At 33.1% G+C, this 115,343-nt stretch carries 107 protein-coding genes (2 of these 107 cut by a window edge); 45 read left to right on the plus strand and 62 right to left on the minus strand.

The window, feature by feature from the left end; translation table 11 throughout:
• The 3 genes in view from Q4548_RS06130 to Q4548_RS06140 are tightly spaced (at most 58 nt apart) and all read right to left on the minus strand, a layout consistent with a single transcriptional unit that may run on beyond the window.
• Positions 1–1,421: the 5' portion of a PhoX family phosphatase gene (locus Q4548_RS06130; RefSeq protein WP_303452633.1), read on the minus strand. 256 nt of this gene lie to the left of the window's left edge; only the first 1,421 of its 1,677 coding nucleotides appear in the window; it begins with the start codon at positions 1,419–1,421; the stop codon falls past the left edge of the window.
• 58 nt (positions 1,422–1,479) lie between these two features.
• The gene (gene folE / locus Q4548_RS06135) at positions 1,480–2,145 is read right to left on the minus strand and encodes a GTP cyclohydrolase I FolE (RefSeq protein WP_303452635.1); all 666 of its coding nucleotides are present in this window, start codon (positions 2,143–2,145) and stop codon (positions 1,480–1,482) included.
• Positions 2,135–2,539: a MerC domain-containing protein gene (locus Q4548_RS06140; RefSeq protein WP_303452637.1), complete on the minus strand. Its 405-nt coding sequence runs from the start codon at positions 2,537–2,539 to the stop codon at positions 2,135–2,137. The genes folE and Q4548_RS06140 overlap by 11 nt, the downstream gene beginning before the upstream one ends.
• 177 nt (positions 2,540–2,716) lie before the next feature.
• Between Q4548_RS06140 and Q4548_RS06145 the strand changes: the two genes are divergently transcribed.
• Positions 2,717–3,343 carry a DEAD/DEAH box helicase gene (locus Q4548_RS06145; RefSeq protein WP_303452639.1) on the plus strand — a complete coding sequence of 209 codons (627 nt, stop codon included), beginning with the start codon at positions 2,717–2,719 and terminating at the stop codon, positions 3,341–3,343.
• 144 nt (positions 3,344–3,487) lie between these two features.
• A complete protein-coding gene (locus tag Q4548_RS06150; RefSeq protein ID WP_303452641.1) occupies positions 3,488–4,258 on the plus strand; it encodes a glycerophosphodiester phosphodiesterase family protein in 771 nt (256 codons plus the stop codon).
• Positions 4,259–4,316: 58 nt separating this feature from the next.
• Here the strand turns inward: Q4548_RS06150 and Q4548_RS06155 are convergent, their stop codons facing one another.
• The gene (locus Q4548_RS06155; RefSeq protein ID WP_303452643.1) at positions 4,317–4,883 is read right to left on the minus strand and encodes a DUF4251 domain-containing protein; all 567 of its coding nucleotides are present in this window, start codon (positions 4,881–4,883) and stop codon (positions 4,317–4,319) included.
• 147 nt (positions 4,884–5,030) lie between these two features.
• On the opposite strand from Q4548_RS06155, the gene Q4548_RS06160 reads away from it, so the two are divergent.
• On the plus strand, positions 5,031–5,732 hold the full coding sequence (locus tag Q4548_RS06160) for a pseudouridine synthase (RefSeq protein WP_303452644.1): 702 nt from the start codon (positions 5,031–5,033) through the stop codon (positions 5,730–5,732).
• 19 nt (positions 5,733–5,751) lie between these two features.
• Here the strand turns inward: Q4548_RS06160 and Q4548_RS06165 are convergent, their stop codons facing one another.
• Positions 5,752–6,045 carry an EF-hand domain-containing protein gene (locus tag Q4548_RS06165; RefSeq protein WP_303452646.1) on the minus strand — a complete coding sequence of 98 codons (294 nt, stop codon included), beginning with the start codon at positions 6,043–6,045 and terminating at the stop codon, positions 5,752–5,754.
• A 191-nt stretch (positions 6,046–6,236) separates the two neighbouring features.
• On the opposite strand from Q4548_RS06165, the gene Q4548_RS06170 reads away from it, so the two are divergent.
• A complete protein-coding gene (locus tag Q4548_RS06170; protein WP_303452648.1) occupies positions 6,237–7,286 on the plus strand; it encodes a sensor histidine kinase in 1,050 nt (349 codons plus the stop codon).
• Positions 7,279–7,956 (plus strand): LytTR family DNA-binding domain-containing protein, encoded by a 678-nt coding sequence (locus Q4548_RS06175; RefSeq protein WP_303452650.1) that lies wholly within the window; start codon positions 7,279–7,281, stop codon positions 7,954–7,956. Before Q4548_RS06170 ends, Q4548_RS06175 begins: the two co-directional genes overlap by 8 nt.
• Before the next feature lie 309 nt (positions 7,957–8,265).
• Here Q4548_RS06175 and Q4548_RS06180 read toward each other — a convergent pair whose 3' ends face one another.
• The 9 genes from Q4548_RS06180 to Q4548_RS06220 all read right to left on the minus strand — a co-directional run bounded on the left by Q4548_RS06180 (position 8,266) and on the right by Q4548_RS06220 (position 18,052).
• The gene (locus Q4548_RS06180) at positions 8,266–9,693 is read right to left on the minus strand and encodes a CotH kinase family protein (protein ID WP_303452652.1); all 1,428 of its coding nucleotides are present in this window, start codon (positions 9,691–9,693) and stop codon (positions 8,266–8,268) included.
• Between the two features lie 69 nt (positions 9,694–9,762).
• The gene (locus Q4548_RS06185; RefSeq protein WP_303452654.1) at positions 9,763–9,912 is read right to left on the minus strand and encodes a hypothetical protein; all 150 of its coding nucleotides are present in this window, start codon (positions 9,910–9,912) and stop codon (positions 9,763–9,765) included.
• Complete coding sequence (locus Q4548_RS06190) at positions 9,903–10,577, minus strand: NAD(P)H-dependent oxidoreductase (RefSeq protein ID WP_303452656.1); 675 nt, start codon at positions 10,575–10,577, stop codon at positions 9,903–9,905. The genes Q4548_RS06185 and Q4548_RS06190 overlap by 10 nt, the downstream gene beginning before the upstream one ends.
• A gap of 624 nt (positions 10,578–11,201) precedes the next feature.
• Positions 11,202–12,086: a carbohydrate kinase gene (locus Q4548_RS06195; protein WP_303452658.1), complete on the minus strand. Its 885-nt coding sequence runs from the start codon at positions 12,084–12,086 to the stop codon at positions 11,202–11,204.
• An 11-nt stretch (positions 12,087–12,097) separates the two neighbouring features.
• Positions 12,098–13,582, minus strand: a complete 1,485-nt coding sequence (locus Q4548_RS06200; RefSeq protein WP_303452660.1) for a mannitol dehydrogenase family protein — start codon at positions 13,580–13,582, stop codon at positions 12,098–12,100.
• A gap of 12 nt (positions 13,583–13,594) precedes the next feature.
• Entirely contained in the window at positions 13,595–14,563 is a 969-nt protein-coding gene (locus Q4548_RS06205; protein WP_303452662.1) for an ABC transporter permease, read from the minus strand.
• 13 nt (positions 14,564–14,576) lie between these two features.
• Positions 14,577–16,103, minus strand: coding sequence for a sugar ABC transporter ATP-binding protein (locus Q4548_RS06210; RefSeq protein ID WP_303452664.1), 1,527 nt, complete (start codon positions 16,101–16,103; stop codon positions 14,577–14,579).
• An 18-nt stretch (positions 16,104–16,121) separates the two neighbouring features.
• Complete coding sequence (locus tag Q4548_RS06215; RefSeq protein ID WP_303452666.1) at positions 16,122–17,186, minus strand: substrate-binding domain-containing protein; 1,065 nt, start codon at positions 17,184–17,186, stop codon at positions 16,122–16,124.
• A gap of 44 nt (positions 17,187–17,230) precedes the next feature.
• Positions 17,231–18,052 carry a hypothetical protein gene (locus tag Q4548_RS06220; RefSeq protein WP_303452668.1) on the minus strand — a complete coding sequence of 274 codons (822 nt, stop codon included), beginning with the start codon at positions 18,050–18,052 and terminating at the stop codon, positions 17,231–17,233.
• A gap of 338 nt (positions 18,053–18,390) precedes the next feature.
• On the opposite strand from Q4548_RS06220, the gene Q4548_RS06225 reads away from it, so the two are divergent.
• Entirely contained in the window at positions 18,391–19,128 is a 738-nt protein-coding gene (locus Q4548_RS06225; protein WP_303452670.1) for an NrtR DNA-binding winged helix domain-containing protein, read from the plus strand.
• Between the two features lie 3 nt (positions 19,129–19,131).
• Entirely contained in the window at positions 19,132–19,773 is a 642-nt protein-coding gene (gene hxpB / locus Q4548_RS06230; RefSeq protein WP_303452673.1) for a hexitol phosphatase HxpB, read from the plus strand.
• On the opposite strand, the gene Q4548_RS06235 is transcribed toward hxpB, so the two are convergent.
• Positions 19,770–20,771 carry an LLM class flavin-dependent oxidoreductase gene (locus Q4548_RS06235; RefSeq protein WP_303452675.1) on the minus strand — a complete coding sequence of 334 codons (1,002 nt, stop codon included), beginning with the start codon at positions 20,769–20,771 and terminating at the stop codon, positions 19,770–19,772. The two genes, hxpB and Q4548_RS06235, sit on opposite strands and share 4 nt — an antisense overlap.
• Before the next feature lie 179 nt (positions 20,772–20,950).
• Positions 20,951–21,283, minus strand: coding sequence for an EF-hand domain-containing protein (locus Q4548_RS06240; protein ID WP_303452677.1), 333 nt, complete (start codon positions 21,281–21,283; stop codon positions 20,951–20,953).
• A gap of 271 nt (positions 21,284–21,554) precedes the next feature.
• Between Q4548_RS06240 and Q4548_RS06245 the strand changes: the two genes are divergently transcribed.
• The 4 genes from Q4548_RS06245 to Q4548_RS06260 are packed head-to-tail and all read left to right on the plus strand — an operon-like array spanning position 21,555 to position 24,977.
• Positions 21,555–22,133, plus strand: coding sequence for a TetR/AcrR family transcriptional regulator (locus tag Q4548_RS06245; protein WP_303452679.1), 579 nt, complete (start codon positions 21,555–21,557; stop codon positions 22,131–22,133).
• A 12-nt stretch (positions 22,134–22,145) separates the two neighbouring features.
• Complete coding sequence (locus Q4548_RS06250; RefSeq protein ID WP_303452680.1) at positions 22,146–22,778, plus strand: NAD(P)H-dependent oxidoreductase; 633 nt, start codon at positions 22,146–22,148, stop codon at positions 22,776–22,778.
• Between the two features lie 7 nt (positions 22,779–22,785).
• Entirely contained in the window at positions 22,786–23,784 is a 999-nt protein-coding gene (locus Q4548_RS06255) for an NADP-dependent oxidoreductase (RefSeq protein WP_303452682.1), read from the plus strand.
• A 32-nt stretch (positions 23,785–23,816) separates the two neighbouring features.
• Positions 23,817–24,977, plus strand: coding sequence for an iron-containing alcohol dehydrogenase (locus tag Q4548_RS06260; protein WP_303452684.1), 1,161 nt, complete (start codon positions 23,817–23,819; stop codon positions 24,975–24,977).
• A 56-nt stretch (positions 24,978–25,033) separates the two neighbouring features.
• Here Q4548_RS06260 and Q4548_RS06265 read toward each other — a convergent pair whose 3' ends face one another.
• Both Q4548_RS06265 and Q4548_RS06270 read right to left on the minus strand, forming a co-directional pair.
• Positions 25,034–25,765 (minus strand): LytTR family DNA-binding domain-containing protein, encoded by a 732-nt coding sequence (locus Q4548_RS06265; RefSeq protein ID WP_303452686.1) that lies wholly within the window; start codon positions 25,763–25,765, stop codon positions 25,034–25,036.
• A 10-nt stretch (positions 25,766–25,775) separates the two neighbouring features.
• Positions 25,776–26,807, minus strand: coding sequence for a sensor histidine kinase (locus Q4548_RS06270; RefSeq protein WP_303452688.1), 1,032 nt, complete (start codon positions 26,805–26,807; stop codon positions 25,776–25,778).
• 837 nt (positions 26,808–27,644) lie between these two features.
• On the opposite strand from Q4548_RS06270, the gene Q4548_RS06275 reads away from it, so the two are divergent.
• The gene (locus Q4548_RS06275) at positions 27,645–27,890 is read left to right on the plus strand and encodes a DUF6266 family protein (RefSeq protein ID WP_303452690.1); all 246 of its coding nucleotides are present in this window, start codon (positions 27,645–27,647) and stop codon (positions 27,888–27,890) included.
• A gap of 11 nt (positions 27,891–27,901) precedes the next feature.
• Here Q4548_RS06275 and Q4548_RS06280 read toward each other — a convergent pair whose 3' ends face one another.
• The 3 genes from Q4548_RS06280 to Q4548_RS06290 form a co-directional block, all read right to left on the minus strand.
• Entirely contained in the window at positions 27,902–28,543 is a 642-nt protein-coding gene (locus tag Q4548_RS06280) for a hypothetical protein (protein ID WP_303452692.1), read from the minus strand.
• 218 nt (positions 28,544–28,761) lie between these two features.
• Positions 28,762–29,352 carry a hypothetical protein gene (locus Q4548_RS06285; RefSeq protein ID WP_303452694.1) on the minus strand — a complete coding sequence of 197 codons (591 nt, stop codon included), beginning with the start codon at positions 29,350–29,352 and terminating at the stop codon, positions 28,762–28,764.
• Between the two features lie 156 nt (positions 29,353–29,508).
• Positions 29,509–29,781 (minus strand): hypothetical protein, encoded by a 273-nt coding sequence (locus Q4548_RS06290; RefSeq protein WP_303452696.1) that lies wholly within the window; start codon positions 29,779–29,781, stop codon positions 29,509–29,511.
• Positions 29,782–30,322: 541 nt separating this feature from the next.
• Between Q4548_RS06290 and Q4548_RS06295 the strand changes: the two genes are divergently transcribed.
• Positions 30,323–31,045: a transposase gene (locus tag Q4548_RS06295; protein ID WP_303452698.1), complete on the plus strand. Its 723-nt coding sequence runs from the start codon at positions 30,323–30,325 to the stop codon at positions 31,043–31,045.
• Positions 31,046–31,157: 112 nt separating this feature from the next.
• On the opposite strand, the gene Q4548_RS06300 is transcribed toward Q4548_RS06295, so the two are convergent.
• Genes Q4548_RS06300 through Q4548_RS06315 form a run of 4 tightly spaced genes read right to left on the minus strand, consistent with a single transcriptional unit; the run spans position 31,158 to position 35,659 of the window.
• The gene (locus tag Q4548_RS06300) at positions 31,158–32,378 is read right to left on the minus strand and encodes an ABC transporter permease (protein ID WP_303452699.1); all 1,221 of its coding nucleotides are present in this window, start codon (positions 32,376–32,378) and stop codon (positions 31,158–31,160) included.
• 3 nt (positions 32,379–32,381) lie between these two features.
• Positions 32,382–33,125, minus strand: a complete 744-nt coding sequence (locus tag Q4548_RS06305) for an ABC transporter ATP-binding protein (RefSeq protein ID WP_303452701.1) — start codon at positions 33,123–33,125, stop codon at positions 32,382–32,384.
• Positions 33,126–33,131: 6 nt separating this feature from the next.
• Positions 33,132–34,331 carry an efflux RND transporter periplasmic adaptor subunit gene (locus Q4548_RS06310; RefSeq protein ID WP_303452703.1) on the minus strand — a complete coding sequence of 400 codons (1,200 nt, stop codon included), beginning with the start codon at positions 34,329–34,331 and terminating at the stop codon, positions 33,132–33,134.
• A gap of 5 nt (positions 34,332–34,336) precedes the next feature.
• Positions 34,337–35,659 carry a TolC family protein gene (locus Q4548_RS06315; RefSeq protein ID WP_303452705.1) on the minus strand — a complete coding sequence of 441 codons (1,323 nt, stop codon included), beginning with the start codon at positions 35,657–35,659 and terminating at the stop codon, positions 34,337–34,339.
• Positions 35,660–36,233: 574 nt separating this feature from the next.
• Between Q4548_RS06315 and Q4548_RS06320 the strand changes: the two genes are divergently transcribed.
• The 4 genes from Q4548_RS06320 to Q4548_RS06335 are packed head-to-tail and all read left to right on the plus strand — an operon-like array spanning position 36,234 to position 42,459.
• A complete protein-coding gene (locus Q4548_RS06320; RefSeq protein WP_303452706.1) occupies positions 36,234–36,737 on the plus strand; it encodes a GbsR/MarR family transcriptional regulator in 504 nt (167 codons plus the stop codon).
• Between the two features lie 11 nt (positions 36,738–36,748).
• On the plus strand, positions 36,749–37,873 hold the full coding sequence (locus Q4548_RS06325; protein WP_408068628.1) for an efflux RND transporter periplasmic adaptor subunit: 1,125 nt from the start codon (positions 36,749–36,751) through the stop codon (positions 37,871–37,873).
• Positions 37,874–37,896: 23 nt separating this feature from the next.
• Positions 37,897–41,037: an efflux RND transporter permease subunit gene (locus Q4548_RS06330; protein WP_303452710.1), complete on the plus strand. Its 3,141-nt coding sequence runs from the start codon at positions 37,897–37,899 to the stop codon at positions 41,035–41,037.
• Positions 41,038–41,040: 3 nt separating this feature from the next.
• Positions 41,041–42,459 carry an efflux transporter outer membrane subunit gene (locus Q4548_RS06335; RefSeq protein ID WP_303452712.1) on the plus strand — a complete coding sequence of 473 codons (1,419 nt, stop codon included), beginning with the start codon at positions 41,041–41,043 and terminating at the stop codon, positions 42,457–42,459.
• 110 nt (positions 42,460–42,569) lie between these two features.
• On the opposite strand, the gene Q4548_RS06340 is transcribed toward Q4548_RS06335, so the two are convergent.
• The 4 genes from Q4548_RS06340 to Q4548_RS06355 are packed head-to-tail and all read right to left on the minus strand — an operon-like array spanning position 42,570 to position 46,402.
• The gene (locus Q4548_RS06340; protein WP_303452714.1) at positions 42,570–43,046 is read right to left on the minus strand and encodes a hypothetical protein; all 477 of its coding nucleotides are present in this window, start codon (positions 43,044–43,046) and stop codon (positions 42,570–42,572) included.
• A gap of 9 nt (positions 43,047–43,055) precedes the next feature.
• Complete coding sequence (locus Q4548_RS06345) at positions 43,056–44,219, minus strand: sigma-54 dependent transcriptional regulator (RefSeq protein WP_303452716.1); 1,164 nt, start codon at positions 44,217–44,219, stop codon at positions 43,056–43,058.
• Positions 44,220–44,235: 16 nt separating this feature from the next.
• Entirely contained in the window at positions 44,236–45,486 is a 1,251-nt protein-coding gene (locus Q4548_RS06350; protein ID WP_303452718.1) for an ABC transporter permease, read from the minus strand.
• Complete coding sequence (locus Q4548_RS06355) at positions 45,479–46,402, minus strand: ABC transporter ATP-binding protein (protein ID WP_303452720.1); 924 nt, start codon at positions 46,400–46,402, stop codon at positions 45,479–45,481. The genes Q4548_RS06350 and Q4548_RS06355 overlap by 8 nt, the downstream gene beginning before the upstream one ends.
• A 216-nt stretch (positions 46,403–46,618) precedes the next feature.
• Between Q4548_RS06355 and Q4548_RS06360 the strand changes: the two genes are divergently transcribed.
• The 5 genes from Q4548_RS06360 to Q4548_RS06380 all read left to right on the plus strand — a co-directional run bounded on the left by Q4548_RS06360 (position 46,619) and on the right by Q4548_RS06380 (position 53,191).
• Positions 46,619–47,059 carry a MarR family winged helix-turn-helix transcriptional regulator gene (locus Q4548_RS06360; protein ID WP_303452723.1) on the plus strand — a complete coding sequence of 147 codons (441 nt, stop codon included), beginning with the start codon at positions 46,619–46,621 and terminating at the stop codon, positions 47,057–47,059.
• Between the two features lie 2 nt (positions 47,060–47,061).
• Positions 47,062–49,464 (plus strand): 3-hydroxyacyl-CoA dehydrogenase/enoyl-CoA hydratase family protein, encoded by a 2,403-nt coding sequence (locus Q4548_RS06365; protein WP_303452725.1) that lies wholly within the window; start codon positions 47,062–47,064, stop codon positions 49,462–49,464.
• 101 nt (positions 49,465–49,565) lie between these two features.
• Positions 49,566–50,750 carry an acetyl-CoA C-acyltransferase gene (locus tag Q4548_RS06370; protein WP_303452727.1) on the plus strand — a complete coding sequence of 395 codons (1,185 nt, stop codon included), beginning with the start codon at positions 49,566–49,568 and terminating at the stop codon, positions 50,748–50,750.
• Positions 50,751–50,795: 45 nt separating this feature from the next.
• Positions 50,796–52,592: an acyl-CoA dehydrogenase family protein gene (locus Q4548_RS06375; protein WP_303452729.1), complete on the plus strand. Its 1,797-nt coding sequence runs from the start codon at positions 50,796–50,798 to the stop codon at positions 52,590–52,592.
• A gap of 146 nt (positions 52,593–52,738) precedes the next feature.
• Positions 52,739–53,191 (plus strand): VOC family protein, encoded by a 453-nt coding sequence (locus tag Q4548_RS06380; protein WP_303452731.1) that lies wholly within the window; start codon positions 52,739–52,741, stop codon positions 53,189–53,191.
• A gap of 74 nt (positions 53,192–53,265) precedes the next feature.
• Here the strand turns inward: Q4548_RS06380 and Q4548_RS06385 are convergent, their stop codons facing one another.
• Genes Q4548_RS06385 through Q4548_RS06395 form a run of 3 tightly spaced genes read right to left on the minus strand, consistent with a single transcriptional unit; the run spans position 53,266 to position 55,015 of the window.
• Positions 53,266–53,973 (minus strand): LrgB family protein, encoded by a 708-nt coding sequence (locus Q4548_RS06385; RefSeq protein WP_303452733.1) that lies wholly within the window; start codon positions 53,971–53,973, stop codon positions 53,266–53,268.
• Positions 53,974–53,976: 3 nt separating this feature from the next.
• On the minus strand, positions 53,977–54,345 hold the full coding sequence (locus tag Q4548_RS06390) for a CidA/LrgA family protein (RefSeq protein ID WP_303452735.1): 369 nt from the start codon (positions 54,343–54,345) through the stop codon (positions 53,977–53,979).
• 7 nt (positions 54,346–54,352) lie between these two features.
• Entirely contained in the window at positions 54,353–55,015 is a 663-nt protein-coding gene (locus Q4548_RS06395) for an HAD family hydrolase (RefSeq protein ID WP_303452737.1), read from the minus strand.
• 207 nt (positions 55,016–55,222) lie between these two features.
• Here Q4548_RS06395 and Q4548_RS06400 point away from each other — a divergent pair, with 207 nt between their 5' ends.
• Positions 55,223–55,987 carry an Eco47II family restriction endonuclease gene (locus Q4548_RS06400; protein ID WP_303452739.1) on the plus strand — a complete coding sequence of 255 codons (765 nt, stop codon included), beginning with the start codon at positions 55,223–55,225 and terminating at the stop codon, positions 55,985–55,987.
• Here the strand turns inward: Q4548_RS06400 and dcm are convergent.
• Complete coding sequence (dcm, locus tag Q4548_RS06405) at positions 55,960–57,204, minus strand: DNA (cytosine-5-)-methyltransferase (RefSeq protein WP_303452741.1); 1,245 nt, start codon at positions 57,202–57,204, stop codon at positions 55,960–55,962. The two genes, Q4548_RS06400 and dcm, sit on opposite strands and share 28 nt — an antisense overlap.
• A gap of 496 nt (positions 57,205–57,700) precedes the next feature.
• Positions 57,701–60,604: an FAD-binding and (Fe-S)-binding domain-containing protein gene (locus Q4548_RS06410; RefSeq protein WP_303452743.1), complete on the minus strand. Its 2,904-nt coding sequence runs from the start codon at positions 60,602–60,604 to the stop codon at positions 57,701–57,703.
• An 87-nt stretch (positions 60,605–60,691) separates the two neighbouring features.
• Here Q4548_RS06410 and Q4548_RS06415 point away from each other — a divergent pair, with 87 nt between their 5' ends.
• The 7 genes from Q4548_RS06415 to Q4548_RS06445 all read left to right on the plus strand — a co-directional run bounded on the left by Q4548_RS06415 (position 60,692) and on the right by Q4548_RS06445 (position 65,146).
• Complete coding sequence (locus tag Q4548_RS06415; RefSeq protein WP_303452745.1) at positions 60,692–62,053, plus strand: sulfatase-like hydrolase/transferase; 1,362 nt, start codon at positions 60,692–60,694, stop codon at positions 62,051–62,053.
• Between the two features lie 64 nt (positions 62,054–62,117).
• Positions 62,118–62,882, plus strand: coding sequence for a TIGR02757 family protein (locus tag Q4548_RS06420; RefSeq protein WP_303452868.1), 765 nt, complete (start codon positions 62,118–62,120; stop codon positions 62,880–62,882).
• A 144-nt stretch (positions 62,883–63,026) separates the two neighbouring features.
• The gene (locus Q4548_RS06425) at positions 63,027–63,518 is read left to right on the plus strand and encodes a Dps family protein (protein WP_303452747.1); all 492 of its coding nucleotides are present in this window, start codon (positions 63,027–63,029) and stop codon (positions 63,516–63,518) included.
• A 43-nt stretch (positions 63,519–63,561) separates the two neighbouring features.
• A complete protein-coding gene (locus Q4548_RS06430) occupies positions 63,562–64,203 on the plus strand; it encodes an SOS response-associated peptidase family protein (protein WP_303452748.1) in 642 nt (213 codons plus the stop codon).
• Positions 64,204–64,240: 37 nt separating this feature from the next.
• Positions 64,241–64,567, plus strand: a complete 327-nt coding sequence (locus Q4548_RS06435) for a YtxH domain-containing protein (RefSeq protein WP_303452750.1) — start codon at positions 64,241–64,243, stop codon at positions 64,565–64,567.
• A 6-nt stretch (positions 64,568–64,573) separates the two neighbouring features.
• A complete protein-coding gene (locus tag Q4548_RS06440; RefSeq protein ID WP_303452752.1) occupies positions 64,574–64,933 on the plus strand; it encodes a hypothetical protein in 360 nt (119 codons plus the stop codon).
• 15 nt (positions 64,934–64,948) lie between these two features.
• Positions 64,949–65,146, plus strand: coding sequence for a DUF6327 family protein (locus Q4548_RS06445; RefSeq protein ID WP_303452754.1), 198 nt, complete (start codon positions 64,949–64,951; stop codon positions 65,144–65,146).
• 144 nt (positions 65,147–65,290) lie between these two features.
• Here the strand turns inward: Q4548_RS06445 and Q4548_RS06450 are convergent, their stop codons facing one another.
• Positions 65,291–66,331, minus strand: a complete 1,041-nt coding sequence (locus tag Q4548_RS06450) for an AraC family transcriptional regulator (RefSeq protein WP_303452755.1) — start codon at positions 66,329–66,331, stop codon at positions 65,291–65,293.
• Between the two features lie 278 nt (positions 66,332–66,609).
• Here Q4548_RS06450 and Q4548_RS06455 point away from each other — a divergent pair, with 278 nt between their 5' ends.
• The 5 genes from Q4548_RS06455 (at position 66,610) to Q4548_RS06475 (ending at position 74,855) form a co-directional block, all read left to right on the plus strand.
• Positions 66,610–66,771, plus strand: coding sequence for a DUF1328 family protein (locus Q4548_RS06455; protein WP_303452757.1), 162 nt, complete (start codon positions 66,610–66,612; stop codon positions 66,769–66,771).
• Positions 66,772–66,904: 133 nt separating this feature from the next.
• The gene (locus Q4548_RS06460; protein WP_303452759.1) at positions 66,905–67,783 is read left to right on the plus strand and encodes a YihY/virulence factor BrkB family protein; all 879 of its coding nucleotides are present in this window, start codon (positions 66,905–66,907) and stop codon (positions 67,781–67,783) included.
• 209 nt (positions 67,784–67,992) lie between these two features.
• Entirely contained in the window at positions 67,993–71,328 is a 3,336-nt protein-coding gene (locus Q4548_RS06465) for a DUF2126 domain-containing protein (RefSeq protein ID WP_303452761.1), read from the plus strand.
• A 9-nt stretch (positions 71,329–71,337) separates the two neighbouring features.
• On the plus strand, positions 71,338–73,896 hold the full coding sequence (locus Q4548_RS06470; protein ID WP_303452763.1) for a circularly permuted type 2 ATP-grasp protein: 2,559 nt from the start codon (positions 71,338–71,340) through the stop codon (positions 73,894–73,896).
• On the plus strand, positions 73,896–74,855 hold the full coding sequence (locus Q4548_RS06475; protein WP_303452764.1) for a transglutaminase family protein: 960 nt from the start codon (positions 73,896–73,898) through the stop codon (positions 74,853–74,855). Before Q4548_RS06470 ends, Q4548_RS06475 begins: the two co-directional genes overlap by 1 nt.
• Positions 74,856–75,019: 164 nt before the next feature.
• On the opposite strand, the gene Q4548_RS06480 is transcribed toward Q4548_RS06475, so the two are convergent.
• The 14 genes from Q4548_RS06480 to Q4548_RS06545 form a co-directional block, all read right to left on the minus strand.
• A complete protein-coding gene (locus Q4548_RS06480) occupies positions 75,020–75,169 on the minus strand; it encodes a hypothetical protein (protein ID WP_303452766.1) in 150 nt (49 codons plus the stop codon).
• A gap of 59 nt (positions 75,170–75,228) precedes the next feature.
• On the minus strand, positions 75,229–76,686 hold the full coding sequence (locus tag Q4548_RS06485; protein ID WP_303452768.1) for a calcineurin-like phosphoesterase C-terminal domain-containing protein: 1,458 nt from the start codon (positions 76,684–76,686) through the stop codon (positions 75,229–75,231).
• Between the two features lie 74 nt (positions 76,687–76,760).
• Positions 76,761–78,224 (minus strand): hypothetical protein, encoded by a 1,464-nt coding sequence (locus Q4548_RS06490; RefSeq protein ID WP_303452770.1) that lies wholly within the window; start codon positions 78,222–78,224, stop codon positions 76,761–76,763.
• Positions 78,225–78,242: 18 nt separating this feature from the next.
• Entirely contained in the window at positions 78,243–81,044 is a 2,802-nt protein-coding gene (locus Q4548_RS06495; protein WP_303452772.1) for a pitrilysin family protein, read from the minus strand.
• Positions 81,044–81,508, minus strand: a complete 465-nt coding sequence (locus tag Q4548_RS06500) for a hypothetical protein (RefSeq protein WP_303452774.1) — start codon at positions 81,506–81,508, stop codon at positions 81,044–81,046. Before Q4548_RS06500 ends, Q4548_RS06495 begins: the two co-directional genes overlap by 1 nt.
• A 12-nt stretch (positions 81,509–81,520) precedes the next feature.
• Positions 81,521–82,936, minus strand: a complete 1,416-nt coding sequence (locus Q4548_RS06505; protein WP_303452776.1) for a RagB/SusD family nutrient uptake outer membrane protein — start codon at positions 82,934–82,936, stop codon at positions 81,521–81,523.
• Positions 82,937–82,940: 4 nt separating this feature from the next.
• Positions 82,941–86,060: a SusC/RagA family TonB-linked outer membrane protein gene (locus Q4548_RS06510; RefSeq protein ID WP_303452778.1), complete on the minus strand. Its 3,120-nt coding sequence runs from the start codon at positions 86,058–86,060 to the stop codon at positions 82,941–82,943.
• A gap of 261 nt (positions 86,061–86,321) precedes the next feature.
• A complete protein-coding gene (locus tag Q4548_RS06515) occupies positions 86,322–87,434 on the minus strand; it encodes a FecR family protein (protein ID WP_303452780.1) in 1,113 nt (370 codons plus the stop codon).
• Positions 87,435–87,542: 108 nt separating this feature from the next.
• Entirely contained in the window at positions 87,543–88,061 is a 519-nt protein-coding gene (locus tag Q4548_RS06520; protein WP_303452782.1) for an RNA polymerase sigma factor, read from the minus strand.
• 367 nt (positions 88,062–88,428) lie between these two features.
• Positions 88,429–88,914 carry a YchJ family protein gene (locus tag Q4548_RS06525; RefSeq protein ID WP_303452784.1) on the minus strand — a complete coding sequence of 162 codons (486 nt, stop codon included), beginning with the start codon at positions 88,912–88,914 and terminating at the stop codon, positions 88,429–88,431.
• 46 nt (positions 88,915–88,960) lie between these two features.
• The gene (locus Q4548_RS06530) at positions 88,961–89,833 is read right to left on the minus strand and encodes a hypothetical protein (protein ID WP_303452786.1); all 873 of its coding nucleotides are present in this window, start codon (positions 89,831–89,833) and stop codon (positions 88,961–88,963) included.
• Between the two features lie 84 nt (positions 89,834–89,917).
• The gene (gene typA, locus Q4548_RS06535; protein WP_303452788.1) at positions 89,918–91,690 is read right to left on the minus strand and encodes a translational GTPase TypA; all 1,773 of its coding nucleotides are present in this window, start codon (positions 91,688–91,690) and stop codon (positions 89,918–89,920) included.
• A gap of 120 nt (positions 91,691–91,810) precedes the next feature.
• Positions 91,811–92,329 (minus strand): hypothetical protein, encoded by a 519-nt coding sequence (locus Q4548_RS06540; protein WP_303452790.1) that lies wholly within the window; start codon positions 92,327–92,329, stop codon positions 91,811–91,813.
• A gap of 2 nt (positions 92,330–92,331) precedes the next feature.
• Positions 92,332–93,579: a metallophosphoesterase gene (locus Q4548_RS06545; RefSeq protein WP_303452792.1), complete on the minus strand. Its 1,248-nt coding sequence runs from the start codon at positions 93,577–93,579 to the stop codon at positions 92,332–92,334.
• A 126-nt stretch (positions 93,580–93,705) separates the two neighbouring features.
• Here Q4548_RS06545 and aroB point away from each other — a divergent pair, with 126 nt between their 5' ends.
• From aroB to recQ, 3 genes are all read left to right on the plus strand, one after another.
• Positions 93,706–94,767, plus strand: coding sequence for a 3-dehydroquinate synthase (gene aroB, locus Q4548_RS06550; protein WP_303452794.1), 1,062 nt, complete (start codon positions 93,706–93,708; stop codon positions 94,765–94,767).
• Positions 94,768–94,849: 82 nt separating this feature from the next.
• Complete coding sequence (locus Q4548_RS06555; RefSeq protein ID WP_303452795.1) at positions 94,850–95,191, plus strand: DUF1801 domain-containing protein; 342 nt, start codon at positions 94,850–94,852, stop codon at positions 95,189–95,191.
• 6 nt (positions 95,192–95,197) lie between these two features.
• Entirely contained in the window at positions 95,198–97,315 is a 2,118-nt protein-coding gene (recQ, locus tag Q4548_RS06560; RefSeq protein ID WP_303452797.1) for a DNA helicase RecQ, read from the plus strand.
• A 105-nt stretch (positions 97,316–97,420) separates the two neighbouring features.
• Here the strand turns inward: recQ and Q4548_RS06565 are convergent, their stop codons facing one another.
• The 7 genes from Q4548_RS06565 to sucD form a co-directional block, all read right to left on the minus strand.
• On the minus strand, positions 97,421–97,867 hold the full coding sequence (locus tag Q4548_RS06565) for a VOC family protein (RefSeq protein ID WP_303452799.1): 447 nt from the start codon (positions 97,865–97,867) through the stop codon (positions 97,421–97,423).
• Positions 97,868–98,097: 230 nt separating this feature from the next.
• Positions 98,098–98,925 (minus strand): prohibitin family protein, encoded by an 828-nt coding sequence (locus Q4548_RS06570; RefSeq protein WP_303452801.1) that lies wholly within the window; start codon positions 98,923–98,925, stop codon positions 98,098–98,100.
• 4 nt (positions 98,926–98,929) lie between these two features.
• Positions 98,930–99,202 (minus strand): hypothetical protein, encoded by a 273-nt coding sequence (locus Q4548_RS06575; protein ID WP_303452803.1) that lies wholly within the window; start codon positions 99,200–99,202, stop codon positions 98,930–98,932.
• Positions 99,202–99,666 (minus strand): MaoC family dehydratase, encoded by a 465-nt coding sequence (locus Q4548_RS06580; RefSeq protein ID WP_303452805.1) that lies wholly within the window; start codon positions 99,664–99,666, stop codon positions 99,202–99,204. Before Q4548_RS06580 ends, Q4548_RS06575 begins: the two co-directional genes overlap by 1 nt.
• Positions 99,667–99,701: 35 nt before the next feature.
• On the minus strand, positions 99,702–100,280 hold the full coding sequence (locus Q4548_RS06585; protein WP_303452806.1) for an NUDIX domain-containing protein: 579 nt from the start codon (positions 100,278–100,280) through the stop codon (positions 99,702–99,704).
• Between the two features lie 83 nt (positions 100,281–100,363).
• Entirely contained in the window at positions 100,364–101,113 is a 750-nt protein-coding gene (gene fabG / locus Q4548_RS06590) for a 3-oxoacyl-[acyl-carrier-protein] reductase (protein WP_303452808.1), read from the minus strand.
• Between the two features lie 16 nt (positions 101,114–101,129).
• A complete protein-coding gene (gene sucD / locus Q4548_RS06595) occupies positions 101,130–102,014 on the minus strand; it encodes a succinate--CoA ligase subunit alpha (RefSeq protein WP_303452810.1) in 885 nt (294 codons plus the stop codon).
• Between the two features lie 385 nt (positions 102,015–102,399).
• Between sucD and Q4548_RS06600 the strand changes: the two genes are divergently transcribed.
• The 5 genes from Q4548_RS06600 (at position 102,400) to Q4548_RS06620 (ending at position 108,036) form a co-directional block, all read left to right on the plus strand.
• Positions 102,400–103,419 carry a helix-turn-helix transcriptional regulator gene (locus Q4548_RS06600; protein ID WP_303452812.1) on the plus strand — a complete coding sequence of 340 codons (1,020 nt, stop codon included), beginning with the start codon at positions 102,400–102,402 and terminating at the stop codon, positions 103,417–103,419.
• 196 nt (positions 103,420–103,615) lie between these two features.
• Positions 103,616–104,776 (plus strand): sugar MFS transporter, encoded by a 1,161-nt coding sequence (locus Q4548_RS06605; protein WP_303452815.1) that lies wholly within the window; start codon positions 103,616–103,618, stop codon positions 104,774–104,776.
• 28 nt (positions 104,777–104,804) lie between these two features.
• A complete protein-coding gene (locus Q4548_RS06610; protein ID WP_303452817.1) occupies positions 104,805–105,947 on the plus strand; it encodes a Gfo/Idh/MocA family protein in 1,143 nt (380 codons plus the stop codon).
• Between the two features lie 11 nt (positions 105,948–105,958).
• Positions 105,959–107,017 (plus strand): sugar phosphate isomerase/epimerase, encoded by a 1,059-nt coding sequence (locus Q4548_RS06615; protein ID WP_303452818.1) that lies wholly within the window; start codon positions 105,959–105,961, stop codon positions 107,015–107,017.
• Positions 107,018–107,061: 44 nt separating this feature from the next.
• The gene (locus tag Q4548_RS06620) at positions 107,062–108,036 is read left to right on the plus strand and encodes a ThuA domain-containing protein (RefSeq protein ID WP_303452820.1); all 975 of its coding nucleotides are present in this window, start codon (positions 107,062–107,064) and stop codon (positions 108,034–108,036) included.
• Between the two features lie 60 nt (positions 108,037–108,096).
• On the opposite strand, the gene efp is transcribed toward Q4548_RS06620, so the two are convergent.
• From efp to Q4548_RS06645, 5 genes are read right to left on the minus strand one after another with little or no spacing between them, the layout of a single operon-like run.
• The gene (gene efp, locus Q4548_RS06625) at positions 108,097–108,663 is read right to left on the minus strand and encodes an elongation factor P (protein WP_303452822.1); all 567 of its coding nucleotides are present in this window, start codon (positions 108,661–108,663) and stop codon (positions 108,097–108,099) included.
• Between the two features lie 14 nt (positions 108,664–108,677).
• Positions 108,678–109,460 (minus strand): acyl-ACP--UDP-N-acetylglucosamine O-acyltransferase, encoded by a 783-nt coding sequence (lpxA, locus tag Q4548_RS06630; protein ID WP_303452824.1) that lies wholly within the window; start codon positions 109,458–109,460, stop codon positions 108,678–108,680.
• A 4-nt stretch (positions 109,461–109,464) separates the two neighbouring features.
• Positions 109,465–110,856: a bifunctional UDP-3-O-[3-hydroxymyristoyl] N-acetylglucosamine deacetylase/3-hydroxyacyl-ACP dehydratase gene (locus tag Q4548_RS06635; protein ID WP_303452826.1), complete on the minus strand. Its 1,392-nt coding sequence runs from the start codon at positions 110,854–110,856 to the stop codon at positions 109,465–109,467.
• A gap of 20 nt (positions 110,857–110,876) precedes the next feature.
• Positions 110,877–111,881, minus strand: coding sequence for a UDP-3-O-(3-hydroxymyristoyl)glucosamine N-acyltransferase (lpxD, locus tag Q4548_RS06640; protein ID WP_303452828.1), 1,005 nt, complete (start codon positions 111,879–111,881; stop codon positions 110,877–110,879).
• A gap of 30 nt (positions 111,882–111,911) precedes the next feature.
• A complete protein-coding gene (locus tag Q4548_RS06645) occupies positions 111,912–113,144 on the minus strand; it encodes an HD domain-containing protein (protein ID WP_303452830.1) in 1,233 nt (410 codons plus the stop codon).
• 76 nt (positions 113,145–113,220) lie between these two features.
• Between Q4548_RS06645 and Q4548_RS06650 the strand changes: the two genes are divergently transcribed.
• Together Q4548_RS06650 and Q4548_RS06655 are read left to right on the plus strand one after the other, a co-directional pair.
• Entirely contained in the window at positions 113,221–114,771 is a 1,551-nt protein-coding gene (locus Q4548_RS06650; RefSeq protein ID WP_303452833.1) for a bifunctional response regulator/alkaline phosphatase family protein, read from the plus strand.
• A gap of 1 nt (position 114,772) precedes the next feature.
• A complete protein-coding gene (locus Q4548_RS06655) occupies positions 114,773–115,261 on the plus strand; it encodes a thioesterase family protein (RefSeq protein ID WP_303452835.1) in 489 nt (162 codons plus the stop codon).
• Here Q4548_RS06655 and Q4548_RS06660 read toward each other — a convergent pair.
• Positions 115,245–115,343, minus strand: the final stretch of a protein-coding gene (locus tag Q4548_RS06660) for a protein-L-isoaspartate(D-aspartate) O-methyltransferase (RefSeq protein ID WP_303452837.1). It continues 558 nt past the right edge of the window; the window shows 99 of its 657 coding nt (coding positions 559–657); the start codon falls outside the window, past its right edge — the gene reads right to left on this strand; its stop codon occupies positions 115,245–115,247. The genes Q4548_RS06655 and Q4548_RS06660 overlap by 17 nt on opposite strands.

The following is a 115,343-nucleotide window of genomic DNA, read 5'->3' on the forward strand; positions in this document are numbered from 1 at the left end:
CTCGGAATTAGGAACAAACTGTTGTTTTTAAACGATGTATATGGTTTGTCTTCTCTATTCATTTCACTACCAGACATGTCCGTGGTCATCCAAAGATTTCCTGATAAATCAAATGCCAAATTATCAGGACAAGAGAATCCGTTTTCCTCACCACCTGCTATGTATGTTGAAGCTTTAAAAGTCAAAGCATCATAAGCTCCATTTTCTTCTTCTATCTTTAAAATAGAACCGTGCCAGTCCTTTTTACTCTTGTTATTAGTTAGTGACACAAATATATTTCCCGTAACGGGATCAATTTCAATATCTTCGGGTCTATTTAACTCTGTAGCTCCCAATAATTTTGCAGCTTCTCTTGCTCTAACAAGAACTTCGGTTTGATCTTTAAATTTTTCTTTTAGAACTGGTTGGTTTTCCCAATCTAAAGCCAACCATATTCCATTTATAGTATCTGCCACATACAACGTTCCTTCTTTTAAAGAGCCTGGTTTAGAAGATATGAATTTGTACAAATGTTCATTATTACTATCATCACCAGTATATGCAACCACGCGTTTGTCTTCTAATTCATATAACGTACAACATTCGTGAGCAAATCGTCCTAGGGCCACATGTTTTTGAGCGGTACCTTCTTTTGGATTCACTTCTACGACCCAACCATAATGTTCTGGTGGATAATTGTAAACGTTTTCCCAACCTTGACTACTAGGTCTGTGGCTGGCTATATTATGGGTATCGTATTCCGTTTCCCCATAAAAACTATCATAATTTTCTTCACAAGTAATAAAGGTGTTCCAAGGAGTAATACCTCCCGAGCAATTGCTATGCGTTCCAACAACTGTTGTTTCTCCTTTAATTGGATGGTCCCAGTTTAGTTGTATTGGAGTTTTAGCAGTAATACGCCTATTGCTCGGATCATTTTTTACCACATTCCAAACGCCATTCTCTTCTTTTATTCTAACAATACTACCTCCAACATTGTACATTTCCTTATCTATCTGTTCTTTTGTACGATGTTGTTTTGGGTTTTTAAAATCTCTATAATTGAAATCTGAAACAAAAAGTGGATTTACATACTCGTGATTTACCCACAACAATCCATCTTTTGGATCCTTTTCATCTAAGGGTAAAAAGCAAGTAAAATCATTATTAAATCCAAAAGTATCCTGATTGTTTATGTAATCTCCCCATTTTATCACTGTATGATAATTCAAACCATTGGTTAATAATAAATCATCCTTGTCTGAAGCTTGTAAAGCTTCAATAACAACGTTTTTTAGTTGTTCTATTCTTTCTTTAGAAAGGCTTTCTGTTAGCGAAGGAGTGGTATTGCTACCACAACTAATCAAAAACTGGGGAGTTAAAACAGCTCCCAAACTTGTTTTTCCTAAGAAAGAAATAAATGTTCTACGATTGTATTTCATGAGGTTATTTTATATGATATAATAGAAAGTCTTTCTAAAATGAGGTTTCAATATTTTCTTATAAATTTTGTTCTCCTACTATTTTAAAGAATTCATTTCGGGTTGCTCTTTTTAAAAAACAACCTCCATATTCTAACGTTGTTGTAAAACTATTCTGATCTTTGATACCTCTTGACGATACACAAAGATGTTTCGCATTGATAATTATAATGACATCCTTTGTTTCTAATACCTCTTGTAAATCGCTTAAAATTTGAATAGCTAGACGTTCTTGCACCTGTGGACGATGCGAATAATAATCGACCAAACGGTTAATTTTAGACAGTCCAATTACTTTTTTTGTAGGAATGTATCCTATATGTGCATGGCCAATAATAGGTAGAAAATGATGTTCACAAGAGGAATCTATATTAATGTGTTGTTCTACCAACATTTTTTTATAACCATACTTATTTTCAAATGTTGAAAGTTTTGGTTTGTTAGCAGGATTTAACCCATAAAACAACTCTTTTACGTACATTTTAGCAAAGCGATACGGGGTTCCAGACAAACTATCATCTGTTAAATCTAGTCCCATTTCTTGCATAATCATTTTAAAATGATGTTGTATGTTTTTGATTTTTTCTTCATCAGATTTATCAAAAGCATCCGCACGTAATGGCGTTTTTATATTTGCAGAAAAGTGGTTGTCCCCCTCTATTATAATTTGTTCTTTATCCTTCATTTGTACAGCATTTACCTTGGTTGCATTGGCAATATTTTTTATTGTATAAGTGTAGTCCTATCAATGCTACAGCTGGAACATATATAAATGTTTCATCTAAATAAAACCAAGCATTTTTTTCGTTTGTTATGATTATGAATAATGTGAAAAAAGCAATCCATAATAAAGTTTTCATCCATTTTTCAGAAGTTGTTTGTGTAGATCTGTACACTGCAAAAAAGGAAATTACTAAGAAGAAATAATCTATAAATCCCCACCAAGTTGGTACTCCATTACAATTGGTAATTGAACAACTTTGCACAATAAAAATAAAGGGTGTAGCAATACAATGTATCAAACAAAGTGTGCTTGCCATTGCTCCTATATAATCTGGTTTTTGTTTTATGAATATCATTATTTATTTGAATACAACTAGGTTGCAAATATAACATTATTGGTATTAAATGCAACAATGTTGCATTTAATATTTTATGATCTGAAATATGAAGACATTTAGTCCATGAATCAAAAAAATATAGAAACAAAAAACAACTCTTTTAATTGTATATTTGCATTTATACAATACACATATATGTCTATACTTCCTATGCCTTTTAAAAAATTACATTTGGATATCAAAGAGGTCTTACAAAATTTAGAAATTACTATTCCCACAGAGTTTCAGAAAGCTAGTATTCCTGTTATCAAAAGTGGTACAAACGTTTTTTGTACTGCTCCAAAAGATCAGGGAAAAACAACCACATTGATATTGACTACTTTGCAAAAATTAAAATGTGAGGCCGTTGGAGACATTCCCAGAGCGTTGGTTTTGGTAGAAAATAATGAAAAAGCATTGGCATTGTACTCAAGCTTTTTAACCTATACGAGACGTACTTCTTTACGAGTTTATGTGGCCAATGAAAAAGAACATATAGATTTGATAAAGTCAGAAATATTTGAAGGTGTAGACATTCTGATTGCCACCCCAAAGAGCATTAGCAAATTGTTGATGTTGTATGGTGTAAATATCTCTGAATTAAAGATTTTTAACATAGAAGATGCTGATTTTTTATCGCAAACAAATGCTTACAATGCCATTTTATCTATTACGCAAAGTATCAGCAAATGTCAATATGTACTTTATGCAGAAAAAATGCACCCTAATTTGAAACGTTTGGAATCTTATTTTATGGAATACTCCACTATTGTAGGTGTTTAGTAACATCACAAAGTAAAATCTTCTTATTTTTTATTGATTTTTTTACGAAACTTTGCAAGTAATCTTAACAATTAGCTAATATTAAGCAACGTACATTTGCAAGCGTTAAAACCAACTTAAAACAAGGTTTTACTTTTAATGATGATGAAAAAAACATTTTTTTTTACATGCTTGTTTTGTGCTTTATTTGGATTTTCTCAGCAAAAACCTCCTTTGTTTATAGGACATAGGGGTGGTTTGTTGCCTAACATTCCGGAAAATAGTTTGATGGCTTTCCAAAATTGTATAGATGAAGAAGTAGCAATGATTGAAACCGATGTACAGCTAAGTAAAGATGGAAAAATGGTTTTGTTTCATGATGCTTCCCTCCTACGAATGACAGGAGTTTCCAAAAAATTGAAAAATTGTACTTTAAAGGAATTGCAAAAATTAAGTTTGGGAGCAGAACAACAGATTCCAACCTTAGAAGCAGCGTTGTCTTTATTAGCATCTGACAAAATTCAATTGTTGTTAGACATCAAAGCAGGACCGGAACTAGACTACTCAGAATTATACAAACTACTGGAACGCTACCACATGAAAAGTCGTGTTTATATAGGTGTAAGATCTTTAAAAGATTTACAAATATGCAAGTCTTTAGATGCTAAAGTCAAAGTATTAGGATTTGTTCCTGGACCTGAAAGTATTGAGAACTTTGTAACAAATCACGCAGATGCAATTCGTTTGTGGCCTAACTGGTTGGAAGAACACCCTACTCTAATTTCAAATTTAGTAAATAAAAACATACCTATTTGGATGACTGTTGGAGCGTTAAGCACAACTGGAATTAAAGCATGGGTACAGCAAGGAGTCCATGGTTTTATTCATGATACTCCCAAAAAGGCAGCAACCGAATACACGATGTCTTTCAAATAAATTTAAGCTGCTGTAACTATTGATAGATTGTAACAACCCGTTGTATATTTAGGCAATATCAATCTGATTTCTTTTCTTTCATAATCACTTCACCTGAATAACTTATAGAGCTTCTGAAGCTACTATTGATAAAAATAGTACTTTTTAAGTTTGGAAATAATTTTATGGAAACATCAAAATTTTCTCTGTTGGTATTGTTTTTAGCTGTAAAATGAATATGATAAGAATTGTCTTTGTTTTTTTCTACAGAATACTTTTCCACAACCCCTTTAAGAGCAATGGCAGCATCTCCTCCTCCGTAAGAAACATTCATTTGTCTTTCTCCAAAATAGGGCAAATAAGAAGAAATGCTATCATCTGAAATGGTTAGATAGTTATAATTTCCTATTAAGTTGACATTTCCTGCTGCTCCTATATTTCTCATTAAGTAAGAGTTCAATACTTGTTGCATGGCATTGGAAATTTGTGGATGTGCACGGGTTGACTCAATGGTAAAATGTTTATTTACCACCAAGCTATCTAGAGTTTTAATTTGTGCTTGTAGATTTATTTTTTTGTGAGAACTACAAGAAAAAGTTACAAATGCCACGAGAATACTTATGGCAAAATATCTTAATTTTTTCATACTTAAATATACAAAACCTCTGATATATTTAAAAGAGTCTTTTGAATACGAACAATAACTACTAAACATTTTTTTTGTGTAAAAAATCCACTTGTAGTAGTGTAAACTTAAAAATATATTTTGCAATTATATTTTATCTTTACTGTTATGATTGAGATTATTTACGAGGATGATTTTATAGTTGCTATTAACAAACCAAATAATGTTTTGGTGCATCATTCGGTGATGGCAAACAATCAGTTAGATGAACTTTCTTTAATGCAGTTGATGTTTGCACAAACAGAAACTAAATATTATGCCATTCATAGATTGGATAGAAAAACTTCGGGTATTATTTTATTGGCCAAAAAGAAGGAGTTTGTTTCTAAATTTCAAGAATTGTTTGTCAATAACCAAATACAAAAAAAATACTATGGCTTGGTGCGTGGATTTGCTCCAGAATCAGGAAAAATAGACAGCCCAGTAAAAGGTCGTGATGCCAACAAACACAAAGAAGCACTTACTTTTTTTGAGCGATTAGAAAGGTTTCATATTGATGTGCCTGTGGGTCCGTATCCAAGTGCTCGCTACAGTTTGATAACATTGACACCCAAAACAGGGCGTTTGCATCAATTGAGAATACACCTGAATAAAATTAGTTATCCTTTGGTTGGAGATCCTAAATATGGAGATCGTTTTCACAACAGAATGTTTGAAACTGAGTTTGATTGTTCTAAACTTTTCTTACATGCATTTCACTTGGAGTTTGTACATCCTTTTACTCAAAAAAACATATCAATAACAGCAAAAAAACCAACTCATTGGGAGTTGGTTTTCAATCTAATGAGACAGAAATCTTTGCCTTTTTAAAAGTCTAAACAGTTAAACACTAGTCTTCATTTTTTGAAGCTCTTTTTTCAGGTTTAGGAGCATTCTCAAATTCTTTTTCACTGATAAAACCATCTTCATCAGTATCAATATCAGAAAAATGTTTACTCAAAGGTCCTTTCGTTTCTTTCTCAGAAAGTTTACCATCTTCATTGGCATCCATTTTTTCTAACAATTTTGCAAATGTAGGTGGTTTGTGTTTACCTCCTCTTTCTTCTTGTGCGTTTGCTCCTGCAATTCCAAAAACAGCGATCATTACTGCTACTACTTCTTTTTTTAATGCTATGTACTTCATGATTTTATATAATTTAAATCGTTATTGATACCCCAAAGATGGACATAAGAAGCATACAAAAAGTCAGTTTTCAGTAAACGGGATCTATAACTCTGTGAATGCTCTATTAGAATCTGTAAACACTTAATTCATCTGGGCAAACAAGCCCTGTTTTGGTGATTGATTGAATATTTTATTCCTTAATTTGCAGTATGAACACAACAAAACGTTTTATTTTACAAATTCTTTTTTGGTTTGTAATATGGTTGGTGCTTTGGTCACAACAATCATGGGAAATTTCTTTTGTCAGAGAAAATGTATTGGTATATGTAACACAAATATCAATTGTATCTATATTGGTGTATTATTTGATTCCTAAATTTTTATTCCACAAAAAATACATTCCTTTCATTTGCATATCAATCCTTGTTCTAACTTTGTTTTCTTACATAGCTACACAAGTACCTAAACAAGATATTCCCATTCATCAAATGGAAAAACAAGTCCGCGGTATGCGCTTGCCTCCAAAAATGGAGAAAAAAATAAGTACAAGGCCTCCTTTGCGAATTTTTACCATGTCATTGTTGTTGTTTGCTTCTTACAGCTTAACGGTGGTGATTGAAATTATTTTGTTTGCACAAAAAAAGGAAGAAGAAATTGTGTTGAGTAAAAATGAAAATTTACAAACAGAATTAAAGTTGTTAAAATCTCAAATCAATCCTCATTTTTTATTCAATTCTTTGAATAACATTTATGCTTTGTCAGGGATTGATACTCAAAGAACTCAACAAAGCATCACGTATTTATCAGACATGTTACGCTATGTTTTGTACGAGTGTGAAAATGCTTTTGTGCCTATTAAACATGAGGTCACTTATATAGAAAATTACATCAAATTGTATGCTTTAAAAAGCAGTAAAAAATATCCTATTGAAATAGTTTTTAACAATTTAAATGCTAATGTTACTATAGCACCAATGTTATTGATTCCTTTTGTGGAAAATGCTTTTAAGCACAGCAATATTGAAAAAATAAAAGATACTTTTATTAAAATTAGTTTGGATACACGTTTGGATGTTATTGTGTTTAAAATAGAAAATACGTTTTCTAAGACTCTCGTTCAAAAAGATACTATAGGAGGTATTGGTATAGAGAATACCAAAAGAAGACTGGCTATTTTGTATCCCAATCAATATGCTTTGACAATAGATGAAAAAGAAGGGGTTTTTAAGGTTGAATTAAAATTAAATCTACATGTTTAAATGTGTTGTAATAGATGACGAAGAACTGGCTAGAATGCTCTTAAAAAGTTATATAGATCAATTGGATTTTCTAGAGTTTGTAAAAGAATTTGAAAATCCGTTAGAGGCTATGGCAACTTTAAAATCAGGAACTATAGATGTCGTGTTCTTAGACATTCAGATGCCAGAAATTAAAGGAACTGATTTTGCTAATATGATTCCTCAAAACACCAAAATTATTTTTACCACAGCGTATTCTGAATACGCAATAAAAGGATTTGAGTTGAATGCATTGGACTATTTGCTAAAACCGATAACTTTTGAGCGTTTTTTAAAGGCTGTTAGTAAATTAGAGTCTAACATTGCTAAGAAAGAAATCAACAACAAAACTACGCTTACCGTTAAATCTGGCTATGATTTACACAAATTAAATATTGATGAGATTTTATACATAGAAAGCGATAGTGAGTATGTTATTTTTCATACTTCCAACAAAAAAATAATGAGCAATCAGTCTCTAAAATCTTTAGAAAAAACTTTGGATGCTGCTATTTTTATGAGAGTTCATCGATCTTTTATTGTAAATATAACCAAGGTTACTACACTAAAAGGGAGAGATTTGATATTGACAGACATTCTGATCCCAGTAAGTGATTCTTACTACGAAAACGTTAAAAAAGAATTGTTTTAAAAATACTAGTTTCTTATGTTTTAGAGACCAAATAAGGAACAAAGTAGTTTACACATAAAAAAGCTGCCTATTAAGAATAGACAGCTCAAAAAAAAAAATTGAAAAAGGAACGTTAACTTGCATTATAACGTATTATAAATGTAGTTGATACACCAAATAGTAACAATAAAGATATACCTAAGTCTTGTATCTATAGACAAACCAATGTTTTTTAACTATCAAATGATTTTCTATAAGTAGATTTTGACTTTAAAAGGATACTTTTTAGGTTTTATTACTTGTGTAGATTGTATCTGATAAGACTCAATATCAATCCAAATAACTATCAACAGCTGATTTTCTTGAAACAACATGTGATTTAAGTGTTGTTATTGCGGAATAAAAATCAGAGCTTGAATTTAGGAACGTATAACCTCTATTTTCTGAAGTTGCATACGGTTCTATTAAACTAGAATACGTATTGTATAATGCCTGTATGGTGTCAACATTAAAAGCTCCATCAACAACTTCTTGAAGATAAGCATCATATTTAGCTTTGTAAACAGCATCTTGATACATATACCCAATCAATGGCCATTGAGATGAACTTAAACCTGAAAAATTCAAAGGTAGAGCTCCTCCCATGTTTCCTGTTTGTAACGCTTCGTTATTGTCCCAAGGAATCCAAGTCAATTTAGAGGTGTCAGGATTGTTGTATAAAAAATAATTGTGTGTCATTCTTCCATAAGTATCCCAGTTTTGAATGACAGTGTTTACTGCTAAATATTTTAAAAACACATCTGTATCTAATACCGCATCTAAATTTGTTCTCCATGTTTCAGCATCGCTAGTTCTTGTACTTGAGTTTATGATAGATAATAAGTTTGATACGTCTGAAAAATCTGCTTCATCTTCATTTGTTTTTTTTACATATTCGTCTTCATCGTAAGTATTTGATGCAAAAGTCGCTGCACTTCCATCGGGCTTGTACAAATTACCGTCATTACTAGAAAACTGTGTATCAATAACAGTGTCATCTACTTCTTCTACCAAAGTGTACAGTCCAAAATAAGTAGGTCCATCACCATTGTCTATATAAACGGTATAAAATGCTGTGTGTGATACTGCCAAACCTGCATTTTTAAACACATCTGCAGCTACTTTTTCACGCAACATAGATTTGTCATTGTAATTGTTTTTAAGACTTAGTTTTTTGAAACCGTAAAAGCGTTGGTTTTTTATTTGTGGGTAGTCATCTTCAAACTCGTCAAAATCTAACTTAAAGGATAGTTTTAAAATTCCCGCCCCCCATGTGCTAGATAGGCTAGAGTTTCCTTTAAAACGGACTCCTACTTTGTACCATTCTGTTCCCTCATAAAAAACGGATGCAGGTACAAAAACAGGATCTTCATCAGAAAAATTTCCTCCTCTAGATCTCCCAAAGGTTCCATATAAACTAGTCATGTCGTTTAACATAACGTCCCAATTATCATCTGATATAACAATGTCTATTCTTTGTACTTCATCATCTGGAAAAATTTCATCAAAATTAGGATCTGCATCCTTACTATGGGTAGCAGTTGTCCAGTCTGTAGGGTCAAAATCTGTTTCCTCTATAACAACTTCTTCCTCCACGGTCTCATCAACTGTTTCTTCAACAACAACTTCTTCGGTAGAACAAGCAGTGAATACAAAAGCCATTACTACTGCAATATTTAGAACTATGACTACGGGTAATTTTAAATTTATTTTTTTCATGATTAAATGTTTGATAATGTAATGTATATTATAGAAACATTGTAAATGGATTTTACCCTACCTTTTTGATTAAAATAAATTAGAAGTTATAGCTATCAATTCATGTGTCAATTTTGAATTGATAGCATCTTTATGATCTAGTCCAAAATCTCCCTGATCGTTGTCTAAATACGTTCCTGAAATAGCTTCTTTTTTTAGTGTAGAACTATTTATTTCCAAGTAACAATATCATCAAAATTCCTTCTAGATTTTGGGAATTCTGGTGCTGCTTTTCTATGACCAAATGCCACCATGTATGACAATCCATATTTATCTGTATCAATATCAAACTTTTCTCTTAACAAAGTTTCTGCTTTTTCTTGGTGAAATCCTTCTATAGGACAACTATCAATTCCAGTTAATGCAGCCGCTGTCATCATGTTTCCTAAAGCGATGTACGTTTGTTTAGAAGCCCAATCAAATAATTTCTGATCGTTGTCTAGTTTAAAATCTCGCTCTTGAAATTCTCTGTAAAATTTAGAGTACATTTCTATCACATCAGCAGGTAATTGTTTTACATCTTTCATCATAGACATAATATAATCAGTATCGTACTTTACCATGGGTGCTTTCATACTCAATCCTAAAATAAAATGACTTGCGGTGTCTAACTTCACAGGAGCTCCCCAAGCAACTGGTTTTAACAATTCTCTTAATTCTTTGTCTTGCACAACAATAAAGTGCCATGGTTCAAAACCAAAAGAACTTGGTGATAATTGTGCTGTTTGTAGAATAAAATGAATTTCTTCATCTGTTAATTTCTTACGATCATCAAATTCTTTGGTAGCATGCCTAAAATTAAAAGCATTGATAATTTCTTCTTTTGAAATGTTGGGTGTATTCATTGTTATATTTTTTTCGTTGTATTAATATTTTGACTACAAAATTAAATCAGTAGGACTTGTATATAGAGGTATAAAAAAAGGGAATATTGGTATAAATAAAGGTTTTGTTAACTAATACAAAGTATTCAACAATATTTGCTGTGATTTTTTGATTAGGAAAGGAATGTATTTTAAAAGAAAGAATCCCCTTGGGATTTCCCTACAAGTGTAATTTGCATAAAAACCAAATCACTCTCAATAAACTGATGTTTAGTTTCTTAAGATGGAGTTTGTAGTCGTGGTAAGTACAATAAAAAAGAGGTTTCATCCTTGCTTCTAACGGTGGATATTATTTAATAAATATTCTTTTTAATAAAAAAAGCACCCCAACTTATCCATAGTATAAGATTGTGGGGTGCTAAATCAAAAAGGGGTTAATTTTAATAAGGTAGCGCAAACTTAATGAAAAGTTATAGATAATTTATAGTTGATTATTTTATGAATTTGACATTGTTTAATTTTCTCCCTTGTAAATGATTTTAAATGGTTCTTTAAATACCTTTTAATGAAAAGTATAGGTGCAAATTCAATTCCATGAGAGCATCTTTATTTTTTTATAGATTCTAACATTTTTTATTAAAATATTTATTCCTTATACATAAGTTGCTCAATCTCTTTTTGTTCAATTTTAGGATTGGCTCCTGCTTTACTTGCTACAATAGCTCCCACTGCACAAGCAAAATCAATTGCTTTTTGTGGCTCAGTGTCTTTTAGTAGTTGATTTATCAAAGAAGCTAAAAACGAATCTCCTGCTCCCACAGTATCAACTACCGTAACTTTGTAGCCATTGTTACTGTAAAAAATACCATCGTAATACAACACTGCTCCTTTTCCTCCTTTGGTCACACAAATAGAGTTTGTATGGGTTTGTTTGGCTATAAAAGGAATAGCCTCTTCTACAGTTGTTATTGCTGATTCGTAATTTTTTACAATCTCTAAAATCTCATCATCGTTAAACTTTATAAAATCAGCTTTGTTCATTAAATGATCTAAAACTGAAGCTGTATAATGTGGTTTTCTAAGATTGACATCAAATATTTTATACTTCGCTATTTTCAACAGTTCATACAAGGTGTTTCTAGTAACTTGATCTCTAGAAGCCAAGCTTCCATAAATAAAAGCATCTGATAATTCAGCTATGTTTTTTGCTTTTTCTGTCAAATTAATATAATCCCAAGCTCTTGGAAATTCAATTTCATAGGTAGCAGAACCTTCAGTATCCAATGCTACTTTTACACTTCCTGTTTTTAAAACAGTATCTATTTGAATGTTGTTTGTGTCTACGTTATTTTCATTTACAAAAGTTATAATCTCATCACCATCAACATCCAATCCAACACTACTAATCATGCTTACAGTATTGCCCAAGGATTGTAATCTAATGGCCACATTTAATGGAGCTCCTCCTATTTTTTTATGCTCAGGAAAAACATCCCACAGCACTTCTCCAAAACATACTATGTTTTTCATCTCTTTATATTTTATAAGGTATTGTTGATGGCTACCACACAATTTTCTACTCCTTGCTCTACAATACTTTTATAAGCGTTTTCAAACGCCTTTACAAAAGCTTCATTTTTACTTAAATCACCAAAAACAGTTTCTATTTCTAAAAATACTTTTGGGTTGTTTTGTGCCTGGATAGCTTTTTCTTGTAACGTAATTTTTAAGGCATCTTTAATACTTAAATCATTGCCTTTTTCATCTTTTCCAATGCTGTAAATAGCCCATGCAGCCAATACAAAAGCAGCATGTTTTATCTTGACTTTGTCCTTTAACTGAGCATTTACTGTAGGTAAAATAAAAATGGGGATTTTAGCAGAACTCTCTGAACAAATTCTGTCTATCTGATCTTTGATGTTGCTATTTCCAAATCGTTCTATCAACGATTTTTTGTAAACTTCCAAATCCACTCCTTCTAAAGTTCCTAAAGTAGCTGTTACTTCATCATCCATATACCCTTTTAAAAAGGTGCTGATATTTTTGTTGTGAACCACTTCATCAATCGTATTATATCCTATTAAAGCTCCTAGAATTCCTAAAACGGAATGTCCTGCATTTAACAAGCTTAATTTCATTTTTTCATAAGGAACCACATCTTTAGCAAACTGTGCTCCTACGGTTTCCCAAGCAGGTCTTCCGTTTACAAAATCATCCTCTATCACCCATTGTTTAAATGGTTCACATACTACTGGCCAAGCATCTTCTATACCAGAAGTTTCTTTTAAACTTTCTATATCCGTTGGTGCAGTTGCAGGTGTAATTCTATCCACCATACTGTTTGGAAAAGACACATTGTTTTCTATCCAGGTCACCAAAGTTGGTTCGGCCAATTGTACATAACTCAATAACATTTTTTGAGTCATGTGTCCGTTTCCTTGAATGTTATCACAAGACTGAATCGTAATTCCTTTCAATCCTTTTTCTTTTCTTACTTTTAACGCTTGTGTTAAATAACCAAAAATAGTTTTAGGAGCAAACGGGTTTTCAATATCATGCTGAATTTGAGGATTGGTAGCATCAAATGCTCCCGTTGCTTCGTTGTAATTGTATCCACCTTCTGTGATGGTTAACGTGATGATTTTCACTTCTTCACTCGCCATTTTTTCAATCACTTTTGATGGATTTTCTGGAGCGAACAAACACTCTGTAATAGCACCTACAATTCTTTTGGTAAACGTTCCATCTAGTTCTTTTACGACTAAGGTGTACAATCCATCTTGGTCTTTTAACGTTTGGTATATTTTTAAATCAAACTCTAACAAAGCAACTCCACAAATTCCCCAATCTGAATTGTTAGGTTGGTGCAATAATTGATCGGTGTACAAAGCTTGATGTGCTCTGTGAAAACCACCGATTCCTACATGAACAATTCCTGTTTTTACTTGACTTCTGTCGTAGGTTGGAATGGCAACTTGATCTTTAAACTTAGCTAAGTTTTGATTATTTAATTGATATGATTTCATCTGATTTTCTTTTTATTTGTTTTCAAAACGTTGTAACAACACTGCAAATACAATAATTCCTCCTTTAACTACTTGTTGTGGATAAGATGGTACGTTTAACAGGTTTAGAATGTTACTAATCAACCCTAAAATAAGCACTCCCATTAAGGTATTGATAGCTGTTCCTTTTCCTCCGTTTAAACTGGCACCACCAATAACTACGGCTGCAATGGCATCTAATTCCCAAGCAACTCCCATGTTTGGAGATCCTAAATTGGTTCTAGAAGCTACAATAATAGCTGCAGTTGCGGCTAATGCTCCAGAAATAGCATAGACTAAAAACTTGTATTTATTGACTTTAATTCCTGACAAACGAGAAGCTTCTTCGTTACTACCAATAGCAATCACTAACCTACCAAACACATTGTGTTTTAGCATCACCATAGCTCCTATCACTATGATAAAAAACACGATAGCAATGTTTGGAATTCCTAAAGTTGAATTATTTGCGAAGTTAGACATGAACAAACCTCCTTTGGTTTCAAAAATAATAGGAGATCCATTTGAGTAAATAAACCCTAAACCTCTAGCAATGGTCATTAACGCTAACGTAGCAATAAAAGGTGCCATTTTTTGATAGGCTACCAAATATCCTGCAATACTTCCTAAAGCAAATCCTATCACAATAGTTCCTAAAATAGCCAAGGGTAAAATAACCAAGTTCACTAATATGGCAAAGGTAACTGCAAGTAAAGCGACCATAGATCCTACGGACAAATCAATTCCTCCGGTAAGAATTACAATCAACATACCAATACTAATAATACCAATTCCTGATACTTGTTTTAATAAGTTTGATAAGTTTACCGATGTGAAAAACACATCTGAAATAAATGCTGAAAAAATAACCAGTAAAACAAAAATAAAAATGGTGTTGTACTTGATTAAAAATTGAAGCCATCCTCCTGGACTGCTTAATTGTTGTTTTATAGTTTGAGTCATAATGATATGTTTTTTAAATGCTTAATTCTTTTAGTGGTTTTCCAATGGCGTAACGTAAAATGTTTTCTTCAGAGAATTTTTCTTTAGGAAGTTCTCCATAAATGGTTCCGGTGTGCATCACTTGAATTCTGTCTGCAATACCCATAATCTCTGGCATGTCCGAAGAAATAACAATGACTCCTACTCCTTTTTCTGCTACTTCGTTAATTAGGTTGTAAATTTCAATTTTAGCTCCTACATCTACTCCTCTGGTAGGTTCATCAATAATGATAACTTTACTATCTATGCTTAACCATTTTGCCAAGGCTACTTTTTGTTGATTTCCTCCACTTAAGTTTTTTACTTCAATTTCAGAACTTGGTGTTTTAATGTTTAACTTTTCTATCAATTCTGTCACATTCTTTTGTTCCTTATCTCTTTTTAAGAAACCAAATGGGTTTGATATAAAATTAAAGTTGGTCACACTAATGTTTTTTCTAATGGACATCGGTAAAAAGACTCCTTCTTCTTTTCTGTCTTCGGATACAAATCCAATTTTATGAGACACTGCCTCTACAGGAGAACTTGTTTTTATTTCTTTTCCTTCTAACAATAAAGTTCCAGATTTCTTTTTATCTACTCCAAAAATCAGTTTGGCCATTTCGGTTCTTCCACTTCCTCCCAAACCAGCAATTCCTAATACTTCTCCGGGTTTTACATCAAAAGAAACATCGTGTACCAAATTATCTTTGGCGGTTAAATTTTTCACTTCAAACACAGGATTTGCTCCAATTTTAGCAGTACGAGTTGGATATAAATCTTTTAATTCCCTACCAATCATCATTTTAATCACATCGTCTGTATTGGTTTCTTTGGTGCTTACAGATCCTGTATCTACTCCATCTCTTAACACCGTAATGGTATCGGCTATTTTAAAAACTTCTTCTAAATGATGTGAGATATAAATAATAGATATTCCCTTGTCTCTTAACTTAAAAAGATTGTCTAGTAACTTTTTGGTATCTGTAGGATCAAAAACGGTTGTAGGTTCATCTAACACTAAAACTTTGGTATCTTCAGACAAAGCTTTGGCAATTTCTACTACTTGTTTTTGTACTATACTCAAGTTTCTTACCGTTGCAGAAGCATCAATTTTAAAACCTAAAGAATCAATCAATTCCTGTGCGTTTTGGGTGATTTCTTTCCAGTTCATCCAGAATTGGCTACTTCCTAATTTATGTAAGTAAATATTTTCTGCTACAGACAAATCATTGACCAAAGACAGTTCTTGAAACACCACACTAATTCCCAATACTTGACCATCGTGTGTGTTTTTAGGATTGATTTCTTTTCCGTTTAATAAAACAGTTCCGTTGTCTTTTTGATGCACTCCACTTAATATTTTAATCAAAGTAGATTTACCTGCACCATTCTCTCCTAGTAAAGCGTGAATTTCTCCCGGTTTTACTTTTAAATTTACATTTTTAAGTACCGAAACAACACCAAAACTTTTTGATATTCCTGACATTTCTAGTCGGTATTCATGTTCTAAATTTTGCATATCAAATAAGTTTAAGGGTTAAAATAAGGCCTTAGGATTGTAGTACTGTGCTGCATTTTTCTTTGTGATTAACAAAGGCTCTGTAAATGACGTTTTAGAAAAATCGTTTTTTCCGTTCATGTATTGAATGGCATAATGCACCGAATTGATTCCGATTTGTACAGGACTGTTCATAGCTGTACATCCATAAAAATCAGTTTCCATTATGTATTTAATCGCTTCTTTTTGACCATCAGCACCCGCAACAATTAAAATATCATCTGTTTTTCCTGCTTGCTTAATGGCTTTGATAGCTCCAAGTACACACACATCAGATTCTGTAATCACTACATTAATATCTGGGTGAGCTACCAAAATATCCTCCATTGCTTTTAACCCTCCAGCATAAGACCAGTCTGTATACGCTTGTGTTTTTACATTTAAATTAATGTATCCTAAACTTCTTAATTGCTCTTCTGTAATTCCTTGTAACAATCCTTGTTTACGAGTTCTACCTACTGGGTTTCCTGCATTTCCGCTTAACAAAGCAATATTCATTTCTTTGCTTCCGTATTTTTTTGCCAACCACTCTCCTGCCAAAGCTCCGTTAGCTAAGTTGTTAGATTGAATGGTTGTTACATAGTCTGCTTCTGGACTTATAGAACTATCAATAATAAATACAGGAATTCCAGCAGCTTTTGCCATTTTAGTAACCCCAACCAAAGCATCAGGATCTTTAGGGTTTAACAACAAAGCATCTACTCCTTTGGTAATTAAATCTTCTACGGCAGCAATTTGTTTGTTGATATCATCTTGTCCGTCTGCTGACAAAAAGATCATCCCATTTTTTTCTGTAGTTTCTTTTATACTTTTTAGTAATGCTTGGTAATAAGGAGCGTTTAAACTAGGGGTACAATACCCTATTTTTTTACCTGTTAAATCTATTTTACTTTCAATAATAACCCCTGTATTTTCAGTGTCACTATTGTTATTTTCTCCAGAACTGATTTTCTCAGCACAGTTCACCAAACTCAAAAGCAATGCTCCTACCATTAAAGATTTTACCAGTTGCTTAAAAGCGATTTTTATCGTTGTTTTTTTCATGATTTTATAGAGTTTTATACGTGTTGTTTTTATAATGATTGTTCTTAAAAGATAGTGAAATCTACTTGAAGAACTGTTCTTTCTTGTTCAGGATTCCACATTGCAGTAACATCTACAGGTAGTTTAAAGTTTCCTAAATTCACTTTATTACTTAAAGTTGCCCCTATATTAATAATGTTTCCGCTATTGTTGGTGTAAAAAGTTTTGTCTGTAATAAAAGACCAAGCACCACCCGCAAAAAGGGATAAGCTTGTATCATTCTTTTCCCAAACTTTGCTCTTTACTTCAAAATAGTGTGTCCATGAGTTTTTAGTAGATCCATCTACTTGTGTTTCAAAATCTCCTGAACCCCCTCCTATAATAGTTGCTAAATACAGCAAAGTATTTGGGGTAACGTTGTATCCAAAATTAAGATCTACAAAATTGTATCCTTGCGTAATATCATAACTCCAATAATGCAACCCATCTCCTCTTTCTTCTACACCTGTATAGTTGTTGTGTGATACTGCTTCAATAAAAAATTTGTCTGAAAATTTATAAGAAGTATAGATAGAAAATTCTTTATAATAAGAACTAATGTTTTCTCCTGTTGAGTTGTTTGTAATATCTACTCCCGCAAAACTTGCACCTCCCCAAACTCCAAAATTGAATTTTTTATCTCTAGAGTTGAATTCCAAATTTGTAGCAATCATTGCACCAGGATGCACTACAAACCCGTGCCATAAATGCATGTTTTTTAAATGTAAACCCGCATTAAAAGCTTTGTAAGTATCTTCTGTTTCTGCTTCACTTTGTGCAGTTGCAGAAAACAATCCTAAAATCATCATTGCAATCAACACACCTTTGCTTAAAAAAGTTTTCTCCATATTAAAGCTTTTATAGGCTTGTGTATTTTCAAGGTTATTGTTTGTGATTTTCATAATAATTAAATATTAAGATTAGTTAGTTTGTTATAAAACGTATAAATGACGTTTGTTTTACAAATGTATGTATTTTTAAAAGTAGAAAACAAATTTTTAATAGATTTTTTATTGAAAAATTACACAAAACCAATAAAAACAATGCTTTGTGTTGTGATTTTATAGAATAAGTATTCTATATTTGTAGAATATGTAAATGCCTAAAACTACAAATAATGTATTTTTGACGTTTATAAATCTTATCAATGAGAGCTAATAAGTAACTTTGCCTATTATTTACAATTATGGAATTAAAGAAAAACCCAAATATTTCTGTAGATTGTGTTGTTTTTGGATACGACACTACTACAAAGTCATTAAACTTGCTATTGATCAATCGCTATTTAGAGTCAGCATCAGGAAACGAAGTTTTGGTTGATGATTACGTACTCACAGGGTATCATATATACGAACACGAAACGTTAGATGATTCTGCTACTCGCGTGTTGAAAGAATTGACAGGCTTGACAAATACTTACAAGAAACAGTTCAAAGCTTTTGGAGATCCAGATCGATTGAAAAATGAAAAAGACATCACTTGGATTAACAATGAAAAGTTCAATTTCAGAACGGTAACCATTGCTTATTATTTCTTGGTAAAAACAGAAGATGTTGATTTGGAAAAAACAAAGCACAATGCCAAATGGTTTCCTGTTGCTGAATTGCCAACATTGGGGTTCGATCACAAACAAATTATACTAGAAGCTTACGAAGATTTGAAAATTAAATGTTTGGCAGAACCTATTATTTTTGAGTTGTTACCAGACAAATTTACCATTAATGATGTTCAAGATTTGTATGAATCTATTTTAGACATAGAAATAGACAATCGTAACTTTAGAAGAAAACTCATCAATAAAAAATACATTATTCCGTTAGATGAAAAACAGGTAGGCGTTTCTAAAAAACCTGCTCAGTTGTATATGTTTAGCAAAGATGTTTATGAAAAAATGTATCAAAAAAACTATTTAATCAATATTTAAGACATGAGAAACACATTTATTTTTGATATGGACGGAGTAATGATTGACTCTGAACCATTTTGGAGAGTTGCACAAATCAATGCTTTACACAATTTGGGTCATAGCATTACTGTAGAAGACTGTGTGCGTAACACCATGGGAAAAAGAATTGATTTGGTAGCCAAAACCTGGTGTGATTTGTATTCATTGAACATAGATTCCAAAGACCTAGAACAACAAATTTTAGAACAAGTAGCCACTACTATTTTAAAAGATGGAAAAGCCATTGATGGTTTGCTGGATTTGTTACAATACCTAAAAAAAGAAAACTATAAAATTGGATTGGCTACTTCGTCTAGCTGGAAAATTATAGAAGCCGTTTTGTATAAATTAAAAGTAGAAGATTATTTTGATGAAATTTGCAGTGCTGATGATGAAGTTTACGGAAAACCAAATCCAGCGGTTTACATAAAAGCAATGCAAAAATTAAATTCTAAACCCGAAGAATGTTATATTTTAGAAGACTCTGTTACAGGAATGATTGCTGCCAAAGCTTCTATGGCACATACCATTGTATTGACTAGCGATGTTGCTGCACCAAAATTTGCTATTGCAGATACTAGGTACAATTCTTTACACCTAGTGATTGATTTTTTAAAAAATTAAGCATTGTTTAGTTCTTGCATAATTTCTGAAAACAATTTGTAAGATTTAATCCTGTCGTTAACATCATAAATATTGGTCACTGCAATCAACTCATCTGCCTGAGTCTGTTCTCTAAACTCTTTTATTTTAGCTTTTACCGTAGCCTTACTCCCCACAAAAGAGTATTTTAACATTTGATGAATCTGTGGGTTTTTTAGTATTTCTCTAAAATCATCTGTCATCTGGGTAGGTGGTTGTACGTAATCTCGTTTCCCTGTAAACAAGCCCATAATCATACGGATTAGAGAAGTGTACAAACGATCTGCTTCTTCATCCGTGTCTGCAATAATCACATTTAGTCCTACAATAACATACGGTTCCTGCAAAACACTAGATGATTTAAATTCATTACGGTAAATGTTTAATGCATTCCATAAATGTGTGGTTGCAAAATGACTAGCAAACGCATAGGGCAATCCTTTTTTAGCTGCCAAATGAGCACTATCTGTACTAGAACCTAAAATATACATAGGCACATTAACCCCTTCTGCTACTGTAGCACGTACATTAGAGCTGGCATTGTCTGTAGAAAAGTAGGTTTCTATTTTTTTCAATTCGTTAGGGAAAGAATGAGCCGCCTGCATAAAATCAGAACGAATGGCCTCTGCTGTTTCTCTATCAGTTCCTGGTGCTCTTCCCAAGCCTAAATCTATTCTGTTAGGATACAAAGAGCCTAAGGTTCCAAATTGTTCTGCTACAATTAAAGGGGAATGATTGGGCAACATAATCCCTCCAGATCCTACTCTAATCGTTTGTGTTCCTTGAGCTACATAACCAATTAAAACAGAGGTTGCACTACTCCCTATGTTAGACGAATTGTGATGTTCTGCCAACCAGTAGCGAGTATATCCTTGTTTTTCGGCATGTTGTGCCAATTGCAATGTATTGTTATACGTTTCTTGTAAATTTTGACCTTTAGAAACTAAAGCCAAATCTAAAATTGAATAGAGGGTTTTCATAAAAGGAATCTTCTTATCAATGTTATTTTTCTGATACTGTTTTACTTAACAAAAACAACATTATATTATACACTTCTTAGTGTGATTTTTCACCAAAACCTTTCAAATAAAATGCCATAAAACAAAAAACACTTACCATTACTAGTAAGTGCTTTTATAAGCTATGGATGAATCAAGATTTATTCTTCACCATCTTCATTTTCGTCTTCATCATGAGCAGGTTTTGCTTTTTTAGGTTTGTCACCTTCAGCTTTTTTACCTTTACCTTGTTTGTTCATTGCATTGGTTAATTCTTCTAAAGAAATAGTTCCGTTTGCATCTTTATCAATTTTATCAAATCTGTTTAAGATTTTCTTTCCTTCTAATTCTTCTTTTGTAATTTTTCCATCCTTGTCCTTGTCTAAATTCTTAAACATTTTTTCTGGAGATGGTTTTTGTTTTGCTTCTTGAGCGAATGAAGTTGCTGATGCCATTACAGCGATTGTAGCCAAAGTTAGTTTTAATGTTTTCATTTTTTTAAATATTAATTATTGTTTATTTGATTTTTATTTGTCCTCTATTTTATATTAGAACTAAGCTAAGACCCGTTTTATTAAATATAGTTTAATCGTAAAATCAAAAAAAGTGTTTTTTTTTCACTAAAAATCAATATTTTTTTTTAATATATTGTAAATCAACTTGTTACTACTTCATATTTACATTGTTTTATAAATTTTGTTTTAGTCTTTACAAAAAGTGAATGAACGTTCATTTTTTATATATTTGTACTCTAATTGAGAAACAATGCAAGAATTAAGTAAAAGTGAAATAAAAAGAAATGCGCTTATAAAAGCAACCATTTCGTTGGTAATCAACAATGGTTTTCACGCTGCACCCATGTCTAAAATAGCCAAAATGGCTAGTGTTTCTCCTGGAACTATCTATTTGTATTTTGAAAACAAACAAGATCTTATCAACAAAGTGTATTTAGAAATAAAAACAGCATTTGCAACGCATGCATTTGCAAATTACGATGCTACTTTGAATGTTCAAGAAGGATTTAGAAACATATGGTTTCAAATTGCAGATTACAAATTGATGCAAATTGAAGAAGCTATGTTTTTATCTCATTGTGACAACACTCCTATGATTGATGAAGATAGTAAAAAAGAAGGCATCAAACATTTACAACCCCTACTCGACTTATGGAAACGTGGTCAAGAAGAGGGAGTTATTAAAAACTGCTGTCCGTATATATTATATGCTTATACCGTATATCCTTTGGCATTTTTAATGAATGCAAAACAGAAAAAAGACATTACAATTAATGAAGAATATATCCAAAATGCATTTTTACTTGCATGGGATAGTATCAAACAATAAAAATAAATCACAATGGAATTATTAGACAAGTTGAACTGGAGACATGCTGTTAAAGCAATGAATGGACAACAAGTACCAGAAGAAAAAATAGAAAGAATTTTAGAAGCAATAAGGTTAACGGCAACTTCTAGTGGTTTGCAACCTTTTGAAGTATTGATTGTTAAGAATGATGAAATCAAAGCGCAAATAAGACCTGTAGCATGGAACCAATCTGTGGTTACAGAATGTTCACACCTTTTGGTATTTGCTGCCTGGGATACCTACACCGCAGATCGTATCAATGAAGTTTTTGATTTGACCAATAAAATACGTGGTTACGAAAACGAAGGTTTTGAAAACTACAGACAAATGTTGTTAAATACCTACCCTCAAAAATCTGCAGAAGAAAACTTTACACATGCTGCTAAACAAGCATACATTGCTTTTGGTTCTGCTTTAATTGCAGCTGCATACGAAGGTGTAGATGCTACTCCAATGGAAGGTTTTGATCCTGCTGCTGTAGATGAAATTTTGGGACTGAAAGAAAAAGGTCTTAGAAGTGCTATTTTATTACCTCTAGGATATAGAAATGAAGAAAATGATTGGTTACACGGACAAACAAAGGTGAGAAAAAGTGCAGAAACGATGTTTACAACCATTAAATAAGTAAATGATGAATCAAACAATTTTATTAAAACAAAGACCTGTGGGGAAACCTACATTATCAGATTTTGATTTTGTAAATGAGGAGTCTAATGTACAACCTAAAGAAGGTGAAATTCTTTTAGAAACTACCTATATTTCTGTAGATCCTTATTTAAGAGGTAGAATGAGTAGTGCAAAGTCTTACGTAGCTCCTTTTGAAGTAGGAAAACCTATTTCTTCAGGAATCGTAGCAAAAGTCATTGCCTCTAAAAACACTGATTTTAAAGAAGGTGATTATGTTTCTGGTTTACTAGCTTGGAAAACAAAACAAATTTCTACAGGAGAAGGATTAAATAAAATAGATCCTAACAAAGTTCCTTTAAGTGCATATTTAGGTGTTGTGGGAATGACTGGTTTAACGGCTTATTGTGGACTTACAGAAATAGGGAAACCAAAAGAAGGAGAAACACTTGTGGTTTCTGGTGCAGCAGGTGCTGTAGGAACTATTGTAGGACAAATTGGAAAAATATTAGGGCTACGTGTTATTGGTATAGCTGGGTCTGATGAAAAAGTAGACATGTTAACTTCTGAGTTTGGTTATGATGAAGCCATTAATTACAAAACAACCAAAAATATAAAAGAAGCTATTGAAGCTGCTGCACCTAATGGTGTGGATATCTATTTTGACAATGTGGGAGGTGATATTTCTGAAGCTGTTTTGTACAACATCAATCATTTTGCTAGAATCATTGTCTGTGGAGCTATTTCTGTTTACAACAAAACAGAACCACAAAAAAATGAAACGGTTCAACCTTTTATTGTAAAAAACAGTGCTTTAATGCAAGGTTTTATCGTGTCTAATTATGCTAGTAAATTTCCAGAAGCCATACAACAATTGGCTACTTGGATAGCAGAAGACAAATTAAAATACACTGAAACTATTGTTGATGGTTTTGCAAACACTCCCCAAGCTTTCATCGATTTACTAGATGGAAAAAACAAAGGGAAAATGATTGTAAAAGCATAAACTTAGTACAACCCTATAAAAATCAAATAAAAATGAACAATTTTGAATATCAAAATCCTATAAAAATATTATTTGGTGAAAATCAAATAGAAAACTTAAGCAAAGAAATTCCAAAAGATGCCAAAGTTTTATTATTGTATGGTGGTGGAAGCATCAAACAAAATGGTATTTACGAACAAGTAACTACCGCTTTAAAAGAATACAAGGTTATTGAATTTGGTGGAATTCCTGCCAATCCAGAATATGCAATCTTAATCAATGCTCTTAAAATGATCAAAGAGCTTGAAATTACTTATTTATTAGCTGTTGGTGGAGGTTCAGTTATTGACGGAACCAAGTTTTTGTCTGCTGCAGCTTTGTATAAAGGAGATACCCCTTGGGATATTTTAACCAACAATATTAGAACTACCAAAGGACTGCCTTTTGGTACGGTATTAACATTACCAGCTACAGGATCTGAAATGAATTCTGGTGCAGTAATTACCAGAGATGAAACCAAAGAAAAACTAGCTATGGGTGGTCCTGGTTTGTTTCCACAATTTTCTATTTTAGATCCAACAGTAATTCAATCTATTCCTAAAAGACAATTGGCAAACGGAATTACAGATGCTTTTACCCATGTGTTAGAGCAGTACATGACCTACCCTATTGGTGCATTGTTGCAAGATAGAATTGCCGAGAGTATTTTACAAACGTTGATTGAGGTTGCTCCAAAAGTAATCAATGATCCTAAAGATTATAAAGCAGCTGCCAATTTTATGTGGAGTTGTACCATGGCTTTAAACGGGCTAATACAAAAAGGGGTTCCTACAGATTGGGCCGTACATGCAATGGGACACGAATTAACTGCTTTGTTTGGAATAGACCATGCAAGAACTTTAGCTGTAATTGCTCCTAGTCATTACCGATACAATTTCAATGCTAAAAAAGAAAAGTTAGCACAATATGCAGAACGTATTTGGAATGTAACAGAAGGAACTACAGAAGAAAAAGCAAATGCTGCTATTGAAAAAACAGAAATGTTCTTTCACGCATTAGACATACACACTAAGTTATCTGATTACACAGCAAATTATGAAGGTACTGCTCAAGAAATTTCTAGAAGATTTACTGAGAGAGGATGGAACGGTTTAGGAGAACATAAAAAGTTAACGCCTAATGATGTTGAGAAAATAGTAACCTTGGCTTATTAGCCAACAGTATTGTAAAACCTAAAAAATCCAGTAATATATTTACTGGATTTTTTTAGTTATAGCAATGAGTTTTTTTCTACAAATTCTAAAAACTTACTCTTATACTGTTCTGAAACGGTGATTCTTTGTTTGTTGATCACAATCTGACTTCGCTCAATCACTTCTATATTATCTAGGTTGATGATAAAAGATCTATGAACACGCATAAACTTGTTTTCTGATAACTTTTCTTCCAAAGCTTTCAAACTCATCAATGTTAAAATGGGTTTGCTCTCCGTTTTTATCCAAATTTTGATGTAATCTTTCATACTTTCAAAATACAAAACATCCTTTAGTTTTATTTTTAGCTGCTTGTATTCCGATTTTACAAATAAGAAATCATTCTCTTTATGAGCTCCAGATTCTGTCAGCTCTATTGGTTTCTGAACCAAATCAAACCACTCTTTGGCTTTATTGGCTGCAGCTAAAAACTCAGCATAATCAAAAGGTTTTAACAAATAATCCAACGCTTTTACTTTAAACCCCTCCAAAGCATATTCATCAAAAGCCGTGGTAAAAACAACTCTTGTTTTGGGCGGAATCATTTTAGACAATTCAATTCCTGTAACATCGGGCATTTGAATGTCTAAAAACAACACATCCACAGGGTTAGCACTTAAAAATTCCATGGCCTGAATGGCATTGCTAAACGTACCTTCTAAACGTAAAAAAGGAGTTTTTTGCACATAACTTTCTACCAAACTAATGGCAATAGGTTCATCATCAACAATAATACAGGAAATGCTCATTTTTTAATTTTTAAAGGTGTATTTCTAATCTAGCTATAAACTGATTATCTTCTACGGTTGTGTTAAATAAATACTTGTTTGGGTACAGTAAATTCAGTCTTTTTTCTAAATTCTGCAACCCAATTCCAGAACCACTCTTGTCACTTTTTTCTTTAGGATAATTGTCATTTTTAGTGATAAAGTATAAAATGTTGTTTTCTATATACATTTCAAAAACAATGCTGCTTTTGTGTTGCGAAGAAACTCCGTGTTTAAAAGCATTTTCTACCAAAGAAATAAAAAGCAAAGGAGCTACTTTTACATCTAAATTTTTATCAGGAAACGTTGCCAAAATTTGGGTGTTATCCGTAATTCTTAACTCCATTAAAGAAACAAACTTTTTGATAAATTCAATTTCTTTAGACAAACTAATCATTTCTATATTTGTATCATACAACAAATAACGCATCAACTTGCTTAAACTGTGTATGGTGGTTTTGGCTCTTTCGGGAGAAATATCTACCAAAGAATAAATATTATTTAAAGAATTAAAGAAAAAGTGTGGCTGAATTTGATACCTCAAATGTTGTAATTCCGATGCTAATTTTACATTGGTAGCTTCTTTCTTTTCAGCTTCGGTAACAATCCACCTTTTGGTAGTTTTAATAGCTATAGAAAACAACAAAGGAGCTATATAAGACAAGGTTTGCACGTAAATGAACAATGAAAAAGGAGGGCCTTCTCCATTCTTTTTGTTAGCCCCTTTTCTAAGATAATCCTCAAAAAAATGACTCTCAATCTGCTCTTTTAACGTTAAGAATAAAATAATCATTCCCAAATTAATACTTACAAATTGTATTGTTTTTTTAGTAAATAAATATGTATCTATCCATAGAAAATAATTGGAATAAAAAACTATTGCGTAAAAGAATATCGGAATCCAGAAATGCGCTACAACCCTACTGATTTCTATATTTTCATAAGACAGAATATAAGGCATGCTAAACAAGATCAGCCAAGCTAGCAGGTGCGATAAAATTATTATTTTTTTGTTTTTGTACATGCAGTTTTATTTTTAAACTGTAGGCTAAAATTACGGATGCCCCTAGCCTACTGTTCATGTTATACGATTGCTATTTTGAACAAACGCTATAAAGGTAAAACTATTTACCGTGCTTGTGCCACATAATAGATCTTTAGCTACATTATCCATACCAATAAGGTTGTTTTATAGATTGTATTTCAGCAAAGCTCCGCACACGTTTATCTAAGAACATAATGGTATTCTATTTTTTATGTACACGGTGTTCGAGCGGAGTCGAGAACCTGTAATGCTTCTTTGAGATTGAAATGCTTCGGGGACTTTTACTTCTCGACTACGCTCGAAGACCGTGATGCTTCTGAACTCTACTTCGATTCCACTCTGTAACCACGCTCGAAGACCGTTTGGTATTCGATGTTTCATGAAAAGGGTGTTCGAGCGGAGTCGAGAACTTAGATTGTTTTTTTTAGTTTAATTACTTCGGGGACTTTACTTCTCGACTACGCTCGAAGACCGTGATGCTTTTGAACTTTACTTCGACTGCAATTTGCAACCATGCTCAAAGACTTTCCTTCGGGTTTGCTTCGGGGTTTCTCCCAAAAACGTCCATTTTTAAAAAATACAGCCTAAGCGTTCCCGAAGGATCCTCGAACAAAACCCGAACAAAACCTCCTAAAAAATCGACTTGTGGGTCAGGATGTGTCAGGGTGTATCATGATAGGTCAGAATGTGTCACAAGAGGTCAGAATGTGTCAGGATGTGTTTCTTTGTGTCAATAGCGGTCAATACGTGTCAGGGTGTTGTTTTTGAGGTGTTTAGAATTTATGTTTGTAGTATATTAATTTAAAAAAAAGAGTTATGGCAACATTTGAAAAAGGTATTCTTGGTGGGGTTTCTGGTAAAGTTGGTAATGTAGTGGGTACACGATGGCGTGGTAAAAACGTGATGCGTAGTTTGCCTCAACGTACCAGCCATGTGCCTACAGCAAAACAGGAAGAACAACGACAGAAATTTAAAACGGTTATTGGATTTTTAAGTCCTATTGTGGATGTGTTGACTCTTTATTTTGGAAGTCCACAGGGTGGTGCTATTACGGTGCTGTAAAGTAGAGGCTTTTAAGACCTCGATTTTAAGTCGTTGTTGGGTACTGTGCTTTCTGTTAATTCTATATAATATTTTCCAACTAATGATGATTTTATAGTTATCGGTGCTACTATAGGGATTATCATTCCAGCAGCAAATGAAGTTGTGTATGCTTCAAATTTATGTATAGGTTCTCCAAGTTTATTATTTTCAGAATATATAATTATTGTTAAGGGCTCATTTTTCACGGATTCAAAAGTCCATTTTTTATTAAAAGATATTGGGCCTTTTTGATAGTCATATGATATTGTTTCTATTTTATTTTTTATTTCATTGTTATTTTTATCTAAAATTTTGATGTTAGGATTAAAAATATATTTCTTAAACCCAAAACAGTTACAAAGGCTAAATATTTCAACAGAATAGTTTTTTGTTTTATTTGGAGTATATTTATATTCATGATAATAGGACAATACACTATCATTTGACATGACATTATCTTCTATTTTCAGCTCGGCTTTTATTGGATTATTAAGTTCTAGTTCAGTTAATATTAAATTATCTTTTTTTACTTCATTTACTTTTAATTCGCTGTATGCTGTTGTTGGATTTATTTTTCTTGAACAAGAACTAATTACTAAAATTATAATCAGATATGATAGAGTTTTTTTCATGTATAAAACAATTATAATGTTTTGAATATGAGGTTTTTTGCATTGTATCTAACTAAGCCGAAGCCTTTTGTTTGGATTTGTTTCTTTGATTTCACAAAGCCATACTTCGATAAACTATGTACAGGCTTCAACAAGATTTGGCGGACTTTGTAAATAAACACAGACTTTTCGGTTAAGCCATAAATGCCCTATGTTTTTTATACACTGTTGGGCATAGTTTATTCTATTAGTTTTCCAAGAATAAAACCGACCAAAGCTGATAATCCGTTAATTGAAATACCGATAAGAATAGTTTTGAAAAGTCCAACTAAATGCTTCTTATTTTCCTTTGCAACATCAGCAAATTTGTTTTTATCTCCTTTTGTAAACTCAAATATAGGATTGCGTCTTAGTCTTCCTATTTGCTTTCTCATCATTCTGTCTGAATATAAAGAACCTATTTGGTAAAACATAAATAAGACAACAATTGAAGATGTTAAAAAGAGGAATAATTTATGGTTATTATCTGTCGGTAAAAAATCAATTTGTGCCTTGTAAAATATCGAAAATAGGTAATTGACAAGTAATGTTCCGGCAGTTAAAAATGACAATAAAATGAAGTTTTGAAATTTAACTTTATTCTTTAGAATGAATTTTATAATTTTATGGTCTCCACTATTATTGGGTAGAGCATCATACCATTCTGAAACGACTGTTTTTAATTCATTACAAATTTGAGAATTAATAAAATCTATTTTGCAACTCATCTGAGCATTGGCTTCATCCAAATCGTATTCTTCATTTCCACCTTGAAAAACTACTTGAATCATTTCGCTTGGTTTTAGACTATTACCAATACGAACTCTTAGTGTATGTGTTTGCGGAACTTTGTGAGTTTGATTTGGAAGGATTAAGTTAAAATCCCATTCTAAAGATATATATTTTGTGCAAGGAGATATATTCCAATCTGTGTTAACAAACTCATTTCAGCTACCAAATGACTTTATTTCTTTATTGTCAAGACCTACAGTTGTATTTACAATATCTGTGACTAATTGATGGAGTTCTAATTTTTTATAAATTTTAGCATTTAGCTCTGTAATATCAGAAAACTCAAATTGTTTATTTTCAGTGAATAGTTTTATATCAGTGTCTCTTTTTCCTTTTATTAAATAGTATAAAGACTGAAATTGTTTCATTTGATTTTCATCAACTACGGCAACTTGATTCTCTGAATTTGGTTTTATGTTATTTGTCATAAGTTTTTTTAATTATGCCCAACGTTAGATAACATTCTCCGAAAAAGAAATACGTTATCAATGTTTAATTTATCTATAAAGGTAGTTTTTTAAGGGTGTTGTTCCTATGCTTACTTTTGCACAAAAGATACAAGTTCTTAACAAATGCTAGATGTAAAACACTTGTGATAAGCAATAGCAATGAGTGGTGTTTGATTTAGTTGGTGTTAAGTAATGTATAGAATTTTTCAACATTTATTCAAAATACCCCTGTTTCAAATATATAATCGATTCTGTTTTTATGTTCTAAATTTTTTATGTTGATGAAAAAAAAAAATAAAAAGCGTGATTTTTATTTTTGTCTTTTTCAAGGATAATTTATACTCTTAATTAACCTTTTTTACGAATAGGAACTTTATAATTAGGGCTAATCATTAATTTATTTTTAAATTAGTATGTTTCAATTTTTGGATCAGATGAAAAAATAAAACTATAAAATGACAAAAAAACACCCTGTATCCTAAATGAATACGTGAAGCTTTATAACGAAACAACGTTAACCATGAACAGTTACAATCCTAAAAAACATCATCGTAGGTCTATCCGTTTGAAAGGATACGATTACGCGCAAGCAGGATTGTACTTTATAACACTTTGCGTACAAAATAGACAGCATTTATTTGGAAAAATCATCAACGGAGAAATACAATTAAACGCATTGGGCAAGATTGTAGCACAGGAATGGATAGCCACAGAAAGCATCCGGAAAAACTGCACTTTAGGAGCTTTTATCATCATGCCTAATCATTTTCATGCCATACTCTCTATAGACTACGCACTAAAGAAATCTGAAAATATAGGAACTTTTACATCGCCATCTCAAAGCATAGGAGCCATTATAAGAGGATTTAAAGGAGCAAGCACCAAAAAAATTAAAGAGATTATTAGATTAGAAGATAAAAAGGAATTTCCCTCTAGTACGGGCGAATTGCAATTCGCCCGTACAACTGATAGAAAGGGATCCGCCCCAGCTGATAGAGAGGGATTCACCCCAACTGATAGAGAGAGATTCGCCCCGACTGATAGAAAGGGATTCGCCCCTGCTGATAGAACGGATAAGGGATTCCTACCCTCTACGGAGAATATCGATTTATCTAAATCTATCTGGCAACGCAATTACTACGAGCATATTATCAAAAACGAAAAGGCTTTTAAAAATATAGAAAATTACATTCTTAATAATCCTTTAAAATGGGAAGAAGATCAATTCAATAAGAAAAAATAAATTTATTAAAAGAGATTCTTTCTTTAATATGGGCGAATTTTGAATTGGGTGAGAATTGAGAATTGAGAATTGGGCGAATTGCAATTCGCCCCAACAAAAAAGGCTTCGCCTTTTACTCATAACGCAAAGCGGTTATAGGATCTAAAGCAGCTGCTTTTCTTGCAGGATACCATCCGAAGAAGATACCTGTAATGGCACAGACCACAAAAGAAATAACGATGGAATAAAGCGCAACACTTGTAGGCCAATGTAAGAATGTTTCTATAAACACGGTGGCACCCAACCCTAAGAGGACTCCTAAAATCCCGCCGGTAATACTAATTAAAATAGCCTCTATTAAAAACTGCAATAAAATATCAGACCCCTTCCCTCCTACAGCCATTCTTAATCCTATTTCTTTGGTTCTTTCTTTTACAGATACATACATAATATTCATAATTCCTATACCACCAATCAATAAAGAAATTCCTGCTACGGCTACCAAAAGAACCGTTAACATTTCGCTGGTAGAACTAAAGGTGGAAATCAACTCTTCCATAGATCTCACATGAAAATCATCGTCTTCATTGTCTAGTAATTTGTGTTGTGTACGTAAAATATCCGTGACTTGAATCACCGCATTGGGAGCTTCTTCTTCGCTAACCGAAGAAGCTATAATTTGATTCAAATGATCGATGGCCAAAATACGTTTTTGTACAGTAGTATATGGAGCAATCACTACATCATCTTGATCTTGTCCAAAGGTATTTTCACCCTTTTCTTCTAACACCCCAATAATCTTGAAAGGAATGTTGTTGAAACGGATCATCTTCCCCACAGGATCTTCTCCATCTAAAAAAACATTCTCTACTACAGTTTGTCCTATCAATGCTACTTTGGCAGCAGACTGTACTTCTGCATTGGTAAACATACTTCCGCTTTGTAAATCCACCACTTTGATACTTAAATAATCTGGGTTGACTCCATAAATGGTAGATGGCCAGTTGTTGGCACCATTAATTACTTGTCCGCTCCCATTTACCATAGGAGTGATATACGTTAACAAACTTGCTTGGTCTTTAAGCGCTTGGTAATCTTTAAAGGTTAAGGTTTCCATAGCACTGGCATCTTGCCGAACCCCACCACGTACATCAGACCCTGGTCTAACGGTAATCATGTTAGATCCCATGGCAGAAATGGTGGTACGAATACTCTCTTTAGAACCTTCTCCAATAGCCAACATAGCAATGACAGAGGCCACACCAATAATAATTCCTAACATGGTTAGCAAGGTTCTTACTTTGTTCAGAACAATGGCTTTAAAAGCGATTTTTAATAAGTTTAAAATTCTCATAATTTAGTGATTTTCAACAGGCAACTTAGCCAATTCAGCAGCTGCAGATTGTATGTTTTCATTTTTAGAATCTTTGATGACTATTCCATCTTTTAACACCACTGTTCTACTACTAAACATAGCAATATCAGGTTCGTGCGTTACAAAAGTAATGGTGATTCCTTTTTTATTTAACTCTTGAAACAAGGTCATAATTTCGTAAGAAGTTCGGGTATCTAAATTCCCCGTAGCTTCATCAGCCAAAATCATTACAGGATTGTTTACCAAGGCTCTAGCAATGGCCACACGCTGTTGCTGACCACCAGAAAGTTGAGAGGGCGTGTGATGCAGTCTTTCTCCCAATCCCACCAATTCTAAAGCTTTTAAAGCTCTTTCTCTACGTTCTTCTGTAGAAACTTTGCTATTGTACAAAAGTGGCAATTCCACATTTTCTATAGCCGATGTTCTTGCAAGTAAATTGTAAGATTGAAAAATGAATCCTATTTTTTCATTACGAATGGTTGCCAATTCATTCTTACTCAAATCTTTTACTTTTACACCATCAATTTCATAAATTCCAGAAGTAGGCTGATCCAAACATCCTAAAATATTTAGCATGGTACTTTTTCCAGAACCACTAGACCCCATAATGGTGACAAACTCCCCTTCTTTGATGGAGAATGAAACTCCTTTTAAAGCATGCACCACTTCTGTACCCATGGTAAACTCACGCTTTAATTCTTTAATATTTATAATTTCTTTTGTCATGATGGTTTACTTTTTTTTGCTTCCTGGTCTCTGTGGCATAAAAGGACTTTCTTCTGTACCTTGAGATTTAGCTTCGGCTTTGCTAATGGTTTTTAAACTATAGACTAGTTTGTCTCCTTGGTTAATTCCGCTTACTACTTGTACATTTACACCATCACTAGCTCCTAAAACAACCTTTTTGGGACTAATGGCTCCGTTGGTTCCTAATACCCAAACGGTGTTGTCTGTATTTGCTGCTACCGAAGAAGATGTTAATTGTAATTGCTGGTGATACGCTTCCATTTCTGAGGCAATGGGCTTAAAGTTGATGGCTTTGGCTTCTACAGACAACACATCATTTAATTCTAAGGTGTATATAGAGGTGGTAGCGGTGAGTCCTGGTTTTAATTTTAAATCAGGATTGTCTGCCTTAATTACTACTGTATAGGTAACTACATTTGAGGTAATGGTTGGATCTAATCTAACCTGTGTAACCACTCCTTCAAAAATACGACCTTGGTAAGCATCTACGGTAAACGTAACACGCAACCCTTCTTTAACTTCTCCTATATCCGCTTCGTCCACATCTGCTTCTACCTGCATTTCTTTCAAATCTTGTGCAATGGTAAATAAGGTAGGAGTGCTATAACTAGCAGCAACGGTTTGTCCTTCATCTATGTCTCTAGACAACACCACTCCATCAATAGGAGCATAAATATTAGCATATTCTAAATTTGTTTTGGCGGTGGTTAAGTCTGACAATCTTTGTGCTACCGTACCTTTTGCGGTTTGGTAATTGTATACTGCTTCATCATAATCAGATTTGCTAATTACATTGTTGTCGTACAAGGTTTTTTGTCTGTTGTAAATTATCTGTAAGTAGTTTTTTTGACTCAACGCGTTGTCATAAGAAGCTTGTGCTTGTATTTTTGCTTGGTTCAGATTTGTTTTGTCTAACTCAGCAATCAACTGTCCTTCTTTAACAATGCTGTTATAATCTACATATATTTTTTCTACCACTCCAGATACTTGTGTCCCTACCTCTACTTGTGTAATGGGTTCAATGGTTCCTGTTGCGGTAACCATGGTGGTTATGTTTGCTTTTTTAGCGGCAATAGTTTTGGCTTCTATAGCCACGGTGTTGTCTCCATTCATAAAAGTATAACCTACAATGGCAAGCACTATAATGACAACGCTCCCTATAATGATGTTTTTTTTATTTTTCATATTGATTAAAGTTTGATATCGTTTCCTTGATAAAATTGAAGTAATTGATTGTATAAAATGTGCAAGTATTTTGCTTGAATGTAATTTTGTGCTGCTGATGTATAATTGTTTTGAGCAATCACCAAATCAGTAGTACTCAACGCATTTAATTCATGTTTTTTCTGAGCCAATTTGTACGATTGTTCTGCTGCAGTTCTAGCTGCCTCTGCTGCTAACAATTGCTCTTGAGACGATGCTGTGTTTTGCCAAGCAGTTTCAATTTTAGCATACAGTTCCTTTTTAGAAGTATTGTAGGCTAATTCTGATTTTTCGATAGAAATTTTAGCATTTTGAACCTTTACTTTGGTTTCATTTCTGTTAAATATGGGAATAGACAATGTCAATCCTATTTTTTGGTTGAAGTTCAAATCCAATTGATCTGTAAAGTTGTAATCCATAGTGTTAGAATATCCTGTACCCAAACTACCAGACAAGCTTAAACTAGGCAAATAACTACCTTTGGCAATGTCTAGGTCTTTTTTGTTGATGTCTACTTGTAACAAACTTGCATTCAATTCTGGCAACATGTTGATGGCATTTTGATACACTTCTATTTTGTTGGGTACCAAATCAACTGTAATTTCATCATCTGTAATTTCTTCAACTTCTAAGGAATCTAAAGGAGACAATTCTAACAATTGCTTTAAAACCAACAACTGTTGTTGATAAACATTTTTGGCATTGATCAAATTGTACTTTTGAGTAGCAGCTTGTGATTGTGCATCTGTATAATCTCCCAAAGCAATCGAACCCGCATTGTAATTAGAAGCTGCTCTTTCAACTTCTTTGACAGATGCATTTAAAGTATTCTCTGCAACACGAATTCCCTCTTTTGCATACAATGTTTGGATGTAAGCCTCTAACACACTTAGTTCTATATTGTTCTTGGCAGCCTCTACAAAAAAGGAATTCTGTTTGATCAAAAGTTCACTCTGATCGATTTGATTTCTAATTTGATTCCCTTGATACAAAGGCATTGAAGCACTAATAGCTCCATTGGTAGAAGATATTTGACTGGTAACAAATGTGCTTGTTACAGGATCTATAGAACTACCATTGGCTAAATTTTGAGAAACACTACCGTTGATACTAGGCAACCATTTAGATTTGGATAATGTGTAGTTATTTTCTGCCGTATTTTTTGTGAGTTCTGCCGTTTTAATGGTGATGTTATTACTTATAGCATAATCTATACAGTCTTTTAACGACCATTTTTTGATACTTTCGCCTGTTTGTGCTTGTAGGAACAAAGACGAGAATAAGGTGATAATAACGAGTTGTTTTTTCATTTAAAATCTATTTGATACTTCAAAATTGCAACAAACCCATTGTGATTTCTAGCAAATTAGATACTAGCTCTTATTGAATCTGCGGAAACCTATTTTTTACCGATGAAGGTTTTTGGCAGTGAGACTGTGCTTCTCGACTTCGCTCGAAGACCGTAATGTTCCTGTACTGAACTTTAACTGCGCTCAGCAATCACGCTCGAAGACCGTGATGGTATTCAAAGTGCCTATACTTAGGGTGTTCGAGCGCAGTCGAGAACTTAGAATGTTTATTTGGGTTTAAATGCTTATTAAGTAATGCTTCTCGACTGCGCTCTGTAACCACGCTTGAACACTGTGATGTCTTCTTAACGTTAAATTTTTTTAACCATAAAACTTTCAAAATAACTTCCTATTCTCTCTGAGAATATTTTTAATCCGCATATAGATAAGAATGGTGATTACATCGACAAAAAGCTATTTTTTCTTGATTGATATTAACATATGTTGCAATACATTTACTCCTTAATTTATTTTGTTCTTTTAGTTCGGTTTTATCCGAACTAACTATATATTTGCATTCTATAATTGGAAGGTCATGAAAGAAAAGGTTTGTAGTAAAAAAATGAGACTCGTAGAAAAACTAGGTGTGCATTTAGAAAAAAGAGAACAATTGGCACCTGTAGCGTCAAGAATTTTAGCGTACATCATTCTTACAGGAAAGAAAGGAACCACGTTTGACGAAATGGTTTGTCTTTTATGTGCCAGTAAAAGTACCATTTCTACACATTTGAATCATTTGCAAGATTTAAAAAAGATTGTGTATTTCACAAAGACAGGTGATCGTAAAAAGTATTTTACCATTAACAAAGACATGATTCTACAACATATAGATGATATGATAGAGGAATGGAAAGAAGTAAAAGCATTGCATTTAGAAATAAAAAATTACAAAGAAATTATCAACCATAAAATGATAGAAAATGAAGACGAAAAGTTTGAATTGAATTTCCACAACAACTATATCAAGTTTTTAGATGATGCCAGCACATCTATAGAAGAATTAAGAACAAAATTAACAACTAATAAATTTTCCCTTTAAATTAAATAATGATGAAAAAAAAGTTATACTCCATAGGAATTCTAACCCTACTTTTAGTAGTAGAAAGTTGTGGTAAAAGCGAATCAAAACAAGCAGTAGCTCCACCACCACCCTCCATTCCTGTAACAGAAATACAACAAAAAACGGTAACAGGTTACACAGAATACCCAACAACTATAGAAGGAATTGTAAACAGTGATGTGAGAGCAAAAACATCAGGATACATAGATAAAGTGTATGTAGATGAGGGTGAAAAAGTACGTAAAGGACAAGCTTTGTTTAAGTTAGAAACACAATCCTTAAATCAAGATGCGAGTGCAGCAAAGGCACGAATCAATATTGCCCAAGTAGAAGTAAATAAATTGATTCCACTTGTAGAAAAAAACATCATCAGTCCTGTACAATTAGAAACGGCAAAAGCAAATTTGGCACAAGCAAAAGCCAACTACAGTAGTGTTTCTGCCAATATTGGATATGCAACCATCAAAAGTCCTATAGATGGTTATGTGGGAGCTATCAACTTTAGAGAAGGAGCTTTGATTGGCCCTAGTGATGCGACTCCATTGACAAAAGTTAGTGAAATTAGTCAAGTTTATGCTTTCTTTAGTTTTAACGAAGCACAATACATAGATCACCTACAACGTTACGAAGGAAAAACCAAAGCAGAGCGTATTCAAAACTCTCCAGACTTGAGTTTGATTTTGGCAAATGGGAAAGTATATTCTGAAAAAGGACGTATACAAACTAGTACGGGGCAAATCAATCAAAGTACAGGAACCATTACTATTAGAGCAGCATTTGACAATCCTAACGAATTGTTGACCAATGGAAATAGTGGAAAAATAAGATTGCCAATAGAATACAAAAACGCTATTGTGGTACCTCAATCAGCAACTTTTGAACAACAAAAAGATGTGATGATTTATACTTTAGACAAAGACAACAAAGTAAAAGCTACATTGATAGAAATAGAAGGTGCGGTAGACAATTTATACGTTGTAAAATCAGGACTAAAAGTAGGAGATAAAATTGCGGTTACTGGAGTTAGTAAGTTGAAAAATGGAGCTACCATTTCTCCCAAAAGCACTCCTTTTGAAACAGCAATAAAACCTATTGCAACGTTGTTTAAAAATTAAACTCACCTAGAAATTTTATAATCATGTTAAAAACATTTATTGAAAGACCGGTGCTTTCAACTGTGATCTCTATTATTATAGTTTTATTAGGGTTTATTAGTATTACAAGCTTACCGATAGAAGAATATCCAGATATTGCTCCACCTACCATTAAGGTAACGGCAAACTATACAGGTGCAAATGCAGAAACTGTATTAGAAAGTGTGATTATTCCTATAGAAGAACAAATTAATGGTGTGGAAGGAATGACGTACATTACCTCTACAGCATCGAACACAGGAACCGCAGAAATTACGGTTTATTTTGATCAAGAAATGGATGCCGATATTGCCGCTGTAAACGTGCAGAATCGTGTAGCCAGAGCAGCAGCTTTGTTACCACAAGAAGTAACACAAACAGGAGTTATTACGCAGAAACAAGAAACAAGTGCATTGATGTTTATTGCCATGTATTCTAAAAGCGATGATTACGATGCTACTTTTATACAGAATTACTTAAAAATTAATGTGATTCCTGCCATGCAGCGTATCAATGGTGTGGGAGATGTAAGTGTATTCTCTCAACAAGATTATGCCATGCGTATTTGGTTAAAACCAGACAAATTAGCTGCATACAACTTAATTCCTTCGGATGTTTCTGCAGCTTTAGCAGAACAAAACTTAGAAGCAGCCGCTGGATCTTTGGGTCAGAATAACGGAGAATCATTCTCATACCCTTTGACTTATAGTGGACGTTTTAAAAACGAAAGTCAATACAGTGATATTGTGATTAAAGCGTTAGGGAATGGACAATTTTTACGTTTGAAAGATATTGCTACTATTGAATTAGATGCACAATCTTATGCAGCAAACGCTATGAGTTTGGGGAATCCTGGAGTATTTATGGGGATCTTTCAAACCAAAGGTTCTAATGCACAAGAAATTATTGAAAACATAAAATCAACCTTAGAAACAGTGAAGAGTGACCTACCTGATGGGTTGGATATTTTTGTACCTTATGATACAAGTTTGTTTTTAAATGCCTCTATAGAAAAAGTAATTCACACCTTATTAGAAGCCTTTTTATTGGTGTTTATTGTGGTATTTATCTTTTTACAAGATTTACGATCTACCTTAATTCCTGCCATTGCAGTACCTGTATCTATTATTGGTACGTTCTTTTTCTTAAACGTATTTGGATATTCTATCAACCTATTGACCTTATTTGCCTTAGTATTGGCGATTGGTATTGTGGTAGATGATGCCATTGTAGTTGTTGAAGCTGTGCATGCCAAAATGGATGAAGGTGAAAAGAACCCTAAAAAAGCTACGTTGGTGGCGATGAACGAAATTTCTGGAGCAATTATCTCCATTACTTTGGTAATGGCGGCTGTATTTATTCCGGTGACGTTTATTACAGGACCTACAGGAGTGTTTTATGAGCAATTTGGGGTTACGTTGATTATTTCCATCTTAATTTCCGCAGTAAATGCATTGACCTTAAGTCCTGCCTTGTGTGCTTTGTTATTAAAAGAACACAAACACGATGAGGAATTGAAAAATAAAAATCCTTTACAACGTTTTTACACACTGTTCAACCGTGGGTTTAATGCTACGATTCATAAATACGGAAAGTCTCTTGAGTTTTTATACAAGAGAAAATTTGTGTCCGTATTGCTTTTGATAATTGCAGGAGTAGGGATTTATTGGGCAGCCAACACCACTCCTACAGGATTTGTACCCAATGAAGATAGAGGAATTATTTTTGCCAATGTTGAATTGCCAGCTGGAGCATCTTTAGACAGAACTGATGATGTTGCTAGAAAATTATACGATAAAATTGAAGGTGTAGAAGGAATTGTTGGGGTGAACTTTATCAAAGGACGAAGTTTGATCAACGGTACAGGGTCTAACTTTGGAATGGGAATTATCAAATTGGCAGATTGGAGTGAGCGTGAAGATCCTTCACTTTCAGCACAGGCCATTACTGGAAAGTTATTTGGAATTGCTGCGAGTGTTCCCGATGCGAAGATTATTTTCTTCTCCCCTCCTAGTATTCGTGGATTTGGGAATTCTGCTGGATTTGAAGTGAATTTATTAGATAAGTTTGGAGGTGAATTTAAAGATTTAGACAAAGCAAATCAAGATTTTGCTGCGGCTTTGATGAGTCACCCAGAGATTAAATATGCACAATCCGCATTCAACACCAATTATCCTCAGTACGAAATGGAGGTAAACGTTCCTTTGGCAAAAGAAAAAGGAGTGAGTGTGTCTAGTATCTTTTCTACTTTACAAGGATATGTTGGTGGAATTTACGCTTCTGATTTTTCTAGATTTGGAAAACAATTTAGAGTGTACATTCAGGCTTTACCAGAAGATAGATCTGATGTGAATGCTTTGAACAACATGTTTGTAAGAACAGATGCAGGAGAAATGGCACCTATTACAGAATTTGTAAAGTTAGAACGCGTATATGGACCACAAGCGGTAACACGTTTTAACTTGTTAAACTCTACAAGTATTACAGGAGCTACTAATGATGGATACAGTACAGGAGATGCGATTAGAGTGATTGAAGAAGAATTGACAAAATTACCTAACAATTATACCATTGCCTATTCTGGTTTGACCCGTGAAGAGGTAAGTGCAGGAAACCAGACAACGTTTATCTTTATTTTGAGTATTCTGTTTGTATACTTCTTGTTAAGTGCACAGTACGAAAGTTATTTACTACCGTTTGCCGTAGTATTATCTTTACCGTTTGGTGTATTTGGAGCGTATATAAGTACGAAGTTCTTAGGATTAGAGAACAACATCTATTTCCAAATTTCCTTAATTATGTTGATTGGTTTGCTGGCTAAAAATGCCATTCTTATTGTGGAAGTAGCCTTACAAAGACGAAAAAATGGTGTGAGCATTGTAGATGCTGCCATTAGTGGAGCAAAAACACGTTTACGACCAATTTTAATGACCTCATTTGCCTTTATTTTAGGGTTGATGCCTTTGGTATTGGCTAAAGGAGTTGGATCTGAAGGAAACAAGTCTATTGGTACTGGTGCCGTTGGAGGATTGTTGATAGGTACTATTTTGGGTGTTTTTGTAATCCCAATCTTATTTATCTTGTTCCAGTGGTTACAAGAAAAAATATCTAAATCAGCACACGAATTAAACGAAGAAATTGATTAAATCATGAAAAAACGAAACAAATATAAAATTGGAGTTTTGCTTTTAAGTACAACGCTTCTAACCTCTTGTTTGGCTGTCAAAAATTTTGAGCAGCCCACCGTAAAGGAAACACAAGAAAATACATTTAGAACACCATCACAAACAGTATCCTCAAAAGATACTGTTTCCATGGCAACTGTTTCTTGGAAAACTATTTTTACAGATGGGTATTTGCAAGAATATATAGACAAAGGATTGGCAAACAATTTTGATTTACAAATTGCCATCAAACAAATGAATTCAGCTGAATCTTATTTAAAACAAGGAAAAGCAGGATTCTTACCAACGTTTAGTATTGGTGCAAGTTTGACAGATCAAGAAATTTCTAAAAACAGTAGGTTTGGTGGATTGTCTTCTGATAGATCTATACAGACTTATCAATTGAATGGAAACTTAGCTTGGGAAGCAGATATTTGGGGAAAAATTAGAAGTAGCAAAAGAGCTAGTTATGCAAGTTTCTTAAAAACATCCGCAGCTCAACAAGCAGTTAGAACAGAGTTGATTTCAAGAATTGCAACTACCTATTACCAATTGTTGGCTTTTGATGCTCAATTAAAAATTACGAATCAAACTATTGAAACTCGTAAAAAAGGATTGGAAACAATCATTGCTTTAAAAGAAGCTGGACAAGTGACTCAGATTGCTGTAGATCAAAACATCGCTCAATACAACAGTGCGCAAGCTTTGAAAGTGGATTTAGAAACGGCTATTTTTCAATTAGAAAATAGTTTTAGTATTCTTTTGGGAACAGCTCCTCAAAAATTTCAAAGAAGTGCTTTAAACAAACAATCTATTGACACGGATATGAAAATTGGAGTTCCTGCTTTGTTATTAAGCAATAGACCTGATGTAAGATCGGCTCAATACAGTTTGATGGAGACTTTTGAACTAAAAAATGTTGCCAAATCTAGTTTTTACCCATCACTAACATTAACAGCTTCTGGTGGTTTTCAAAGTTTGGAAATTGACAAATGGTTGAGTGTGAATTCCATATTTGCAGATATTATTGGAGGAATTACACAACCTATTTTCAACCAAAGAAAATTAAAAACACAATTAGAAGTAGCTAAAAATACCGAAGCAGAAGCGTTGTTGAACTATAGAAAAACGTTGTTAGTTGCGGGAGGTGAAGTATCTAATGCCTTGTATGCATACCGTGCAGAAACCACCAAATTTCAATTTAGATTGAAAGAGGCAGAAGCATTGACACATGCAGAAATGAACTCGGAAGAGTTGCTTAAGAACGGTTATGCAAACTACTTAGATTTGTTAACAGCAAGACAAAGTTCATTAAGCGCTCAACTGAATTTGGTTGATAGCAAACTGAAACAATTGACTACTGTAGTTGATTTGTACAAAGCCCTTGGAGGTGGAGTGGAATAAAAAAGAATTTTATTTTCATAGTTTATAATTCTCTCAATAGTAAAATCCCCATACAACAATTGTCGTATGGGGATTTTCAATTTTTTAAAAGTCTAAAAAATATACTTTATCTACTTTGGCCATTTGGCATTGTCATCAAAATCCCACTGGACTCCAAATTGTATTTCGGTTAGAATTTCGTTGGTAAACCAAAAAAACAAATTGGCTTCATCTACATCTATCAATTCATGATTGGGCAATTCTGGCGAAGAATAATCTTCAAATTCCATTTCCCCTAATTTATTTTTTTCAATAAAATCTTGAACTTCCTCTATGTTTTTACCTATCAACCCTACTCCATTCAACTCAAAATTGCTAGAATTGATGGTAATGGTCTCCAATCTCCAATCTTCTTCTTCATCAAACGAAAACGAAACACCTTCATTTTCATAATCCCAAGTTTCTACAGCATCACCTGTATCAAAATCTTTTTCAATTTCTTTTTCGGAGGGTTCTCCTAAAATAGCAAAAACCTCTTTTCTAAACATTCCAAATTTAATGTCACCAACACCTATCCCAATCTGGATAGAATTCAAATTTTTATTCATTACAATTTTTTATTTACTGGCAAACAACAACACATCATTTGCACTAATTTCTTTCTCTCCTAAAATTAACAATCTCTCTACAACATTACGCAATTCTCGAATATTTCCTGTCCAATTGTAATCTTGTAAGTTTTTTAAAGCTTCTGCGGAAAACTTTTTAGGAACAATTCCCTGTTCTTTGGCGATGATGGTAGAAAAATGTTGAATCAACAACGGAATATCGTCTCTTCTTTCATTCAACGAAGGAACTTTGATTAAAATAACGGCCAATCTGTGGTACAAATCCTCTCTAAAACGACCTTCTTCAATCTCTTTCATTAAGTTTTTATTGGTTGCCGCCAAGACACGTACATTCACGCTAATATCTTTGTCAGATCCTACTCTACTGATCTTATTTTCTTGCAACGCTCTTAACACTTTGGCCTGAGCTGAAAGACTCATATCTCCAATTTCATCTAAAAAAATAGTTCCGCCGTTTGCTGCTTCAAATTTTCCTGCTCTGTCTTTACTAGCCCCGGTAAACGATCCTTTTACATGCCCAAACAATTCACTTTCTATCAATTCTGATGGAATGGCTGCACAATTTACTTCTACCATTGGAAACACGGAACGCAAGCTCATATCGTGCAATCTGTGAGCTACCAATTCTTTTCCAGTTCCGTTAGGTCCAGTAATCAAAACACGAGCATCTGTTGGAGCAACTTTATCAATCATGTTTTTAATATGCTGAATTGGTTCACTCTCACCAATCATTTCGTATTTCTTGCTAACTTTTCTTTTTAGAATTTTATTCTCTACCAACAATTTCTTTTGGTCTAAAGCATTTCTAACCGTATTTAAAAGTCGATTCAAATCTGGCGGTTTGGAGATGTAATCATAAGCTCCCATACGCATGGTTTGTACCGCAGTATCCAAATCACCATGTCCTGAAATCATAATAACCGGAATTTCAGGTTTTAGTTCTTTTATTTTTTCTAAAACTTCTACACCATCCATTTTTGGCATTTTGATGTCACATAAAATCAAATCATAATCGTTTGCTTTTACCAGATTCAATCCTAAAACTCCATCCTCTACCTCTTCTACTTCGTAGGTTTTATTTTCATCAGCAATGATGCGTTTCAACACACGTCTAATTGCTGCTTCATCTTCTATGATTAATATTTTACTCATAACCTTATATTGAAATCTAATTTTTTTGGAATACCCATTTAAACAATTGCTTGATGCTCGGCTTATTTCCGTAAGTTAAAATACCAATTCGATATATTTTACTAGCAACAAAAACAGTCGCTATAAAAGTTACCAATAATAATGCCAAGGATACCAATATTTGCCATAGTGGTACACCAAAAGGAATACGCATTAGCATGATAACTGGAGAAGTAAAAGGAATGAATGAGAATAACATGGCTGTTTCTCCATTTGGATTTCCATTTACCACCGTTACAATTCCTATATAAACGGCAAACATTAAAGGTAATAAAATAGGATGCACAAATTGTTGTGTATCAGTTTCGCTACTTACAGCAGCACCAATGGAGGCGTAAAAACTACTGTACAACAAATAACCACTTAAAAAGAAGATGATGAATACAATTACAATTTGCAAGTAATTGATTTCCCAAAGTGTTTGAAAAATCAAATTTATTTTTTCTACATCTACCCCTTCCGTAGCAGGGAGAAAAGTATCTATTAAAAACAAACCTCCTAAGAGCAATACTCCCCAAATAAAAAACTGTAACAAGCCCGCAAGTGCATTACCAATGATTTTTCCTAACATCAACTGAAAAGGTTTTACGGTACAAACCATAATTTCAATCACCCTACTATTTTTTTCCTCTATAATGCTTCTCATTACCGAGTTTCCATAAATAATTACAAACATCATTACAATATACCCTGCTCCTATTGCAATGGTTCCTTTTACCCATTTCTGAACAGTTTCTTTTGAATTGTCCATGTTTTGAATCTTAACAGGACTCTCTTGCACAATGGTTTCAATTACTTTAGGGTTTATTTGATGTTGGGATAAATAATGTCGTTTCCAATGTTTGTCTAAAATCTTTTTAAAATCTTGTTTGGGTACTTTTTCATCACCATAAACCTCCAAAACAGTCCACTCAGAATTTGTATACACAAGTCCGTTGTATTTTTTTTCATCTACCAATGCTTTTGCGATAGCATAAGATCTATTTGAGGTGGATTCTAACTGTATGTTTGGATGCGTTTTTTGTAAATCTTTTACGATTTCAGAATTTGTAACCGCCAAAATAGAAACGGTTTTATCTTTTGAAGACTCTTCTTTACTCGCAAAATAAAAGATAGCACTGAACATCCCAATCATTAAAATTGGGCTTAAAAAAATCAATACCAAATAAGCCTTACTCCTTACTTTTGTGATAAATTCTCTCTGAATAATCAGTAATAACTTATGCATTTTCTATCGTTTTAATAAATATTTCTTGTAAACTAGGGATGTATTGTTTGTATAAATGTAAGCTTCCTATTTTCAAAACTTCAGTAAGAAGATTGTCTGAAACATCTTGATTTGGAAGTACTTCTAGTTGTACATTTTCATCATCTTGATGTTTAATTGCTACCGTATATTCTGTATTGGTTAAAAACAATTCCAAGGCAGCATCATTGTATTCAAACAGATTGATTTCAAAAACAGCTTGGGCATGTTTTTTTTGAATATCGGTAATTGTACCATCCAACAAAATAGTTCCTTGATGAATCAAACACACGTGATCACACATTTCTGCTACAGATTCCATTCTATGCGAAGAAAAAATAACTGTCGTTCCATTTTTTGCCAATTGTTTGATTTCGGATGCAATTAAATTGGCATTTATAGGATCAAATCCACTAAAAGGTTCGTCTAAAATTAACAATTCTGGCTGGTGCAACACCGTAATAATAAACTGTACTTTCTGAGCCATTCCTTTAGACAAATCTTGAATTTTTTTCTTTTTCCAATCAGAGATATCAAAGCGATTCAACCAATAATCAAGCTGTAATTTGCTTTCTTTCTTAGTCATTCCTTTCAATTGTCCAAAATACATTGCTTGCTCTTCAATTGTCATATTTTTGTACAAGCCCCTTTCCTCTGGCAAATAACCAATTTTTTGAACATCTTCTTGACGTATGGGTTGTCCATTAAAATGAATAGTTCCGCTATCAATATCTATAATTTTATTTAATATCCGAATCAAAGTTGTTTTTCCGGCACCATTCTGTCCAATCAAGCCATACACACTTCCTTTAGGAATCTGTAATGAAATAGAGTTTAGAGCCACATTTTTTTGATATCTTTTTTGCAAACTATCTATACTCAGAATATTTTCTTGCATAAAATCTTTTTTGTTAGGGAGGATAAATATATCATATACTTAGGAATTAATTTAAAGATTGAAATAAAAAATGCAAGGATTTCAAACTGAATATATCTCAAATTTCTAGCTTTAAAACAAACAATAGTTTATGTTTTTAATACAAATATTATCATATCTCTATTTTTAATTCACAAAACTATGCTAGCATAACTATTTTTTTTAATATCTTTAAACATGAAAGAGAAACCAAATATATCATTTGACTATTTGTATCGATCAACTTGGCAGTCTATCAGTAAAATGTATAATGAAGAGGCATTGAAAAAAAACAGTGTCATGACCGTTGGTTTTGTATTGATCAGTATTGACTACAAACAGGGTACTCCCTCTACATTACTTGGCCCTAAAATGGGAATTGAAGCCACTAGTCTGTCCAGAACTTTAAAAAAAATGGAAGAGCAAGGGTTGATTTATAGAGAAAAAAACCCAGACGATGGACGAAGTGTATTGATCAAGTTGACAGACAAAGGAAAAGAACAAAGAGATATTTCCAAACAAATTGTTCTAAAATTTAACGATGAAGTGGCTAAAAATTTGACACAAAAACAAATGGATGCCTTTCTAGTAGTAACAGAAACAATTCAAGAATTGATTCAAAAAAAATTAATTTTTTAATTATGAAAAGACAAATTAAAAAAATAGCAGTTATTGGTTCAGGAATTATGGGATCTAGCATTGCCTGTCATTTCGCTAATATTGGTTTGCAAGTGCTTTTATTGGACATTGTTCCAAAAGAATTGAACGATAGAGAAAAACAAAAAGGATTGGATTTATCGCACCCTTTGGTGCAAAATAGAATTGTAAACAGCAATTTACAAGCTGCTATCAAATCTAAGCCAGCTCCTTTATACAATACCTCTTTTGCAAGTAGAATTGTTACAGGAAATTTAGACAGTGATATTGATAAAATAAAAGATGCAGATTGGATTATTGAAGTTGTGGTAGAAAAACTAGCAATCAAACAAAAAGTTTTTGAACTGATTGAAAAGCATCGAAAACCCGGAACTATTGTAACAAGCAACACTTCAGGTATTCCTATCAAATACATGAATATGGATCGTTCTCAAGATTTTAGAGAACATTTTGCCATCAGTCATTTTTTCAATCCACCAAGATATTTAAAACTTTTTGAAGTAATTCCAGGTCCAGATTGTAAAAAAGAAGTAGTTGATTTTTTAATGCACTTTGGAACTAAATTCTTAGGAAAAACAACAGTATTGGCAAAAGATACTCCTGCTTTTATAGGAAACAGAATTGGGATTTTTGGAATCATGAGTATGTTGCATATTGTTAAAGAATTGGACTTGACTGTTTCTGAAGTAGACAAACTAACAGGTCCCGTAATTGGTAGACCTAAATCTGCCACCTTTAGAACGGTTGATGTGGTTGGTTTGGACACCTTAATTCACGTTGCTAATGGGCTATATGACAATTGTAAAGACGACGAATCTGTTGCTTTGTTTCAGTTGCCAGACTTTATGAAAACCATGTTAGATAACAAATTGTTGGGTAGTAAAACAAGACAAGGTTTTTATAAAAAAGAAAAAGGACACAAAGGAACAAGTACCATTTTAGAGTTGGATTTGAATACTCTAGAATACAAACCCACAACCAAAGCTAGTTTTGAAACGTTGAATGCAACCAAAACGATAGAGAATGTAGCAGATCGATTTAAAATTTTAATCAAAGGAGAAGACAAAGCCGGGATATTTTACAAAAAAACTTTTGCTGCCTTGTTTGCCTATGTATCTAACCGAATTCCAGAAATTTCGGATGAATTGTATAAAATTGACGAAGCCATGAAAGCTGGTTTTGGTTGGCAACACGGTCCTTTTGAAATTTGGGATGCCATTGGTTTGGACAAAGGTTTAGAACTCATCAAAACAGAAAATTTAACCTACGCTGCATGGATTGATAAGATGAAAGAAGCTAATATTTCTTCTTTTTATACCATTAAAGAAGGTAAAAAATACTTTTACAATCAGATTTCAAAAGAATCAACCAAAGTTCCAGGACAGGATAGTTTTATCATTTTAAATAATATTAGAGAAGCTAAAACAATCTGGTCCAATTCAGAAGCTTCTATTCAGCATTTGGGAGATGGTGTTCTGAATGTAGAATTCCAATCTAAAATGAATACGCTAGGAAGTGGTGTTTTGCAAGCCATTAATAAAGGTATTGATTTGGCAGAAACAGAATACGATGCTGTTATTCTTGGAAATCAAGCAACTAATTTTTCTGTAGGAGCCAATTTAGCCATGGTTTTCATGTTAGCCGTAGAACAAGAATATGATGAATTGAATTTTGCTGTACAGTACTTTCAAAAAACGGTGATGCGCATGCGATATTCTACCTGCCCTACTCTAATTACTCCAAGAGGATTGACTTTAGGTGGTGGATGTGAATTAAGTCTGCATGCAGATAAAGTAATTGCTGCTGCGGAAACTTATACAGGATTGGTGGAATTTGGAGTAGGTGTGATTCCTGGTGGTGGTGGAACCAAGGAAATGACCAAAAGAGTTTCTGACATTGTTTTAAAAGACGATGTAAAACTGAATAGAATGCGAGAAGCATTTATCAACATTGCGATGGCAAAAGTAGCCACTTCTGCTCATGAAGCTTTTGATTATGGTTATTTTCAACCACATAAAGACATTGTAGTGGTAAATGATTTTCAACAAATAGCAACCGCCAAACAACATGCTGTACAAATGCTAAATGACGGTTATTTAATTCCAGCACCTCAAAAAGTAAAGGTCTTAGGACAACAGGTTTTGGGAATGTTCCGTGTAGGTGCAGACAGTCTGGTTGCTGGTAAATATGCTTCTGAACACGATAGATTGATTGCAAACAAATTAGGGTATGTAATGGCAGGTGGAGATTTGTCTGAGCCTACAGAAGTTTCAGAACAATATTTATTGGATTTAGAACGTGATGCTTTTTTATCTCTGTTAGGAGAAAGAAAAACATTGGAGCGAATTCAACACATGTTAAAAACGGGAAAACCATTAAGAAATTAATGGTTTAGGCCTTTAGCTATTCATAATTAGTTATAGGCTTAAAAAAACAAAAGTAATCTAACGCTAAAAGTCAAAGACGAATAGCTAAAAGCTTTAAAAAAATGAAAACAGCATACATCATAAAAGGATATAGAACCGCAGTTGGAAAAGCACCAAAAGGATTGTTTCGTTTCAAAAGACCCGATGAATTGGCTTCTGAAACCATTGCCTACCTGCTAGAAAAAACTCCAGAATTGAACAAAGAACGTATTGACGATGTGATTGTGGGAAATGCAATGCCTGAAGCAGAACAAGGATTGAACATGGGACGTTTGATTTCTTTAATGGGACTAAAAATCAACGATGTGGCAGGAATGACTGTTAACAGATACTGCGCTTCTGGTTTGGAAACTATTGCTATTGCTGCGGCTAAAATTCAATCAGGAATGGCAGACTGTATCATTGCAGGAGGTGTAGAAAGCATGTCGTACATTCCTATGGGTGGGTACAAACCCTCTCCTAACTACAAAGAAACCAAAGATGGTCATGAAGATTATTATTGGGGAATGGGATTGACCGCAGAAGCTGTGGCAGATAAATTTAAAGTGTCTAGAGAGAAGCAAGATTTATTTGCGTTCAATTCTCATCAAAAAGCACTCAATGCACAAGAAAATAGTTTGTTTGACGATGATATTGTTCCCATCAATATAGAAGAAATTTTTGTGAATGAAAACGGCAAAAAACAAACTAAAAACTACACGGTTATCAAAGATGAAGGACCTAGAAAAGACACTTCTTTAGATGCTTTGGCGGGTTTGAGACCTGTTTTTGCAAACGGAGGTTCTGTAACAGCAGGAAATTCGTCACAAATGAGTGATGGTGCTGCTTTTGTGATTGTAATGAGTGAAGAAATGGTGAAGGAATTGAATTTAGAGCCTGTAGCTCGTCTAGTTTCTTTTGCTGCCGTAGGTGTTGAACCTAAAATTATGGGAATTGGACCTGTACTAGCAGTTCCAAAAGCATTGAAACAAGCAGGATTGACCACAAAAGACATTGATTTGATAGAACTGAATGAGGCTTTTGCTTCTCAATCGTTAGCAGTTATTTCTGAATTAGGACTCAACCCAGACCTTGTAAATGTAAACGGAGGTGCTATTGCTTTAGGACATCCTTTAGGCTGTACAGGAGCAAAATTATCCGTGCAATTGATCAATGAAATGAGAAGAAGAAACAGTAAATATGGAGTTGTTACCATGTGTGTGGGAACAGGACAAGGAGCAGCAGGAGTTTATGAATTTTTAAAGTAACAACATCAACCTGAATAGATATACGAACCAAAAAAAACATTAGGTATGAAAAACACAATAAAAGGAGGAGAATTTGTGGTAAAACAAACCCACTACAATGATATTTTTATTGTAGAGGATTTTACCGAAGAACAACAAATGATGCGTGAATCTGTAATAGAGTTTATAGATAGGGAAGTTTGGCCTCACAAAGAAAAATTTGAAAAGAAAGATTACGCTTTTACAGAAGAACTGATGAATAAAGCAGGTGAAATGGGATTCTTGAGCATTGCTGTTCCAGAAACTTATGGAGGCATGGGAATGTCTTTTATGTCTACTATTTTAGTCTGTGATTATATTTCTGGAGCCTCAGGCTCTTTTGCAACCGCTTTTGGTGCACATACAGGAATTGGAACCATGCCTATTGTATTGTATGGAACCGAAGAACAAAAGCAAAAATACGTACCTAAATTGGCTATGGGTGAATGGTTTGGAGCCTACTGCCTAACAGAGCCTGGAGCAGGTTCTGATGCCAATTCTGGAAAAACCAAAGCAGTATTGTCTGAAGACGGTACACATTATAAAATTTCAGGTCAAAAAATGTGGATTTCAAATGCAGGATTCTGTAGTTTGATGATTGTATTTGCTAGAATTGAAAATGATAAAAACTTAACTGCTTTTATTGTTGAGTACGATTCTGAAAACTCAAACGGTATTACGTTGGGTGAAGAAGAAAAAAAATTAGGGATTCGTGCTTCCTCTACTCGACAAGTATTTTTTAATGAAACTATTGTTCCTGTAGAGAATATGTTATCTACAAGACAAAATGGTTTTAAAATAGCGTTGAATATTTTAAACATAGGTCGTATCAAATTGGCTTCTGCTTGTTTGGATGCTTGTAGAAGAGTTATTTCTAATGCTGTAAATTATGCCAATGAACGTAAGCAGTTTGGAACTGCTATTGCAAATTTTGGTGCGGTTCAAGAAAAAATTGCATTGATGACTACTAAGAATTTTGTAACTGAATGTGGTGTGTATAGAGCTGCTGGTGATATTCAAAATAAAATTGATGCTTTAGAGGCTGATGGAATGGCTCATTATGATGCAGAATTGAAAGGTGTAGAGGATTTTGCTTTGGAATGTGCTATTTTAAAAGTATACGGTTCCGAAGTAGGACAATTTGTTTCTGATGAAGGATTGCAAATTTATGGAGGAATGGGATTTTCTGAAGATACACCTATGGAAGCTGCTTGGAGAGATGCTCGTATTTCTAGAATTTACGAAGGAACCAATGAAATCAATCGTCTATTAACCATTGGAATGTTGATGAAAAAAGCATTGAAAGGTGAAATAGATTTGATGACTCCAGCAATGGCTGTAGCAAATGATTTGATGGGGATTCCGTCTTTTGACACTCCTGACTATTCGGCATTATTTTCTGAAGAAAAAGAAATATTAGAAAAACTAAAAAAGACTTTCTTGATGATTGCCGGAAAAGCTGTTGAAAAATTTGGAATGGATTTGGAAAAACAACAAGAATTAGTTTTGTGTGCAGCTGAAATATTGATAGAAATTTACATGGCTGAATCAGCACTTTTAAAAACTGAAAAATTAGCATCTAAAACATCCAAAGAAGAAGCGAGTTTACAAATAGCTATGACAAAATTGAACTTGTTTAATGCAGTTGAAACTATCAACAGAAAAGGAAAAGAAGCTATTATTTCTTTTACTGAAAATGATGAACAAAGAATGTTGTTAATGGGATTGAAAAGATTTACAAAATATCAAAATTATCCCAACATTATTGCTTTGAAAAAACAGATTGCTAAGGTTGCTATTTCAAAAAATGGTTATCCTTGTTAAAACAAACAACTTCATAAGTATTTCATTAAAGCTGTCTTTTTACAAGACAGCTTTTTTATGCTAGAAAGACTTTCTCCTTTTATCTCAATAAATTATTTGTTCTATTAGTTCATTTTTTATATTTGATAAAGCAAAATAAAATCACCATGAAAGACATCACAAAGCAGGCCGAAAGCAACTCTTTGACTCCAAAAGTTACAGGAATAGGTGGAATTTTCTTTTTCTCAGAAAATCCTGAAAAAACAAACGCATGGTATTCTAAAAATTTAGGACTTAAAGTCAATCAATGGGGTTCTAGTTTTGAGTCTCGAAATGCAAATTGCCCTGAGGAAATAAATTATCTTCAGTGGAGTCCTTTTAAAAAAGACAGTGATTATTTTGCTCCATCAAAAAAAGAATTCATGATCAATTACAGAGTTCAAAATATAGAAGGATTGGTCAATCAACTACAAGAAAATGGCGTTACAATACTAGACTCTATTGCAACTTTTGATTACGGAAAATTTGTTCATATTATGGATGCTGAAGGAAATAAAATTGAACTTTGGGAACCAATTGACCGTGTATTTACAGAAATGAATGAAGAAACAACAAAGTAAATTGTAATTAAAACCATCTTCTTTAAAAATGTCTTTTTATAAAAAGAGAAAATAAAACTGGTTTAATTTAGGATTTACAATTCTATCCACAAACTTAAAATCTGAAGTATGTAAGGAGTTAGCAATGCCGTTAAAATTCCATTTACAATTAACCCAATGCTAGACATTACACCATAATTCTCACTAATTTCCATAGATTTTGATGTTCCCACTACATGTGCAGCGGTTCCCATAGAAATACCTTGCGCTAAGGTGCTTTTTACACGTGTAAACTTCATGATTCCATAGCCAAAAATGGAACCAAAAATCCCAACCATAATCACTACAGAAGCGGTTAAGGGTGCTATCCCTCCTATTGCTTTAGAAACTTCCATAGCAATGGGAGTTGTAACAGATTTTGGGGCAATAGATAAGATGATCTTCGTAGGTGCTCCCATCCATTTGGCAATCAATACTACAGAAACTACTCCGGCAACACAACCTACCAATTGAGAAACTAAAATAGGAATTGCCTGTTTTTTTATCTTCCCTAATTGTTGGTACAACGGAACACCCAAAGCAACAATTGCAGGTTTAAGAAAAAACTCTATCAATTTACTTCCTTCATGATATACTTCAAAATCAATTTCTAACAACGACAAACAAGTAACAATAATCAGAATAGCAATCAATATAGGATTTAAAAGAATTAATTTGGTTTTTTTCTGAATTATTTGAGCAACAAAGAAAGCCACAAAAGTTAATGTGATGATGAATATTTTATTTTGAAAAAAAAGCTCCATATTCTATACTTTAGGGTCTATTTCTTTTTGTGTTTTTTTCTTATTGTCTATAAACAACTGATGTGTCCATCCTGTAAAAATAAAAACAAGAATTGTACTAGCTATAGACGCTACAATAATAGGCCAAAAAGAAGCTTGAATCACCTCTAAATACAGCATGATAGCAACACCTGGAGGCACAAAAAAGAACGTCATATTTTGAGTTAAAAAATTAGAAATACCTTTTACGGTAACTATTTTAACCCACCCCAATTGTAACAAAAGTGTTAACAATAACATGCCTATAATACTAGACGGAAGTTTGAAGTCTGTTAGATATACTACCAGTTCTCCAAATAACAAACACCCTAAAATGATGACAACCTGTTTCATTTGTTGACTAGTTTTGTTTTTTGATAATGTCTATCAAATCTAAAGGTTGTTGCAATATGTATGTTGCACCGCTCTTTTCTAATTGCTCTTGACTTCTGAATCCCCAAACAACACCTACAGCTTGCATACCTGCACCAATGGCGGTTTGCATGTCTACTTCAGAATCTCCAACAAATAAAATTTCGCGGGTAGAGATTCCTAAACTTTCTGCTATTTGAATGGCTTTGTTTGGATTTGGTTTTTTCAAAACTTCTGTGGTCAATCCTACAACATCTGTAAATTTCCATTCAGAAACTACGTATTGAACCACTTTTTTTGTCAATTCCTCTGCTTTGTTAGAAAACACAGCCATGGGAATATTTAGAGATACCAACGCATTTAACATTTCTGGCACACCACTATAAAGTGCCGTTTTCTGTACACAATTATCACGATAAACCTGTAGCATTTCTTTAAAATAAATATCTACAAACTCATCTTCCTTATGAGTTTCTGGAACCGCTTTGAATACTAAATTTCTAATACCATACCCTATAAATCGTTCGTAGGTTTCTAAATCATGTGTAGGAAATTCATTCTTTTTCAGAACTACATTCATAGATGATGCAATGTCTTCAATAGAATTGACCAAGGTTCCATCCAAATCAAAAATCACGGCTTTAAAACTCATTTTCTTAGTATTTCTATTATGTAACAAAAATACTTTTTTTAAAAATCTCTATAAATGTTTAAAACAAATCTTTTGTTCCGTTTTCAAACATTTTTATTTAGTGTAATACTTTTATAAATTCATCCCTAATAGTTTTACTTCACATCATAAACATTGAAAAATCAATAATATTCAATACATTCGTTTTATTGAAAAATAAAATAAAAAATGGCGAATCATTATTTAAGTTTTATATCTGACGAACATTTATTTATCTGTATTGAAAATCTTCACCAATCGTATTTAAAAGCTAAGTCAAATGTTAGTAAAAAGAAATTTTATAACAATAAAATAGACACAATCAAGCTTACATTTGATTCTAAATTTAATAATCTTGATGAAGAAACTCTTATCAAAACCGAAATCAATAGACAAGTTGATAAATCTATAAACAATTCTATTGGAACTTTTCACGAACAAATTTTAGGAGGTATTAAAGGTTTTGAAATTGGTAATTTAAGTGGTTTTGATATCAAAGCAACTGATAATACTTTATTTGCTGATATTAAAAATAAACACAATACCATGAACAGTAGTTCATCGGAAAGTTTGTTTCAGAAGTTAGCAAAATATGCGGATACCTATAAAAAATCCAAATGTTATTGGGTTCAAATCTTAGCTAAAGATAGCTTTAACGAAAGATGGTTTGGTGAAATTAATGGTAAAGAATACAGCCATAGTAGGGTTTATAAAATATCTGGTGATCAATTTTACAAACTACTCACAGGAAGAAATAATGCTCTTTTTGAACTGTACCAAGTTTTACCTATTGCAATAGATGACTATCTAAGTAAACAAAAAAATCAAAAATCAAAGAATAATTCTGCACTAGAAGAAATAACCCAAGGATCCCATAAATCAAAAAGAACTATTTTAGATGAAATCACTTTTGAGAATTACCCTTATTATTTAGGCTTTGACAAACTTAAATAGTAAGCATTTAAAAACTTTATAATAGAGTAACCAATTTCTTGACCCAAGTTACAAGGAACTGCATTTCCAATTTGCTTGTATTGTTGAGAAATAGACCCCATAAATTTCCAATCATCAGGAAATGTTTGTATTCGTGCATATTCTCTAACGGTAAAAGGTCTAGTCTCTTCTGGGTGACATCTCTCAGTTTGTTTCTGAGCGGGACTACATGTGAGTGTCAAGCTTGGTTCATCCCAACCAATCCTGCGCGCAATACCCGTTTTCCCTCCTCCTAAATAATAACTTTTCCCCATGTATTCTTTTTGAATATCTAAAGGTAAGTTTCTCCAATATCCTTTTTCAGGCACTAAATCTAAGACCTTTTTTTTATGAACAGGATATTTTGCTCCTTCAGAAAAAGGAACGTCACAATCATATAATTCACCCTTTTTAAGGGCATCTATTAAATTATAAATTTTATTATGAGGTTTTGGATATTCATATTTTAAGTCAATATCTTTTCTTACTCCAACCAATATAACTCTTTCTCTTTTTTGAGGAACTTTATAATTTATTGCTTTTAAAACTTTTACAGGAACAACATTATAACCTATTTCATTTAAAACAGAAATCATTCCTTGAATAGTTTTCCCTTTTTCATGAGAAAGCAATCCTTTTACATTCTCACCTATACAAATCAAAGGATTTACTTCTTTTACAACTCTTGCAAATTCATAAAACAATGTTCCTCTAGCATCTTGCAACCCTAATTTCTTTCCTGCATAACTAAATGCCTGACAAGGAAATCCACCAGTAACTATATCTACTTGATTTTTATATTTTTCAAAACTATAAGATTTTATATCACCTTCTAAAACATTCCAGTGGGGTCTATTTTCTCTCAATGTCTGACAAGCCCATTTATCAACTTCATTTAAAGCAACACATTTTATTCCCGATTTTTCCATTCCAACGGCCAAGCCTCCTGCTCCAGCAAATAATTCTATAACTTTATACTCTTGAGTAGCATTAAGTGAATTATCTACAGTATCTTCGTAGTCTATGGATAATTGCTTTAGTAAAATATTTATCTGTTCTTTTTTGTATATTCTGTATTGGCTGATGGGTTCTCTTACAGCAATAAATTTGCCTTCTCTATCCCAACGTCGCAGAGTCTCTTTACTTTTTCCTAAAATTTCTGAAGCCTCATTTAGAGAATAATATTCTTTTGTAACCATATTACACAACCTTATACATTGGTTACAAATTTATAACAAAAACTTGAGGATTTTAATATTATTACAAGCATAATCTATTTATTTATTAACAACCTCATTTTCTCATAAAACTCTTAGCCAAAAGATTAAAATCTAAACACTTTTGAACGCAAAATTCCAGTTGTGTAGCTATATACAACTTATCGGCATCAATAAATACATTTTATCATCTACTATGTAACACAAACCTTCCATCATTTTTTTGGCTATAAAAAGTATCTTTTCTTCTAAAACTTTATGGATTATTTCTTCTAATTAGGTATCGTATGCTATGGTTTTATTTTTATAAATATTAAAAGTTCTAAACATTCCTGAGAACGCCTTCGACTCTACTTCGACTACGCTCAGTACAGGCTGCTCAGTAGCTGTTCTCTGTATTAAGGTTCTTGACTATGATTTAACTACGCTCAGTACAGAGTTCTCGACTTCGCTCGAACCCCCACAAATAATATAGTTATTACATCAATGCTTGTTTTAAAACTGTTACAGCATGCAAACTTTTTCTTTGTGTTCCATCTTTTATTTGATGTCTACAACTAGTTCCTGAAGCTACCAAAATACTATCCTCATTCATATTTCTAACTTTAGGAAACAAAGTATCTTCACCCATTTGCATACTCACCGCATAATGTTCTTGTTCGTAACCAAACGAACCCGCCATACCACAACAACCTGTATTTAGAAGCGTAACTTTGTAATTAGGCACAATATTTAACATATCAAAAGTATGTTTGGAATTGCTCAATGCTTTTTGGTGACAGTGCACATGAATTTTAACTTCTTTTACATCATTTACAAAACAATTGGATTTAATATTACTTAGTGCTATTTCCTTACTGATAAATTCTTCTATGGTAAAGGTGTGCTTTGCCAATTCTATGGCTTTTTCTTTGTCTATAGCCAATCTTAAATATTCGTCTCTAAAAGACAAAATAGCAGAAGGTTCTATACCTACCAACGGACTTTCTTGATGAACCACTGCTCCGAATAACTCTATATTTTCATTGGCAACTCCTTTAGCTTCTTTTAAAAAACCTTTAGAAATATAACTTCTACCACTCTGCTCATGGTTGATAAAAATGCATCTGTAATTCAACTGAGTTAACAACGTTATCGCATCAATTCCTGTTTGCACATCGTAAAAATTGGTAAATTCGTCATTGAAAAAATACACCGTTTTAATAGGGTTTTCTAACAAATTATTTTCATCGTTATTCTCTATCCATTGCTCTAGTGTTTGCCTTTTTAGCATAGGTAAATTACGTTCCAAACTGATGCCCAACACTTTTTTTGCCAACCAAGTATTGCTAAACATGTTTACAAAGCCTGCAAATATGGATAAATGTTGATTGATTTCTGTAGCTCTTGCAAACAACTTATTACGAAAGCTGTAACGATTTGCTTCTTGGTATTGATACAAAAACTCTGATTTTAACAGAGCCACATCTACATTACTCGGACATTCACTGGCACAAGCCTTGCAACCAATACACAAATCAAAAACCTGTTTTAAAGTTTCACTATCAAATTTATTTTTAGCCGTATTATTCGTTAACACTTCTCTTAAAGCATTGGCTCTAGCACGGGTAGTGTCTTTTTCATTTTTTGTGGCTCTGTAACTAGGGCACATGGTTCCGCCAGCAGCTACAGATTTACGACAATCCCCTGAACCATTACACTGTTCCGCCAAACTCAACACTCCTAAATTCTCGGAAAAATCTAACAAAGTAGTCACTTCGGGCTCTTCTCTATCCATCTCGTAACGAAAGGAGGCATCCATAGGAAAAGGATGCACAATTTTACCTTTGTTGAAAATAAAATGAGGGTCAAAAACTTCTTTCAATTGTACTAGTAAATCATAGTTTTTAGTCCCTATCATCATAGAAATAAATTCTGCCCTTACAATTCCATCTCCATGTTCACCACTTAAAGAACCTTTGTACTTTTTAACCAATTGAGCAACACGAGTGGTAATTTCTCGAAATAAAACAACGTCTTCTTTCACTTTTAAATTTAAAATGGGTCGTAAATGAATTTCTCCCGCTCCTGCATGTGCATAATACACTGCTTGCTGGTTAAACTCTTCCATCATCACCGAGAACTCAGCTATGTAATTGGGCAAGTCTTCCAAACTTACCGCAGTATCTTCTATACAAGCCACTGCTTTTTTATCTCCTATCAAGTTCCCCAAAGCTCCCAAACCTGCTTTTCGCAATTCGTGAACTCCATTTATCTCTGCTCCCACTACTTTTGGATGTGCAAATCCAAATTGGTGTTGTTTCAAATCATAAATCAAACTATCTGCTTGTATAAAAGCATCTTCTAAAGTTTCCGATGCTACTTCTAGCATCAGCACGGCAGCAGGATCACCTTCTAAAAAGCTTCTGTTTTCTTGTTGAGAACGAATGTTTTTAGTACAATCTAAAATCAACTTATCCATCAATTCACAATTGTACAATTGATGTTTCATGGCAATGACAACAGACTCCATACATTCTTGCAAAGACTTAAAATGTGATGCAACCATCACACTATGTTTTGGGGGCAACGTGTCTAACTGTAAAGTAATTTCTGTGGTAAAGGCCAAGGTTCCCTCACTACCACAGAGTATTTTTGCTAAATTGATTGTTTTTTCCGTTCCTCCAAACAATTCAAATTTTAACAATTCGTCTATTGCATAACCTGTATTTCTTCTGTGAATGCTTGGTTTGGGAAATTCCTTTTTAATTTCTTCTTGAACTTCTCTCTGCCTATAAGTTTCGTATATTTTACGATAAATAGCACCCTCTACATCTTTTTGATTTGTTTTTTCTAGAAAGAGTTTCGTTTCTATTTCTTCAAAAATCACTTCACTCCCATCACTCAATAACGTTTTCAAACGAATGATTTTATCCCTGGTAACACCGTAACGAATGGATGTAGTTCCTGAACTATTGTTTCCCACCATTCCCCCTATCATACATCTATTGGCTGTGGAAGTATTGGGACCAAAAAACAAACCATCAGTTTGTATATAACGATTCAAATCATCACGAATCACACCTGGTTGGACCGTAATTGTTTTTGAGAATTTGTCATATTCAACAATTTGTGTAAAATGCTTAGAAACGTCCACAATCAAACCTTCACCAACACATTGTCCTGCCAAAGAAGTTCCCGCAGTTCTTGGCACCAAGGTGATGTTGTTTAGAGTTGCAAAAGCAATAATATCTTTTAAATCTTTAACAGATTTAGGATAAGCAACTCCTAAAGGAATTTTTCGATACACTGAAGCATCTGTTGCATAAATATTTTTATGTAATTCATCCGTCAGAATTGTTCCTTCTATAGACTTAGCCAATGCAGAAATTTCTTTTTCCATAATCTCAAAAATAAAGAAACCGATTGTTTTTCTATATATTTACTAGGGTAAAATAACTTTCATTTGTTTTACTAAAAAACAGACTCAATGAACTATAAGAATCAATACAAATCTTTACCACACTTTTTTCTTTTTTTCTTTTCCTTTTTCTTAATTATGGGCTGTAGTAAAAGCAATGGAAGTTTGAAAGAAAATGAACAAATTAACGAGGATGAAAATGATTCTATCATTGAATTTAATTACAATTTAAACGTAGCCAACCCTAATATTTTGTTGATTATTGCGGACGATATGGGAATGGATGCCACTCCGTATGCTACAGATTTAGCATCTATAAAGCCCAACATGCCAAACCTAGACAAATTAATTCAGAAAGGAGTTCGTTTTACCAATACATGGTCTTATCCACGTTGTGCACCAACCAGGGCTAGTATTTTAACAGGAAAACATGCTGTGGAAACAGGAGTATTATCTCCTGGAGATGCTATCAACACCAACGAAACAACCATACAATCTTTTATAAATAATGGAAACACTCCCTATGCGACTTCTTTAATGGGGAAATGGCATTTGTCTAGAGATTCTACAGATCCGGAAAACATGCATATAGACTTTTACAAAGGAAATACGGGTGGAGGTTTAACCGATTACTACAATTGGACACTTCAAGAAGACGGAACAGATACTCAAATCACCAATTATTATGGAACGACAGCCTATACAGACTATGCTATTGATTGGATCAATCAACAAAACAAACCTTGGTTCTGCTGGTTAGCCTACAATGCTGCGCATACAACTTTTCACACTCCAAAAGATGATACTTTGTATACACATACAGGAAATAGTACGCTTGATATGTATTTACAAATGTTAGAAGCGATGGATGCTGAAATAGGAAGGTTACTCAATACTATTCCCAAAGAAACATTAGCCAACACTACCATTATTTTTATTGGAGATAACGGTACACCTGCTCAAGTAGCACAAACTCCTTTTAGCAGAAGTAAAGCTAAAGGATCTTTGTTTAATGGAGGTGTTAATGTGCCTTTAATAGTTGCTGGTGCAAATGTTTCTAGAGAGAATAAAGAAGAGAATGCATTGATTCAAAGTACTGATTTGTTTGCCACCATTGCTGATTTATGTAAAGTAAGTAATATAGATGCTGATGAAAGTATTTCTTTTAAATCACTTTTAACTCAAGAAAAAACACACTCAAGAAAGTTCTTATTTACAGAAGGACTGTCCAACGGACCTGCCTTTGGAGGATATACGGTTAGAAATGAAAAATACAAATTAATTTATGATGATGATGACCAAATAATCTACCTATACAATGTGCTTGACGATTATGCAGAAACTATCAATTTGTACGATGGAAATTTAACAACTGAAGAACAAACTGCTGTGACAGAATTACAAGCAGAAGCTGAGAGGATTTTAAATTAATGACACTGCCTAAACACAATGGACATAGAACTTCTTATCTTTGAAAAAACATTCCATACGTTTGATGACTCAAAAAGAACTCAAAGCATTTTTAGACAGTAAAGTAAATCAGTACAACAACCGAGATTTTATAGACAGCGATCCCGTACAAATTCCACATCTTTTTTCTAAGAAAGAAGACATTGAAATTGCAGGTTTTCTTGCGGCTACTATTTCTTGGGGAAAACGTCCTATGATTATCAAAAACTGCTTGTTGATGATGGATTTGTTAGGAAATGCTCCTTTTGATTTTGTGATGAATCACAATACTAGCGATCTAGAAAAACTCTCTGAATTCAAACACAGAACGTTTAATGGAATTGATTTTCAGTTTTTCATTACCTCTCTTCAGAACATTTATAAAAATCACGGAGGTTTAGAAAGTGTTTTTGCCACACATGTAAAAGAACAATCATTACAACCTGCAATTCACGAGTTTAAAAAAATATTTTTTGGAATACCACACCCTGCAAGAACCACCAAACACGTTTCAGATCCACTCAAAGGTTCAGCAGCCAAACGCATCAATATGTTTTTGCGCTGGATGATACGACAAGATCAGTTGGGAGTAGATTTGGGAATTTGGAAACAAATACCTCCATCCTATTTATCTTGTCCTTTAGATGTACACACAGGTAATGTTGGTAGAAAACTAGGATTGATTGTTAGAAAACAAAACGATGCAAAAGCTTTACTGGAATTAGACAGCAATCTTAGGAAACTAGATGCTAACGATCCTGTTAAATATGACTTTGCTCTTTTTGGGTTAGGTGTTTTTGAAAGCTTTTAACTCATTTGAGCTCCTCTAAAAGCATATACGCTCACATCTAAACGATATGAGCAAATCCTAACTATACTTACTCCCTACCTTTGTAATAGAAAGATAATCAAAGTGTTTATCTAGTTATTTAATAACCTTAAAAACATTACAAAAATGAATTATTTAAGTATAGACCAAGAAAAATTAACCCCCGTAGTTAGCGAATTGAATTCTCTATTAGCGGAATATCATATTTACTACCAAAAATTAAGAAATTTTCACTGGAACATTAAAGGACAAAACTTTTTTGATTTACATGTCAAGTTTGAAGAAATGTACAAAGAAGCAAGACTTAAAATTGATGAAATAGCAGAACGTATTTTAACCTTGAGAAAAAGCCCTGTTAGTAGATATAGTGATTATTTAACCATGTCTAAAATAAAAGAATCTAGTTCTATGTTGATAGACAAAGAAATGGTGGTTACTTTGATAGACGATCATCAATTGTTGTTAGAACGAATGACTAATGTCGTAAAACGTGCTGGAGAAGCAAATGATGAAGGTACTATTGATTTGATTGGTGCATACATCAGAGAATTAGAAAAAACAAGTTGGATGCTTGAAGCTTGGAATCAAGAAACTGACCGTCAAAAAACATCTGCATAAACATCCATTGTATACTATAGAATGGTGTAATTAAAGAAATTTTATGAAATACAAAATATCAAATATTGCATCAATACATGTTATAGAAAACCATACAAATTCAACCTTTAAACATCCTAAACTGTACCAACAGAAAAGAATGATTACAGGAAAAGAAGAAACCATTGTTCCCATTATTACATCTGAATATCCAAATGAAATTGATTTTGCAATTTGGGGACTTTTACCTGACAAATTTGACCAAGACTGGAATGTTTTTCAAGAGCATATAGATACATTAACGGTAAAAATAGACAACATCCGTAATGATTTTATGCAAAAAGAACTCAACATTAGACCCTGTTTGGTAATTGTTACTGGCTTTTATACATCCTTTTTAGAAAATGGTAAAATCCAAGAATATTACATTACAAAGGAGAATAACACTCCTTTCTATTTAGCAGGTTGCTATAATCAATTAAACGATGGCTTTTTAACATTTTCACTGTTGTTGAAAAAACAAAAGAAAGAATTAAAAAAGTTTCAGAACTTAGACAAATACATACCAATAGTGATGGATGAAACTATGAAACAAGACTGGTTGTCTAACAAAATTAGCATTACCGATTTAAAAAAGGTATCGCTATTACAAACAAAATTAAAAATTTTAAAAAATACCCACGGCATTCAATTAAACGAATGCTAAATTCAAAACAAATTACAAACCATAAAAAATGAACAAAATGAGTACAAATCAAAACACAGCATTAGGAATATTAGCAGGAGCAACTTTAGGAGCAACTTTAGGAATTTTATTTGCACCCGCTAAAGGAAGCAAAACAAGAAAAAAAATAAAAGAAAAAGTATCTGAAACAAGTGAACATCTTGTGAACGAAGCCGAATCTATCAAAAATACTGTAACAGACACCATTGTAGGTAAAAAAGAAACCTTGGAAGAAAAATTAGAATCAGTAGTTTCTGACGCTAGTTACAAAGCCGATGATGTTATAGTAGCATTAGAAAAAGAATTAGAAATTCTAAGAAAGAAAAATAAACAATTTCAAAAATAATCAACAATGAGTCTATCTGAAAACATTTACAAAGCATCAAAAAAAGCAATGACCGATGGTGAAATATATTTAGACGCAACCAAAGATTACGTTGAACTAAGAATGTTAAAAACACTGAGTCTGTTTTTCTCTAAGTTTTTAAAAATATTGATTTTCGGAATCTTGTCTCTATTCACATTTATATTAGCGCTAATAGCTTATGTAATAGAATTGAAAAGAATATTAGGAAGTTTGTATTTGGCATTCTTGACTTGTGCAGGTACCCTATTTTTAATAGGATTGCTATTGTACATCTTTAGAAAACCATTAATAGATCGTGCTGCAATTGCATTTACTTCCAAAACCTTTTTTGAAGCTACAAATTAACCAAAACAACACACGATGAAAAAGTATAGAAGTTTTAACGAAATAGATCAGGATTTAAAAATCCTAAAACTAAAAAAGAACATAGCCTCCGAAGAGATAAAACTCTTAAAACACATGGCTATTGAAAACATGAACCCTTACAAATGGATTCAGCCTGTTCTTATAAGTCTTGCCACCAAATACGGGTTGAGTTTTTTGGCTCGTAAACTTTAAAGGTTTTAAGAACGGATTCATATACTTTTCAATCGTTTCTTATAGAATATCAGATAGGCAATTATTTTTACAATTACCCTCCCCCAGTAAAATTTATTTACTGGGGTTTTCGTTGTTTTCCGAAAAAAAATAAAATATTATTTGTTATGCAACTCCGGTCTGAAGGATTGTTTTTTTCTGTTTTAATTTTAGATATTCACTAGGACTAACTTTATATTTAGATTTAAAAATCTTAGAAAAATAACTTCTACTACTAAAACCAACTGTATAAGCTACTTGTGAGACATTACAATCGGTAGTATTCATCAACTCTCTTGCTTTTTCTAAACGAATATGTCGGATGTATTCTGTAACAGTTCTGCTGTAAATTAATTTGAAGCCTTCTTGTAATTTAGCTTGAGTCAAACCTGTCTCTTCAGATATTGATTCTAATGTATAATTTACGTCTGGAGTTTTAATGATTTTTCTTGAATATTTTCGAATCAATTTGATTTCTTCCTTTAACAAAGTCGTTTCAACTTTTTCTCCTTTTACTTCTTGATTGTGTTGAGAAATGTGCATTGATAAAATTTCATAGACCTTTCCTTCAATCGTCAACATTCTCAAAATTCCCTTTTTCTTAATCTTATAAATCGCATTAATTTTATCAGCCATTTTTAAATTATACGTTCCATAGTACGCAAACTTATTGTCGTGATCTGAATCGTAAAACACCTCATACAATTTTTCATTCACAAACTCCATAGTGCAATCTGTACTTGCTACAAATTTGTTTCTAAGAACCTGAATCACATTCAACTTAACATGTACGTTTTTGGCAAATAATGTACAACTATGTCCTCCATCCTTCCCTGTAACAATTACAGCTTGGTACTGTTCAATTTTAGTTTTAGAATTACTTTTCTCAAAAAAATGTCCATAATTCCCTTCCATACAATAACTAAATCTTATCGGATTGAAAAAAGAAGTATCCCTACTAAAAAGGACTTCTTCATAAAAAACAATATCATAATCCAATAGAGAGACACCTCTATCAAAAGCAATAAATCTAATAGTCCCTTTTGCTTTTTCGTTGTCAATTTTCAAGAAAAACTCTCCCCATTTTTCTTCTATTACACCTCCTAAAACACTTTGTATTTGCTCCAATGTATCAATTGTATTTGAAGCAGTTATTTTAACATTCATCGTCATGATTTTCTTTTTTAGCAGATGGTTACAAAGTTAACGATGAAATAAGTTGTAAACAATGCGCTTTATCAATTTTTGATATTATTTTAAATCAATCGTATTTGCACCTAGAATCAACCTTAATCATGATTAAGGATTTTGTTTTGTGTTCTATAAATTTCAAAAGAGTACACATCTAAATGATTCGTGTTAATAAACTCCTCTGAATCAATGTAATTTTACAATAGAAGGCTTGGTAAAGCAAGCTAATTTATAAACCTTTAAAAATTAAAATTATGTTAAGATGGACCGTAACCTTTATTGTATTAGCTTTGATAGCTGGAGTTTTAGGCTTCACTGGAATTGCAGCAGGAGCTGCTAGTATTGCTAAAATATTATTTATTTTATTTATTATTCTTTTTGTTATTTCTCTATTGTTGGGAAAAAAACCTGTTTAATAAATCTCAAATTAGATTTGTGAGTTAGTGTTATGTTTAACACTAAACTCTTTTAAAAAATAGAGGATGGCATTTATATGGCAGTTGTTCTCTATTTTTTAGTTTCAATTAAAACCACCATGAAGTACAGCTTATGAAGATCTCCCTAAAAAAAACGCAAGAAATTATCGTAGAAACCTACAAACAATGGAACAAAAATGATCCTTTTCAGATGAGTGCTGCCATTAGTTACTACGCATTATTCTCTTTTCCTGCCTTGTTGATCATCATCATTCATTCTATTGGTTTTTTTTACAGTGAATCTCAAGTAAAAACAAAAATAATCAACGAAATAGCCTCTATTTTAGGTAGAGAAACAGCTGTCTTTGTAGAAAACATCTTAGAAAACTCTTACAATTTAGAGCAATCTAAAATTGCTTTAATTATTGGTGTAATTACTTTGTTGTATGGTGCTACGGGACTTTTTATTGCTTTGCAAAAAGCATTGAATAAAATATGGGGAGTTCCCGAATCTACTAAAAGAGGTTTTTTTAAATTGATTAAAGATCGATTGTTTTCTTTAAGCTTGGTACTTATTATTGGTTTTCTACTACTCACGTCATTAATACTAACTTCGGTTATCAACGCACTAACTGATTGGATTCGAACTGTTTTTCCTGAGTTTATTCTTTTGATTTTTCAAATTGTAAACTTTGTAATTCCCCTACTGTTAATCACCGTTTTGTTTGCCTTAATTTTCAAGATATTACCCGATGCCGTTATCAAGTGGACAGATGTTTGGTTGGGTTCTTTTGTTACCAGTTTGCTGTTTAGTATAGGAAAACAAGCGTTGGGAATTTATTTTGCAAAAGCAAATCCAGAATCTACTTTTGGAGCAGCAGGATCTGTTATTTTAATTCTGCTTTGGGTCTCTTATTCTAGCCTTATATTGTTCTTTGGAGCAGAATTCACAAAGGTCTATGCTTTAAAATATGGAGATGGAATTTTATCTAACAATACCTCAAAATCCTAAACCAAATACACTCTCATTTATGTTACCAAGTGTAACACCACAGTTAAACAACTGTATATCAACTAGTAAAAAACGTTATTAAAAAAAATCTAATTTCTAAGTCTTTATGGTGTAAATACAGTTAATAACACGTGGAAATTACTAACTTCGTTACTCGCAATTTAATTTTTGTTTTTTCTAGAAACAAACAATCTGTATAAACAAGACATATGGCTTTAAAAGTAGTTATTTCACACAAAACAAAATACAAGTACGATCGTTCCGTAAGTTTATCTCCACATATATTTAGGCTAAGACCTGCACCACATAGTAGGACTCCTATAGAATCATACTCCTTAAAAATAAAACCTGAAAATCACTTTTTCAATTGGCAACAAGATCCATTTGGAAACTATCAGGCTAGAGTTGTGTTTCCTGATAAGACAACCGAAATGTCTATTGATGTAGAAATCATTGCGGATTTAAAGACCATCAACCCTTTTGACTTTTTTGTAGAAGAAAGTGCTGAAGAGTTTCCTTTCAAATATTCTGACGATACCAAAAAGGAATTGCATCCTTATTTGGAAATTACAGAAAAAGGTCCTTTGCTGATTGATTTTATCAAATCCTTAGATTTTACACCTAGAAAAACTATTTATTTTCTAATTGACATCAACCAAAGAATAAATGAACTTTTAAAATACAACATTCGTTTAGAACCTGGAGTACAATCTTCTGATGAAACGCTAGAATGTGAAACAGGATCTTGTAGAGATTATGCTTGGTTGTTTATTCAAGTAATGAGACACTTAGGTTTTGGAGCCAGATTTGTTTCTGGTTATTTGGTACAATTAACCGCAGATGAAAAATCATTAGATGGTCCTTCTGGTCCTCCCGAAGATTTTACAGATTTACACGCTTGGGCAGAAGTTTATTTGCCAGGTGCAGGTTGGATTGGTTTTGATGCAACTTCTGGACTTTTAACGGGAGAAGGTCATATTCCATTAGCTTGTACACCGCATTACGATAGTGCTGCTGCCGTAACAGGAATGTCTGATGTTTGTGAAACTGAGTTTGAATTTGACAATTCTGTAACCCGAATTTTAGAATCGCCAAGGGTTACCAAACCTTATACAGAAGATCAATGGAAAGCCATAGACAAGCTAGGAAACAAAGTTGAAAAAGAACTACAAGAAGGTGATGTAAGATTGACCATGGGTGGTGAACCTACTTTTGTTTCTATTGATGATATGGAAGCTGATGAGTGGAACACTACTGCAGATGGACCTCAAAAACGTAAATTAGCGGATGATTTGACTCAACAATTGTTGAATAAAATTGCCGTTGGAGGAATGTTACACCATGCTCAAGGAAAATGGTATCCTGGTGAACCTTTGCCTAGATGGGAAATTCAATTGTATTGGAGAAAAGATGGTGAAACTATTTGGCATTACCCTGAATTGTTATCTTGTTTTGCAAAAAACAAAATAGTGCCAGAAGGTAGCGATCTTAAGTTTTTAGAAACGTTGACTACTTACTTAAACGTAGACAAAAATCACATCACTCCTACTTACGAAGATGCTTTTTACATGTTGTGGGAAGAAGGAAAACTACCTGTTGATGTAGATATAACCAAAAAAGATAGCAAAGAACTAATTCATAAAAAATTAGCAGAAATATTAAAACAAGGAACAGACAAAGCTGTAGGATATGTTTTACCATTAAACCATACCCAAAGCAAATGGTTTACTAGTGAGTGGCAATTCCGTAGAAACAACTTATTTTTAACTCCCGGAAATTCTCCTGTAGGTTTAAGATTGCCTTTAGATTCACTAATGGCCAAACCTGAATATGAAATTTTCCCTATCTACGAACCAGATTTGTTTAAAGACAACAACCCGTTGCCTGTTTTTGAAGAAATTGTAGATACTCGTCACAAAGATTTTGTTGAAAATGGATTGGAGGAAGACAAACCAGAATACTTTGTAAGAACGGCATTATGTTCTGAGGTTAGAGACGGTAAATTGTACTTGTTTTTACCACCATTAGATTCCGCAGACGCTTTCTTAGATTTGATTGCCTCAATTGAAGCAACATCTAAAGAATTGAACATTCCTGTTATTTTGGAAGGATACAATCCACCACATGACAACCGAGTAGAATCTATGAAAATTACTCCAGATCCAGGTGTAATTGAAATTAACGTGCACCCAACCAAAAACTGGAAAGATTTGGTAAACAACACCATGACTTTGTATGACGAAGCCAAAAAAGTACGTTTGGGAACTCAGAAATTTATGTTGGATGGAAAACACACAGGTACGGGTGGTGGAAATCACGTTACTTTAGGAGGAACATCTCCTTCTGACAGTCCACTATTACGCAAGCCAAGTTTGTTGCGTAGTTTGTTAACTTTCTGGCAACATCACCCAGGACTTTCGTATTTATTTTCTGGATCTTTTATTGGAGCTACAAGTCAGGCACCAAGAATAGACGAAGCAAGAATGGAAAACTTGTACGAATTAGAAATAGCGTTTAGTCAAATTCCTAAAAACGGAGAAGTTCCTTTTTGGTTGACAGATAGATTGTTTAGACACTTGTTAACAGATCTTACAGGAAATACGCACAGAGCAGAATTCTGTATAGATAAATTATATTCTCCTGATTCTTCTTCAGGAAGATTGGGAATTTTAGAATTAAGAGGTTTTGACATGCCTCCACACCCACAGATGAGTTTGACCCAGATGCTATTGGTAAGAACTTTGGTTTCTTGGTTCTGGAAAAAACCTTACGAACACAATTTGGTAAGATGGGGTACAGAATTGCATGACAAATTTTTGATAGAACATTATGTTCGTGAAGACCTTAAAGATGTTGTAGAACAATTGAATCAAGCAGGTTACGAATTCAAATTAGACTGGTTTGACCCTTTCTTTGAATTTAGATTTCCACAACACGGTATGATTGAAGTCAACAACATTCAATTAGAATTGAGAGCTGGAATAGAACCTTGGAATGTATTGGGAGAAGAAATGACTGGTGGTGGTACTTCAAGATATGTAGATTCATCACTAGAAAGATTGCAAGTAAAAGTAAGTAATTTCACAAACGAACGTTATGTTTTGACTTGTAATGGAATTAAAGTTGATTTAAAACCTACTCCTGTAAAAGGAGAATATGTTGCAGGAATAAGATACAAAGCATGGGATCCTTTCTCTGCCTTACACCCTACTATAAAAGTAGACACTCCCCTATCTTTTGATATTGTAGATACATGGAATGAAAAGTCTATAGGTGGTTGTCGTTATTTTGTTGCGCACCCAGGTGGTAGATCTTACGAGACCTTCCCTGTGAATAGTTTTGAAGCTGAATCTAGAAGAATCAATCGTTTTTGGGATGTTGGAGAAGTACAAACTGATGTAGAAATTATGGAGGAAGCTGCTGCATCCGATCAGGAGACTTCTAAAAAGTCTGTAGAAGAGATGGGAAGTTCAAAAAGTTTTAAATATAAAACCATTCCTAACAACCCAGAATTTCCAAATACACTAGATTTGCGTAAAAAATAGAAATTCTAAATGAGCATTGATTCAAAAAATATTTTTACTGATTATTTTTCCGATTTAAAGAACTATGACGAGGTCTTAAAACCTAATAAACAAGTAAACAAAAGCTGGAATAAATTAATCGAAAATATTGAGGGCATTGGCTTGACAAAACTTCATGATATACAAAGTGAAGTAAACTGGTTGATGGCCGAAAACGGTGTTACTTACAATGTATACAACGATCCTAAAGGTTTGCACAGACCTTGGGAATTGAATTCCATCCCTTTCATTATTCATGAAAATGAATGGAAAGAAGTAGAAAGAGGAATCAAACAAAGAGCCGAGTTGTTAAACTTAGTTTTAAAAGATATTTACGGGGAACGAAAATTGATTAAAAACAAAATCATTCCCCCAGAAGTTATTTACGAACATAGAGGTTTTTTAAGACAGTGTGATCAAATTGAATACACTACATCTAAAAACTTGATGATTTATGCTGCAGAAATAGCTAGAGGTCCAGATGGTAGAATGTGGGTGGTTAATGACCGAACTCAAGCTCCTTCTGGAATGGGATATGCGTTGGAAAATAGGTACGCAATGAGTAGAGTGGGTTCTGAATTGTTTCAGGACATTCATGTAAAACAACCTTCAGAATTTTTCGATCATTTTCATCAAATGTTGTTAAATGCTGCTCCAAAAGAAGTGACCAATCCTAACATTGTTATTTTAACTCCAGGACCTCACAACGAAACTTATTTTGAACATGCTTACCTCTCTTCTCTTCTCGGTTATCCGTTGGTGAAAGGAAATGATTTGATTGTGAGAAATGGTTTGGTGTGGATGAAATCCCTGACAGGTCTAAAAAAGGTTGACGTTATTCTAAGACGAGTAGACGATGTTTTTGTAGATCCTTTGGAGCTAAGAGAAGATTCTTATTTGGGAATAGCAGGATTGTTAGAAGTTGTTAGAAATCAAGATGTAACGGTTGTAAACCCTGTAGGTAGCGGCATCATAGAGAACTCTGGATTGGTTCCTTTTATGAATGCTATATGCAAGTACTTTTTCAATGAAAATTTGATTCTGCCACAAATTGCTTCATGGTGGTGTGGACAAGAAAAAGAACGAAATTTTGTGATGGAAAACCTCCAAAATTATGTTGTCAAAAGAATCGATCGATCTAATAGGGAAAGTATTTATTTCTGTGAATTTTTATCAGAAAAAGAAATTGAGAATTTAAAAAGTGAAATTCTTAACAACCCATACAGATTTGTCGCTCAGGAAAAAATATCTTTTTCTTCCATTCCCAACTTTGGCAATGACAAATTAGAACCTCGTAAAATTGTTTGCAGAACTTTTAGTATTGCTCATGACGATGGTTATAGTGTCATGCCTGGTGGTTTGGTTAGAGTTGCATCCGAAAGAAAAGAATTGAGAGTTTCTAACCAACGTGGTGGAATTAGCAAAGATTTTTGGGTAATTAGTGACGAGAAACAAAATAGCATTCAACAATATACTTGGAACAAACTCCAAAACACTTCTGTATCAGACATGACGGATTTGCCAAGTAACACCGCCGAAAATCTTTTTTGGTCTGGTAGGTATTTGGGTAGAGCTATTGTTACTTCAAGATACATTCGCATGGTGTTAAACACCATGAACAATGAAAAATACAACAGCAGAAAATCTGAATCTGATATTCAGAAATATTTGCTACAAGCATTGACCAACATCACCTCTACTTTTCCTGGTTTTGTAGGAGAAGGTAGTGAAGAAAGATTGGAAAATCCTATAGAAGAAATTGCTTCGTTAATTTTAGATAAAAATCGAATTGGAAGTCTTGCACAAACCTTAAATAGTTTTAACAACTCTTATTATACTTTGCGTAATTTGTGGTCCAAAGATATGTGGAGGGTTTTTGAGAGTATCAATAAATTGTGGAATAACTACAATACTGAAACCGAAACATCCACTATTTCTACACTAACTAGATTGTTGGATAGAACCATTACAAGATTGATTGCTTTTATGGCTTTAATTGAAGAAAGCATAATGGTAAATCAAGGATTACTACTGTATTTTATTGGTTTGCAAATGGAGCAATCTACCATGAATATAGCCAAGTGTCGTTCTATGATTGTGTTTAATTATGAAGAGCAGTTGAACTATGAAATTTTAGAAGCCTTACTTTCTAGTCATGAAAGTTTGAATATTTACAGATATAGTTACCAATCGTATTTGAGTATTGAAAATGTGGTGAACTTAATTGTTTTGGACAAGCAGTATGCAAAATCATTGCATTATCAATTGAAAAGAATTCAGAAAGACATTGCCCGTTTGCCTATTCCTAATAGTAGCATCGGTTATCAAAAATGTCAAGAAAAAATACAAGTTGCCTGTCAAATAATTGAGGATGTAGATACTAGCACACTTTTAGATCTTAATGAAGACAAATCACTTAGAGGTAATTTAGAAGACTCACTTTCTATATTAAGCGATGTATTACACGAAACTTCATTAGCTATATCCGCAACGTATTTTGACCATACATACCAACAAACGCAATTGGTAAAACAAAAAATAAAAATCTAATGTTGTACAAAATAAACCACACTACCTGTTATGATTATGACGAAGGGGTTACCTTTTGCCACAACATAGCTATCTTAAAACCCAAAAATATTATTGGACAAAATTTGGTGAATTACAATTTGGATATCAGCCCTGCTCCTATTGTTTTTTCTGAAAGAGAAGATTTTTTTGGAAATACCGTTACCCGATTTTCTATACAAGAGTATCATAAGCAATTAAAAGTTACAGCCACTAGTAAGGTAGATAGGAACATGGCTTTGGCACCTAATATTGATTTTTTTTCAGATGCTAAAAAAATCACACTTTCAGAGACTTTACAACTCTTAAAACAAGTAGATCCAAAATCTTTAGAGGCTAGACAATTTCAATTAGAATCTGTTTTGATTCACACCATTGGTCAAGAAATTAAAGATTATGCTTTAAAATCTTTCAAACCCAATAGGTCTGTTTTTGAAGCTAGTTATGAACTAATGGAACGAATATTTAACGATTTTGAATTCAACACTACATTTTCTAACGTAGCCACTCCAATTACGGATGTGATGAGAGAAAAAAAAGGAGTTTGTCAAGATTTTGCTCAAATTGCTATTGCTTGCCTTCGCTCCGTGCATTTGCCTGCCAGATATATTAGTGGATACATAGAAACGCTTCCACCGCCAGGAAAAGAAAAATTGATAGGAACCGATGCTTCACATGCATGGTTTTCAGTATACATTCCCACATTTGGTTGGGTAGATTTTGATCCCACCAACAATCAGATTCCAAAAGACCAACACATTGTGGTGGCTTGGGGAAGAGATTATTACGATGTTGCTCCACTAAAAGGAGTATTGTATAGTAGTGGATTGAGTAAATTGTCAGTTTCTGTAGATATTAGACCTGAAGGAGGTTATCCAACGCAACAAAATAAAACCGACACACAACACCAACAACAATCTCAGCAGTCTCAACAACAATAAATGCTAAAAATATTTATTGTTGTTTGTTACATAACAAAATTTCTTAAAATGAGGAAAAGAAACAATTTCTGTTGTCTAAATAAATATACTTAACAACACATTTTTGTTAAATTATACATAAGTAAAAATAAGTTAAATTGACTTTTCAAAAATGTCTATCAAACTTATTCTTTGTTCTTAATTTGCTCTTTTAACGCGTTCAATCGTTCTTTGTGAGCTTGTCCTTTTTCACGAATCTTATTCTTTTTCCTCCCCATTAACTTTGAATGTTTTGATTTATTTTTAGTGTTTTTATTACTTCCTGTTTTTGCCATGAGTATTTATTTTAACAAAACTCTTTAAACTATTATTAGTTTTAAATAAATATAAATAATTACTTCTTAAAAACCCATATAGATTCTTTAATGGATGAAAAATATGGATCTTCTATTAAAATATCAACTTTATGATAACCTTTATTTAGTTTCGGAAAAGTCCCTTTCCAAATATGATTCGACTTAGTTCTTAAATACGGTGATGCTTTACTATTTTTATCCGGACTTTTATTTTCTTTTTGTGATTTTTTAATATAATTAATATAGGGGTCAACTAATCTTTCCTTCGTCATAGAAATAGCTGTATTATCTGTAAGCTTTAGTGAGACTTTGGTTTTATAAGATCCCGAAAAAACATTTATATAAATATTATTGGTTTTATCTAGGACAGATATTGGTTCTGAATTGTAATCTCCCACCCAATAACTAAATTGTTTGGAAGCAGGCAAGTTGATTCCTTTGTACTGAATCTTGTAGTCCTTGTTTTTAAAATTAATTTCAAAATAGCCTCTTGGTGTACCACAACTCATTAAAGACAAAGGGATTCCTTCCCATTTTTTTTGACCTGTCCACCAATTTCCAGATGCAGCACCCGCAGTGAGCTCATGAATTACATGACCTGAAGGCATAATAATTTCATTTTGAAAAACGGTATGGGTATGTCCCGATAAGAACAGTACCTTTTTAAAAGGATTCAGCAGTTTGATTAGCTCCTCTTTGTTTTTCATGGCTACAAAAGGAACGTGTTGACTTATTATTACTTGTTGATCCTTAGGGATTTGTTGAAGTAACTGAGACAGAAAACGTATTTGATTTGGAGGATATTGATTTTTATATCCATATTTTCCTGCAGGAGTAATACTGTTAAGAGAAACAAATAAAATATCGTTCTTAAAAAAAGCATACGTTTCAGGACCAAAATGTTTTCTAAAAAAATCGAATTGCTGGTTTTGTTCCGCATTAAAATTTCGATCGTGATTTCCGTACACCACCCATGAAGGTTTTGGAATGTCGTCAATTAACTTTTTTAGTGGCACAAACAATTCGGGAGCATCATTTACCAAATCTCCTAAATACAGGCTAAAATCATAATCGTTTCTATTCAACAATTCTGTTAAAACCGATTTTGTTGCATACAACAGCTCCTTGTCATCTCCTACCTGAACATCTCCAATGGCTAAAAACTTAAATTCTTTTTTAGTTTTTACCTTTTTAAGCGTAAACACACGCTCTTTGTTAATGTCTTCTAAGCTATGATACCACCATTTTTTTGCATTGCTATGTGTGTAATTTGTTGGTATAATTGGAAAAACTACCTGTCCTTTTTTTACAGGAATCTCAAACCTTCCTTTTTTATCTGTTTGTACAATGGTATCACCATTAGAAACCAACACTTTTTTTAAAACCCTGTTTTTGGCATGTACGGTTCCTTTAATTAAGGTGTATTTTGACTGTGCATTTGAGACCAAACCCAAGCAAAAACCAAATAAAAAGATCCATTTGTGTAGTATATTCATTCTCATAAATTTTAAAATAAAATAAGCGAAGTTTTGCAACTTCGCTTATAAAATATACAATTTAAAGATACATTTTAATTGTCTGGTGAATCATACTTGTAAAGGTTAATTTGTTCGTTTACAAGGTAAGAAGCATACGAAATACCGCTTGGTGCTACCTCTAATCTTAAGCTCGATGAATCTGCATCTGAAAAGACTACTGGAGCCCCCCAGTTATTTACATCTGTATCAAAAGGTAAGAATACTGGATTCTTTGTGTCGTTTTGATAGAATAACATTGGTGTATTGTACTTGTCCACAGCCATTGCAAAATCTCTAGTATTTGTCGTTACAATTAAATCACCTAATGTACTCCATGAAGAAGTTTCATCTTTATACATTTTAACTCTTAATTGATACTCTGTATCAGGTCCATTATCTTCTGCATATGCTACATATACGTTTCCTTCTAAGTCTACATCAATTTCTACATTGTAATAGTACACTATATTTTCTTCACTCTCTTTCATTTTATCAGCAAGTGTTGACCATGTATCATTTTCATATTTGTAAACTGAAATTGACTGTCCTTCTCCATAATCTAATACAGCAAGATATACGATGTCATTTACTACTTTTGTTTTTACAATTCTAGCAAAACCTGATCTACCAGGTATTGTTAAATCTGACCAAACACCTTCAGAGTAAGCTTTACCCAAAACTTCTCTTCTTCTTCCTCCATCAGATCTGTCATCACTTATAAAAAATCCATACACACTGTTATCGCTAGTAATTGCAACAGCGTTAGAACCTGTTCTTAAAACTGAAAATGGTGCATTTCCCAAATAGCTCCAAGTGCTATTTTCGTATGACATGATAGAAGGTTCTCTATTATCTGTATATTCCTGAAAACTAATAAATGGAGTACCTTCAGCACTAAATTTTAAATCTACAGTATTTGCTCTAAAATTAGAAAAGTCAGTTCCTCCTACTCTATTCCAAGTAGTACCGTCATAATTCACCAAGTTCATTTTTTGATCATCGCTACTCTCTCTTTCGCTAATGTAAGCAACATAAGGTACTGAGTTTGTTGGATTGATACGTAATGAAATATCAGTAGCTATGTCATCTATATAAGTAGAAGCTAAGCTCCATACAGAACTTGCTAACTTCCCTACCGAAATGGTGTAAATTTTATTGGTTACACCTTCGTTAACCAACAATTCTACAGGAGCAGCATAACTATTGGCAGTAGTTCCGCTAACTTGTACCGTAGCACCAATTTTTACTATATCTCCTTCTGTAGTTGTAAAACGAGCTACTAAAGAAGTTAAGTCTGTTTCATTTGGCAAGGCTATGGAAACGTCTGTTGTTGTTACGCTTTCAATCACGTAATCTGTAAAAAGGTTCGTAGGATTGTCTTCGGCATAAAAACCAAAGCTTAATAAATTTACTTCAGCAGGAATTTCTATCTCTTGTGCTGGGTCGTCAGAACTACAACCAACTGCCATTGAAAATAAAGCCGTTAAGGCAAATAAATAATAAATTGTTTTTCTCATAATATTAAATTTAAATAATTAATTTTTCTGATTCTTGGGATATAAAATGGCTTCTATTTTAGGGGATTTTAAAAAATATGTTTGAGTTATTTTTTTGATATCTTTCTTTGATATATTGTTTACTAACTGTGGATACGCTGTTACAAAATCCCAATTGGAATATGAATTGAAATAATAATCTCGGATGCTTTTGGTCCAAAAAGAATTTTTCTGTCTACTGATGTTAAACTTTGAAATCAAATTGCTTTTGGTCTTCTCCATATGCATTTCAATATCTAGCGCTCCTGTTGCTATTTCATTAATAATTTTAGCAATCTCAGACTTTATCAAATCCACATCTGTGGGTTTACACACCAAGGCAATAGTTTGTCTGCTTAGTGGTTTTGGATGTTGCGTAGCACTCACCGATACTCTCACTCCATAAATCACCCCAAGCTCTTCTCTCAACCTTTTGTTAAGTTCTAACTTTAAGACATTTTCTAGAATTTGGTTTTTAATCTCTACTTCTGCAATGTTTTTTACCTTTTTGCTTTGTTGATGAATGGCTGTGTAAATTGCCTTAGAAGATTCTTCTCCATAAGCAACCAAACTTTTGCTCTTTTTTTTCAGAGGACGAGGTTGGTATTTATAAGCATTTTTCACTTCCCCTTTAGGAATTCCCCCTATATAGGTCTTAATAAAAGGTAAGAACACTTCTAGCTCCTTATCTGAAATTAGCGTGATAACAAACCCATCTGCATTGGCAAAAAAACTTTTGTAAATAGGAATTAATTTTTCTTTAATCAACTTCTCTTCTACTTGTGCTTTGGTTCGTTTTGCAGTGGTGTAATCTTTTCCACGAACTAAGTATTTAAACTTTTTCTGAAAAACTTCTTTTGGGCTAAGCTCATCTTCTACTATACGTTCTATAGACAAGTCTTTTAATTTTTTAAATGCTGAAGAATCTATTTTTGGCTCTGTAGCCTTTAGGTAAAACAATTGAAAAAGAGTTTGAAGATCTTTTATTTTTGAGCTTCCAAAAAAACCTGCTCTTGTTTTGTCTATTAAAAACTGAACCTTGGCACTATTTCCAGACAAATAATAACTAAGAGCTTCTCTAGAAAACGCTCCATAACCACTTACCGAAATAGCTGGAGCAGCATATTGTGCGCTAACATAATCCGTACTGTCTATGGCATACAATCCTCCTTTTTTAAACCCTGCCAACAACACACTTTCCTTACTTTTTAAAGATTTTTTATAAATTACCGTTGCACCATTTGTCAAATGAATTTCTTGTGCATCGATTTCAGGAATATTTTTGATTTTTTTGATTTCACCTGGCTGAATTGATTGTGTAATTAGTTTTTTAGGCACCTTAAAATGATGTTCATAGGGAACAACCTTTATTGTTTTATGTTCCTGAATTGCTTTAAACAACATACCTTTTGACGGCAACTTGTCCCACTCTTTTTCATTAGTAGTTAGCAGATACCTAAAAGGGCTATTGGTTTCATTTTTCTTTAAAAACCCTAACACCTTATTCTTTGTTAACTCCGAAAAACAGTTTTTCATCAAAGCATACTCATCTCTTAGTGATATGATTTTATTCCCATTAAAAAAATCTTCATACATTTGCCCCATCATTCCCGAAGCCGATACAGGTTTGTTTTCCTTTGCTTTGGCACCAAAAGAAGCCAACATAGTTTTGGTTACCTTTTTAATTTCTAACTCTGTAAAACCATACTGAAAGATTTGCTGAAAATGTTTGTTAAAATCACGAATTCCTTGCAAAGCATTTTCTGGTTTTAAGTCGATGGTTGCCAACAACACTCCTTTAGAATTCAAAAAGTTGTTTAAATTTATACTTGCATTGTTGTATTCGTTTTCTTGAAACGATAATTGTGCAAGTCTGGTAGTTATCAATTTATTTATAACCACACGCATTAGGTACTCTTTGTAAGCTTGTTGGGTATTTACATCTCGCAAAGGTTCATGGAGTTGTATGTAACTTAACTGGGTCTTTTTTGTCAAATCGTCCTTGTAAATCACCAAACTATCATTTGTGTAAGACGCTATTTCTCCAAGTATGGGTTTTGGAAATTGTGTAGGTATTTTCGCAAATTTTTTAATGATTTTATGTTCTACCTCCTCCGCATCCACATCCACATCTCCAGCAATTGCAACAGCCATTAAAGAAGGATCGTACCATTTTTGATAAAAAGCTTTAAGCTCTTTACGCTTAAAATTCTTTAAACTTGTGGTGTCTCCAATAACTGTTCTCTTGCTATACAGAGAATTGTTTAATAAGGTTTGTAAAAAGAATTGTCCTTTTTTGTTTTTAGGAGATTGCTTTGAAAGCCATTCAGACAACACAACACCTCGTTCTTTTTCTACTTCCAGAGAATCTAACAACATCCCATTCACCCAATCTGACATAATAGTTAATGTCGAGTCTATTACTGAGGTGTTCTTTGTCGAAACTTTTAGTTTATATATAGTTTCTTCAAAAGAAGTGTGTGCATTTACATCATGACCAAACTTAGATCCTTTTGTTTCTAAGAATTCTATCAATTCGTTGGCTTTAAAATGTTTTGTTCCATTAAATGCCATATGTTCTAAAAAATGTGCTAAGCCTCTCTGTTTTTCTGTTTCTTGCAAAGAACCTACTTTCACAAATAATCTAAAGTGAGCTTGTCCTTTTACTTTGTTTGTTGGGTAGATATAATACGTTAGGCCGTTGGGCAATTGTTTTTTTACCAACACTGTATCTTGCACCAAGCTTTGAGAAAAACCTGTTGCCATGCACAACGCAACCAAAAAACTTATTATAATACGCATTAGTTATTTACTTTATGAATTACTAACTCACTTTGATTTGCATCCTCGCCTGGAAAACCTATATGAACCCCCAAGTTGTTTGATTTTAACCTGATTGTAATGGTATTGTCTTTGGTGGGATCTAACGTATTTTCTAACCACTGAATCTGAATGGGCCTTTTGTAAATTCCCGTAGGAAAGGTTAAGGGAAATTCAGTTGTTAAAATTTTAAAATCTTCTCCATCTTTTAATCCATCACCTACTATAATATCGTAGTCCAAAAGCAAGTCTTTACTTAGTGGTGTAGTGCTTAAATAGACATAATAGCTCGCAATGTCTTTTCGGTTAGCGTTGATGTTTACCGTAGAAACATTGTTAAAATTGATATGTACAAATGGATTGTCATACACTTTAATTTCTTCTTTTCCACAAGAAATTAGTGTGCATATTGCCAAACCGATTATTAGAATTTTATTTTTCATCATTTTCTGTCTTTATTAATATCCCTCGTTTTGAATCATGGCATTGTTTACATCCATTTCTTTTTGAGGAATGGGCAAAACAAATTTGTTACTCGGATATGTGATTTCTTTAACTGTTGATGTTGTATTGGTATCTCTGGTAAGGTTTTGCTTTGTTCGTGTCAAATCGTACAAACGATGTCCCTCAAAACACAACTCTTTGATACGCTCTTTATCTATCAATGCTTTCAATTCTTCTTGAGTATTTTCGGCAATAGTAACAGCTGCAACGGTTGTTTGATAGTTTCTAGCCATCAAGGTTTTTAAATCTGCTTTGGCTAAGTCCAAATTCGACAATTGTGTATATGCTTCTGCTCTAATCAAATACATTTCCGAAGCTCTAAGTACAATGATATGGTAATCATTATCTTGAATGTCTCCGATATTTGAAAATGGCTTTAAAAACTTCAAACTGGTTAAGGTTTCTACATCTAACAAACCTAAACGAATGTCTTCCGTATTTTCGTTAAGCAAATCCTTCAATTTGGTACTCGCAATGGCTAAAGGAGCTTCTAGCGTGTAAAATTTATTGAGGTAAGGAGTTTTTAAGTTTCCATTTAATTTAAACAGCGATTCGTCATCATTCTCTATTTTTAGAAACATGTCTAAGTAATCTTGTCCTTCGGATAAAGACGTACTATCAATTACCAAACTTGCATAATCTATGGCTTTTTGCCAGTTTTCCATGTACAAATACATGCGTGCCAGCAAACCGTACACTGCATTTTTTGTTGCGTAAAAACTAGAAGAAGTATCTCCAGTATTCTCAAAAATTAAGGCTGATTCTATAAGATCTTTTTCAATTTGCGCATACACCTCTCTAACTGTTTTTCTTGGCACATGATCGTCCGAACTCGGTGTTATTGTCAGCACTGGCACTCCTATATGGCTAGCATCATTGGTAAAATTATAAGGCTGTGCATACACACGAACCATGTCAAAATGAATCAAGGCTCTTAAAAACAAAGCTTCTGCTTTTATTTGATTCAACTCCTGTTCACTTTTAGGAAAGTTGATCAATAAATTCGGTTGGTATTCCAATATGTTATTTACATTCACCAAAGCTTCAAGAGCATTTCTCCATATCATCCCAACAGCTGTAATTTCTTCAGCAGGGTTGGAAGTGAAATTGTATTGAGAAATCATATTATTTTCTACCGCTGTCGCTAATTGAAGCATATCACCTGCTACATCAGGATATAGCAAAAACTCATCTCCATAATAATCATATACTTTGCTATACGCTCCTGGTAAAGCGGCTCTCATCCCATCCATGTCCGAAAAAAACACAGGTATGGTTGTTTGTCCTATTTGATCTACCTCTAAAAAGTCACTACAACTACTTAAGAGACTAACACTTACTATTGTGATTAATGTTTTTAAATATTTCATTTTTTTAAAACTTTACATTTATCCCCAAAGAAATTTCTGTTTCAAGCGGATAACCTTCAATATTATTTTTGTAAGAATTTCTGTCTGATTTGTCATACGGGGTCCACACCAACAAATTGTTGGCGATTAATGAAACCCCTAGTGTTTCTACTCCCATTGATTTTGTAATGCGTTTATCAAACAAATAAGAAAATGATACGTTTCTAATTTTTAGATTGGTTTTGCTGTATAAAAAACGCGTGGAATTACGTACTGACCCAGTGCTTACACCCCAAATAGGCTGCGGAGCTAAGGCCAAATCTCCCTCTTCTTTCCATCTGTCTAATTGGTTTACTGATTGGTTGTCATCCATAATATTTAACCCATCAGAATTAACATCACGAGCAAAAGTGCTAAAACTATATCCTCCTATAGTGTAGCTCATCAAGATACTTAACACATATTGATTTTTATAATTAAAAGTGTTGCTGATACTTCCAAAAAGATCTGAATCTGCTACCTTATCTGCTACTCTATTGTCTACACTATAATCTTTGGTAATATTTCCTTCGGTATCGTACCACATTGGATATCCATCTCTAGGATCTACTCCTGCCCATCTAACTAAGTAAAACGTATTTTTACTCTTTCCTTCTTGAAGCCTGGTGTTTCCGTAGTTTTTTGGAACATTGTTGTACAACTCTAGGATCTTATTTCTATTACGTGAAGCAAGTATTTTTGTTTTCCAAGTAAAATTTTCTTTTTGAATATTGGTAGATTCTAAGGTAATTTCTACTCCCTTATTTTCTATTGCTCCAATGTTTCTCAATACCGTGGTGTCTCCAATGGTTCTAGAAGCATCCAACGTACTAATCAAATCTGTGGTTTTATTTCTATAAAATTCTGTGGTGATGTCCAATCTTTTACCCCATAATGCAATTCTAAACCCGAGATTTGTAATGTAGGTGGTTTCCCAACTCAAGTCAGGATTGGCTCCTGTTGAGATTCCAGCTCCAATAGTTCCCCCGTACTGATAAGAATCGCTGATGCTATACACTCCATCAGGATTTTTGCTCCCATACCTTGAATTCCCATTGGTTCCGTAACTTCCTTTTAAACTCAATATGTCTATGATTCTGCTCTTAAAAAAATCTTCTTTATGTAGGTTCCACGAAGCTCCAGCCGATAAAAAAGTTGCGTATTGTACGTTTTTTCCAAAATTGGAATTTCCATCCTTTCTCCAGTTCAACACCAAATTATAACGTCCGTCGTAATGGTAAGACAACTGTGATAAATACGATGCTTTGGTGGTTGTATATTCACTAGCAGATCCATCAGAAAACGATGCCAAACTTACCAATCTGACATGATCGTTTACAAAACCTGATCCAGAAGACGAGGTGACGTTGGTTTGATTCGATCCTAATTCTATCCCCACAACACCAGACAAACGATGCAATCCCACTTGCTTGTTAAAATTCAATCTATGTATGGTATTCCAATTCAAATACATTGCGTTGTTATCATTAGCATAACCAACAGGAACTCCTGAGTTGGTTCCAGACCAATTTTTCATGGATTGGTATATTTTTTCAGCATAATTGTTATAATCCACCCCAAACTGAGAGCTAAGTTTAAATACGTCACTTAGTTTGTAACTTAATTGAACAGACCCTTTGAATGAAAAAGCTTTTTGTCCGTTGTCATTTTGTTCTCTTTCAGCTAGCTCGTTAAAAAAACGCTTTTGAACCCAGTTAGGAGTTCCATCAGAATTGCTCCCTTCTATAACTTTGTAATACTGTCTAAACGTACCATCATCGTTGTATGGAGAAATGATGGGCAAGTTGCTATAATAATCATCTCCAGGTGTAAACGTGGTGTTTACATTGTAAGAACCCGATAACAAAAAGTTCAAATTTAGCTTGTCATTAAAATTGATATTGTTATTAGTAGAGATTGACATTCGTTGCTGCTTATTCCCTTTTAAAGTCATTTTATCTTCAAAATAAGAACCCGAAATACGATAGACCGCCTTTTGGTTTCCCCCAGATGCCGACAAATTTATTTGTGATGTTGATCCTACGTCAAAAAACTCATCATACCAATCTGTTTCTGTGGTAGAGTAACTGTTCATATCATTATCCGTATATGGAAAATAAGCAGGATCTCCTCCAGAGTTTAGGTAAGACTCTTTGGCAAGGGTTAAGTAATCTTTCGCATTCAATACTTTAAAACGTGTATCTTTATTGATGAATGAAATTCCGTGCCTAACTGAAATTTCCAAATCATTGTGATCGATTTTTCCTTTTTTTGTGTTAATTAAAATCACACCGTTTGCACCATCTGCTCCGTAAATAGTTGTTGCTGATGCATCTTTTAACACAGTAATAGATTCAATATCATTGGGATTTAAAAAAGACAAGGGACTCACACTAGTTTGTATCCCTAAAATAGAATTGGTGGTTCCTCCTGTGGTAATTTGAATACCATCTACAATCCACAAAGGCTCATTAGAAGCTGTTAAAGAAGCATCTCCTCTGATACTAACAGAATACCTTGGTCTAGAACTGGTAGCTCCGTTACTTTGAGAGCTAACTTCTAACCCTGGTATTATACCTTCTAATAATCTATCTACTCTTTGTTGTGGCATGTTTTTAATATCTTCTGATTTAACTTGATAAGCACTTGATACTAAATCAGACTTTTTTTGGACAGTACCATAATTACTTGTAACAATTACTTCCTCTAAAGATTCAATAGCTTCTTTTAATACAATTGTTAGCTTTTTAGATTCATTAAGTTTAATTTCTTGAGTTTGAAATCCCATACTAGATATTTTAACAATACTACCAATAGGAATATCATTAATAATAAATTTTCCATCAAAGCCTGTTATAGACCATTTACTAGAATCATCTTTTAATAACAATGTTACTCCGCTTAATGGGTTCCCTAATTCATCTTGTACAATTCCTGTTAATTGTAATAGTTCTTGAAAATCAACATTTGGTATGCTTTTTTTCTTTTTAAATAGTACAATTTGTTTATTAATGACTTTGTAATTAATGTTTGTTGATTCAAACATTTGTTCACACAAGTTGTCAATTGTTTTCCCTTCTGTTTTTAGCTTTATTTTTTTATTCAATTCTGTATCATCTATACCCGATTGAATAAAAACGTAATCTGTTTTATTTTCTATTTTAGATATACATTCTCTGATTGAAATGTTCTCTATTATTATGGGTAAAGTATGAATTTGATCAATTATTGTATTAGCATACAAATTAACTGATGTACTTATCAATAAATTAAAAAACAACAAACACAAAGTGGTTTTACAACTGTTTGATAATGAAATCCGGTTTATTAGAAGATTTGTTTTCATGTATATATTCCTACTTAATTTTTAATAATTTTTATCCATTTCGAATGTTGTACCAGAGAGTATTGTTAATGTTTCCAATACATCATTTAAATTTGTTGATAAATGAATTTTACCTGTACATTTATTATTCTTAGAGTTTTTACTGATTTCTGAAAAAGAAACATTGTAGTATCTTGACAACTCTATTAAAATATCTTGTAAAGGCTTATCCTTAAATGTTAAATATCCTTTTCTCCATGAGTTGTAATTCTCAGGAACAAACTTTTCCTTGGTAAATTTGTTTTCTTCTATTTTTACTAACTCATTTGGCACCATCATTAATTCTTTATTTTTATTAGAAACACTTACAAAACCTTCAAATAGAAAAACTTGTTTAGCTAAACTGTTTTTATATGCTTTTAAATCGAATATTGTCCCATATACTTTCACGTCAAAATTGGTAGTTTTAACTATAAATGGTTTTGATTTGTCTTTAGCCACTTCTATATAAATTTCTCCTTCTACATAAATTGAGCGATTATTATCATTAAAACTTGAAGGAAATTTCACAGTAGTCCCTGAATTTATCCATAGTTTAGAACCATCAACTAGAGTCATCTGAGTTCTTTTACCATAGGGTACTTTTAAAGTATTATAACTTTCTTCATTCGTATTTTTAATTACGGCTGTACCTAAATTAATTTCACCTGTTTTGGTTACGTTTAAAATTTCATTACTTGCTAAAGTGTAAGATTTCTCATTAGTTATAAGTTCAATTTCATGAGATTCCGAAACTTGTTTTACGTATACTGTTGATTTTAATGGAGTCTCTTTTGTTGTATATCTAAATAAGAATACTATTAAAATACTTGCAGCAACTGCCAAATAAGTATTTAACAATCTTCGTTTCCTTACTAGAGGTTTTTTCTTTGTTTGGTTATTTAAAATCTTGTGATATAATGAGTCACGTTCACTAATAGATAAAACAGAACTATGAAAACGAATTTTTTTAAAAGTACACTTAGCATTCTCAAAAGAAATTTTATCATGTGGATTTTTACGTAAATAGGACTCCCAATATTTTTCACTAACTGGATCTTTTGTTAGCATATAACTTATAAAAGCTTCGTTTTTTAAAAAATCTTTTTCATTCATATTATTAATTATTACACAAGATGTTACTATGGCTATATATACAAGACTAACATGTCTATGTTATATCACCTATCTCAATGTTAAATAATTGTTAAGCCGAATAAAAAGTTAAAATAAGAGAGAAAATATGAACGTATTTAGTCCATTTTTACGAATATGGTTTAAAGCTTTTAAAATAAGATTTCTGCTAGATGCAACTGAAATACCCATAATTTCAGAAATCATTTCATAACTATAATCTTGAGTATATCTAAAATAAATAATTTCACGCTGTCTCGGACTTAATTCTTTTAATACTGCATCTACCTTGTTTTTTAAGGTGATTTTAGACTCGTTGTCCATGATGACATCTTCAATACTTATTTCAATTTCAAAGGGAATATGTTGGTGATTAAAGTCGATTGGTAAGCTTTTGATAGATTTTTTATACTCTGTAAGTAGTTCATTTCTTAAACTTCTATACAAGTAAGCTTTTGTGTTAACAATATCAAATTTTTGTTTATTTAATATTTTTTCAAAAACACTCTGAATAGAATCTTTCACTACATCTTTCTCAAAACCAAGGTGTGTTCCATAATTATATAAATCATTAATATGTAATCTATAAATATATTCTATTTGATTCATTAAAAATATTGAAACATTAACACAAAACGTAGAGACAGGATAAAACGCAAGATACTATGATCTGATTCCCTTTTAAAAGATTGACTTTAAAAGAGTAAAGATAAGAAATATAGAGATAATCAAATCTGTTGTGTAATAAAGTATTTGTTTACAATACTGTTATTATTATATGTGTAAAAAGGAGTTTTTATTTAATACATTTATCAAAAAACTATATATAAATATGAGAAATCAACACTTATGATGCATTAATATTTTCTCGTAAAATGCTGTTATTTTACAGGGCAATAATTAAAATGAAATTTTATTCTTTTTTAAATTTATTTTAGTGTTTTTATTACTTCCTTTTTTTGCCATGAGTATTTATTTAGGAATGATTGCCGTCTATATAACTCCAATGATTGTTTTCCTTTACAAAGCGAGATTCTTCATGAATAACATGCTCTTTTCCATTTTCTAAAAAATAAGCCTTAAATGTTACAAAACCGACCTCTGAAGTAGTTTCTGATGTTTGTACAATCTCCAATTTTAACCATTGAACACTTTTTGCCCAAGTTTCTATTTCTTTTTTCTCTACAATAGGTCTCGTAGAAGAATGATGACTCAACATTAAATATTCAATATTTCCAAGAACATACGCAGTGTATCTAGATCTCATCAAACTAAGTGGTGTTTCTGCCAAGTAGATGTTTTTATGAATAGGTTCACAACACGTTTTGTACGAATGCTTAGATCCACAAGCACACAACACTCCTTCTCTATTTGCATTTGTTTTAGCTTCTAGATTGAAACGATGTTTTTTAGAATCTTTTACCTCTTTTTGTTTCTGAATTAATTTTGAAAATTTAGACACTATGTAGTTAATTTATCACAAAAATACAATAGTATTTGTTTGCTTCTTATTTTTCCAAGCTTATTAAAATAAGTTTCTGTTTGCGTTTGTATTTTTTTCCTTTTAAACTTACACTAGATGCTTCTCTACTGATATAAATAGTAGAATTATCTTTCCATGAGATAGCTTCTGTTTGATTGGCAAGTCCTAATTCTTCAAACAAGCTAATTTTTTTAAAATTCTGACTCTGCGTACCCAAATTATTAATTTGAATTAAATAAGATTGATAATCTCTATCATATGCAGTGCCTAGAAAAACATCATTTACCGAGTTATAGGCTATAGAAGTCAACATGCAATTGATATCTATACTGTTTATTTTATGAGCGACGTGTTTTCCTTCGCTTGTTGGAATTTCATAAATAGTTGTTTTATGATCTCCCCAGTTTTTGGTAAACAAATACAGTTTGTTTTTATAAATGGTGATAGATTCGCAATCAAAATTTGTTTTGTGTTTGTTGATTTCAAAAGATGTTTGATCTTCATATGTATAATAAATCTTTTCAGCTTTTGCTTTTTTACCTTTTTTTAAATCTTTTTTAGCTATTTTATATATCACCAAATTTGTTCTGTTTCCATAATTATTTCCGGTATCTCCAACGTAAATATAATCTAAATCCTGAGTGATGGACTCCCAATCAATATTGGTTGCATTTTTTACTTTCACCGTTTTTTTTAATTTTCCTGTTTTAGCATTCAAAACATACAATTCAGGCTTTCCTCCAGAATCGTTAAACGTGATGATTTCCTTTTTATTCTTTAAATAAACAATTCCCGAAGTTTCATCAATATCATTAGGAATATCTATTTTTTTTTCAATAACAATGTTTTGAGTACATGCAAATTGAGTCAATAATATAAAAACAAATAAAAATCTCATATTCCAGAATTTGGTTAAAACGAATGTATAAAAAAACTCCTTCAATTGCTTGAAGGAGTTGTAGTAATTTTATAGAAAGAATTATTATGCCTTAAAGGTAATTTTTCTCATTCTTAAACTTTCTGGAGTCACCTCTAAATATTCATCAGCTCTAATGTATTCCATACATTCTTCTAACGAAAAGTTTACTTTTGGAGCAATTTTCATTGCTTCATCCGTACCAGATTTACGCATGTTTGTCAACTGCTTTCCTTTAATTAAGTTTACAGCCATATCATCAGATTTGCTGTTTTCACCAATTACTTGACCAATATAAATTTCTTCGTTAATATCAATAAAGAACTTACCTCTATCTTGCAAACGGTCTAAAGCGTATGCAGTTGCTTTACCAGCAGCAGCAGAAACAATAGCTCCTTTTTCTTCTTCAGCAAATTCACCTTTGTAAGGACCATATTCACTAAACCTGTGGTTTATAATTGCTTGACCAGCAGTAGCTGTTAAAATTTTATTTCGTAAACCAATCAATCCACGAGATGGAATAGTAAACTCTAAGTGTTGTAAATCTCCTTTAGGTTCCATAACCATTAAATCTCCTTTACGCAAAGAAACTAAGTTTACTGCTTTAGAAGAAACTTCTTCAGGAACATCAATTGATAATGTTTCGTATGGTTCACATTTTTTACCGTCAATCTCTTTAAAAATTACTTGAGGACGACCTACTTGTAATTCATACCCTTCACGTCTCATAGTCTCAATCAATACAGACAAGTGTAATACACCACGACCAAATACGTTAAACTTGTCTTCAGAATCCGTAGTTTCAACTTTTAAAGCTAAGTTCTTTTCTAATTCTTTAAACAAACGATCACGTAAGTGACGAGAAGTTACAAATTTACCTTCTTTACCAAAAAATGGAGAGTTGTTAATAGTAAACAACATACTCATGGTAGGCTGATCAATTTCTGTTCTTGGCAATGCTTCAGGATTTTCTAAGTCAGCAATAGTATCACCAATTTCAAAACCTTCAATACCTGTAATTGCACAAATATCTCCACATCTTACTGTCTCAACTTGTACTTTACCCATTCCTTCAAAAACGTGTAATTCTTTAATTCTAACTTTTTTAGTTGAACCATCAGCTTTACATAACATGTAATCTTTACCAATATGTAAATCTCCACGGAAAATACGTCCGATAGCAATTCTACCTGTAAAAGCAGAAAAATCTAAAGAAGTAATTTGCATTTGAGGAGTTCCTTCGTTGTATTTTGTTGCTGGAATAGATTCTAATACAGCATCTAATAAAGGTACGATATCTTCTGTTTGATTTTTCCAATCTGTACTCATCCAGTTGTTCTTTGCAGAACCATAAACTGTTGTAAAGTCTAATTGCTCTTCTGTAGCTTCTAAAGCAAACATCAAATCAAACACTTTTTCGTGAACGATATCTGGAGTACAGTTTTCTTTATCTACTTTGTTAACTACAACAATTGGAGTCAATCCTAAAGAAAGTGCTTTTCCTAATACAAAACGAGTTTGAGGCATTGGTCCCTCAAAAGCATCCACTAATAATAAAACACCATCAGCCATTTTTAATACACGCTCTACTTCACCACCAAAATCGGCGTGACCAGGAGTATCAATAACGTTGATTTTTGTTCCTTTGTATTGAACAGATACGTTTTTAGAAAGAATTGTAATCCCTCTTTCACGTTCCAAATCATTGTTATCTAATAATAAGTCAGTACGTTCTTTACGTTCGTCTAATACTTTTGCTTGATCAATAATTTTATCTACCAAAGTAGTCTTACCGTGGTCAACGTGAGCTATAATAGCAATGTTTCTTATTTCTTGCATGGTGTGCTTTAAATTTAAAGCGCAAAAATAGTTAAAAGAACTTAGAAATTAGGATTCTACGTTGTTTATTATACAACCAGAAATAAAAACACACAAAACACTATATAACAACTAATTAGATTAGTTTGCACTGAAAAAATCTTCAGGATAAGGCTCTCCTAGTTCTTTGGGAGTTAGTTTTCTACCCATTTCAAATGCATTTTCTACGGCAATTTCTTCAGTCCATTTTCCGACCACAATTTCTGGAGTTAAAAATTCATAAGCTACAATTCCGTTGTACAACTGTTTGTCAGAAGTATAACTAAAGTGAATTACTAAAATATTGTTAAATACAAATCCATATCCCGTTTGTTCTTGCTCACCTTCTATCAGCCAACTTACTTCTATCTGATTACTAATCAAATCAATTTTCAGAGTTCCTGTGTAATAGCTTTTTTTTAAGTCAGGATTTCCTCCTACAATTTCATAAAGACCACAAATATTTACCATATTAATGGTGAAATCTGGATTTTGCTCTGCATACTCCAACAATTCTAACCTTTTCACCAGTTCCTTTTTTTTATCAGGTCTGTGTTTTAAGACTTGCTTGGATTTTTTATACCAAAATCTTAATGTTTGTTCAAAAGTTTCTGAGTGCATTCTTAACTTTTTTGTTCCAAGGTAATTACAGTAATTTCAGGCCATATTCCTACTCTACCAGGAAAACCTAAAAATCCAAAACCTCTATTTACATACAAATATTGTTCTTTATTTTGATACAATCCTGCCCAACGTTTGTAAATATATTTTGATGGACTCCATTTGAATCCTGGAATTTCTACTCCAAATTGCATTCCATGCGTATGACCAGACAACGTTAAGTCTATAGATTGTGAATGTGGAACTACTTTTTCATCCCAATGTGTAGGATCGTGAGATAGCAAAATTTTAAAGTTTTCTGATAGCGTTCCTTCCAAAGCTTTGTCTAAATCTCCTTTTTGTGGAAAGGGTGGATTTCCCCAGTTCTCTACACCCACAATGTCTATTTCTTCATTGTCTTTTCTTAGCGTAAACGTCTGATTGTTTAACAATTCAAACCCCATTTCTTTTTGATGCACAAACAATTCTAATAAATTTTCTCTTTTTTCTTCTTTACTACTCCAACGTTTGTGTGTTCCATAATCATGATTTCCCAAAGTTGAAAATTTTCCAAATGGAGCCTCCAAACTTCCAAACAATTCTTTGTAAGGCACAATTTCTTTCGCTTCATTATTTACCAAATCACCTGTAAACAAAATCAAATCTGCTTGTTGTTGTTTGATCAAATCTACTCCATGTTTTACTTCGTCAAAATCATCAAAACTACCTGAATGAATGTCTGAAATGTGTACTATTTTTAAGCCATGAAAAGCTTTGGGTAAATTTTTAAATGCAAGCGAAACATTTTTCACTTTGTAATTATATTTCCCTTTGGTAATTCCATACAACATTCCTAAAAAAGGAATACTTGCCAAACCTAAACCTACTTGTCCTATAAATTTTCTTCGATCTGCAAATGCAACTTTTGCATCAGAATGCAAAAACAGTTTCCATACATTTTTTCCTAAATATTCTATAATTCTAAGAATGTCATCCAACAAAGCAGTCAACAACATTCCTAACTTTAACGCAATAAAAGCAAAAGTATACCCAAACCACAAATTCATCCAAAGGCTAGCTTGTGTAGGCCTATTGTCAAATTTTAACACAATTAAAGCAAAACAAGCATAACTTACCAATGCGCTTATTCCGTAAAACCATTTAAATCCTAGTTTTAAATTGGCATTGTTAAAGTAACTTTTAAAACTTGTAAATAGATAAATGTCTAGCACCAATAAGATGGTCACAAAAATTAAAATTCTTTGAATCATTAGTAGGTTGTTCTGTGAGTTAAAAGTAAGAATTTAATGCTAGTCGAAAGACATTAATTATTATTACAAACTAGGTTATGAAAAAAAAATATTTTACTGTAATTTGCGCATCAAATACAAAACTACATGCAAACTATCTTATCTACAAGCTACCCTGTTCATTTTCAAGAAACTGGTTACAATGCGTTGAACGAATTTATTGTTTCCAAGGCTTTTAAAACTATTTTCATTTTGGTAGATGAAAATACACATGAGCACTGTTTACCTATTTTGCAACAAGAAATTACCGCTGAAGTTGTTTTTGAAATAATTGAAATTGAATCTGGTGAAGTGAATAAAAACCTAGGAACTTGTATGAGTTTGTGGCAAGCTTTGACAGATTTAGGTGCAGATAGAAAAAGTTTGTTGATCAATATTGGTGGTGGAGTCATTACTGACATGGGAGGTTTTGTGGCTTCTGCGTACAAACGCGGAATTCAATTCATCAACATTCCAACAACATTATTAAGCATGGTTGATGCTTCTGTTGGAGGAAAAACGGGTGTGGATTTAGGTGTTTTAAAAAATCAAATTGGATTGTTTGCAGATCCAGAAATGGTGATTATAGATCCTATGTATTTACAGACTTTATCTGAAAAAGAAATTACATCTGGAATGGCAGAGATCATCAAATATGGATTGACTTATGATGAATCTCTTTGGAAACAATTTTTAGACGAAACCGAAGAAGTAGATTTGATTGGAATGATTCACCGTTCTATAGAAATTAAAAACGAAGTGGTTCTTGAAGATCGATTGGAAGCTAGTTTGCGAAAAATATTAAACTACGGACATACTATTGGTCACGCAGTAGAATCTTACTTTCTAGAATCTGAGCATAAAGAAACCTTAACTCATGGTCAGGCAATTGCTTTGGGAATGATTACCGAGACCTATATTTCATCTAAATTGTTAGGTTTTCCTGAGGATGTATTGGCTATTATCAAAAAAACTATTACAGGTATTTTTGGAAAAGTACCCGTTTTGCCAGAAGACTACGATGCTGTTTTAGATTTGATGAAACACGACAAAAAGAACGTAAACGGACAAGTCAATTTTGTATTGTTAGAGGGAATGGAAAAATGTAAAATTGATTGTAAAGTAACTCCAGAATTAATTATTGAGTCTTTAGATTATTATTTAGCCTAATATTAAGTTCATCCAACGTAGTCTAGATGTATTGTTCTCAATTACGCTAGAACACCTATTATAGTAGTATAAAAAAATATTCATGAATAACACCGATAACTTTTTTGAGAAACAAGAGGAACCCTACAAAAGTGCATTCTTATTTCTCAGAGACTTTATCATCAATCATGATTCAGACATTGAATTGTTATACAAATGGAAACTCCCTTATTTTTATTTTAAAGGAAAACCATTGTGTTATCTTTGGAAAGACAAAAAAACAAACGAACCCTACATCAGTTTTTCTAAAGGTTTAGAATTACATCACCCTGCATTAATTCAAGGAGACAGAAAAAGATTTAAAATACTTCCTATCAATCCAAATCAAGACATTGATGTTATTTTAATTCAAACAATTTTAGAACAAGCCATAAAATTATATTAAGCGGTTATGAAACAACAAGATATCCTTTTACACAAAACTTTAAAGGACTATTTTGGTTACGACCAGTTTAGGCCTTTACAAAAAGAAATCATCACTAGTATTTTAAATGGAGATGACAATTTGGTAATCATGCCTACAGGTGGTGGTAAATCCATTTGTTTTCAATTACCAGCGCTTTTACTAAAGGGGTTGACTTTGGTTATTTCTCCATTGATTGCTTTGATGAAAGATCAGGTAGATGCTTTAAATGCCAACGGAATTTCTGCTGCTTATGTGAATAGTTCTCAATCTAGTAGCGAGAATACCGAAATTATGGAACAGGTAAAATATGGAAGTATCAAACTTTTGTATTTGGCTCCCGAGAGTTTGACTTTTTTTGAACAACTGTCTCAAGTCACAGAAATTAGTTTGATTGCTGTAGATGAAGCCCACTGTATTTCTTCTTGGGGACATGATTTTAGACCTGCCTACACTCAACTTTCTTTTCTAAAAAAACGATTGCCCAACACTCCATTAGTAGCTTTAACCGCTACGGCAGACAAAGCTACTCGTGAAGATATTGCCAATCAATTGGACATTGCCAACGCTAAAAGAAACATCAGTTCTTTTAACAGAGCTAACCTAAGTTTGGAAGTTCGTCCGGCTCAAGATCGTGTAAAACAAATTGTAGATTTTGTAAAGACTAGACCTCAGGAATCTGGAATTGTGTATTGTTTAAGTAGAAAACAGACGGAACAATTGGCAGAACGTTTGCAAAAAAGTGGTTACAAAGCAGCTGCTTATCATGCAGGATTGCCTGCGGAAATACGAAGTAAAACTCAAGAAAATTTTATTCACGACACAACTCCTATTATTTGTGCTACGATTGCTTTTGGAATGGGAATAGACAAATCCAATGTCCGTTGGATCATTCATTACAACTTGCCCAAAAACATAGAGGGATATTATCAAGAAATTGGTCGTGCTGGTCGTGATGGTATAGATTCTGAAACCATTTTATTCCATTCTTATGCCGATGTAATTCAGTTACAAAAGTTTGCAGAAAATTCTGGCAACAAAGAAGTGCAATTGGCAAAGCTAGAACGAATGCGACAATATGCAGAGGCGACAAGTTGCAGAAGAAATATATTGTTGAGTTATTTTGGTGAAATGGCAACCGAAAAATGTGGAAACTGTGATGTTTGCAACCACCCTCCTACCTTCTTTGATGGAACTGTTGTTGCACAAAAGGTATTGTCTGGAATTTACAGATTGCAAGAAAATGAACCTTTAAATGTGGTGGTAGATTTTTTGAGAGGCTCGCAAAATGCAACAATTGTAGAAAAAAATTACCAACAACTAAAAACTTATGGAGTTGCTAGAGACATTGCCTGGAAAGATTTGCAACAATATGTAGTGCAATTGGTGAATCAAGGGTTTTGTGAAATTGCTTTTCATGAAAACAATGCCTTAAAACTAAACGACCTTTCTAAAGAAGTGTTGTTCAATAGTATGAAGGTTTCGCTAACCAAACCTGTTGATTTTGTAAAAGTAGACGAAAAAACACCTCAAAAAGCAAGTACTCCTAAAAATAATTTATTTGAACGTTTGCGTGTGTTGCGTTTGGAATTGGCTACAGCTAAAAAGGTTCCTGCATACGTAATTTTTAGTGATGCAACGTTACAAGAAATAGCAAAAGAACGACCTGTAACCGATGAAGAGTTTTTGGCTATTAGCGGAGTTGGAAAACAAAAATTAGAGGATTACGGTTTTGATTTTATCACAGAAATCATTCAGTTCAATAAAGAGAAAGTAGTAAAACCAGTCAAGAAAAAAAGAGGAAAATCTGCCACACATTTAGAGACTTACGACTTGTACAAAAAAGGCTTGTCTATAGAAGAAATAGCTCAAGAACGTGGATTGAATGTCAATACCATTCAGAGCCATTTTGTGAAATTATACAATGAGGGAATACAAGTGAACCTGAATGATTTTGTCTCCGAAAAAGAAATAGAAGCCGTACGTGAAGCTAAAACAAAAGTTGAAAACCCCAATGCATTAAAAAGTTATTATGAGTATTTTAACGAACAGTTAGACTATGCAGCCATCAAAATGGCCTTGGTAGTAATTGACAAAGAAGAGTAACAACTCTCTTTTTGTATTTGAATATCAATATTCATAATACATAGAATTGATTCTTACAATATAAACCAACTTCATAAAATCACAAAGTACTAATCAATTTTATCTTTAACTTTCCAACCATTTTTCATAGGAAATAATTCCCAATTCTGGTTTGGGTTCTCCTTCTAAAATTGCGATAAACTCCAAACAATGACCGTCTGGATCGTCAAAATAAATAGCTACTGCAGGCATCCAAGCAAAAACCATAGGTTTTTCCGTTTTGTCCTTTAAAAAGTTGTACGGTTTTAAATCTCTAGCTTTTAAAAATCCTACAGATTTGTTTAGAATATCTTCTTTATCACACCTAAAAGCAAAATGCATGGTTACAATTTCTGTTTTGGGTTTTTCCCATAATCCCAACATATATTCTTGTGGTTTTCCTACCCAAAAAAACGCAATTCTTCTCTCATCGTTATATCCACATTTTTCCAAGCCCAATACATTTTGGTAAAAATCAATAGATTTTTCTATATTTTCAACATTGATGTGGGTTTCGTAAATTCCTTTGATCATGATTTATAGTTCTCAATTATTTCAGAAAGATTAGTGTTTTAATTTGAGAAAAGACACATTGAAATAGAATGATTCACATAATGTTTAAATCATAAATCACTGACGTCTTATATCCGTGCACTAAACACTTGATACAATAATCACAGTTCATTTTTTGATATGAAAGAAAACACCTATCAAATCTAAAAACAACTTTTGTTCATCTTATAACAAAAAAGTAAATTTATTTTTTATTGATTTCCTAAGATTAAAGGTAATCCCTCTTTTCCTGAACCAATCACAATCACTTTTGAGTTTGGAGATTTTGCCAATTCTACCGTAGCTTGAATTCCTTTTTCTTTTAAAATTTTATCAGACAAAGATTCGTTTAAAATTCTGTTGGCAGCCGCTTTTCCCTCTGCATCTATTCGCTGACGCTCAGCTTCTTTTTGTGCTTTCTGAATGGTAAATTCGTACTCTAAAAACTCTTGTTCTTGTTTTAATTTGTTTTCTATAGCAGTTTTAATTGTTGGTGGTAAAGTTACATCTCTTACCAGCACATTGTTCAACTGAATGTACTGACTCTCTAACAACTTCTTAGTCTCATCAAAAATTTCACTCTGAATCACATCTCTTTTGCTAGAATATATTTGCTCTGGTGTGTAACGCCCCACTACAGAACGAGCTGCAGATCTTAAAGAAGGTTTTATCACCGTTTCTAAGTAATTCTGTCCTTTCTTTTGATACAACAATCCTAATTTATCTGTCTGAGGTTTGTACCAAGCAGTTACCTCTAACAAAATATCCAAACCATTAGATGACAAAACTTTCATTTTCTCAAACAACTCTTGTTGTCTTACATCGTACTCATAAACTTTATTCCAAGGAGCAATAATGTGAAAGCCTTCTCCCAAAGCAGGTTTTTCTGTTTCTACACCACCTCCAAACGTTTTGAACAATACTCCTGCTTTACCAGCATCAATTGTAAGCGCTGTTTTGGAAACAAAAATAATTCCTACCACCACTAAAATAATGATGACTGGAAGTCCTTTAGGAAAATTAAATTTTTGTGTACTCATTGTGTTATTCAAATTTTAATTGATTGTTTTGTAGGGTTGCTTTTTTAGCCAACCTCATATAATCCTCTCTACCTGGTATAAAACAACAACCAGCCCTATCTACAGTATATAAAATATGTAGGTATACTACTTCTTCGGAATCTATTTTAACGTGCTTATGAATTTCCACGTCCACAGCATCTATATTAGGCCAACCACCATCTCCAGCAAACTCACTAATTTTAATTTGATGAATATTTTGTTGCACTAATATTCTTATTTCTTCTTTAGTATGCATCAATTCACAAAGTGGTATAAAAATATAATATCAGCATCTAATGCCGTTTTACGCTCTCCTTCTATTTCTATATTGATAGATAACACTGCTTTGGAAATTCCTCTTAAATTATCAATAGATTTCAACTTCGTTCTTAATCTCAATCTACTTCCTACAGATACGGGTTTGTTAAATCTTAATTTTTCAATTCCGTAATTCACTAACATTTTACTGTTATTTACCTCTATTATTTGTTCCCACAAATAAGGCATCAAAGAAAGTGTTAAATATCCGTGAGCAATAGTATTTCCAAACGGTCCTTCTTTTGCTTTTTCTGCATCGCAATGAATCCATTGATGATCTAGAGTGGCATCTGCAAATTGATTGATTCTTTCTTGAGGTACGTCTAAATATTCAGACACTCCTATTTCTTTCCCTTCGTATGCTTTAAAATCTTCAAAACTATTGATTACTACTTTTGCCATTTAGTCGATGTATTTTTATATATTATTTTTTTTATTTAGGATTCTAATAAACCATGAATCCAAGCATATTGCAACAAAATTAAAGTTTTACCATCTTTAATTTCATTGTTTTGAATACTTTTTTTCACGTCATCAAAGTTCATTTCAAAAATCAGAATATCTTCCTGTTCGTCTTCCAAACCACCGCCTGCTGATACTTTCATGCTTTCATCATAAGCTGCTACAAACATGTATGTAACTTCTGTTACCGCACCAGGAGTCATAATGACATCTCCTACGGATTTTACTTTGGGTACTCTATAGCCAGTCTCTTCTTCTATCTCCCTGATTATACACGTTTCAGGATCGTCTTTATCCAACATTCCTGCAGGTACTTCTGTCACAATCCCTTCTGAAACATGATTGATGTATGCTGGCATTCTAAACTGTTGAGTCAGTAAAACTTTTTGAGTCGCTTTGTTGTACATCAAAACTGCTGCTCCATCACCTTTGTCATACACCTCTCTTTTTTGTTCAAATACTCGTCCATCAGAAGCAGTATATTGATATACAAATTCTTTCAAAGGCTTCCATTGATTGGACAAAACTTTTTCTTGAATCTTATCTATTTTCATTGAAATTCTTTTTTATAAATATAAAAAAACTGCTCTTAAAGCAGGAACTTTAGAGCAGTTTAAATTTATTGTTTTTTATGTTTTTAGGCAGTAATCATACCTCCATCAACATTCAATGTTTGACCTGTAATATATGCAGACATGTCAGAAGCTAAGAACACACATGCATTGGCAATATCTTCTGGTTGACCTCCTCTTTTTAAAGGAATCCCTTGTCTCCATCCATCCACAACCGCCTCGTCTAACTTAGCTGTCATTTCTGTTTCTATAAATCCTGGAGCAATGGCATTGCAACGAATATTTCTTGATCCTAATTCCAAAGCAACGGATTTGGTAAACCCTAACATTCCTGCTTTAGAAGCAGCATAGTTTGTTTGTCCTGCATTTCCTTGAACACCCACAACAGAACTCATGTTGATGATAGAACCTGCCCTTTGTTTCATCATAGGACGAATCACTGCTTTTGTCAAATTGAAAACCGATTTTAAGTTGACCTCAATCACCTTATCAAAATCGTCTTCAGAAATACGCATCAACAAATTGTCTTTGGTAATTCCTGCGTTGTTAATCAAAACGTCAATTGTTCCAAATTCTTTTAATACGTCGGCAGCCAAAGTTTGTGCAGCATCAAAATCTGCAGCATTGGATTGGTATCCTTTTGCTTTTACACCAAAAGCAGTCAATTCTGCTTCCAAAGCGTTTGCAGCTTCTACCGAAGAACTATACGTAAATGCTACATTAGCACCTTGTTTAGCAAATTCCATAGCAATCCCTTTACCAATACCTCTAGTAGCACCTGTAATGATTGCTGTTTTATTTTCTAATAACCCCATAAAAATCTTTTCTTAATTATTTAGCTACTGCTGACAATACTTGTGCAATTGCTTCTCCAATTTTAGCTGGTGATGCTACAACGTGTATTCCATTTTCTGCTAAAATTTCCATCTTTGCTTGTGCAGATTCTCCTTCACCACTTACAATAGCTCCAGCATGTCCCATAGTACGTCCTGCTGGTGCAGTTTGTCCTGCAATAAACCCAACAACTGGTTTTCTGTTACCATCTGCTTTTACCCATCTTGCAGCTTCTGCCTCTAATTGACCTCCAATCTCACCAATCATTACAATAGCCTCAGTTTCTGGATCATTCATCAACATTTCTACTGCCTCTTTTGTAGTAGTTCCAATAATTGGATCTCCACCAATACCAATAGCTGTTGTAATTCCGTATCCTTGTTTTACTACTTGATCCGCAGCTTCATAAGTCAACGTTCCAGATTTAGAAACAATCCCAACATTTCCTTTCTTGAAAATGAATCCTGGCATAATTCCAACCTTTGCTTCTTCTGGAGTAATTACACCTGGACAGTTAGGTCCAATCAAACGAGCTTCTTTATTTTGTAAATATCCTTTTACTTTCACCATATCCGCAACAGGAATACCTTCCGTAATACAAATAATCACTTTGATTCCTGCATCTGCAGCTTCCATAATTGCGTCTGCAGCAAATGCTGGTGGTACAAAAATAATAGTGGTATCTGCCTCTGCTTTATCAACTGCATCTTGTACTGTATTAAAAACAGGTTTACCCAAGTGCTCTTGTCCTCCTTTTCCTGGAGTAACTCCACCTACAATATTTGTTCCGTATTCAATCATCTGTGAAGCGTGAAAAGTTCCTTCACTTCCTGTAAATCCTTGAACAATAATTTTCGAATCTTTGTTTACTAATACACTCATAATGTGATATAATGATAAATATGTTTATGTGTAGCCAAATATAGTTATATTTTCTATTCAAAAAAGAGCACACTAAGATTTTATCAGCAATTTAACGAATAACTTTAATCTTGTTAAAATAACAACCTAATCTAACCCTAAAACATGTGAATTTGTTAATCCAACAGAGAAATTTCGCTTTGTATAAAAACAAAATCTTACAAATAATTATGTTTTTTTAACATTCTATATAATGGTTTTCAAAGCTCCTTTATGCTTACATTGTAAACATATACTGTTTCTATATTAATATTTTTTAATACATATAAGCTATATTTATTATGAATAATTCAATTTTTATCTATAAATGAATTTTTTATCACAAAATAATGTTTAATTTTCTTCAATGAAATCAAACGAGCAAAATAAAATATATTACGAAGCAAATGGAATTGTATATCACGCAGACACTTGTTTGCCACTCACTGATGCTTTTGACAGAAAAAAGTTAGATTTTCAAGCACTTGCCAGACATTCTTACCCAGGAAAAAGACTGGATGAAAATACAAAAGGACTCAACAGCATAGGTTATTGGGATGCCAACACTCCACAAGATTGGGGTTTAGATTGGCATCGAAATGAAGGAATTGAGTTTCATTTTTTAGAATCCGGATACATGCCTTATGCTCAAGGAAATTCTGAAACCATGCTCGTTCCAGGAGACCTTACCATTACTCGTCCATGGGAAATTCACAAAGTAGGAAGCCCGATTATTGGAATGGGAAAATTTTACTGGGTGATTATAGATTTAGGGATCCGAAGGCCACATCAAGAGTGGGAATGGCCTGATTGGATTACGTTAACTCCTAAAGATTTGGATAGATTAACCACTGCCTTAAGAAAGAATGACAAACAAGTATGGAAAACAAACCCTAACTTTAAAGACTGTTTCTCAAAGATTTACAAAGCTATCAAACAAGACAACAATGGTAGTAGTGCTTCTTCTATTAGACTATTGGTCAACTATTTGTTACTCTTAATTCTAGAACTAACTGATAAAGAAGACATTCCTCTAAACGAAACTTTAACTGACAGTTCTAGAAGTGTGAGATTGTTTTTAGACGAACTAGAAAACAATTTACAAAACAATTGGACTGTAGAAGAAATGGCAAATTCAGCTGGAGTAGGATTGACTCGATTTACTTACCATTGCAAACAAATTACCAACTTAACTCCTATGAAGTATTTAAACATCCGAAGGTTAGAAATAGCCAAAAAATTACTTATAGAGGAACCTTATTCCAACATCACCAACATTGCTTATAGTTGCGGATTCACTTCCAGTCAATATTTTTCAACCATTTTTAAGAAATATGAAAAATGCACACCAAACGAATACAAATCTAAAAATCTCTCTACCGTTTAAGTTGTTTAATATTTTTCAGTGCAAAATTGTAAACATCTTTTTAAAATAGTTGACTAATTTTACATATATCTCATTAAAAACAGATGTATACAATAGAAACAACAACAAAAATTGTTTTAAAATAAAATTAAATCAACACTACAGATTGTTTTATGCTGCTACAAAAAGCAAAAAACGGTTCAAAAGCTACAACACTATGAGTGCAATCAAAACAAAGAGACTTTTTACAGCAAGTAGCCTTGCTCTTATTACCACTGCAATGACTTTTGCTATTAGAGCAAGATTGGAAACTGTTTTTGGACCCGAAGGTGTCGGTTTGACTTTGGAACAAATAGGTTATGCTTTTACACCAGCTTTTTGGGGATTTACCTTAGCCATGATTATTGGTGGACCTCTGGTAGATACGTTAGGTATTAAAAGAATTACTTGGATTGCTTTTGTAACACATGCAATAGGAATTGTTTTAACACTGATGGCAAACACCATGACTTCGTTGTTTATTGCAACCTTATTTATTGGAATAGGAAACGGAATGGTAGAAGCTGCACTGAACCCCATGATTGCTTCTATGTATACCAACCAAAAAACAAAAATGCTGAATAGATTCCATGTATGGTTTCCTGGGGGAATTGTTATAGGTTCTTTAGTCGGTTATTTGATTATGGATGTTTTAGGATTGGATTGGCAATATATGGTTGCTACTTTATTCCTTCCATTAATGGCCTATGGAGCACTATTTTACGGACAAAATTTTCCATTAACTGAGCGTATGCAAATGGGAATTAGCAACGGAAAAATGTTAGCTAGTTTAGGAAAACCATTATTTCTATTCATGGTATTTTGCATGTTTTTAACTGCCGCTTCAGAATTAGGAACCACACAACGAATAGAATCTTTATTAAAAACCTCTGTGACAGCTCCTTTGTTAGTTTTGGCTTTTATCAATGGAATTATGGCCTTAGGCAGGTTATTTGCAGGAAATATAGTACACAAACTAAAACCTTCGGGAATGTTGTTGTATTCTGCTATTTTAACTTTTGCTGGACTTTGGTTACTAACCATTTCTACTGGAGGAATGACTTTTGTAGCTGCTGCAGTTTTTGCTTTAGGAGTTACTTTTTTCTGGCCTACGATGCTAGGTTTTGTAGCCGAATACTTACCCGAAACTGGAGCTTTAGGACTTTCTATTATGGGAGGAGCAGGAATGTTATCTGTTTCCATTGTTTTACCAATTATGGGAAATTTAATGGACAATGCCAATGCTACCGAAGCTTTAAAAACCATGTCTATTTTACCAGCAATTCTGATTTTTTGTTTTGCAGGATTATCTATATTTATGAAAAAACAACAGAAATAATCAACAAAAATTAACCAAATAAGTATACATGAAAAAAATTAAAATGGGAATGATTGGAGGAGGTATTGGCTCTTTTATTGGAGATGTACACCGAAAAGCTGCCAGTATTGACGGAATGATTGAATTGGTCTGTGGGGCTTTTAGTAGCAACCCTAAAACTTCTATTGAATCTGGAAAAAAACTCGGAATTTCAGAAAATAGATGTTACGCCAATTACACCGAAATGATCCAAAAAGAAAAAGAACTACCTACAGAAGAACGAATGGATTTTGTAGCCATTGTCACTCCAAATCACATGCACTTTCCTCCTGCCAAATTAGCTTTGCAGAGTGGCTTTCATGTAGTTTGTGATAAACCTGTAACTCTAACTCTAGAAGAAGCTATTGAACTAGAACAAGTGATTACAGAAAGTGGAAAACTTTTTGCTCTTACACACAATTACACAGGACATCCTATGGTAAAACAAGCCAAAGCGATGATTGAAAATGGAGATCTTGGAAACATTCGAAAAATTCAAGTGCAATATTTACAAGGTTGGCTAGCAACATCTGTTGAGAAAACAGGACAAAAGCAAGCTGCTTGGAGAATTGATCCTAAAAAATCTGGAATTGGAGGAGCTTTAGGTGATATTGGTACGCATGCCGAAAACTTGACAGAATATATTACAGGGTTAAAAATAAAAGAAATTGCTGCAGACTTGGGTCGTTTTGGAGAAGGAAGAACCTTAGACGATGACGGAAATATGTTGATTAGAATGGAAAATGGAGCCAAAGGAACTATCTCTATTTCACAAATTGCTTTGGGTGAAGAAAACAATTTAGCAATTAAAGTATATGGTGAGAAAGGTGCTATTGAATGGCATCAAGAGCAACCTAATGAATTGATTACACGCTGGCTAAACGAGCCTAAAAAAATATACACTCCTAATGGTAATGGTTTGTATCCGCAAGCCTTGGAAATCTCTAGAATTCCAGCAGGACATCCCGAAGGATATTTGGAAGCTTTTGCTACCATTTACAAAAACTTCACAAAACATTTAACAGCTGTAAACAATCATCAATCTCTAGAAAAAATAGACTATCCTACCATACAAGATGGAATTAGAGGAATGAAATTTATATACGCTGCTGTAAATAGTGATCAAAACAATGCCTCTTGGGTACAAATCTAAAAACAAAAACTATGAGTACAATTAAAGGACCCGCAGTATTTTTAGCTCAATTCATGGGTAACGAAGAGCCTTTCAATAATTTAGACTCTCTGTGTAAATGGGCAGCAAATTTAGGATACAAAGGTATTCAGATTCCAACTTGGGAAACTGCATTGATAGATTTAGACAAAGCTGCAAATAGTCAAATTTATTGTGATGAATTAAAAGGAAAAGTAAACTCCTATGGCTTAGAAATCACAGAACTTTCTACACATTTACAAGGACAATTAGTGGCTGTGAACCCAGCTTACGATACCATGTTTGATGGATTTGCTCCTGACAACGTAAAAAACAATCCAAAAGCTAGAACTGACTGGGCTATTGATACCGTAAAAAAAGCAGGGTCTGCAAGCGGAAAATTAGGCCTGACTTCTCATGCTACTTTTTCAGGAGCTCTGTTATGGCATACTGTATATCCTTGGCCACAACGTCCTAATGGGTTGGTTACAATGGGCTTTGAAGAATTGGCAAAAAGATGGACTCCAATTCTAAATCATTTTGATGAACATGGTGTAGATGTTTGTTACGAATTGCACCCTGGAGAAGACCTACACGATGGTGTGTCTTTTGAACGTTTTTTAGAAGCCACCAACAATCACAAAAGAGCAAATATCTTATACGATCCAAGCCATTTTGTATTGCAACAATTAGACTATTTAGCTTTTATTGATATTTATCACGAACGCATCAAAGCGTTTCATGTAAAAGATGCTGAGTTTAATTCAACAGGAAAACAAGGTGTATATGGTGGTTATAGTGATTGGGTAGACAGAGCAGGTAGGTTTAGATCATTAGGAGATGGCCAAACTGATTTTGCCGCTATTTTCTCTAAATTAACACAGTACAATTGTGACGTATGGGCAGTTATGGAATGGGAATGTTGTCTAAAATCTCCGGAACAAGGAGCTAGTGAAGGAGCTCCATTTATTCAAAAACATATTATAGAAGCAACTCAAAAAACCTTTGATGATTTTGCTGGAGGAGAAATTGACAAGGAACAATTGAAAACTATCTTAGGATTGTCATCCTAACCAATTAAAAGAATCTAACTTTTCCTGTCTTAAATTTTAAACACATGAAAAAATTAAAATTATATTCTCTTTTATTTTTAGCAGTCTCCACGGGTAGTACTTGTTTGGCTCAAGCAAAAATAAAAGCATTGATTATTGATGGCCAAAACAACCATTCTATTTGGCCAAAATCTACCATCATGATTCAACAATACTTAGAAGAAACAGGCTTGTTTAAAGTTGATATTGCTCGAACTAAATTTGTTAATAACTCTAAAAAATTTCAAGATTGGTTGTCATTTGCCAACCTTCCTAAAAGCACAGAAGGACCTCCAAAAACAGACCCCGATTTCCATCCTGATTTTTCTAAATACGATGTCGTTGTTTCTAATTTTGGATTTAAAGCTGCTCCATGGTCATCAGAAACTCAGAAAGATTTTGAAAAATACATGAAAAAAGGAGGAGGTTTTGTAAGTATTCACGCTGCAGACAATTGTTTTCCTAAGTGGGAAGCCTACAATCAAATGATTGGTATCGGTGGTTGGGGAGGTAGAACAGAAAAAAATGGTCCTTACCTTTATGTTGATCACAATAACAAACCTCACAAAGATTACAGTCTAGGTCCTGGAGGAAAACATGCCAAAAGAACTGAATTTGTAGTAACTACTTTTAACAGTAAACATCCCATTACAAAAGGATTTCCTAAAGAATGGCTACATACCTCTGATGAATGTTACACCTATTTGAGAGGACCTGCTAAAAGTGTAACCATTTTAGCAACTTCTGTTTCTGCTCTAAAAAAAACAGAATTGAACCAAAAAGAACCTGTAGTCATGACTATTAAATATAAAAAAGGGAGAATTTTTCATACTACTTTAGGACATGATGAGACTTCTTTTAGCTCTGTAGGTTTGATTACACTCATACAAAGAGGCACAGAGTGGGCTGCAACAGGGAGGGTAACACAAAAACAACTTCCTAGTGATTTTCCAACACCTGATAAAAGTTCATCAAGAACCTTTCAATACATCACAAAATAATTACAACAAAAAAAGGCTTACCAAATTTGGTAAGCCTTTTTTTATTTGTGTAAACTACAATTATTCTTTGATACGTTCTTGGTAAGTTCCTTTTGCCGTTTCAATTTTAATTTTATCCCCTTCGTTTATAAACAAAGGAACATTTACAGAAGCTCCTGTTTCAACAGTAGCTGGTTTAGTCGCATTGGTTGCTGTATTTCCTTTGATACCTGGTTCTGTATAAGTTACTTCTAAAATAACCGACTGAGGCATATCTACAGACAAAGGCATTTCATCCTCTGCACGAACAATAATGGTAACAACTTCTCCTTCTTTTAACAAATCAGGAGCATCTAATGCTGTTTTTTCTAAAGTAATTTGATTGTAGTCATCTGTATTCATAAAGTTGAACGTATCCCCTTCTGCATACAAATATTGATACTTTCTAGTTTCTACTCTAACCTCTTCAATCTTATGCCCTGCAGAAAAAGTATTATCAATTACTTTCCCACTTGTCAAACTTTTCAATTTAGTTCTAACAAACGCAGGTCCTTTTCCAGGTTTTACGTGTTGAAACTCTGTTACTTTGTACGTATCACTATTGTAAACAATACACAATCCGTTTCTAATATCTGATGTTGTTGCCATCTAAAATTTATTTCTTAATTATTAAAATATCCTTTCATTATACCTCTATGAGAAGTTTGTATAAATCTAATGATTTCATCTCTCTCGGTAGTCGCTTCCATTTCAGCTTCTATAATTCTAATTGCTTGAGTATTGTTGTATTTACTTTGGAATAAAATTCTATAAATATTCTGAATTTCATGAATTTTTTCAGCAGTAAAACCTCTTCTTCTCAATCCTACAGAATTAATACCGACATAAGATAATGGCTCTCTTGCTGCTTTTACAAAAGGAGGTACATCTTTTCTAACCAAAGACCCACCTGTTACAAATGCATGATCTCCAATAGAACAAAACTGGTGAATAGCTGTCATTCCAGCTAAAATTACACTGTTACCAATTTTAGCATGTCCTGCCAAAGTACTTCCGTTTGAAAAAATACAATTATCACCTACAACACAATCGTGCGCAATGTGACAGTAAGCCATAATCAAACAGTTATCTCCAACAACTGTTTTCATTCTATCTGCTGTTCCTCTATTAATAGTAACACACTCTCTAATGGTTACATTGTTACCAATAATTGTAGTGGTTTCTTCTCCATTGTATTTTAAATCTTGTGGCATTGCAGAAATTACTGCTCCAGGAAAAATTTTACAATTTTCTCCAATAATTGCCCCTTCCATAATGGTTACATTTGAACCAATCCAAGTTCCAGAACCGATTGTTACATTGTTGTGAATGGTCGTGAAAGGCTCTATCACAACATTACGTGCAATTTTTGCTCCTGGGTGAATATATGCTAAAGGTTGATTCATGAGTTTATTTTATTTTCTTTGATATTTGAGCCATTAATTCGGCCTCTACTACTACTTTCCCATTGGCATAACCAACAGATTTCATATGACAAATTCCTCTTCTAATTGGAGAAATCAATTCTGCTTTAAAAATTAACGTATCACCTGGTAAAACTTTTTGTTTGAATTTAACATTGTCCATTTTCATGAAATATGTCAAATAATTTTCAGGATCTGGAACGGTACTCAACACCAAAATACCTCCACATTGAGCCATAGCTTCTACCTGCATAACTCCAGGCATTACAGGTGCTTCAGGAAAATGACCTACAAAGAAAGGCTCATTCATAGAAACGTTTTTCATTCCTACTACAAAATCGTCTCCCAAGTCCAAAATTCTATCAATCAACAAAAATGGAGGCCTGTGTGGCAATAATTTCATAATTTGATTGATGTCCATCAAAGGTGGCTGATTCAAATCATAATTAGGTACTGCATTTCTCTTTTCTTGTTTGATGATGTTTGCCAATCGTTTTCCAAACAAAGTATTTACTTTGTGACCTGGTTTGTTTGCTATAACTTTTCCTCTAATACGAGTTCCCACCAAAGCCAAATCTCCAATAACATCTAACAATTTGTGCTTTGCAGCTTCGTTTGCCCAATGCAATTCTAAATTGTCTAGAATACCATTTGTTGTTACTTTGATCTCATCTTTCCCAAAAGCCTTTTTTAGCTTTTCTAAAGTATCATCAGAAATATCTTTATCTACATAAACAATTGCATTGTTTAAATCACCTCCTTTTATTAAGTTGTGTTCCAACAACATTTCTAATTCGTGTAAAAAACTAAAAGTTCTTGCTGCTGATATCTCTTTTTTAAAGTCAGAAATGGTATTCAATGTAGCGTTTTGAGTTCCTAAAATTTGAGTCCCAAAATCTACCATTGTGGTTACTTGATATTCATCTGCAGGCATTAGAATAATTTCACTTCCTGTAGCTTCATCTTTGTAAGAAATAACCTCTTTTACTATATATTCTTCTACTTCGGCTTCTTGTTCTACAATTCCTGCTGATTCTAAAGCTTCTACAAAAAACTTAGAAGAACCATCCATTATTGGAGGTTCCGAAGCATCAATTTCAATAATTAAATTGTCTATTTGTAATCCAACAGCAGCAGCCAATACATGTTCCGAAGTATTGATACTGATTCCTTTCTTTTCAAGATTAGTTCCTCTTTCAGTTTCGGTAACAAACTCAACTCTTGCTTCAATCGTTGGGTTTCCTTCTAAATCTACACGAACAAATGTATATCCACTATTTTCAGGAGCAGGTTTAAAAACCATTGTTACATTTTTTCCAGTATGCAGACCAACACCTGTTAACGTAACCTCTTTTTGGATTGTTTTTTGTTTTAGCATTACTTATACTTTTTTAAAGCTTATTTATTTTTTAATTCTTCGATAATAGATGGCAATTTTTTGAAATAGACATACGATTTATTATAATCGTTGTAATTCATAGAAGGAATTCCTCTGATAATAGCTCCGTCTTTTATGTTTTTTGCCACTCCTGTTTTGGCAGAAATTTTCACATTATTACCAACACTTATGTGTCCTGAAATTCCAACTTGCCCACCAATCATACAATTGTCACCTACTGAGCTAGAACCAGCAATTCCTGACTGAGAAGCCATCACTGTGTTTTTACCAATTGTGGCATTGTGAGCAACCTGTGTTAAATTGTCTAATTTTACTCCTTTTCCTATAACAGTTGACCCCATAGTTGCTCTATCTATGGTAGAATTGGCTCCTATGTCTACATTGTCGTGTATGATTACATTTCCTATCTGTGGAATTGTTTTATATTCCCCTGTTTCTGTAGGAGCAAAACCAAAACCATCGGAACCAACTACAACACCTGCATGAATTTTACAATTGTTTCCTATTTCACAATCAGAATATACTTTTACACCTGCATACAAGGTTGTATTGTCTTTAACAATCACATTGTCACCAATATAACACCCTGGATATATTTTAACATTATTTCCTAAAACTGCATTGGCTCCTATATAAACAAAGGCTCCAATATAAGCATCACTACCTATTTTTGCAGTTTCTGAAATACTTACAGGAGATTCAATTCCTGATTTTTGATTTTTATATTCATTGTAAAATTCCAAAATTTGTGTAAAAGCCTGATAAGCATCTTGTACTTTTATCAAAGTAGCGCTAATTTCTTTTGCTGGTACAAAATCACTATTTACAATTACAATAGATGCATTTGTAGAATATATATAATTTGTGTATTTTGGATTGGACAAAAAAGTCATTGAACCTTTTTCTCCTTCTTCTATTTTACTTAATGTAGATACTGTAGCAGACGAATCACCAACGATCTCCCCCCCTAAAATTTCTGCTATCTGTGTTGCTTTAAATTCCATTATTGGCAAAAGTATGAAATTAAATTATATTTAACTTATTTTGACGTGTTTTGGATAGCAAAGAAAATGTTTCACTACGGGTTTTGTCAATGCTTGAATGTTTAATTGATCGGATGCTTTTACAATATCTATAATATCTCCATTTTTATAATACAAGTAAATCTTATTAGACTTGTCATTATATGCTTGATTTTCAACAGTATCTTGAATTAAAAAATAAGTAAAGGCTTCTTCTGTCCAACCTTTTTTTAACATCTGTCTTTTAATTTCTTCGATATCTTTTTCTTTAAAAGGCTCACTATTAATTTTAACTTTTAATAACTTTCTATTAATAATCATCTCAGATAACTTTGAAAGGATCTTGTCATCGTGACTAATCCAATCCTTAATAGCAGATAAAATATCATAGTCATCCAACCTAGAAAATGTCTTTAAAGTTTCTAAATCAAAATTCTCATCTACCTCTCTGTACAGAAAATAGTGCAAAGCTTTGCTAGAAGGCAACTGTACTCCTCTTTGAGCCAAATGTTTTGCTCTTGCCAATAAATTTACCAACATTTTTTCGGCAACTACACTGGTTTTGTGTAAATACACTTGCCAATACATCAACCTACGTCCTACAATAAATTTTTCTACAGAATATATTCCCTTTTCTTCTACAACCAACTTATCTTCTACCACATTTAACATGTCTATCAAACGTTCAGAGCTGATGTTTCCTTCTGCAACACCTGTATAAAAACTATCTCTTTTTAAATAGTCCATTCGATCTATATCCAGTTGACTAGACACCAATTGATTCAGAAACTTGCGTGGATATTTTCCTTCAAAAATTTCTATTGCCAAAGACAATTTTCCTTTAAACTCTTTATTTAGCTCTTTCATAAACAACAATGAAATGGCTTCGTGACTTACACCTTCAACAATGCTATGTTCCAAAGCGTGAGAATAAGGTCCGTGACCAATATCATGCAACAAAATTGCCATGCAAACTGCATTTTTTTCATCATCACTAATTTCAACCCCCTTATTTATCAATACTCTAATTGCTTTTTGCATCAAGTGCATGCAACCCACCGCGTGATGAAAACGTGTGTGATGCGCTCCTGGATATACCAAATTAGACATCCCCATTTGCGTAATTCTTCTTAACCGCTGAAAATAAGGGTGTTCTATCAAATCAAAAATTAATTTGTTAGGAATTGTAATAAATCCGTAGATAGGATCGTTTATAATTTTAACTTTATTGATTGAGCTTTTCAATTTTTGTACTTTTAAGGTAACACAAATATAAAAATCTAATCGCTTTATAGATAGTAAATCCTAGATTCTTACCCTTATGAACAATATAGAGATTCTATGGGTTGATGATGAAATCAACCTTTTGAAACCACATATCCTTTTTTTAGAAAAAAGAAACTACCACGTAACCCCATGCAGCAACGGTTCTGATGCATTGGATTTGGTAAAAGACAATTCCTTTGATATTATATTTTTGGATGAAAACATGCCAGGATTGTCTGGACTAGAAACCCTTACGGAAATCAACAACATTGTTTCCAACATTCCCATTATTATGATTACCAAAAGTGAGGAAGAATATTTGATGGAAGAAGCTATTGGTTCTAAAATTGCCGATTACCTTATCAAACCAGTCAATCCAAATCAGATTTTATTAAGCCTAAAAAAGAATTTGGAACACAACCGTTTGGTTAGTGAGAGAACAACCATTAATTACCAACAAGAATTTAGAAAAATTTCTATGGAATTGGCATCGGTAAATTCTCATCAAGAATGGGTGAGTATTTATAAAAAATTGGTCAATTGGGAATTGGAATTAGAAAACATAGATGATACAGGATTGTTGGGGATTTTAGAAAGTCAAAAACAAGAAGCCAATCAAATATTTTTCAAATTCATCAAAAAAAATTACAAAGATTGGTTTTACGATGAGGATACTCCTATTTTATCTCATCAACTATTTAAAAAAATTGTTTTGCCAGAAATAGAGAAAAATGACAAAACCTTAGTTTTGATTGTAGACAATTTAAGATATGATCAATATTTTATGATTGAAAAAAACATTGCCAATTATTACAAAAAACAATCAGAAACATCATTCTACAGCATTTTACCTACCGCTACACACTATGCTAGAAATGCTATTTTTTCTGGGTTGACACCTTTGGAAATGGCCAAACAAGAAAAAGACCTATGGATGCATGAAAACGATGAAGGTGGAAAAAACATGCATGAAGAAGAATTTTTAAAAAGACAATTGAAACGACTTAGAAAAGATCTTCCTTTTTCTTATCATAAAATTAGCAACTTAAAAACGGGTAAGGAATTGATTCAAAATTACAATCAATACAAAAACAACAAGTTTAACGTTGTAGTTTTCAACTTTGTAGACATGCTTTCTCATGCCAAAACAGACACTAAAGTAATTCGAGAATTGGCTTCTGACGACAAAGCTTATAGAGCATTGACTGATACTTGGTTTTTAAATTCACCTATGTTAGAGTTGATTAAAAAGGCACAAAAAGACAACATTAAATTAGTCATAACTACCGATCACGGAACCATAAATTGTAGCAAACCTACGCAAGTAATAGGAACAAAGGCAATAGCATCTAACTTGCGTTACAAAACAGGGAGAAGCCTTACTTACCAAGAAAAAGACGTATACGCAGAACACGATCCTAAAGATATTTTTCTGCCACAAGAACACATGAATAGTTCTTTTATTTTTGCCAAAGACAATTTGTTTTTTGTGTATCCAAATAATCAAAACCATTACACCAATTATTACAAAGATACCTATCAGCACGGAGGTGTTTCTCTAGAAGAAATGATTATTCCTTGTGTCACTTTTACACCTAAAAAATAACATGGAAAAACCAAAAATATTAACCAGTAACACCAAAATTAGATTTCAAGATTGCGATCCTTTCAACCACTTAAACAACGGTCGCTATATTGATTATTTTCTAAATCAACGAGAAGATCAAGTTTTGAATGCCTATGGAATTGACATCTTTAAAATGATTCGTGAAGAAAAAATAGGATGGGTAGTTTCTAGCACCCAAATTGCATACATTTTACCTGTTTTTACCATGGAAGAAATTGCTTTTGAATCTCAAACCATAGAATTTTCAAAAAAGCACATGAAAGTAGAAATGCGAATGTTTAACAAACAAAAAAATCAATTAAAAGCTTTGGCTTGGATGACTTTTGTACATGTAGATTTGACTAAAAACAAAACCACAGAACATCATTCTAAACTGATGCAATTGTTTAATGAGGTTGTTTTACCCTTAGAGGAAAAATCTTTTGATGCTAGAGAACGAAACGTCCGAATGACTATGAAAAATTCTTAAGGTTTTTGTTTTTCAACATTGGAACAAAAGCACATTCCTCTATCACTTGTTTGTCAAATTCCTTAGGAGAGTTACGCGTAAT

Origin of the sequence: Wenyingzhuangia sp. 2_MG-2023 (assembly GCF_030548295.1) — a bacterium.
Lineage (GTDB): Bacteria > Bacteroidota > Bacteroidia > Flavobacteriales > Flavobacteriaceae > Wenyingzhuangia.

Excerpts from the sequence above, each read along its gene's own strand:
- Q4548_RS06290 (WP_303452696.1), bottom strand. The coding sequence starts at position 29,781 with ATGACAAATAACATAAAACCAAATTCAGAGAATCAAGTTGCCGTAGTT.
- Q4548_RS06365 (WP_303452725.1), top strand. The coding sequence starts at position 47,062 with ATGAAAAGACAAATTAAAAAAATAGCAGTTATTGGTTCAGGAATTATG.
- Q4548_RS06605 (WP_303452815.1), top strand. The coding sequence starts at position 103,616 with ATGAGTGCAATCAAAACAAAGAGACTTTTTACAGCAAGTAGCCTTGCT.
- Q4548_RS06145 (WP_303452639.1), top strand. The coding sequence starts at position 2,717 with ATGTCTATACTTCCTATGCCTTTTAAAAAATTACATTTGGATATCAAA.
- Q4548_RS06315 (WP_303452705.1), bottom strand. The coding sequence starts at position 35,659 with ATGAAAAAACAACTCGTTATTATCACCTTATTCTCGTCTTTGTTCCTA.
- Q4548_RS06205 (WP_303452662.1), bottom strand. The coding sequence starts at position 14,563 with ATGACTCAAACTATAAAACAACAATTAAGCAGTCCAGGAGGATGGCTT.
- Q4548_RS06190 (WP_303452656.1), bottom strand. The coding sequence starts at position 10,577 with ATGAATACACCCAACATTTCAAAAGAAGAAATTATCAATGCTTTTAAT.
- efp (WP_303452822.1), bottom strand. The coding sequence starts at position 108,663 with ATGGCAACAACATCAGATATTAGAAACGGATTGTGTATTGTTTACAAT.
- Q4548_RS06400 (WP_303452739.1), top strand. The coding sequence starts at position 55,223 with ATGGCGAATCATTATTTAAGTTTTATATCTGACGAACATTTATTTATC.
- Q4548_RS06650 (WP_303452833.1), top strand. The coding sequence starts at position 113,221 with ATGAACAATATAGAGATTCTATGGGTTGATGATGAAATCAACCTTTTG.
- Q4548_RS06455 (WP_303452757.1), top strand. The coding sequence starts at position 66,610 with ATGTTAAGATGGACCGTAACCTTTATTGTATTAGCTTTGATAGCTGGA.
- Q4548_RS06515 (WP_303452780.1), bottom strand. The coding sequence starts at position 87,434 with ATGAATGAAAAAGATTTTTTAAAAAACGAAGCTTTTATAAGTTATATG.
- Q4548_RS06275 (WP_303452690.1), top strand. The coding sequence starts at position 27,645 with ATGGCAACATTTGAAAAAGGTATTCTTGGTGGGGTTTCTGGTAAAGTT.
- Q4548_RS06445 (WP_303452754.1), top strand. The coding sequence starts at position 64,949 with ATGAAAAAGTATAGAAGTTTTAACGAAATAGATCAGGATTTAAAAATC.
- Q4548_RS06655 (WP_303452835.1), top strand. The coding sequence starts at position 114,773 with ATGGAAAAACCAAAAATATTAACCAGTAACACCAAAATTAGATTTCAA.
- Q4548_RS06505 (WP_303452776.1), bottom strand. The coding sequence starts at position 82,936 with ATGAAATATTTAAAAACATTAATCACAATAGTAAGTGTTAGTCTCTTA.
- Q4548_RS06575 (WP_303452803.1), bottom strand. The coding sequence starts at position 99,202 with ATGCATACTAAAGAAGAAATAAGAATATTAGTGCAACAAAATATTCAT.
- Q4548_RS06585 (WP_303452806.1), bottom strand. The coding sequence starts at position 100,280 with ATGAAAATAGATAAGATTCAAGAAAAAGTTTTGTCCAATCAATGGAAG.
- Q4548_RS06345 (WP_303452716.1), bottom strand. The coding sequence starts at position 44,219 with ATGAGTAAAATATTAATCATAGAAGATGAAGCAGCAATTAGACGTGTG.
- Q4548_RS06390 (WP_303452735.1), bottom strand. The coding sequence starts at position 54,345 with ATGAAACAGGTTGTCATCATTTTAGGGTGTTTGTTATTTGGAGAACTG.
- Q4548_RS06210 (WP_303452664.1), bottom strand. The coding sequence starts at position 16,103 with ATGCAAAATTTAGAACATGAATACCGACTAGAAATGTCAGGAATATCA.
- Q4548_RS06380 (WP_303452731.1), top strand. The coding sequence starts at position 52,739 with ATGAAAGACATCACAAAGCAGGCCGAAAGCAACTCTTTGACTCCAAAA.
- lpxD (WP_303452828.1), bottom strand. The coding sequence starts at position 111,881 with ATGGAATTTAAAGCAACACAGATAGCAGAAATTTTAGGGGGGGAGATC.
- Q4548_RS06180 (WP_303452652.1), bottom strand. The coding sequence starts at position 9,693 with ATGAAAAAAATAAATTTAAAATTACCCGTAGTCATAGTTCTAAATATT.
- Q4548_RS06255 (WP_303452682.1), top strand. The coding sequence starts at position 22,786 with ATGAATCAAACAATTTTATTAAAACAAAGACCTGTGGGGAAACCTACA.
- Q4548_RS06340 (WP_303452714.1), bottom strand. The coding sequence starts at position 43,046 with ATGAATAAAAATTTGAATTCTATCCAGATTGGGATAGGTGTTGGTGAC.
- Q4548_RS06250 (WP_303452680.1), top strand. The coding sequence starts at position 22,146 with ATGGAATTATTAGACAAGTTGAACTGGAGACATGCTGTTAAAGCAATG.
- Q4548_RS06300 (WP_303452699.1), bottom strand. The coding sequence starts at position 32,378 with ATGAGAATTTTAAACTTATTAAAAATCGCTTTTAAAGCCATTGTTCTG.
- Q4548_RS06580 (WP_303452805.1), bottom strand. The coding sequence starts at position 99,666 with ATGGCAAAAGTAGTAATCAATAGTTTTGAAGATTTTAAAGCATACGAA.
- Q4548_RS06330 (WP_303452710.1), top strand. The coding sequence starts at position 37,897 with ATGTTAAAAACATTTATTGAAAGACCGGTGCTTTCAACTGTGATCTCT.
- Q4548_RS06220 (WP_303452668.1), bottom strand. The coding sequence starts at position 18,052 with ATGGAGAAAACTTTTTTAAGCAAAGGTGTGTTGATTGCAATGATGATT.
- Q4548_RS06235 (WP_303452675.1), bottom strand. The coding sequence starts at position 20,771 with ATGAAAACCCTCTATTCAATTTTAGATTTGGCTTTAGTTTCTAAAGGT.
- Q4548_RS06175 (WP_303452650.1), top strand. The coding sequence starts at position 7,279 with ATGTTTAAATGTGTTGTAATAGATGACGAAGAACTGGCTAGAATGCTC.
- Q4548_RS06485 (WP_303452768.1), bottom strand. The coding sequence starts at position 76,686 with ATGAATATACTACACAAATGGATCTTTTTATTTGGTTTTTGCTTGGGT.
- Q4548_RS06635 (WP_303452826.1), bottom strand. The coding sequence starts at position 110,856 with ATGCTAAAACAAAAAACAATCCAAAAAGAGGTTACGTTAACAGGTGTT.
- sucD (WP_303452810.1), bottom strand. The coding sequence starts at position 102,014 with ATGAGTGTATTAGTAAACAAAGATTCGAAAATTATTGTTCAAGGATTT.
- Q4548_RS06140 (WP_303452637.1), bottom strand. The coding sequence starts at position 2,539 with ATGATATTCATAAAACAAAAACCAGATTATATAGGAGCAATGGCAAGC.
- Q4548_RS06370 (WP_303452727.1), top strand. The coding sequence starts at position 49,566 with ATGAAAACAGCATACATCATAAAAGGATATAGAACCGCAGTTGGAAAA.
- Q4548_RS06465 (WP_303452761.1), top strand. The coding sequence starts at position 67,993 with ATGGCTTTAAAAGTAGTTATTTCACACAAAACAAAATACAAGTACGAT.
- Q4548_RS06385 (WP_303452733.1), bottom strand. The coding sequence starts at position 53,973 with ATGGAGCTTTTTTTTCAAAATAAAATATTCATCATCACATTAACTTTT.
- Q4548_RS06435 (WP_303452750.1), top strand. The coding sequence starts at position 64,241 with ATGAGTACAAATCAAAACACAGCATTAGGAATATTAGCAGGAGCAACT.
- Q4548_RS06490 (WP_303452770.1), bottom strand. The coding sequence starts at position 78,224 with ATGAGAAAAACAATTTATTATTTATTTGCCTTAACGGCTTTATTTTCA.
- Q4548_RS06410 (WP_303452743.1), bottom strand. The coding sequence starts at position 60,604 with ATGGAAAAAGAAATTTCTGCATTGGCTAAGTCTATAGAAGGAACAATT.
- Q4548_RS06270 (WP_303452688.1), bottom strand. The coding sequence starts at position 26,807 with ATGTACAAAAACAAAAAAATAATAATTTTATCGCACCTGCTAGCTTGG.
- Q4548_RS06295 (WP_303452698.1), top strand. The coding sequence starts at position 30,323 with ATGAACAGTTACAATCCTAAAAAACATCATCGTAGGTCTATCCGTTTG.
- Q4548_RS06600 (WP_303452812.1), top strand. The coding sequence starts at position 102,400 with ATGAAATCAAACGAGCAAAATAAAATATATTACGAAGCAAATGGAATT.
- Q4548_RS06305 (WP_303452701.1), bottom strand. The coding sequence starts at position 33,125 with ATGACAAAAGAAATTATAAATATTAAAGAATTAAAGCGTGAGTTTACC.
- Q4548_RS06265 (WP_303452686.1), bottom strand. The coding sequence starts at position 25,765 with ATGAGCATTTCCTGTATTATTGTTGATGATGAACCTATTGCCATTAGT.
- Q4548_RS06310 (WP_303452703.1), bottom strand. The coding sequence starts at position 34,331 with ATGAAAAATAAAAAAAACATCATTATAGGGAGCGTTGTCATTATAGTG.
- Q4548_RS06500 (WP_303452774.1), bottom strand. The coding sequence starts at position 81,508 with ATGATGAAAAATAAAATTCTAATAATCGGTTTGGCAATATGCACACTA.
- Q4548_RS06165 (WP_303452646.1), bottom strand. The coding sequence starts at position 6,045 with ATGAAGTACATAGCATTAAAAAAAGAAGTAGTAGCAGTAATGATCGCT.
- Q4548_RS06195 (WP_303452658.1), bottom strand. The coding sequence starts at position 12,086 with ATGAAAAACATAGTATGTTTTGGAGAAGTGCTGTGGGATGTTTTTCCT.
- Q4548_RS06240 (WP_303452677.1), bottom strand. The coding sequence starts at position 21,283 with ATGAAAACATTAAAACTAACTTTGGCTACAATCGCTGTAATGGCATCA.
- Q4548_RS06425 (WP_303452747.1), top strand. The coding sequence starts at position 63,027 with ATGAATTATTTAAGTATAGACCAAGAAAAATTAACCCCCGTAGTTAGC.
- Q4548_RS06355 (WP_303452720.1), bottom strand. The coding sequence starts at position 46,402 with ATGCAAGAAAATATTCTGAGTATAGATAGTTTGCAAAAAAGATATCAA.
- Q4548_RS06530 (WP_303452786.1), bottom strand. The coding sequence starts at position 89,833 with ATGAGATTTTTATTTGTTTTTATATTATTGACTCAATTTGCATGTACT.
- Q4548_RS06335 (WP_303452712.1), top strand. The coding sequence starts at position 41,041 with ATGAAAAAACGAAACAAATATAAAATTGGAGTTTTGCTTTTAAGTACA.
- Q4548_RS06495 (WP_303452772.1), bottom strand. The coding sequence starts at position 81,044 with ATGCGTATTATAATAAGTTTTTTGGTTGCGTTGTGCATGGCAACAGGT.
- Q4548_RS06440 (WP_303452752.1), top strand. The coding sequence starts at position 64,574 with ATGAGTCTATCTGAAAACATTTACAAAGCATCAAAAAAAGCAATGACC.
- Q4548_RS06540 (WP_303452790.1), bottom strand. The coding sequence starts at position 92,329 with ATGCACTCAGAAACTTTTGAACAAACATTAAGATTTTGGTATAAAAAA.
- Q4548_RS06470 (WP_303452763.1), top strand. The coding sequence starts at position 71,338 with ATGAGCATTGATTCAAAAAATATTTTTACTGATTATTTTTCCGATTTA.
- Q4548_RS06360 (WP_303452723.1), top strand. The coding sequence starts at position 46,619 with ATGAAAGAGAAACCAAATATATCATTTGACTATTTGTATCGATCAACT.
- aroB (WP_303452794.1), top strand. The coding sequence starts at position 93,706 with ATGCAAACTATCTTATCTACAAGCTACCCTGTTCATTTTCAAGAAACT.
- Q4548_RS06555 (WP_303452795.1), top strand. The coding sequence starts at position 94,850 with ATGAATAACACCGATAACTTTTTTGAGAAACAAGAGGAACCCTACAAA.
- Q4548_RS06375 (WP_303452729.1), top strand. The coding sequence starts at position 50,796 with ATGAAAAACACAATAAAAGGAGGAGAATTTGTGGTAAAACAAACCCAC.
- Q4548_RS06155 (WP_303452643.1), bottom strand. The coding sequence starts at position 4,883 with ATGAAAAAATTAAGATATTTTGCCATAAGTATTCTCGTGGCATTTGTA.
- Q4548_RS06620 (WP_303452820.1), top strand. The coding sequence starts at position 107,062 with ATGAAAAAATTAAAATTATATTCTCTTTTATTTTTAGCAGTCTCCACG.
- Q4548_RS06545 (WP_303452792.1), bottom strand. The coding sequence starts at position 93,579 with ATGATTCAAAGAATTTTAATTTTTGTGACCATCTTATTGGTGCTAGAC.
- typA (WP_303452788.1), bottom strand. The coding sequence starts at position 91,690 with ATGCAAGAAATAAGAAACATTGCTATTATAGCTCACGTTGACCACGGT.
- Q4548_RS06460 (WP_303452759.1), top strand. The coding sequence starts at position 66,905 with ATGAAGATCTCCCTAAAAAAAACGCAAGAAATTATCGTAGAAACCTAC.
- Q4548_RS06225 (WP_303452670.1), top strand. The coding sequence starts at position 18,391 with ATGGAATTAAAGAAAAACCCAAATATTTCTGTAGATTGTGTTGTTTTT.
- Q4548_RS06200 (WP_303452660.1), bottom strand. The coding sequence starts at position 13,582 with ATGAAATCATATCAATTAAATAATCAAAACTTAGCTAAGTTTAAAGAT.
- lpxA (WP_303452824.1), bottom strand. The coding sequence starts at position 109,460 with ATGAATCAACCTTTAGCATATATTCACCCAGGAGCAAAAATTGCACGT.
- Q4548_RS06215 (WP_303452666.1), bottom strand. The coding sequence starts at position 17,186 with ATGAAAAAAACAACGATAAAAATCGCTTTTAAGCAACTGGTAAAATCT.
- hxpB (WP_303452673.1), top strand. The coding sequence starts at position 19,132 with ATGAGAAACACATTTATTTTTGATATGGACGGAGTAATGATTGACTCT.
- Q4548_RS06160 (WP_303452644.1), top strand. The coding sequence starts at position 5,031 with ATGATTGAGATTATTTACGAGGATGATTTTATAGTTGCTATTAACAAA.
- Q4548_RS06615 (WP_303452818.1), top strand. The coding sequence starts at position 105,959 with ATGAGTACAATTAAAGGACCCGCAGTATTTTTAGCTCAATTCATGGGT.
- Q4548_RS06420 (WP_303452868.1), top strand. The coding sequence starts at position 62,118 with ATGACTCAAAAAGAACTCAAAGCATTTTTAGACAGTAAAGTAAATCAG.
- recQ (WP_303452797.1), top strand. The coding sequence starts at position 95,198 with ATGAAACAACAAGATATCCTTTTACACAAAACTTTAAAGGACTATTTT.
- Q4548_RS06610 (WP_303452817.1), top strand. The coding sequence starts at position 104,805 with ATGAAAAAAATTAAAATGGGAATGATTGGAGGAGGTATTGGCTCTTTT.
- Q4548_RS06480 (WP_303452766.1), bottom strand. The coding sequence starts at position 75,169 with ATGGCAAAAACAGGAAGTAATAAAAACACTAAAAATAAATCAAAACAT.
- Q4548_RS06520 (WP_303452782.1), bottom strand. The coding sequence starts at position 88,061 with ATGAATCAAATAGAATATATTTATAGATTACATATTAATGATTTATAT.
- Q4548_RS06170 (WP_303452648.1), top strand. The coding sequence starts at position 6,237 with ATGAACACAACAAAACGTTTTATTTTACAAATTCTTTTTTGGTTTGTA.
- Q4548_RS06565 (WP_303452799.1), bottom strand. The coding sequence starts at position 97,867 with ATGATCAAAGGAATTTACGAAACCCACATCAATGTTGAAAATATAGAA.
- folE (WP_303452635.1), bottom strand. The coding sequence starts at position 2,145 with ATGAAGGATAAAGAACAAATTATAATAGAGGGGGACAACCACTTTTCT.
- Q4548_RS06415 (WP_303452745.1), top strand. The coding sequence starts at position 60,692 with ATGAACTATAAGAATCAATACAAATCTTTACCACACTTTTTTCTTTTT.
- Q4548_RS06325 (WP_408068628.1), top strand. The coding sequence starts at position 36,749 with ATGAAAAAAAAGTTATACTCCATAGGAATTCTAACCCTACTTTTAGTA.
- Q4548_RS06350 (WP_303452718.1), bottom strand. The coding sequence starts at position 45,486 with ATGCATAAGTTATTACTGATTATTCAGAGAGAATTTATCACAAAAGTA.
- Q4548_RS06450 (WP_303452755.1), bottom strand. The coding sequence starts at position 66,331 with ATGAATGTTAAAATAACTGCTTCAAATACAATTGATACATTGGAGCAA.
- Q4548_RS06320 (WP_303452706.1), top strand. The coding sequence starts at position 36,234 with ATGAAAGAAAAGGTTTGTAGTAAAAAAATGAGACTCGTAGAAAAACTA.
- Q4548_RS06285 (WP_303452694.1), bottom strand. The coding sequence starts at position 29,352 with ATGATTCAAGTAGTTTTTCAAGGTGGAAATGAAGAATACGATTTGGAT.
- Q4548_RS06245 (WP_303452679.1), top strand. The coding sequence starts at position 21,555 with ATGCAAGAATTAAGTAAAAGTGAAATAAAAAGAAATGCGCTTATAAAA.
- dcm (WP_303452741.1), bottom strand. The coding sequence starts at position 57,204 with ATGGTTACAAAAGAATATTATTCTCTAAATGAGGCTTCAGAAATTTTA.
- Q4548_RS06430 (WP_303452748.1), top strand. The coding sequence starts at position 63,562 with ATGAAATACAAAATATCAAATATTGCATCAATACATGTTATAGAAAAC.
- Q4548_RS06395 (WP_303452737.1), bottom strand. The coding sequence starts at position 55,015 with ATGAGTTTTAAAGCCGTGATTTTTGATTTGGATGGAACCTTGGTCAAT.
- Q4548_RS06260 (WP_303452684.1), top strand. The coding sequence starts at position 23,817 with ATGAACAATTTTGAATATCAAAATCCTATAAAAATATTATTTGGTGAA.
- Q4548_RS06280 (WP_303452692.1), bottom strand. The coding sequence starts at position 28,543 with ATGAAAAAAACTCTATCATATCTGATTATAATTTTAGTAATTAGTTCT.
- fabG (WP_303452808.1), bottom strand. The coding sequence starts at position 101,113 with ATGGGGTTATTAGAAAATAAAACAGCAATCATTACAGGTGCTACTAGA.
- Q4548_RS06475 (WP_303452764.1), top strand. The coding sequence starts at position 73,896 with ATGTTGTACAAAATAAACCACACTACCTGTTATGATTATGACGAAGGG.
- Q4548_RS06150 (WP_303452641.1), top strand. The coding sequence starts at position 3,488 with ATGAAAAAAACATTTTTTTTTACATGCTTGTTTTGTGCTTTATTTGGA.
- Q4548_RS06570 (WP_303452801.1), bottom strand. The coding sequence starts at position 98,925 with ATGAGTACACAAAAATTTAATTTTCCTAAAGGACTTCCAGTCATCATT.